The sequence below is a fragment of the Kitasatospora sp. NPDC001603 genome (assembly GCF_040298365.1).
In the GTDB taxonomy this organism is placed as follows: Bacteria; Actinomycetota; Actinomycetes; order Streptomycetales; family Streptomycetaceae; genus Kitasatospora.
This window is the reverse complement of record NZ_JBEPAA010000003.1, coordinates 1-113,085: the sequence shown is the minus strand read 5'-3', so window position 1 is coordinate 113,085 and position 113,085 is coordinate 1. Positions and strand designations below refer to the sequence as shown.

The 113,085-nt window shown below is 74.0% G+C and carries 96 protein-coding genes, 1 other RNA gene and 1 pseudogene (1 of these 98 only partly in view); 50 read left to right on the top strand and 48 right to left on the bottom strand.

Annotated features, from left to right (window positions below):
* The 3 genes in view from ABT263_RS03400 to ctaC are tightly spaced (each overlapping or abutting the next) and all read right to left on the bottom strand, a layout consistent with a single transcriptional unit that may run on beyond the window.
* Positions 1-58 carry the 5' end (the start) of a cytochrome c oxidase subunit 4 gene (locus tag ABT263_RS03400; RefSeq protein WP_329487316.1) on the bottom strand. It extends 359 nt beyond the left edge of the window, so the window shows 58 of its 417 coding nt (coding positions 1-58); the start codon lies at positions 56-58; its stop codon lies beyond the left edge, outside the window.
* Positions 58-1,833, bottom strand: coding sequence for an aa3-type cytochrome oxidase subunit I (gene ctaD / locus ABT263_RS03395; RefSeq protein ID WP_380389849.1), 1,776 nt, complete (start codon positions 1,831-1,833; stop codon positions 58-60). Before ctaD ends, ABT263_RS03400 begins: the two co-directional genes overlap by 1 nt.
* On the bottom strand, positions 1,830-2,684 hold the full coding sequence (gene ctaC, locus ABT263_RS03390) for an aa3-type cytochrome oxidase subunit II (RefSeq protein ID WP_329487317.1): 855 nt from the start codon (positions 2,682-2,684) through the stop codon (positions 1,830-1,832). The genes ctaD and ctaC overlap by 4 nt, the downstream gene beginning before the upstream one ends.
* Positions 2,685-3,051: 367 nt before the next feature.
* Here ctaC and ABT263_RS03385 point away from each other — a divergent pair, with 367 nt between their 5' ends.
* On the top strand, positions 3,052-4,491 hold the full coding sequence (locus ABT263_RS03385) for a cysteine desulfurase/sulfurtransferase TusA family protein (RefSeq protein ID WP_352287041.1): 1,440 nt from the start codon (positions 3,052-3,054) through the stop codon (positions 4,489-4,491).
* A gap of 22 nt (positions 4,492-4,513) precedes the next feature.
* Here the strand turns inward: ABT263_RS03385 and ABT263_RS03380 are convergent, their stop codons facing one another.
* Complete coding sequence (locus ABT263_RS03380) at positions 4,514-5,491, bottom strand: carbohydrate kinase family protein (RefSeq protein WP_352287038.1); 978 nt, start codon at positions 5,489-5,491, stop codon at positions 4,514-4,516.
* Positions 5,492-5,741: 250 nt separating this feature from the next.
* Between ABT263_RS03380 and ABT263_RS03375 the strand changes: the two genes are divergently transcribed.
* Both ABT263_RS03375 and ABT263_RS03370 read left to right on the top strand, forming a co-directional pair.
* Positions 5,742-5,960, top strand: coding sequence for a hypothetical protein (locus ABT263_RS03375; protein ID WP_329487320.1), 219 nt, complete (start codon positions 5,742-5,744; stop codon positions 5,958-5,960).
* 103 nt (positions 5,961-6,063) lie between these two features.
* A complete protein-coding gene (locus ABT263_RS03370) occupies positions 6,064-6,795 on the top strand; it encodes a hypothetical protein (protein WP_352287035.1) in 732 nt (243 codons plus the stop codon).
* A gap of 73 nt (positions 6,796-6,868) precedes the next feature.
* On the opposite strand, the gene erpA is transcribed toward ABT263_RS03370, so the two are convergent.
* The gene (gene erpA, locus ABT263_RS03365; RefSeq protein ID WP_329487322.1) at positions 6,869-7,222 is read right to left on the bottom strand and encodes an iron-sulfur cluster insertion protein ErpA; all 354 of its coding nucleotides are present in this window, start codon (positions 7,220-7,222) and stop codon (positions 6,869-6,871) included.
* Positions 7,223-7,465: 243 nt separating this feature from the next.
* Between erpA and ABT263_RS03360 the strand changes: the two genes are divergently transcribed.
* Positions 7,466-8,335 (top strand): GNAT family N-acetyltransferase, encoded by an 870-nt coding sequence (locus ABT263_RS03360; RefSeq protein WP_352287032.1) that lies wholly within the window; start codon positions 7,466-7,468, stop codon positions 8,333-8,335.
* A gap of 65 nt (positions 8,336-8,400) precedes the next feature.
* On the opposite strand, the gene ABT263_RS03355 is transcribed toward ABT263_RS03360, so the two are convergent.
* The 3 genes from ABT263_RS03355 to ABT263_RS03345 form a co-directional block, all read right to left on the bottom strand.
* Positions 8,401-9,768, bottom strand: coding sequence for a pyridoxal phosphate-dependent decarboxylase family protein (locus ABT263_RS03355; RefSeq protein WP_329487324.1), 1,368 nt, complete (start codon positions 9,766-9,768; stop codon positions 8,401-8,403).
* A gap of 242 nt (positions 9,769-10,010) precedes the next feature.
* Positions 10,011-10,475 (bottom strand): Lrp/AsnC family transcriptional regulator, encoded by a 465-nt coding sequence (locus tag ABT263_RS03350; RefSeq protein WP_329487325.1) that lies wholly within the window; start codon positions 10,473-10,475, stop codon positions 10,011-10,013.
* Positions 10,476-10,600: 125 nt separating this feature from the next.
* Complete coding sequence (locus ABT263_RS03345) at positions 10,601-11,524, bottom strand: NADP-dependent oxidoreductase (protein WP_352287030.1); 924 nt, start codon at positions 11,522-11,524, stop codon at positions 10,601-10,603.
* Between the two features lie 222 nt (positions 11,525-11,746).
* Between ABT263_RS03345 and nadA the strand changes: the two genes are divergently transcribed.
* Positions 11,747-12,931 carry a quinolinate synthase NadA gene (gene nadA / locus ABT263_RS03340; RefSeq protein WP_352287028.1) on the top strand — a complete coding sequence of 395 codons (1,185 nt, stop codon included), beginning with the start codon at positions 11,747-11,749 and terminating at the stop codon, positions 12,929-12,931.
* A 71-nt stretch (positions 12,932-13,002) separates the two neighbouring features.
* Here the strand turns inward: nadA and pspAA are convergent, their stop codons facing one another.
* Both pspAA and ABT263_RS03330 read right to left on the bottom strand, forming a co-directional pair.
* Positions 13,003-13,296, bottom strand: a complete 294-nt coding sequence (gene pspAA, locus ABT263_RS03335) for a PspA-associated protein PspAA (protein WP_352287026.1) — start codon at positions 13,294-13,296, stop codon at positions 13,003-13,005.
* Between the two features lie 37 nt (positions 13,297-13,333).
* Positions 13,334-14,122: a PspA/IM30 family protein gene (locus tag ABT263_RS03330; protein ID WP_380392108.1), complete on the bottom strand. Its 789-nt coding sequence runs from the start codon at positions 14,120-14,122 to the stop codon at positions 13,334-13,336.
* A gap of 316 nt (positions 14,123-14,438) precedes the next feature.
* Between ABT263_RS03330 and ABT263_RS03325 the strand changes: the two genes are divergently transcribed.
* Both ABT263_RS03325 and ABT263_RS03320 read left to right on the top strand, forming a co-directional pair.
* Complete coding sequence (locus ABT263_RS03325) at positions 14,439-15,038, top strand: DUF3043 domain-containing protein (RefSeq protein WP_329487329.1); 600 nt, start codon at positions 14,439-14,441, stop codon at positions 15,036-15,038.
* A gap of 158 nt (positions 15,039-15,196) precedes the next feature.
* On the top strand, positions 15,197-15,937 hold the full coding sequence (locus ABT263_RS03320) for a methyltransferase domain-containing protein (RefSeq protein WP_352287237.1): 741 nt from the start codon (positions 15,197-15,199) through the stop codon (positions 15,935-15,937).
* Positions 15,938-15,966: 29 nt separating this feature from the next.
* Here ABT263_RS03320 and ABT263_RS03315 read toward each other — a convergent pair whose 3' ends face one another.
* On the bottom strand, positions 15,967-16,170 hold the full coding sequence (locus tag ABT263_RS03315; RefSeq protein WP_352287022.1) for a hypothetical protein: 204 nt from the start codon (positions 16,168-16,170) through the stop codon (positions 15,967-15,969).
* Between the two features lie 101 nt (positions 16,171-16,271).
* Here ABT263_RS03315 and cobU point away from each other — a divergent pair.
* The 7 genes and pseudogenes from cobU to ABT263_RS03280 form a co-directional block, all read left to right on the top strand.
* A pseudogene (gene cobU / locus ABT263_RS03310) lies at positions 16,272-16,919 on the top strand (bifunctional adenosylcobinamide kinase/adenosylcobinamide-phosphate guanylyltransferase); the annotation flags it as partial.
* A gap of 28 nt (positions 16,920-16,947) precedes the next feature.
* Positions 16,948-18,063, top strand: coding sequence for a nicotinate-nucleotide--dimethylbenzimidazole phosphoribosyltransferase (locus tag ABT263_RS03305; protein WP_352287020.1), 1,116 nt, complete (start codon positions 16,948-16,950; stop codon positions 18,061-18,063).
* A 76-nt stretch (positions 18,064-18,139) separates the two neighbouring features.
* On the top strand, positions 18,140-18,937 hold the full coding sequence (locus ABT263_RS03300) for an adenosylcobinamide-GDP ribazoletransferase (RefSeq protein WP_352287018.1): 798 nt from the start codon (positions 18,140-18,142) through the stop codon (positions 18,935-18,937).
* Between the two features lie 302 nt (positions 18,938-19,239).
* Positions 19,240-20,745, top strand: coding sequence for a leucyl aminopeptidase (locus tag ABT263_RS03295; protein WP_352287016.1), 1,506 nt, complete (start codon positions 19,240-19,242; stop codon positions 20,743-20,745).
* A gap of 438 nt (positions 20,746-21,183) precedes the next feature.
* The gene (gene lpdA, locus ABT263_RS03290) at positions 21,184-22,572 is read left to right on the top strand and encodes a dihydrolipoyl dehydrogenase (protein WP_329487334.1); all 1,389 of its coding nucleotides are present in this window, start codon (positions 21,184-21,186) and stop codon (positions 22,570-22,572) included.
* A gap of 56 nt (positions 22,573-22,628) precedes the next feature.
* Positions 22,629-24,407, top strand: a complete 1,779-nt coding sequence (gene sucB, locus ABT263_RS03285; RefSeq protein WP_352287014.1) for a 2-oxoglutarate dehydrogenase, E2 component, dihydrolipoamide succinyltransferase — start codon at positions 22,629-22,631, stop codon at positions 24,405-24,407.
* 183 nt (positions 24,408-24,590) lie between these two features.
* Positions 24,591-25,106 (top strand): DUF4240 domain-containing protein, encoded by a 516-nt coding sequence (locus ABT263_RS03280; RefSeq protein ID WP_329487336.1) that lies wholly within the window; start codon positions 24,591-24,593, stop codon positions 25,104-25,106.
* Positions 25,107-25,251: 145 nt separating this feature from the next.
* Here the strand turns inward: ABT263_RS03280 and ABT263_RS03275 are convergent, their stop codons facing one another.
* Together ABT263_RS03275 and ABT263_RS03270 are read right to left on the bottom strand one after the other, a co-directional pair.
* Positions 25,252-26,295, bottom strand: coding sequence for a DUF2510 domain-containing protein (locus tag ABT263_RS03275; protein WP_352287011.1), 1,044 nt, complete (start codon positions 26,293-26,295; stop codon positions 25,252-25,254).
* 187 nt (positions 26,296-26,482) lie between these two features.
* Entirely contained in the window at positions 26,483-26,980 is a 498-nt protein-coding gene (locus ABT263_RS03270; RefSeq protein ID WP_502885747.1) for a GNAT family N-acetyltransferase, read from the bottom strand.
* A gap of 73 nt (positions 26,981-27,053) precedes the next feature.
* Here ABT263_RS03270 and ABT263_RS03265 point away from each other — a divergent pair, with 73 nt between their 5' ends.
* From ABT263_RS03265 to ABT263_RS03255, 3 genes are all read left to right on the top strand, one after another.
* Positions 27,054-27,959: a TIGR01777 family oxidoreductase gene (locus tag ABT263_RS03265; RefSeq protein WP_352287007.1), complete on the top strand. Its 906-nt coding sequence runs from the start codon at positions 27,054-27,056 to the stop codon at positions 27,957-27,959.
* 535 nt (positions 27,960-28,494) lie between these two features.
* Positions 28,495-29,826 (top strand): FAD-dependent oxidoreductase, encoded by a 1,332-nt coding sequence (locus ABT263_RS03260; RefSeq protein WP_352287005.1) that lies wholly within the window; start codon positions 28,495-28,497, stop codon positions 29,824-29,826.
* Positions 29,827-29,930: 104 nt separating this feature from the next.
* Positions 29,931-31,160: a cation:proton antiporter gene (locus tag ABT263_RS03255; protein ID WP_352287003.1), complete on the top strand. Its 1,230-nt coding sequence runs from the start codon at positions 29,931-29,933 to the stop codon at positions 31,158-31,160.
* A gap of 51 nt (positions 31,161-31,211) precedes the next feature.
* On the opposite strand, the gene ABT263_RS03250 is transcribed toward ABT263_RS03255, so the two are convergent.
* Complete coding sequence (locus tag ABT263_RS03250) at positions 31,212-33,032, bottom strand: NsdA family TPR-like regulatory protein (RefSeq protein ID WP_352287001.1); 1,821 nt, start codon at positions 33,030-33,032, stop codon at positions 31,212-31,214.
* 309 nt (positions 33,033-33,341) lie between these two features.
* Between ABT263_RS03250 and ABT263_RS03245 the strand changes: the two genes are divergently transcribed.
* The 7 genes from ABT263_RS03245 to ABT263_RS03215 all read left to right on the top strand — a co-directional run bounded on the left by ABT263_RS03245 (position 33,342) and on the right by ABT263_RS03215 (position 41,059).
* Positions 33,342-34,103, top strand: coding sequence for a 3-hydroxybutyrate dehydrogenase (locus ABT263_RS03245; protein WP_352286999.1), 762 nt, complete (start codon positions 33,342-33,344; stop codon positions 34,101-34,103).
* A gap of 41 nt (positions 34,104-34,144) precedes the next feature.
* Positions 34,145-35,557 carry an MFS transporter gene (locus ABT263_RS03240; RefSeq protein ID WP_352286996.1) on the top strand — a complete coding sequence of 471 codons (1,413 nt, stop codon included), beginning with the start codon at positions 34,145-34,147 and terminating at the stop codon, positions 35,555-35,557.
* 135 nt (positions 35,558-35,692) lie between these two features.
* Complete coding sequence (locus tag ABT263_RS03235) at positions 35,693-37,639, top strand: helix-turn-helix domain-containing protein (RefSeq protein WP_352286994.1); 1,947 nt, start codon at positions 35,693-35,695, stop codon at positions 37,637-37,639.
* Positions 37,640-37,832: 193 nt separating this feature from the next.
* Positions 37,833-38,630, top strand: coding sequence for a lipoyl(octanoyl) transferase LipB (lipB, locus tag ABT263_RS03230; RefSeq protein ID WP_352286991.1), 798 nt, complete (start codon positions 37,833-37,835; stop codon positions 38,628-38,630).
* Between the two features lie 150 nt (positions 38,631-38,780).
* Positions 38,781-39,737 (top strand): lipoyl synthase, encoded by a 957-nt coding sequence (locus tag ABT263_RS03225; RefSeq protein WP_329487348.1) that lies wholly within the window; start codon positions 38,781-38,783, stop codon positions 39,735-39,737.
* 319 nt (positions 39,738-40,056) lie between these two features.
* Positions 40,057-40,242 carry a hypothetical protein gene (locus ABT263_RS03220; RefSeq protein ID WP_352286988.1) on the top strand — a complete coding sequence of 62 codons (186 nt, stop codon included), beginning with the start codon at positions 40,057-40,059 and terminating at the stop codon, positions 40,240-40,242.
* Between the two features lie 127 nt (positions 40,243-40,369).
* A complete protein-coding gene (locus ABT263_RS03215) occupies positions 40,370-41,059 on the top strand; it encodes a DUF4191 domain-containing protein (protein WP_329487350.1) in 690 nt (229 codons plus the stop codon).
* A 91-nt stretch (positions 41,060-41,150) separates the two neighbouring features.
* Here ABT263_RS03215 and ABT263_RS03210 read toward each other — a convergent pair whose 3' ends face one another.
* Positions 41,151-41,618, bottom strand: coding sequence for an RDD family protein (locus ABT263_RS03210; RefSeq protein ID WP_329487351.1), 468 nt, complete (start codon positions 41,616-41,618; stop codon positions 41,151-41,153).
* Positions 41,619-41,872: 254 nt separating this feature from the next.
* Here ABT263_RS03210 and glnA point away from each other — a divergent pair, with 254 nt between their 5' ends.
* Positions 41,873-43,285, top strand: coding sequence for a type I glutamate--ammonia ligase (gene glnA, locus ABT263_RS03205; protein ID WP_329487352.1), 1,413 nt, complete (start codon positions 41,873-41,875; stop codon positions 43,283-43,285).
* Positions 43,286-43,382: 97 nt separating this feature from the next.
* Here the strand turns inward: glnA and ABT263_RS03200 are convergent, their stop codons facing one another.
* Entirely contained in the window at positions 43,383-44,600 is a 1,218-nt protein-coding gene (locus ABT263_RS03200; protein ID WP_352286987.1) for a cytochrome P450, read from the bottom strand.
* 143 nt (positions 44,601-44,743) lie between these two features.
* Here ABT263_RS03200 and ABT263_RS03195 point away from each other — a divergent pair, with 143 nt between their 5' ends.
* Entirely contained in the window at positions 44,744-45,100 is a 357-nt protein-coding gene (locus tag ABT263_RS03195) for an ArsC/Spx/MgsR family protein (RefSeq protein ID WP_329487354.1), read from the top strand.
* Between the two features lie 46 nt (positions 45,101-45,146).
* Here the strand turns inward: ABT263_RS03195 and ABT263_RS03190 are convergent, their stop codons facing one another.
* Entirely contained in the window at positions 45,147-45,617 is a 471-nt protein-coding gene (locus ABT263_RS03190; RefSeq protein WP_352286984.1) for a pyridoxamine 5'-phosphate oxidase family protein, read from the bottom strand.
* Between the two features lie 84 nt (positions 45,618-45,701).
* Here ABT263_RS03190 and ABT263_RS03185 point away from each other — a divergent pair, with 84 nt between their 5' ends.
* Together ABT263_RS03185 and ABT263_RS03180 are read left to right on the top strand one after the other, a co-directional pair.
* Positions 45,702-46,253 (top strand): DUF1697 domain-containing protein, encoded by a 552-nt coding sequence (locus ABT263_RS03185; RefSeq protein WP_352286983.1) that lies wholly within the window; start codon positions 45,702-45,704, stop codon positions 46,251-46,253.
* Between the two features lie 115 nt (positions 46,254-46,368).
* On the top strand, positions 46,369-46,914 hold the full coding sequence (locus ABT263_RS03180) for an FHA domain-containing protein (RefSeq protein ID WP_352286982.1): 546 nt from the start codon (positions 46,369-46,371) through the stop codon (positions 46,912-46,914).
* Between the two features lie 32 nt (positions 46,915-46,946).
* Here the strand turns inward: ABT263_RS03180 and ABT263_RS03175 are convergent, their stop codons facing one another.
* Positions 46,947-47,909 carry a DUF1152 domain-containing protein gene (locus tag ABT263_RS03175; RefSeq protein ID WP_352286979.1) on the bottom strand — a complete coding sequence of 321 codons (963 nt, stop codon included), beginning with the start codon at positions 47,907-47,909 and terminating at the stop codon, positions 46,947-46,949.
* Positions 47,910-47,972: 63 nt separating this feature from the next.
* On the opposite strand from ABT263_RS03175, the gene ABT263_RS03170 reads away from it, so the two are divergent.
* The gene (locus ABT263_RS03170) at positions 47,973-48,566 is read left to right on the top strand and encodes a DUF6891 domain-containing protein (protein WP_352286977.1); all 594 of its coding nucleotides are present in this window, start codon (positions 47,973-47,975) and stop codon (positions 48,564-48,566) included.
* A 109-nt stretch (positions 48,567-48,675) separates the two neighbouring features.
* On the opposite strand, the gene ABT263_RS03165 is transcribed toward ABT263_RS03170, so the two are convergent.
* The 3 genes from ABT263_RS03165 to ABT263_RS03155 form a co-directional block, all read right to left on the bottom strand.
* A complete protein-coding gene (locus ABT263_RS03165; RefSeq protein ID WP_352286975.1) occupies positions 48,676-49,062 on the bottom strand; it encodes a hypothetical protein in 387 nt (128 codons plus the stop codon).
* 250 nt (positions 49,063-49,312) lie between these two features.
* A complete protein-coding gene (locus ABT263_RS03160) occupies positions 49,313-50,032 on the bottom strand; it encodes a hemerythrin domain-containing protein (protein ID WP_352286973.1) in 720 nt (239 codons plus the stop codon).
* Positions 50,033-50,382: 350 nt separating this feature from the next.
* Positions 50,383-51,450, bottom strand: a complete 1,068-nt coding sequence (locus tag ABT263_RS03155) for an alpha/beta hydrolase (protein ID WP_352286971.1) — start codon at positions 51,448-51,450, stop codon at positions 50,383-50,385.
* A 435-nt stretch (positions 51,451-51,885) separates the two neighbouring features.
* On the opposite strand from ABT263_RS03155, the gene ABT263_RS03150 reads away from it, so the two are divergent.
* Positions 51,886-52,644: an SDR family oxidoreductase gene (locus tag ABT263_RS03150; RefSeq protein WP_352286969.1), complete on the top strand. Its 759-nt coding sequence runs from the start codon at positions 51,886-51,888 to the stop codon at positions 52,642-52,644.
* A 26-nt stretch (positions 52,645-52,670) separates the two neighbouring features.
* Here ABT263_RS03150 and ABT263_RS03145 read toward each other — a convergent pair whose 3' ends face one another.
* The 6 genes from ABT263_RS03145 to pulA form a co-directional block, all read right to left on the bottom strand.
* Positions 52,671-52,892, bottom strand: a complete 222-nt coding sequence (locus ABT263_RS03145; protein WP_352286968.1) for a hypothetical protein — start codon at positions 52,890-52,892, stop codon at positions 52,671-52,673.
* Positions 52,893-53,059: 167 nt separating this feature from the next.
* Positions 53,060-54,835 (bottom strand): carbohydrate-binding module family 20 domain-containing protein, encoded by a 1,776-nt coding sequence (locus tag ABT263_RS03140; protein ID WP_502885746.1) that lies wholly within the window; start codon positions 54,833-54,835, stop codon positions 53,060-53,062.
* A 291-nt stretch (positions 54,836-55,126) separates the two neighbouring features.
* Positions 55,127-55,465 (bottom strand): P-II family nitrogen regulator, encoded by a 339-nt coding sequence (locus tag ABT263_RS03135; protein WP_329487365.1) that lies wholly within the window; start codon positions 55,463-55,465, stop codon positions 55,127-55,129.
* Positions 55,462-56,784 (bottom strand): ammonium transporter, encoded by a 1,323-nt coding sequence (locus ABT263_RS03130; protein ID WP_352286965.1) that lies wholly within the window; start codon positions 56,782-56,784, stop codon positions 55,462-55,464. Before ABT263_RS03130 ends, ABT263_RS03135 begins: the two co-directional genes overlap by 4 nt.
* A 296-nt stretch (positions 56,785-57,080) precedes the next feature.
* A complete protein-coding gene (locus tag ABT263_RS03125) occupies positions 57,081-59,411 on the bottom strand; it encodes a M4 family metallopeptidase (protein ID WP_352286962.1) in 2,331 nt (776 codons plus the stop codon).
* Positions 59,412-59,970: 559 nt separating this feature from the next.
* Positions 59,971-65,496 (bottom strand): pullulanase-type alpha-1,6-glucosidase, encoded by a 5,526-nt coding sequence (gene pulA / locus ABT263_RS03120; protein ID WP_502885745.1) that lies wholly within the window; start codon positions 65,494-65,496, stop codon positions 59,971-59,973.
* Between the two features lie 321 nt (positions 65,497-65,817).
* On the opposite strand from pulA, the gene ABT263_RS03115 reads away from it, so the two are divergent.
* Positions 65,818-66,783: a phosphatase PAP2 family protein gene (locus tag ABT263_RS03115; RefSeq protein ID WP_352286960.1), complete on the top strand. Its 966-nt coding sequence runs from the start codon at positions 65,818-65,820 to the stop codon at positions 66,781-66,783.
* A gap of 153 nt (positions 66,784-66,936) precedes the next feature.
* Here the strand turns inward: ABT263_RS03115 and ABT263_RS03110 are convergent, their stop codons facing one another.
* The 3 genes from ABT263_RS03110 to glnA2 form a co-directional block, all read right to left on the bottom strand.
* A complete protein-coding gene (locus ABT263_RS03110; protein WP_352286957.1) occupies positions 66,937-69,954 on the bottom strand; it encodes a bifunctional [glutamine synthetase] adenylyltransferase/[glutamine synthetase]-adenylyl-L-tyrosine phosphorylase in 3,018 nt (1,005 codons plus the stop codon).
* 389 nt (positions 69,955-70,343) lie between these two features.
* Positions 70,344-71,615, bottom strand: coding sequence for a hypothetical protein (locus ABT263_RS03105; RefSeq protein WP_352286956.1), 1,272 nt, complete (start codon positions 71,613-71,615; stop codon positions 70,344-70,346).
* Positions 71,616-71,853: 238 nt separating this feature from the next.
* Positions 71,854-73,215: a gamma-glutamylpolyamine synthetase GlnA2 gene (glnA2, locus tag ABT263_RS03100; RefSeq protein WP_329487371.1), complete on the bottom strand. Its 1,362-nt coding sequence runs from the start codon at positions 73,213-73,215 to the stop codon at positions 71,854-71,856.
* A gap of 150 nt (positions 73,216-73,365) precedes the next feature.
* On the opposite strand from glnA2, the gene ABT263_RS03095 reads away from it, so the two are divergent.
* Entirely contained in the window at positions 73,366-75,120 is a 1,755-nt protein-coding gene (locus tag ABT263_RS03095) for an NAD+ synthase (RefSeq protein ID WP_352286953.1), read from the top strand.
* Positions 75,121-75,151: 31 nt separating this feature from the next.
* On the opposite strand, the gene ABT263_RS03090 is transcribed toward ABT263_RS03095, so the two are convergent.
* The 3 genes from ABT263_RS03090 to ABT263_RS03080 form a co-directional block, all read right to left on the bottom strand.
* On the bottom strand, positions 75,152-76,114 hold the full coding sequence (locus ABT263_RS03090) for an endonuclease/exonuclease/phosphatase family protein (RefSeq protein WP_502885748.1): 963 nt from the start codon (positions 76,112-76,114) through the stop codon (positions 75,152-75,154).
* 526 nt (positions 76,115-76,640) lie between these two features.
* Positions 76,641-77,273: a TetR/AcrR family transcriptional regulator gene (locus ABT263_RS03085; RefSeq protein WP_352286948.1), complete on the bottom strand. Its 633-nt coding sequence runs from the start codon at positions 77,271-77,273 to the stop codon at positions 76,641-76,643.
* Between the two features lie 190 nt (positions 77,274-77,463).
* Positions 77,464-79,092, bottom strand: a complete 1,629-nt coding sequence (locus ABT263_RS03080; RefSeq protein ID WP_352286945.1) for an MFS transporter — start codon at positions 79,090-79,092, stop codon at positions 77,464-77,466.
* Between the two features lie 344 nt (positions 79,093-79,436).
* Here ABT263_RS03080 and panB point away from each other — a divergent pair, with 344 nt between their 5' ends.
* The 3 genes from panB (at position 79,437) to ABT263_RS03065 (ending at position 82,293) form a co-directional block, all read left to right on the top strand.
* A complete protein-coding gene (panB, locus tag ABT263_RS03075; protein WP_329487377.1) occupies positions 79,437-80,306 on the top strand; it encodes a 3-methyl-2-oxobutanoate hydroxymethyltransferase in 870 nt (289 codons plus the stop codon).
* Positions 80,307-80,461: 155 nt separating this feature from the next.
* A complete protein-coding gene (locus tag ABT263_RS03070) occupies positions 80,462-81,484 on the top strand; it encodes an ATP-binding cassette domain-containing protein (RefSeq protein WP_329487378.1) in 1,023 nt (340 codons plus the stop codon).
* The gene (locus tag ABT263_RS03065) at positions 81,481-82,293 is read left to right on the top strand and encodes an ABC transporter permease (RefSeq protein WP_329487379.1); all 813 of its coding nucleotides are present in this window, start codon (positions 81,481-81,483) and stop codon (positions 82,291-82,293) included. The genes ABT263_RS03070 and ABT263_RS03065 overlap by 4 nt, the downstream gene beginning before the upstream one ends.
* A gap of 49 nt (positions 82,294-82,342) precedes the next feature.
* Here ABT263_RS03065 and ABT263_RS03060 read toward each other — a convergent pair whose 3' ends face one another.
* Positions 82,343-85,738 carry an AfsR/SARP family transcriptional regulator gene (locus tag ABT263_RS03060; RefSeq protein WP_352286942.1) on the bottom strand — a complete coding sequence of 1,132 codons (3,396 nt, stop codon included), beginning with the start codon at positions 85,736-85,738 and terminating at the stop codon, positions 82,343-82,345.
* A 142-nt stretch (positions 85,739-85,880) separates the two neighbouring features.
* Here ABT263_RS03060 and ABT263_RS03055 point away from each other — a divergent pair, with 142 nt between their 5' ends.
* Entirely contained in the window at positions 85,881-86,696 is an 816-nt protein-coding gene (locus tag ABT263_RS03055; protein WP_329487382.1) for a site-2 protease family protein, read from the top strand.
* A 10-nt stretch (positions 86,697-86,706) separates the two neighbouring features.
* On the opposite strand, the gene ABT263_RS03050 is transcribed toward ABT263_RS03055, so the two are convergent.
* Both ABT263_RS03050 and npdG read right to left on the bottom strand, forming a co-directional pair.
* Complete coding sequence (locus ABT263_RS03050) at positions 86,707-86,901, bottom strand: hypothetical protein (protein WP_329487383.1); 195 nt, start codon at positions 86,899-86,901, stop codon at positions 86,707-86,709.
* A gap of 100 nt (positions 86,902-87,001) precedes the next feature.
* Positions 87,002-87,694, bottom strand: coding sequence for an NADPH-dependent F420 reductase (npdG, locus tag ABT263_RS03045; protein WP_352286940.1), 693 nt, complete (start codon positions 87,692-87,694; stop codon positions 87,002-87,004).
* A gap of 47 nt (positions 87,695-87,741) precedes the next feature.
* Between npdG and ABT263_RS03040 the strand changes: the two genes are divergently transcribed.
* The 3 genes from ABT263_RS03040 to ABT263_RS03030 all read left to right on the top strand — a co-directional run bounded on the left by ABT263_RS03040 (position 87,742) and on the right by ABT263_RS03030 (position 90,532).
* Complete coding sequence (locus ABT263_RS03040) at positions 87,742-88,341, top strand: hypothetical protein (protein ID WP_329487386.1); 600 nt, start codon at positions 87,742-87,744, stop codon at positions 88,339-88,341.
* Positions 88,342-88,431: 90 nt separating this feature from the next.
* Positions 88,432-89,763, top strand: coding sequence for an MFS transporter (locus ABT263_RS03035; protein ID WP_352286937.1), 1,332 nt, complete (start codon positions 88,432-88,434; stop codon positions 89,761-89,763).
* A gap of 100 nt (positions 89,764-89,863) precedes the next feature.
* Entirely contained in the window at positions 89,864-90,532 is a 669-nt protein-coding gene (locus tag ABT263_RS03030; RefSeq protein ID WP_352286935.1) for a GNAT family N-acetyltransferase, read from the top strand.
* A 63-nt stretch (positions 90,533-90,595) separates the two neighbouring features.
* On the opposite strand, the gene ABT263_RS03025 is transcribed toward ABT263_RS03030, so the two are convergent.
* Positions 90,596-90,820: a hypothetical protein gene (locus ABT263_RS03025; protein WP_329487389.1), complete on the bottom strand. Its 225-nt coding sequence runs from the start codon at positions 90,818-90,820 to the stop codon at positions 90,596-90,598.
* Between the two features lie 105 nt (positions 90,821-90,925).
* Here ABT263_RS03025 and map point away from each other — a divergent pair, with 105 nt between their 5' ends.
* Complete coding sequence (map, locus tag ABT263_RS03020) at positions 90,926-91,771, top strand: type I methionyl aminopeptidase (RefSeq protein WP_329487390.1); 846 nt, start codon at positions 90,926-90,928, stop codon at positions 91,769-91,771.
* A 22-nt stretch (positions 91,772-91,793) separates the two neighbouring features.
* On the opposite strand, the gene ABT263_RS03015 is transcribed toward map, so the two are convergent.
* Positions 91,794-92,495 (bottom strand): bifunctional DNA primase/polymerase, encoded by a 702-nt coding sequence (locus tag ABT263_RS03015; protein ID WP_352286933.1) that lies wholly within the window; start codon positions 92,493-92,495, stop codon positions 91,794-91,796.
* 453 nt (positions 92,496-92,948) lie between these two features.
* Here ABT263_RS03015 and ABT263_RS03010 point away from each other — a divergent pair, with 453 nt between their 5' ends.
* Positions 92,949-93,179, top strand: a complete 231-nt coding sequence (locus ABT263_RS03010; protein ID WP_329487392.1) for a DUF8847 domain-containing protein — start codon at positions 92,949-92,951, stop codon at positions 93,177-93,179.
* A 28-nt stretch (positions 93,180-93,207) separates the two neighbouring features.
* A complete protein-coding gene (locus ABT263_RS03005) occupies positions 93,208-93,408 on the top strand; it encodes a hypothetical protein (protein WP_329487393.1) in 201 nt (66 codons plus the stop codon).
* A 39-nt stretch (positions 93,409-93,447) separates the two neighbouring features.
* Here ABT263_RS03005 and ABT263_RS03000 read toward each other — a convergent pair whose 3' ends face one another.
* Positions 93,448-94,119 (bottom strand): PadR family transcriptional regulator, encoded by a 672-nt coding sequence (locus tag ABT263_RS03000; protein ID WP_352286930.1) that lies wholly within the window; start codon positions 94,117-94,119, stop codon positions 93,448-93,450.
* Positions 94,120-94,538: 419 nt separating this feature from the next.
* Between ABT263_RS03000 and ABT263_RS02995 the strand changes: the two genes are divergently transcribed.
* From ABT263_RS02995 to ABT263_RS02985, 3 genes are all read left to right on the top strand, one after another.
* Positions 94,539-95,834, top strand: a complete 1,296-nt coding sequence (locus tag ABT263_RS02995) for a hypothetical protein (protein WP_352286927.1) — start codon at positions 94,539-94,541, stop codon at positions 95,832-95,834.
* 76 nt (positions 95,835-95,910) lie between these two features.
* Complete coding sequence (locus ABT263_RS02990; protein ID WP_329487396.1) at positions 95,911-96,309, top strand: ACT domain-containing protein; 399 nt, start codon at positions 95,911-95,913, stop codon at positions 96,307-96,309.
* A gap of 101 nt (positions 96,310-96,410) precedes the next feature.
* Positions 96,411-96,668, top strand: coding sequence for a metallothionein (locus ABT263_RS02985; protein ID WP_329487397.1), 258 nt, complete (start codon positions 96,411-96,413; stop codon positions 96,666-96,668).
* Between the two features lie 79 nt (positions 96,669-96,747).
* Here ABT263_RS02985 and rnpB read toward each other — a convergent pair.
* The 5 genes from rnpB to ABT263_RS02960 form a co-directional block, all read right to left on the bottom strand.
* Positions 96,748-97,146: RNase P RNA component class A (rnpB, locus tag ABT263_RS02980), an RNA gene on the bottom strand.
* Between the two features lie 13 nt (positions 97,147-97,159).
* Positions 97,160-98,659 carry an MFS transporter gene (locus tag ABT263_RS02975; protein ID WP_352286924.1) on the bottom strand — a complete coding sequence of 500 codons (1,500 nt, stop codon included), beginning with the start codon at positions 98,657-98,659 and terminating at the stop codon, positions 97,160-97,162.
* A gap of 148 nt (positions 98,660-98,807) precedes the next feature.
* On the bottom strand, positions 98,808-100,262 hold the full coding sequence (locus ABT263_RS02970) for an RNB domain-containing ribonuclease (RefSeq protein ID WP_352286921.1): 1,455 nt from the start codon (positions 100,260-100,262) through the stop codon (positions 98,808-98,810).
* 101 nt (positions 100,263-100,363) lie between these two features.
* Entirely contained in the window at positions 100,364-100,759 is a 396-nt protein-coding gene (locus ABT263_RS02965) for a type II toxin-antitoxin system death-on-curing family toxin (protein ID WP_352286918.1), read from the bottom strand.
* Positions 100,756-101,091, bottom strand: coding sequence for a hypothetical protein (locus ABT263_RS02960; RefSeq protein WP_352286915.1), 336 nt, complete (start codon positions 101,089-101,091; stop codon positions 100,756-100,758). The genes ABT263_RS02965 and ABT263_RS02960 overlap by 4 nt, the downstream gene beginning before the upstream one ends.
* Before the next feature lie 115 nt (positions 101,092-101,206).
* Between ABT263_RS02960 and ABT263_RS02955 the strand changes: the two genes are divergently transcribed.
* Both ABT263_RS02955 and yaaA read left to right on the top strand, forming a co-directional pair.
* On the top strand, positions 101,207-101,653 hold the full coding sequence (locus ABT263_RS02955; RefSeq protein WP_352286914.1) for a DUF3995 domain-containing protein: 447 nt from the start codon (positions 101,207-101,209) through the stop codon (positions 101,651-101,653).
* Between the two features lie 75 nt (positions 101,654-101,728).
* On the top strand, positions 101,729-102,514 hold the full coding sequence (yaaA, locus tag ABT263_RS02950) for a peroxide stress protein YaaA (protein ID WP_352286912.1): 786 nt from the start codon (positions 101,729-101,731) through the stop codon (positions 102,512-102,514).
* Between the two features lie 52 nt (positions 102,515-102,566).
* On the opposite strand, the gene ABT263_RS02945 is transcribed toward yaaA, so the two are convergent.
* The 3 genes from ABT263_RS02945 to ABT263_RS02935 are packed head-to-tail and all read right to left on the bottom strand — an operon-like array spanning position 102,567 to position 105,323.
* Positions 102,567-103,715 carry a bifunctional RNase H/acid phosphatase gene (locus ABT263_RS02945; RefSeq protein WP_352286910.1) on the bottom strand — a complete coding sequence of 383 codons (1,149 nt, stop codon included), beginning with the start codon at positions 103,713-103,715 and terminating at the stop codon, positions 102,567-102,569.
* Positions 103,716-103,719: 4 nt separating this feature from the next.
* Positions 103,720-104,463: a zinc ribbon domain-containing protein gene (locus tag ABT263_RS02940; RefSeq protein ID WP_329487403.1), complete on the bottom strand. Its 744-nt coding sequence runs from the start codon at positions 104,461-104,463 to the stop codon at positions 103,720-103,722.
* 23 nt (positions 104,464-104,486) lie between these two features.
* Positions 104,487-105,323, bottom strand: coding sequence for a Nif3-like dinuclear metal center hexameric protein (locus ABT263_RS02935; RefSeq protein ID WP_329487404.1), 837 nt, complete (start codon positions 105,321-105,323; stop codon positions 104,487-104,489).
* Between the two features lie 529 nt (positions 105,324-105,852).
* Between ABT263_RS02935 and ABT263_RS02930 the strand changes: the two genes are divergently transcribed.
* The 3 genes from ABT263_RS02930 (at position 105,853) to ABT263_RS02920 (ending at position 111,421) form a co-directional block, all read left to right on the top strand.
* Entirely contained in the window at positions 105,853-109,056 is a 3,204-nt protein-coding gene (locus ABT263_RS02930; protein WP_352286908.1) for a class III lanthionine synthetase LanKC N-terminal domain-containing protein, read from the top strand.
* Entirely contained in the window at positions 109,053-111,056 is a 2,004-nt protein-coding gene (locus tag ABT263_RS02925; protein WP_352286906.1) for a S9 family peptidase, read from the top strand. The genes ABT263_RS02930 and ABT263_RS02925 overlap by 4 nt, the downstream gene beginning before the upstream one ends.
* Positions 111,057-111,241: 185 nt before the next feature.
* The gene (locus ABT263_RS02920; protein ID WP_329487407.1) at positions 111,242-111,421 is read left to right on the top strand and encodes a hypothetical protein; all 180 of its coding nucleotides are present in this window, start codon (positions 111,242-111,244) and stop codon (positions 111,419-111,421) included.
* Between the two features lie 111 nt (positions 111,422-111,532).
* Here ABT263_RS02920 and ABT263_RS02915 read toward each other — a convergent pair whose 3' ends face one another.
* The gene (locus ABT263_RS02915) at positions 111,533-112,630 is read right to left on the bottom strand and encodes an alcohol dehydrogenase catalytic domain-containing protein (RefSeq protein ID WP_352286904.1); all 1,098 of its coding nucleotides are present in this window, start codon (positions 112,628-112,630) and stop codon (positions 111,533-111,535) included.
* Between the last annotated feature and the right edge of the window lie 455 nt (positions 112,631-113,085).

Below are 113,085 nucleotides of genomic sequence, written 5' to 3'. Positions count from 1 at the left end.
TCGCCATCGCGAGCGTGAAGACCGCGAGGCCCAGGAAGATCTTGCCCTGTTCCTTCATCAGGCGTCGCCTTCCTTCTTGCCCTTGCCCAGCTGCGGGACGTCGTACTTGGCCGGGGTCACACCGGCGAGGTGCTTGGCCGGCTCACCGTGGTTCTCCAGGTAGTCCAGCGCGGCGATCTCCGGGTAGTGGAGGTCGAAGGCCGGCGATTCGGAGCGGATCCGGGGCAGCGTGAGGAAGTTGTGCCGCGGCGGCGGGCAGGAGGTCGCCCACTCCAGCGAGCGGCCGTAGCCCCACGGGTCGTCCACCTCGACCTTCTCGCCGTACTTGGCCGTCTTCCAGACGTTGTACAGGAACGGCAGGATCGACAGGCCGAGCAGGAACGAGCCGATGGTCGAGACGGTGTTCAGCGTGGTGAAGCCGTCCGCGGCCAGGTAGTCGGCGTAGCGGCGGGGCATGCCCTCCGCGCCGAGCCAGTGCTGCACCAGGAAGGTGGTGTGGAAGCCGATGAAGAGCGTCCAGAAGGTCATCTTGCCGAGGCGCTCGTCCAGCATCTTGCCGGTCATCTTCGGCCACCAGAAGTGGAAGCCGGCGAACATCGCGAAGACGACGGTGCCGAAGACCACGTAGTGGAAGTGGGCGACGACGAAGTACGAGTCCGAGACGTGGAAGTCGATCGGCGGGGAGGCGAGCAGGACACCCGTCAGACCACCGAAGAGGAAGGTGACCAGGAAGCCGACCGTCCAGAGCATCGGGGTCTCGAAGCTCAGCGAGCCCTTCCACATGGTGCCGACCCAGTTGAAGAACTTCACACCGGTCGGGACCGCGATCAGGAAGGTCATGAAGGAGAAGAACGGCAGCAGCACCTGGCCGGTGACGTACATGTGGTGGGCCCACACCGTCACGGACAGACCGGCGATCGCGATGGTGGCCGCGATCAGGCCGGAGTAGCCGAACATCGGCTTGCGGCTGAAGACCGGGATGATCTCCGACACGATGCCGAAGAACGGCAGCGCGATGATGTACACCTCGGGGTGGCCGAAGAACCAGAAGAGGTGCTGCCAGAGCAGCGCCCCGCCGTTGGCCGGGTCGAAGACGTGTGCCCCGAATTTGCGGTCCGCCTCCAGGGCGAACAGCGCGGCGGCCAGGACCGGGAAGGCCAGCAGGACCAGCACGGCGGTCAGCAGGACGTTCCAGACGAAGATCGACATCCGGAACATCGTCATGCCGGGCGCGCGCATGCAGATGATCGTGGTGATGAAGTTGACCGCACCGAGGATGGTGCCGAAGCCGGAGAAGGCGAGGCCCATGATCCACATGTCGGCGCCGATGCCCGGCGAGCGGACGGCGTCCGACAGCGGGGAGTAGGCGAACCAGCCGAAGTCGGCCGCACCCTGCGGGGTGACGAAGCCGGCCACCGCGATGGTCGAGCCGAACAGGTACAGCCAGTACGCGAACATGTTCAGACGCGGGAACGCCACGTCCGGGGCGCCGATCTGGAGCGGCATGATCCAGTTCGCGAAGCCGGCGAAGAGCGGCGTCGCGAACATCAGCAGCATGATCGTGCCGTGCATCGTGAACGCCTGGTTGAACTGCTCGTTCGACAGGATCTGGGTCCCGGGACGAGCCAGCTCGGCGCGCATGACCAGGGCGAGGATGCCACCGATCAGGAAGAAGGCGAACGACGTGCCCAGGTAGAGCGTGCCGATCGTCTTGTGGTCGGTGGTGGTCAGCCACTTGATGATGGTCGAACCCGGCTTCCGGGTCCGCTGCGCCCCGACCGTGACGGCCCCGGCGCCCCCGCCGGCCGCGGCGGGCTCGTTGAGGATGGTCACTTCTCTTCACTTCCCATGGTCGTGATGCCGGAGGGCACCGCGCCGGTCTGGCCCTTGGCCCGGAGGTCCGCCAGGTGCTTGTCGTACTCCGCGCGGTCGACGACCTTCACGTTGAAGAGCATGCGCGAGTGGTCGACGCCGCAGAGCTCGGCGCACTTGCCCATGTACGTGCCCTTGACGGTCGGGGTGACCTCGAACTTGTTCACCACGCCCGGGACGACGTCCATCTTCATCATGAAGTTGACGGGCCAGAAGTCGTGGATGACGTCACGAGAGGTCAGCCGGAACTGGACCGACTCGTTGACCGGCAGGTACAGGGTCGGCACCTCCTTGGGGGTGCCCACGTCGTACGCGGCGTCCTTGTTGGCCGGGTCGGGGTTCTCGGTGTTCTCGTAGTTGAACGCCCAGCTCCACTGGAAGCCGACCACGTTGACCGTGTGCTGCGGCTTCTCGGAGACGGAGATCAGCCTCGACTCGTCGCGGGCGACGAAGTAGAAGAGAACCGACACGATGATGATGGGGACCGCGGTGTAGAGCGCCTCGATGGGCACGTTGTACCGGGTCTGCGGAGGGACCTGCACACCGGTGCGGCTGCGCCGGTGGAAGATCACGCTCCAGATGATCAGACCCCACATCAGTACGCCGACCACCAGCGCCGCGATCCAGGACCCCTGCCACATGTGGAGGACCAGCGGCCCTTCCTCGGTGACGGGGCTCGGGAGGCCAAGCCTGGGGAGGTCGTTGGCCGAGCAGCCGGTGGCGGTCGCGATGACGAGGCCCAGTGCCAGCGCCTGAGGCAGCTTCCGCCGCATCGTGCGCCGCGGCGAGCGGTCGGAGCCGTTGGGACTCACGTAGCGCCTTCCCGAAGTCTCGCCCGCCTTCGCGTCGCCCCGCGGAGGTTTGTGAGCCTCCCCGGCGACCCGTCCACGGGCACGGTTTGAATGCTTATGCGGGCCAAACCCTACTCCAGCCTTATGCGCTGCTGACGGGCAGGTCCCGGTAACGCGCCGCCCGGTCGCCCGATCAGGCCCCGCAAGGGCTGCGCCGCAGGTCATCGTAGGCATTAGAGGTCCGTACGCCCGATCGGGGGATGACCTCGAACAACGTGGGTGACGGCCCGTCGGACGAGGACGAATCGGACATTCGGGTTGATCGTCTGACGGTCGGTGAGCGTGGCCGACGGCCGGAACGCGACCGGGAGTGTCGTTAAATGTGACCGTGTACTTCGATGTGGCGTCCACGGCCCCGCTCCACCCCGTCGCGCGGCAGGCGCTGACCGCCGCGCTGGACGAGGGGTGGGCCGATCCGGCCCGGCTCTACCGCTCCGGGCGGCAGGCCCGGATGCTGCTGGACGCCGCCCGCGAGACGGTCGCCGAGGTGCTCGGCGCCCGGGCCGACGAGATCTCCTTCACCACCAGTGGGACCCAGGCCGTCCAGACGGGCATGCTCGGCGCGCTGGCGGGCCACCGGCGCCGGGGCGCGCACCTGGTGCACTCCGCGGTGGAGCACTCCAGCGTGCTGCACACCGCCGAGCGCTGGGAGCACTCCCGGCCGGGGGCCGGCGGCGAGGTGGGCGTGGTACCGGTCGACCGGTACGGGCGGGTGTCGCCGGAGGGGTTCGCGGCGGCGCTGCGGCCGGACACCGCGCTGGCCGTGCTCCAGTCGGCCAACCACGAGGTGGGCACGGTGCAGCCGGTGGCCGAGGTGGCCGAGGTCTGCGGTGACGTCCCGCTGCTGGTGGACGCCGCGCAGAGCGTCGGGCGGGTGGACGTCCCGGGGGGCTGGTCGCTGCTGACGGCCAGTGCGCACAAGTGGGGCGGCCCGGCCGGGGTCGGCGTCCTGGCGGTGCGCAAGGGGGTCCGGTACGCCTCGCCGCTGCCGGCCGACGAGCGCGAGGGCGGCCGGGTGCCGGGCTTCGTGAACGTCCCGGCGATCGTGGCCGCGGCCGCCTCGCTCCGGGCGGTGCGGGCCGAGGCCGAGCGGGAGAACGCCCGGCTGCACGCGCTCGTCGAGCGGATCCGGGCCCGGGTGCCTCGCTCGGTGCCCGAGGTCGAGGTGGTCGGCGATCCGGTGCGACGGCTGCCGCACCTCGTCACCTTCTCCTGCCTGTACGTCGACGGCGAGGTGCTGCTGACCGAGCTGGACCGGGCCGGCTTCGCGGTCTCCTCCGGTTCGTCCTGCACCTCCTCCACCCTGACGCCGAGCCATGTGCTGGCGGCGATGGGCGTGCTCACCGAGGGGAACGTCCGGGTCTCGCTGCCGTTCGGCGCGGCCGGGGCCGACGTCGAGCGGTTCCTCGCGGTGCTGCCGGAGCTGGTCGCCCGGGTCCGCGCCCCGCTCGGGCTGGACCTGGCGCTGCCCGGGCCGGCCGGGCAGCCGGCGGGCGCCCCCGGGCCGGAGGGCGGCGCGCCGGTGGCCGACGCGCTGGTGATCGACGCGCTGGGCAAGCGCTGCCCGCTGCCGGTGATCGAGCTCGCCAAGCGGATCGGCGAGGTGCCGGCGGGCGGGACGGTCGCGGTGCTGGCCGACGACGAGGCGGCCCGGCTGGACGTCCCGGCCTGGTGCGGCATGCGCGGCCAGGAGTACCTGGGCGAGGCCCCGGCCGCCGACTTCGGCGGCGACCGGGGCTCGGCCTACCTGGTGCGGCGCACCACCTGAGCGGGTACGCCGGACCGCTCGGCTACTTGACCAGGTGCGCCCGGACCTCGGCGGCGGCCTCGGCCCCGTACGCGGCCTCGAAGCGCTGCAGGAAGGCGAGCGGACGCAGCTCGTACTCCTGGGTGCCGACGGTCTCGATCACCAGGGTCGCGAGCATGCAACCGAGCTGGGCGGAGCGCTCCAGGTCCAGCTCCCAGGAGAGACCGGCCAGGAAGCCGGCCCGGAAGGCGTCGCCGACGCCGGTCGGGTCGACCTTGGCCTCCTCGGGCGCGCAGCCGACGACCACCGGGGCCTCGCCCTTGCGGTCGATCCGCACGCCCTTGCTGCCGAGGGTGGTGATCCGGGTGCCCACCCGGGTCAGGATCTCCTCGGCGTCCCAGCCGGTCTTGGTCTCGATCAGCGCGGCCTCGTACTCGTTGGTGAACAGGTACGCGGCGCCGTCGACGATCTCGCGGATGTCCTCGCCGTCCAGGCGGGCCAGCTGCTGCGACGGGTCGGCGGCGAAGGCGTAGCCGCGGGTCCGGCACTCCTGGGTGTGGCGGACCATGGCCTGCGGGTCGTCGGCACCGATCAGCACGAGGTCCAGCCCGCCGACCCGGTCGGCGATCGGCTTGAACTCGATGTTGCGGGCCTCGGCCATGGCACCGGTGTAGAACGAGGCGATCTGGTTGTGGTCCTCGTCCGTGGTGCACATGAAGCGGGCCGTGTGGCGGGTCTCGGAGATGTGGACCGAGCGGCAGTCCACGTTGTTGCGCTCCAGCCAGCTGCGGTACTCCCCGAAGTCCGCGCCGGCGGCGCCGACCAGGATCGGGCTCAGCCCGAGGACACCCATGCCGAACGCGATGTTCGGCGCGACACCGCCGCGACGGATGTCGAGGGTGTCGACCAGGAAGGACAGCGACACGGTGTGCAGCTGCTCGGCCACGAGCTGGTCGGAGAACCGACCGGGGAACGTCATCAGGTGGTCGGTCGCGATCGAACCGGCGACGGCGATACGCACGGGAGGTCTCCTCAGGAGGGCGGCATGGGCCACGGGAAAGCAGGGGGCGGAACCCACCCACGGTACCGGGCGGGGGGCGGGCGGCAGCAAGAGCGCCCCTCCTGGCACCGGCCGCCGTCGAACGTGTACTACCCCCGGGTAGCTCTGGTGGGGGCCGGACGGGCGGCCTAGGGTCGCTGGCAGGGGCCGGTCCGGCCCTGACCGAGCCGTGGCAGTGCGGCCGCGGCACCGTGGATCGGAGCGATGCCCGATGATGCCAAATCACCACCCGCTGCGTGTTCCGCCCGCCCTCAAGGGCGACGCCGACGGCGAGACGCTGGACGCGCTGGTGGACTCCTCCCGGCAGCTGCGCCGCTTCTGGCCGCTGCTGGCGACCGGCCCGGAGCCCAGCGCTCCCGCCCCAGTCGGATTCAGCGTCTCCTCCGGGGCCCAGCGCCTGGTCGCGGGGATGGCCGAGTACGGCATGTGATCCTCCCCGGGGGCGGGCGGGAACCGGATTCGTCCGAGGCACGTCACATCCGCGCGGTGCGGCCGTGGAGGCGGCGCCGCCGAAACCCTCGGGAGGATGTCAGATGGACCTGGAGACGATGCCCCGGCGTACCGGTGGAGCACGGCCCGCCCGGCCGGGCCGACGGCGGGCGGCGGCCCTGGCGGGTCTGCTGATGGCGGCGGCCGCGCTGGCCGGCTGCGGGGACGGTGACGGCAAGGCGGCCGCGGATTCGGCCACCGGTTCGGCCTCGCCGTCGGCGAGCGCGACGCCCTCGCCCGGCTCCCCCGCCCCGACGACCGCCACCACCGCGCCGTCGGCCCCGGACTCGCCGCCGGCGGCGACCCCGCCGACCGATCCGACGGCGAGCACCCCCGACCCCCGGCCGACCGGCCCCGCGCCGGGCACCGGCCCGGGCCAGACGCCCACCCCGGTGCCCACTCCCCCGCGGGAGGGCATCGCGGTCGGCGAGCCCGACCCGAACGGCCGGCCGGCCCACCCCGCGATCACCTACCGGGTGGACGGGAGCAAGCTGACGGTCTGGTTCTACGGCGGGATCTGCGAGAAGTACGCGCTGAAGGCGGACGAGTCCAAGCCCGGACGGGTGGACGTCCGCGTCACGGTGGCGGCGCCGATGCCGGCCGGGCAGGCCTGCGCCGAGCTGGCCAAGCGGCAGACGGTGACCGCCGACCTGAAGCAGCCGCTGATGGGCCGGGCGGTGACGGACCTCGCGACCGGTCAGCCGGTGCCGCTGGAGAGCGACCCGCACGTCGGCCCGGACCCGGCCGGCCCCGGCCCGGAGATCGGCGGGAAGTAAGGCCCGTGGCCCGGTACGGGAAAACGGCGAGGGCGGCCCCGGAGGATCCGGGGCCGCCCTCGCCGTCTGCCGACTAGCTGAACGAGTCGCCGCAGGCGCAGGAGCCCGTGGCGTTCGGGTTGTCGATCGTGAAGCCCTGCTTCTCGATGGTGTCCACGAAGTCGACGGTGGCGCCGCCGAGGTACGGGGCACTCATCCGGTCGGTGACGACCTTGACACCGTTGAAGTCCTTGAGCACGTCGCCGTCGAGCGAGCGCTCGTCGAAGAACAGCTGGTAACGCAGGCCGGAGCAGCCACCGGGCTGGACGGCGACGCGAAGCGCAAGGTCGTCGCGGCCCTCCTGCTCCAGCAGGCCCTTGACCTTGGCCGCGGCGGCATCGGTAAGGAGGATGCCACTCTCGACGGTGGTCTCGTCCTGGACGGTCATCTGCTTTCTCCCGGTCTTGACGACGGTCTGCCGCCAGTGCCAACCAACGGCCGTCCGGATTCATTTCCCGGACGGCGGTGTAATTTCGGCGACTTTCGGCGGCGGAATTTCGTGGGCCGGGTGTACCACCCGCTCCCCTACGCTCCCCATGCTCGCACAACCGGCGCGGCTCGGACACCGCCCCGACCGCGGATCCGGCGGAACCGGCCCCGGGCGACCGGTGCGACGGCCAGGATGGTGGGCATGATCCTGCGCCTGGTCCAGGACACCGCCGCCGACGCGGAGGCCGTCCAGCACATCGCCCGCGCCTCGTTCGCGCCGCTCGCCGACACCGCCGGCCCGGCCCCGCAGGACGGGCCCCCGGTGGGCCGGCTGGCCAGGACCAGACACCTCGTCCGGACCGACCCGCAGGGCTGCTGGCTGGCGGAGAGCGACGGCGAACCGGTCGGCGCGGTGCTGTCGCTGCGCCGCGAGGGCCTCTGGATCCTGGCGCTGCTCGTGGTGCGGCCCGAGGCGCAGGGGCACGGCCTCGGCCGGCTGCTGCTGGAGCGGGCCGCCGCGTACGGGCGCGGCTGCCTGCGCGGGATGCTCTGCGTCCCGCCGTCCCCGGCGGCGGCCCGCCGGTACCGGCTGGCCGGTTTCACCCTGCACCCGGCGATGGCGCTGACCGGCCGGGTGGACCGGGCCGGGCTGCTCGACCCCGGTGACATCCCGGTGCACCCCGGCAACGCCAGCCACCGGCACCTGCTGGACTCGGTGGACCGCCGGCTGCGCGGCGCCGCGCACGGGCCGGACCACGAGCTGATGCTGGGCCACTGCGAGGAGCTGCTGATCGCCGACGCGCTGGCCGGCAGCGGCTACTGCTACCGCGACGGCGGCGAGGTGCGGCTGCTGGCCGCGACCTCGAAGCGGATCGCCGCCCGGCTGCTGCGCGAGGCGCTGGCGCGGGTGCCGGACGGCGTGGACGCCCACGTGGGGCACCTGACCGCCGAGCAGGAGTGGGCGCTGGACGTCGGCCTGGAGGTCGGGCTGAGCCCGCGGACCGTGGGCTTCCTGGGCCTGCGCGGGATGCGCCCGCCGGCGCCGTACCTGCCCGACGGCGCGCTGCTGTGACGCGACGGCCCCCCGCCGGTCGGCCGGCGGGGGGTCGGGGCGTTCGCGCGGTCGGCCGCGGGGGATCAGACCATGGTGTCCAGGATCTCCCGGACCATCGCCATCGTGGTGCCCGGGTGCAGGAAGGCGAAGCGGGCGACCGTCTCGCCGTCCCAGCCGGTCGGGGTGACGAAGCCGATCTGGTCCGCGAGCAGCTGTTGCGACCAGCGGTAGTAGTCGTCGTTGGTCCAGCCCTTGCGGCGGAAGCAGACCGCCGAGAGCTGCGGGTCGAACAGCAGCTCCAGGTGCTCGGTGTCGCGGATCAGCTGCGCGGTGTCCCGGGCCAGGGTGAGGCCGGTCTCGATGGCGTCGGTGTAGGCCTGGGTGCCGTGCACGGCCAGCGAGAACCAGAGCGGCAGGCCGCGGGCGCGCCGGGTCAGGTGGTAGGCGTAGTCGGTGGGGTTCCACTCGTCGCCCTCGGTGTGCAGCACGTCCAGGTAGGAGGCGTCCTGGGTGTGCACGGCGCGGGCGAGCTGCGGGTTGCGGTAGATCAGCGCGGCGCAGTCGAACGGGGCGAACAGCCACTTGTGCGGGTCCACCACGAAGGAGTCGGCGTGCTCGATGCCGTCGTAGCGGGCCCGGACGGAGGGGGCGAAGAGGCCCGCGCCGCCGTAGGCGCCGTCCACGTGGAACCAGAGGCCGCGCTCGCGGGCCACCTCGGAGAGGCCCTGGAGGTCGTCGATGATGCCCTCGTTGGTGGTGCCGGCCGTCCCGACGACGGCGATCACCGTCTCCGGGTTCGGGTCGGCGGCCAGGGCGGCGCGCAGCGCCTCGCCGGTGAAGCGGCGGTCGACGGTGGGGACCTTGAAGGCCTCCACGCCGATGATGTTGAAGGTGTTCTTGACCGAGGAGTGCACCTGGTCGGCGACGGCGATCCGCAGCCGGGCCTCCGGGCCGACGCCGAGCCGGCGGCGGGCGGTGTCGCGGGCGACGACCAGCGCGGAGAGGTTGCCGGCCGAACCGCCGGAGACGAAGGTGCCGCCGGCCGACTCGGGCATCCCGGCCCGGTCCGCGATCAGGCGCAGCACCTGGTTCTCTGCGGCGATGGCGCCGGCCGCCTCCAGCCAGGAGATGCCCTGCAGCGAGGCGCAGGAGACGACCATGTCGAAGAGCAGCGCGGCCTTGGTCGGCGCGCACGGGATGAACGAGAGGTAGCGCGGGCTGTCGGCGGAGATCACCGCGCGGGAGAGCTCGTGGTCGTAGAGCTTCAGCACGTCGGCCGGGTTGTTGCCGTCCGCGTTGAGCAGACCGGCCAGCTGGGTGCGCAGGTGCTCGCCGTCACCGGGGTGGTCGAGCGGAACGGGGTCGTACTGCAGCCGCTCCCGCATGTAGTCGAAAACCAGGTCGACCAGCTCGTTGTCGGGCCGGTGCATGCGGTCGGGTGCTGCGGACACGGGGGTCCCTCTCGGCTGTGGGGGTGTCGGGGGAGGTCCGGCGGCGCGGGACGTCTCACCGCTCCGCCGGATGTGATCAGCCTAGGCAGCACCGTGCCCCCGCCGCGCGTCCGAACGCGGCTGGTCAGGCAGGATTCGAGCGTCTTGGCCGGGGCCCGCGCAGGATTCCTGCGCAGGCCGCCGGGCGGCCCCGGGGGGCGGCCGCGCCGGCCCCCGGAGGGAGCGGACTGGGCCGTTCGGATTCAGCCGATGAGCTGGGAGAGCACGACCGAGGAGCGGCTGCGCTGGACGCCGGGCTCCCGCCGGATCCGCTCGATCACGGCCTCCAGGTGCCGGGTGTCGGAGGCCCGCAGGTGGACCAGGGCGTCCGGGTCGCCGGTGACCGTCCAGGCCGCGACCACCTCCGGGAACTGGCGCAGGCTCGCCAGGATCTCCTCCGGGGCGGTCCGCTCCCGGCAGTACACCTCGACGAAGGCCTCGGTCTGCCAGCCGAGCACCGAGGGGTCGAGGACGACGGTGAAGCCGCGGACCACCCCGCGCGCCCGCAGCCGGTCGATCCGGCGGCGGACGGCGGTGGCGGAGAGGTTCACCTGCACGCCGATCTCGGCGTAGGAGGCCCGGCCGTCGCTGCCCAGCCGGGCGAGCAGGAGACGGTCGGTCTCGTCGAGGGTCGCCCCGACCGTCTCGTGTGCTCGACTGCTGGTCATCGGTGCGGGGCTCCACGGGTCGTACGGGGGTCGGCGGGACGGCGGCCGCCGAAACGGTTCTGCACCATTCTGGCGGATGACAGGACCGAGTCCACCGCTGGCAGATGACGGCTCGCGGACCGTTCTCAGTCCACCAGGAGCACGATCTTCCCCCGGGTGCGGCCCTCCGCGCTGAGCGCCTGGGCGGAGCCGGCCTGCGCGAGCGGGAAGGTGGAGGCGACGGTGACGGTGAGCCGCCCGTCGTCGGCGAGCGCAGCCAGCTCCGCCAGCCCGGCGGCGTCGGGGCGGACCCAGACGTAGTGGCCGCCGAGCGCCTTCACCCGGTAGTCCGTCACCGAGGCGATCCGGGACGGGTCCGCGACCAGGGCGGCCGAGACCTCGACGGCCCCGCCGCCGACCAGGTCGAGGGCGGCGTCCACCCCGCCGGGCGCCAGGGCCCGGACCCGCTCGGCCAGGCCCTCGCCGTGGGCCACCGGCTCGGCGCCGAGGCCGCGCAGGTAGTCGTGGTTGCGCTCGCCCGCGGTGCCGATCACCCGGGCCCCGAACGCCTTGGCGATCTGCACGGCCAGGTGGCCGACGCCGCCGGCCGCGGCGTGCACCAGCACGGTCTCGCCCGCGGTCACCCGCAGCGCCCGCAGGCCCTGGAGGGCGGTCAGGCCGGCCAGCGGCAGGCCGCCGCTCTGCGCCCAGTCCAGGGCCGCGGGCCGGCGGGCCAGCGTGCGGACGGGGGCGGCGACCAGCTCGGCGTAGGTCCCGTGCTCGACGGAGTCCTTGCGCACGTAGCCGTAGACCTCGTCGCCGGGGGCGAACTCGGTCACCCCGCCGCCGACCGCCCGGACCACCCCGGCCGCGTCCCAGCCCATCACCAGGGGGAAGTGGACGTCCAGCAGGCCGTCCAGGGCGCCGTCCCGGACCCTCCAGTCCACCGGGTTCACCCCGGCCGCCCTGACCTCCACCAGTACCGAGTCCGGCCCGACCTTGGGGTCCGGGAGGTCGGTGTACTCCACCACCTCGGGGCCGCCGTAGCGGCGGATCGCGATTGCCTTCATGGACCCACCCAAACCCGGCCGGGCCCGGATACCGGTTCGGCCACGCCGAACCGCCCCATATCCCGCTTCCGGCGCCACCGAACGGGCCCGAAGCGGGAAGCGGTTCTCGTCACATCGACAGAATGGCCATCGTCAGTCTGACGCTAAGCGGTTATCATAGATAGCGTCAGATAGACGAGAAGGCTGCACCGACTGATCGGCCGCACAGAAGGGCACCCGCCCGTGACCACCACCATCACCGAGACCTACGGCGTCGACCCCACTCCGACGCCGCTCGCTCTGCTGCTGCTCGGCCGTGAGGCCGACCCGAACAGCGAGCGCGGCGTCGAGTGCCCCGGCGACCTTCCCGCCGCCTCCGACCCGGACCTCGTCGCCCGTGCGCGGGCCGCGAAGGAGGCGCTCGGGGATCGCGTCTTCATCCTGGGCCACCACTACCAGCGCGACGAGGTGATCGAGTTCGCCGATGTCACCGGCGACTCCTTCAAGCTCGCGCGCGACGCGGCCGCCCGCCCGGAGGCCGAGTACATCGTCTTCTGCGGCGTGCACTTCATGGCCGAGTCCGCGGACATCCTCACCGGCGACGCCCAGCAGGTCGTCCTGCCGGACCTCGCGGCCGGCTGTTCGATGGCCGACATGGCCACCGCCGAGCAGGTCGCCGAGTGCTGGGACGTCCTGACCGACGCCGGCATAGCCGACGTCACCGTCCCGGTCTCGTACATGAACTCCTCCGCCGACATCAAGGCCTTCACCGGCAGGCACGGCGGCACCATCTGCACCTCGTCCAACGCGAAGCGGGCCCTGGAGTGGGCCTTCGAGCAGGGGCAGAAGGTGCTCTTCCTGCCCGACCAGCACCTGGGCCGCAACACCGCGGTGCGCGAGATGGGCTTCTCGCTGGACGACTGCGTGCTCTACAACCCGCACAAGCCCAACGGCGGCCTGACCGCCGAGCAGCTGCGGAACGCCAAGATGATCCTCTGGCGCGGCCACTGCTCGGTGCACGGCCGGTTCTCGCTGGACTCGGTCAACGACGTCCGCGAGCGCATCCCCGGCGTGACCGTGCTGGTGCACCCCGAGTGCAAGCACGAGGTCGTCGCGGCCGCCGACATGGTGGGCTCGACCGAGTACATCATCAAGGCGCTGGACGCCGCCGAGCCCGGCTCCAAGTGGGCCATCGGCACCGAGCTGAACCTGGTCCGCCGGCTCGCCAAGGCGCACCCGGACAAGGAGATCGTCTTCCTGGACCGGGCGGTCTGCTTCTGCTCCACGATGAACCGGATCGACCTGCCGCACCTGGTCTGGGCGCTGGAGTCGCTGGTCGAGGGCCGGGTGCCGAACGTGATCCGGGTCGACCCGGAGACCGAGAAGCACGCCAAGGCGGCGCTGGACCGGATGCTCGCCCTGCCGTAGTCACCGCACGCCGAAGGGCGGGCTCCTCCGCACTGGAGGAGCCCGCCCTTTCGTCTGGCGCGAGACGTCCGCTACTCGGGCAATCCGGGGATCAGGCCGTCACCCTCGGCCCGCAGCAGCTCCCTGACCTGGTCGATCGTCGAGTCGGCAGCCGGGAGGATCAGGTCGGAGGGCTCCAGCGAGGCGTCCGGCAGCGGGGTGCCGAACTCCTTGACGGCGCCCAGCAGCTCCCCGAGCGCTCGGCGGAAACGCTCTTCGTCCCCCGAGTCCAGTGCGGTGACGAGCTCGTCGTCCAGCTCGTTCAGCCGGTTCAGATGGGCGTCGCCCACCGCGAACTGGCCCTCCCCCATGACCCTCATGATCATGCCGTGCGTCTCCCTGGTTCGTGGGGTGAAGCTCAGGTCACTTGTTGTAGTTGATCCGCGGGGAGTCCGGCTGGGCGTCCTGCGGCTGTCCCTTGCCCGGCTCGATGGCCTGCGGACCGGAGGCCGGCGAGCCGCCCGTCAGCTCGGCCTTCATCCGGGCCAGCTCCAGCTCGACGTCCGAACCGCCGGCGACCCGTTCCAGCTCGGCCTCGATGTCGTCCTTGCGGCCGAGACCGCTGGCGTCGTCGAGCGCGCCGGAGGCCAGCAGCTCGTCGATCGCACCGGCCCGGGCCTGCATCTGGGCGGTCTTGTCCTCGGCCCGCTGGATCGCCAGACCGACGTCGCCCATCTCCTCCGAGATGCCGGAGAAGGACTCGGCGATCCGGGTCTGCGCCTGGGCCGCGGTGTAGGTGGCCTTGATCGTCTCCTTCTTGGTGCGGAAGGCGTCGACCTTGGCCTGCAGCCGCTGGGAGGCGAGCGTGAGCTTCTCCTCCTCGGCCTGGAGCTGCTGGTACTGCGTCTCCAGGTCGGTGATCTGGGACTGCATGTTCGACTTGCGGGTCAGGGCCTCGCGCGCGAGGTCCTCCCGGCCGAGCGAGAGGGCCTTGCGGCCCTGGTCCTCGTACTTGGCGGACTGCTGCTGCAGCTGGGTCAGCTGGAGCTCCAGGCGCTTGCGCGAGGTGGCCACGTCCGCGACACCGCGACGCACCTTCTGCAGCAGCTCAAGCTGCTTCTGGTACGAATAGTCGAGCGTCTCACGGGGATCCTCCGCCCGGTCCAAGGCCTTGTTCGCCTTGGAGCGGAAGATCAACCCCATACGCTTCATGATTCCGTCGCTCATGGGCCTCGGGTGCCCCCTTCTCCGGCCTGCGGTCTTAATCTCGTTACCAGACACGACGAGTGTATGTGCAGCGAGCCCTTCGCCGCAGTGCACCTGCCTGCAACAAGACTGCTACAGCGTCCCCCTCCCGGGCCTCATCCCCGGGGTGGATCCGCCCCTCATCCCACCCATCGTCCGAAGCGGTGATCCCCTACGGGAAGACCCCCGGAAACCCGGCCGGGGGCTCGGACCGGCGCGATCGATATGCGTTTGGGTCCGAGGACACCCGTGGAAGCGGTCGCGCACCCCGTACGCTGGGGGTGTGTTCCGACGCCGTTCAGATGATGCCGCTGCCTCCGCCGCCGTGCTGGAGAAGCAGGACGAGACGACCCAGACCCGCGATCCGCAGGCGAAGAAGGGCCGGCCGACGCCCAAGCGCAGTGAGGCCGAGGCCCACCGGCGGACCAGGGTGACCGTACCCAAGGACCGCAAGGAGGCCTCCCGCCAGGCGCGCGAGCGCATGCGCAGCGAGCGCGAGAAGCAGCGCACCGCGCTGCTGGAGGGCGACGAGCGGCACCTGCCGGCCCGTGACAAGGGCCCGGTGCGCAAGTTCACCCGCGACTACGTGGACGCCCGCTGGTCGCTGGCCGAGTTCTTCCTGCCCGCCGCCGTGGTCATCCTGGTGCTCAGCATCGTCAAGGTGCCGGCCCTCCAGCTGCTCTCCACCCTGCTCTTCCTGGCCTTCTTCGTGCTGGTGGTGCTGGACTTCGTCCGCCTCGGGTTCGGCCTGCGCAAGTCGCTCACCGAGCGGTTCGCGGGCCAGAACACCCGCGGCGCGGTCGCCTACGGCCTGATGCGCATCCTGCAGATGCGCCGGCTGCGCCTGCCCAAGCCGCAGGTGCGGCGCGGAGAGAAGCCCTGACCGCCGAACCGGTGGACTCCGGCTGGGCCCCTCCCTCCTGGGAGGGGCCCGGCCTGTACGCGCTTCCGGGCCAGGGTGACGGCGGCCACGACCGGCTCGCCCAGGAGCGCCGGCTGCCCTCGCGCAGCGGTTCCTTCGCCGGCGGCACCGGCCCGTGGCTGGACCGCCTCGGCAGCCTGCGCAACCTCGTCCGGCAGGAGCTGGTCGCCCGCCAGCTCGCCGAGCAGCTGACCGGCCGCGCCGAACAGCGCGTCCTCGACATCGGCTGCGGCCAGGGCACCCAGGCCCTGCGGCTGGCGCGGGACGGCCACTACGTCACCGGGATCGACTCCGACCCGGTCGCGCTCGGCGTCGCCCAGGGGGCGCTCGCCGAGGAGCCGCCCGAGGTCCGCGGCCGGATGCAGCTGCTCAGCGGCGACGGCCACCAGTGCGGGCGCTGGTTCGGGCCGCGCAGCTTCGACGTGGTGCTCTGCCACGGCGTCCTGATGTACCTGCCGGACCCGGATCCGATGATCGCCTCGCTGGCCCGGCTGCTGGCCCCGGGCGGACTGCTCTCGCTGCTGGTCCGCAACCGTGACGCGCTGGCCCTGCGGCCCGCCGCCGCCGGGGACTGGCGGGCCGCCCTGCACGCCTTCGAGAGCGACCGCTACTACAACCGGCTCGGGCTGGCCGCCCGGGCCGACCGGCTCGCCGACCTCGCCGTCACCCTCTCCGAGGTGTCCGTGCCGCTGCGGCACTGGTACGGCGTGCGGGTCTTCACCGACAGCGCGCCCGACGACGCGGCGCCGCCGGTGGACGGCCGGCAGCTGGCCCAGCTGCTGGAGGCCGAGGAGCGGGCCGGCCGCACCGACCCGTACCGGCAGGTCGCCGCGCTGCTGCACGTCTTCGGGGCCAAGTAGCGGCCGCTCCCGAAGGCGTGCGGGCGGGCTCAGGCCTCGTGCAGGCTCATCGAGTAGACCTCCCGGCCGTCATCGAGCAGGACCGCGGTGTCCACGCCGTCCTCGGCCAGCTGCTTCCAGCTCTCCCCGATCCAGGTCTCGGCGTCCCCCTGGCCGGCGAACTCCTCCTCCTGGCCGCCGCTCGGGGCCACCACGGTGCCGTCCGCCTTCTCGTACCGCCACGTCCAGACCATGCCCGGTTCCTCCCACTGACGACCTGTGCGCTGCCTGCTGCGCGCACCTTAGCCTGCCCGGCCCGATCTTCCGTATGCCTGACCGGGGCCGCGTTGTCGGCCGGGTCGCGGCTCCCCGGCCGGCCGGGCCGGGCCCGCGCGGGGCGGGGCGCCACCGCCTTGGCAGGATGGACGGCATGGCAGCCCACCCCGCACTCCCCCGCACCCTGCTCCTCGGCGGCGCCCGCTCCGGAAAGTCCACCAGGGCCGAGCAGTTGCTCGCCCGGTACCCGGACGTGCTGTACGTGGCCACCGGCGGCGCCCGGGACGGTGACACCGAGTGGGCCCAGCGGGTGGCGCTGCACCGCGACCGGCGGCCGGCGAGCTGGCGCACCGCCGAGACCTGCGACCTGGCGGCGGTCCTGGCCGACACCGCCGACCCGGCGCCGGTGCTGATCGACTGTCTGGCGCTCTGGCTGACCGCGGTGATGGACGAGTGCGGCGCCTGGGACGACGCGGTCTGGGCGGACGGCGGCGAGGCGGCCGTCCAGCGGCGCTGCGAGGAACTCGCCCGGGCCTGGGCGGCGACCCGGCGCCCGGCGGTCGCGGTCAGCAACGAGGTGGGCATGGGCGTCGTCCCGGCCACCGCCTCGGGCCGCCGGTTCCGCGACACCCTGGGCCGGCTGAACATGGCGGTGGCCGACGCCTCGGAGCGTGTGCTGCTCGTCGTGGCGGGGCAGGTTCTGACGGTCAAGCCCGCCGCGGGCTGAACACCCGCGGCGTGTAGCCTTCCGATCGATGGACACGACCGTGGATCTCGATACGTTCTCCTCGCTCGTCGAGCGCCCCGACGAGAGCGCCCGGCGGGCCGCCGAAGAGCGCTGGCAGGCGCTGGACCGCCCGCGCGGCGGCCTCGGCCGGCTGGAGGAGCTGGGCAGTTGGCTGTCGTCCGTACAGGGCCGCTCCCCGGTGCGGCCGCTGTCGGCGCCCAAGGTGCTGCTGTTCGCCGCCGACCACGGGGTGGCGGCCCTCGGGGTGTCCCGGCTGCCCGCGCGGGGCGGCACGGCCGCCCGGGTGCGGGCGGTGCTGGACGGCACCGCGCCGGTCGCCCTGCTCGCCCGGCGCTTCGGCGCCGAGGTGCGGGTGGTGGACGTCGCGGTGGACGCGGACCCCTCCGACTTCCCGGACGAGGTCGTCGCGCACCGGGTGCGGCGCGGCTCCGGCCGGGTCGACGTCGAGGACGCGCTGAGCCCCGAGGAGACGGTCAAGGCCTTCCGGGCCGGGATGGCCGTCGCCGACGAGGAGGCCGACGCCGGGACGGACCTGATCGTCCTGGGCGACCTCGGGGTCGGCGCGACCACCGTGGCGGCCGTCCTGGTCGGCGCGCTCTGCGGCACCGACGCGGCCGCGGTGACCGGGCGCGGCTCGGGCGTCGACGACCGGGTGTGGATGGTCAAGTGCGCGACCGTCCGGGACTCGCTGCGGCGGGCCCGGCCGGTGCTGGGCGACCAGTTGGCGCTGCTCGGCGCCACCGGCGGTGCAGACTTCGCCGCGATCACCGGCTTCCTGCTGCAGGCCGCGGTCCGCAAGCTCCCGGTGGTGCTGGACGGTGTGGTCTCGGCGGCCTGCGCGCTGGTCGCGCAGCGGATCGCGTTCCGGGCGCCGGAGTGGTGGCGGGCCGGGCAGTCCACCGGCGAGCCGGCCCAGGCCAAGGCCTACGACCGGCTGACCCTGACGCCCCTGCAGGAGCAGGAGATCACCATGGGCGAGGGCGTCGGCGCGCTGATGGCGCTGCCGCTGCTGCAGGCCGCGGCGGACGCCCTGGCCGAGCACGCGCCCGCCCCGGGCACCCCGGCGGCCCCCAAGGAGCAGCCGAAGCTGCCCTCGGCCGCGGAGCTGCTCGGCCGGGTCTGACCACCCGGGGCCCGGACGGGGGCGGGTCGTCGCGGTGCGCGGCGCACCACGGTACGGATGCGAGGAACGGCGGGCCATGCAGGACGCTTCGGGACGGGAGCCGGCCCGGTGGGGCGAGGGGCTGCGGTTCGCGTTCGGCACGCTCTCCGTGCTGCGGGTGCGGGTCGAGCGGTGGGACCGCCCCGCGGCGGGCCGGGCGATGACGGCGGCCCCGGTGGTCGGCCTGACGCTCGGGGCACTGGCCGCGGGCGCGGGAGCGCTGGTGGCCTGGCGCGCGGGCGGGCCGCTCGGCGCGGTGACCGCCGTCGGCGTACTGGCCGCGCTGACCCGGGGCCTGCATCTGGACGGCCTAGCCGACGTCGCCGACGGCCTGGGCAGCGGCAAACCGGCCGAGGACGCCCTGCGCATCATGAAGCAGTCCGACATCGGGCCGTTCGGCGTACTGACCCTGGTGCTGGTGCTGCTGGCCCAGATCGCCGCACTGGCCGGCCGGTTCGACGCGTCGCCGGCCGGCGGCGCGCTCGCGGTGCTCGCCTCGGCGACGGCCGCGCGGTGCGCACTCGGCTGGGGCTGCCTGCGCCCGGTGCCGGCCGCCCGGCCGGGCGGGCTCGGCGCGATGGTGGCCGGCACCGTGCCGCCGGCCGCGGCGGTGGCGGCGACGGCCGGCTCGGCGCTGCTGCTGGCCGCCCTCGGCCTGCTCGACGGCTCGTCAGTCCTGCGGCTGCCGCTGGCCGTTGCGGTCGGCCTCGGCTGCTCATGGCTGCTGCTGCGGCGCTGCGTACGCCGGTTCGACGGCATCACCGGGGACGTCCTCGGCGCGATGGCGGAGACCGCCGCGACCGGCACCCTGGTCACCCTCGCGCTGATGGGCTGAGACCCGCCGCCGGCCCCCGCTCCCGGCGTTGGGACACCGGGCGGCGCGTGATCCCAGCATGCGGACTACCATGCGTGGAGCACCGCAGCCCTGCACCGTCGCAGGTCCGGCCCGGCCGACGCGCGTCGAGGAGCCGGGGCTTCTGGTGTGTGCGGCCGCCGTGACCGGTGGACGCACGCGCCAGGGGCCCCGGACCCGGCCCGCTCCGGCGGGACGGCCCGCAGTGGCGGCCCCGGGCTGCGCCGGTGCGGCAGCCGTGCCGTGACCGGTGCCGTGGACCGCGATAGAACAGGACGCATTACGTGACTGCATTGTCTGTGAGCACCTCCTCCGCCGCCTCGCTGCGCGCGGACGCCGTGGTGATCGGTGTGGCGAAGGGCCCGAAGGGCATCGTGCTGGCGCCGGGCGCCGAGGCCGTGAGCGAGGCGTTCGAGGGCAAGCTGGCCGAGGTCCTCAGCACCCTGGGCGCGACCGGCGCCGAGGGCGAGGCCGTCAAGGTCCCCTCCCCCGCCGGCCTGAAGGCCGCGCTCGTGCTCGCGGTCGGCCTCGGCGAGGCCGCCGACGCCGGCTACGGCCTGGAGACGCTGCGCCGCGCCGCCGGTGTCGCCGCCCGCACCCTGGGCGGCAGCAAGAAGGCCGCGCTGGCCCTGCCGGCCGAGTCCGCCGACGAGGTCGAGGCGGTCGCGCTGGGCGGCCTGCTCGGCGCCTACTCCTTCGGCACCTACAAGGGCAACGGCAGCGCCAAGGAGCCGGTCGGCGAGCTCGTGCTGCTGACCGTCCGCAAGGGCAGCAAGGACGCCAAGGCCGCCGTCGAGCGCGCCGTCGTCCTCGGCGAGGAGATGAACCGCGCCCGCGACCTGGTCAACACCGCGCCGAACGACCTGAACCCCAAGGGCTTCGCCGCGATCGCCCAGGCGGCCGGCAAGGAGCACGGCCTCAAGGTCGAGGTGCTGGACGAGAAGGCGCTGCTCAAGGGCGGCTTCGGCGGCCTGCTCGGCGTCGGCAACGGCTCGGCCAACCCGCCGCGGCTGGTGAAGGTGGCCTACACCCACCCGAAGGCCAAGGCGAGCCTGGCGTTCGTCGGCAAGGGCATCACCTACGACTCGGGCGGCATCTCGCTGAAGCCGGCCGGCCACAACGAGACCATGAAGTGCGACATGGCCGGCGCGGCCGCGGTGTTCGCCGCCGTCGTCTCCGCCAAGCGCCTGGGCCTCGCCGTCAACGTCACCGCCTGGCTGGCGCTGGCCGAGAACATGCCGTCGGGCACCGCCACCCGCCCGGGTGACGTGCTGCGCATGTACGGCGGCAAGACCGTCGAGGTGCTGAACACCGACGCCGAGGGCCGCCTGGTGCTGGCCGACGCCATCGTGCGCGCCGGCGAGGAGAACCCGGACGTGATCGTCGACGTGGCGACGCTGACCGGCGCGATGATGCTGGCGCTGGGCAGCCGCACCTTCGGCGTGATGGCCAACAACGACGAGCTGCGCGAGACCCTGCACACCGTCGCGGGCGAGGCCGGCGAGCAGTCCTGGCCGATGCCGCTGCCGGCCGAGCTGCGCAAGGGCATGACCGAGTCGACCATCGCCGACCTGGCCAACATGGGCGAGCGGATGGGCGGCGGCCTGGTGGCCGGCCTGTTCCTCAAGGAGTTCGTGGCCGAGGGCATCGACTGGGCCCACCTGGACATCGCCGGCCCCGCCTTCCACGAGGGCGCGCCGTTCGGCTACACCCCCAAGGGCGGCACCGCGAGCGCGGTGCGCACCCTGGTCCGCTTCGCCGAGCGGACCGCGGCGGGCGACAAGGCCTGATCCGGGGTTCGAACGGACGGGGTCCCGCGCACTCGCGCCGGACCCCGTCCGCGTTCCCGGGGCCGGCCCGCCCCCGGCGGGTGTCCGCCCACCCGCGGCGCTGTTACCTGCGAGTAGAAGGCGGGGACCAGTCCGCACCTCTGTTCGCTGCGGGCGAAACTTTGTTCCACAGTGCGGAACCGGGGGCGGGCCGGACCGCGCCAAAGGCCGCTCCCGCCGCTGTCAAGCCCGCATTGAGCTGCGATGATGCCCTTCGGTCGGGGCTGTTCCCGCCCCTGTGACCGCCCTTCGGGACACCCCTGGGGTGGACCCGGACATCAGCTGCCGTGAACAAGTGCGAAGATGTATTTCCGGCACGACTGGGCGCCCCACAAAGGCTTCCGACCCACCGGACCGCGACCGGCCCGGCGACCCACCCCATTGCATGGAGGACGTGACGTGGCGAACGACGCCAGCACCGTTTTCGACGTAGTCATTCTCGGAGGCGGAAGCGGCGGTTACGCCGCGGCGCTCCGCGCCGCTCAGCTGGGTCTGAGCGTCGCCCTGGTCGAGAAGGGTGAGCTGGGCGGCACCTGCCTGCACCGCGGCTGCATCCCGACCAAGGCACTGCTGCACGCCGCCGAGATCGCGGACGAGACGAAGGAGGCCGCCGAGTTCGGCGTTCTGGCCACCTTCCAGGGCATCGACATCAACGGCGTCCACAAGTACAAGGACGACGTCATCGCCGGCCTGTACAAGGGCCTGCAGGGCCTGGTCGCCTCCCGCAAGGTGACCTTCATCCAGGGCGAGGGCAAGCTCTCCTCGCAGACCTCGGTGGACGTCAACGGCCAGCGCGTCGAGGGCCGCCACATCGTCCTCGCCACCGGCTCCGTGCCGAAGTCGCTGCCGGGCCTGACCATCGACGGCGACCGCGTGATCTCCTCGGACCACGCGCTCAAGCTCGACCGCATCCCGAAGTCCGCCGTGATCCTCGGCGGCGGCGTGATCGGCGTCGAGTTCGCCTCGGTCTGGAAGTCCTTCGGCGTCGACGTCACCATCGTCGAGGCGCTGCCGCACCTGGTCCCGCTGGAGGACGAGAACTCCTCCAAGCTGCTGGAGCGCGCGTTCCGCAAGCGCGGCATCAAGTTCGAACTGAAGGCCCGCTTCTCCGGTGTCGAGTACACCGAGACCGGCGTGCGCGTCTCCACCGAGAACGGCAAGCAGATCGACGCCGACCTGCTGCTCGTGGCCATCGGCCGCGGCCCGGTCTCGGCCGGCCTCGGCTACGAGGAGAACGGCGTCGCGATGGACCGCGGCTACGTGCTCGTCGACGAGTACATGCGCACCAACGTGCCCACCATCTCCGCCGTCGGCGACCTCGTCCCGACCCTGCAGCTGGCCCACGTCGGCTTCGCCGAGGGCATCCTGGTCGCCGAGCGCGTGGCCGGCCTCAAGGCCGTGCCGATCGACTACGACGGCGTCCCGCGCGTGACCTACTCCAACCCCGAGGTGGCCTCCGTCGGCATCTCCGAGGCCAAGGCCGTCGAGCTGTACGGCAAGGAGAAGGTCGTCACCCTCAAGTACAACCTGGCCGGCAACGGCAAGAGCAAGATCCTGAAGACCGCCGGCGAGATCAAGCTCGTCCAGGTCAAGGACGGCGCCGTGGTCGGCGTCCACATGGTCGGCGCCCGGATGGGCGAGCAGGTCGGCGAGGCGCAGCTGATCTACAACTGGGAGGCTCTGCCGGCCGAGGTCGCGCAGCTCATCCACGCCCACCCGACCCAGTCCGAGGCCCTGGGCGAGGCGCACCTGGCGCTGGCCGGCAAGCCGCTGCACGCGCACGACTGATCACGCCCCACTCCCCCCATTCCAGTACGCAAGACTTGATAGGAGTCGCTGAAACCATGGCGGTCTCAGTAACACTGCCCGCGCTGGGCGAGAGCGTTTCCGAGGGCACCGTCACCCGTTGGCTGAAGGCCGAGGGTGAGCGTGTGGAGGTCGACGAGCCGCTGCTCGAGGTCTCCACCGACAAGGTCGACACCGAGATCCCGGCCCCGGCCTCGGGCATCCTGGCCTCGATCAAGGTCGGCGAGGACGAGACCGTCGAGGTCGGCGCCGAGCTGGCGGTCATCGACGACGGCTCCGGCGCGCCGGTCCCCGCCGCGGCCCCGGCCGCCGAGGCCGCTCCGGCCGCCGCCCCGGCCCCGGTCGCGGAGGCGCCCGCCGCCCCCGCCCCGGCCGCCGAGGCTCCGGCTCCGGCCGCTCCGGCCGCTCCGGCCGCCGCGCCGGCCGCCGACGCCACCCCGGTGCTGCTCCCCGCGCTGGGCGAGTCTGTCACCGAGGGCACCGTCACCCGCTGGCTGAAGGCCGAGGGTGAGACGGTCGAGGTCGACGAGCCGCTGCTCGAGGTCTCCACCGACAAGGTCGACACCGAGATCCCGTCGCCGGTCGCCGGTGTCGTGGTGAAGATCCTGGTCGGCGAGGACGAGACCGCCGAGGTCGGCGCCCAGCTCGCGCTGATCGGCGCCCCGGGCGCGACCCCGGCCGCCGAGGCTCCGGCTCCGGCCGCCGCCCCGGCTGCCGCTCCCGCACCGGCCCCGGCACCGGCCGCGGCTCCGGCCCCGGCCCCGGCTCCGGCCGCCCCGGTGGCCCCGCCGGCCCCCGTCGCCGCCCCGGCCCCCGTCGCCGCTCCGGCTCCGGCTGCCCCGGTCGCGCCGGCTCCGGCCGCTCCGGTCGCCGCCCCGGCTCCGGCCGCCGACAGCGGTGACGCCTACGTCACCCCGCTGGTGCGCAAGCTCGCCGCCGAGCAGGGCGTCGCCCTGGCCTCCGTCACCGGCACCGGTGTCGGCGGGCGCATCCGCAAGCAGGACGTCATCGCCGCCGCCGAGGCCGCGAAGGCCGTTCCGGCCCCCGCCGCTGCCGCCCCGGCCGCCGCGCCGAAGGCCGCCGCCGCGCCGTCCCCGCTGCGTGGCCAGACGGTCAAGATGACCCGCATCCGCAAGGCCATCGGCGACAACATGCTGAAGGCCCTGCACGAGCAGGCCCAGCTGACCAGCGTCGTCGAGGTGGACGTCACCAAGGTCATCTCGCTGCGCGGCAAGGCCAAGGACGCCTTCCTCGCCCGCGAGGGCGTGAAGCTGTCCCCGATGCCGTTCTTCGTCAAGGCCGCCGCCCAGGCGCTGAAGAGCCACCCGGTGATCAACGCCCGCATCAACGAGGCCGAGGGCACCGTCACCTACTTCGACTCCGAGAACATCGGGATCGCGGTGGACTCCGAGAAGGGTCTGATGACCCCGGTCATCAAGGGTGCGGGCGACCTCAACATCGCCGGCATCTCGAAGAAGACCGCGGAGCTGGCCGGCAAGGTCCGCGGCAACAAGATCACTCCGGACGAGCTGTCCGGCGCGACCTTCACCATCAGCAACACCGGTTCGCGCGGTGCGCTGTTCGACACCGTCATCGTGCCGCCGAACCAGGTCGCCATCCTGGGCATCGGCGCGACGGTCAAGCGCCCGGTCGTCATCGAGGCCGACGGCGGCACCGCCATCGGCATCCGTGACATGACCTACCTGTCGCTCTCCTACGACCACCGCCTGGTGGACGGCGCCGACGCCGCCCGCTTCCTGGTGGCCGTCAAGGAGATCCTGGAGGCCGGCGAGTTCGAGGTCGAGCTCGGCCTCTGAGCCGGCCGCCACGGCAGCCCACGGCAGTACGGAACCCCGCGTCGTCCCCGGACGGCGCGGGGTTCCGCGTTGGCGCCCGGCCGCCCGGCAGCGGCCTCGGTACCCGTACTCCCCCGGCGCGGCCCGCGTTTCGCCGGGCCATCGCATGCGATCGCGCGGGCGAACAGGGATGCTGGAGCGGTGATGGACGAGACCGACTTCTGGCAGATCATCGACGACACCCGGGAGGACGCCGACGGCGACCCCGACGAGCAGGCGGAACGGCTGGTGGAACGGCTCGTCCAACTGACCCCGGACGACGTCATCGACTTCGCCCGGCTCTTCGAGGCCCGGTTCCAGCGCGCCTACCGGACCGACCTGTGGGGCGCGGCCCACCTGCTGCTGGACGGCGCCTCCGAGGACACCTTCGACTACTTCCGCTGCTGGCTGATCGGCCAGGGGCGGGAGGTGTTCGAGGGCGGCCTGCACGAGCCGGACGATCTGGCCGACCTGCTCCCGGAGTTCGACGAGGAGGAGGACGGCGAGGCCGAGGACCTGGGCTACGCGGCCGACGAGGCGTACGAGCAGTTGACCGGGCTGCCGCTGCCCGAGGTGGGCGACCGGCAGCCCGCGCGGCCGGCCGGCGCCGCGCTGGACTTCGAGGACCCGGACACGATGGCGAAACGGTTCCCCAAGCTCTGGGAGCGGTACGGGGACTGACCCGGGAGCGGTACCGGGAGCGGCCCGGCGGGAGGTCCGGCCCGGCGGGAGGTCCGGCCCGGTGGCGGCCGGAACGCCGGAGCGGGTGCCCGAGCGGGTGGCTCGGACACCCGCTCGGGGTGCCGGTGGCGTCGGACGCCCGGGCTCAGGTGCCGGAGCCGGAGCCGCTGCCGTCCTGCTTGATGCCCTTGAGGATCTGGTCGAGCACGGTGGGATCGGGTGCGCCCGCGGCGTCGTCGACCCCGCCCTCGAAGGCCACGAAGCCACCGCCCTTGGCCGGGACGGCCGCCAGCAGGATGTAGCCCTTGGTGCCGTCCGAGGTGGTGATGTGCCACCGCACCGCGTAGCCGGAGACGCCCGCCACGGTGGTGTTGGCGGAGCCCGCGTCGGTGTGCGAGGTGATCCCGGTGAAGATCGCCGCCGCGTAGGTGGGCATCGCCGCCTCCGCCGCCGCCCGGGCCGAGGCTCCCGGGATGGTGTCCTTCTCCACCGAGAACTGGCCCCTGATGCAGGAGCCGCCGCCCGGGCAGGTGTAGCGGCCGCTGCCCAGGAAGACCGTCGAGTGCGTGGTGTCGGTCTGCGAGTCCCAGCCCTGGAAGATCGGCACCGTGATGGAGTGCTGGGCGTCCGCGGCGGTGTCCTTGACCACCGGCACCGGCGGCAGGCTGGGGGCCGGCGTGGGCGTGGGCGCGGGTGTGCGCGTGGTCGGGCCGGGGCTCGGCGTCCGGCTCGGGGTGTCGGTGACGGTGACCGTCGGCACCGGCTCCGGGTCGGCCTTGGGATCGCCGCCGCTGTTGAGGGCGATCGCGGCGACCACGCCGACCACGGCCAGCACGCCGACCACGATCCCCACGACCGCGCCCGGCTTCATCCGGCCGGGGGGCGGCGGCGACGGCGGATAGCCGCCCTGCGGGTAGCCGTAGGCCTGCTGGTCCGGCGTCGGGTAGCCGTAGCCGGGCGTGCCCTGCTGGGGCGCGCCGTAGCCGTACGCGGGCGGCGGGGAGACCGGGGCGGGCTGCTGCGGGGTCTGCCAGGAGACCTGGGTCGGGGCGTCGGCGAGCCCGCCGCCGCCCGCCTGGAGGGGGCGGACGTCGCTGGTCCAGGCGTTGCCGTCCCACCAGCGCTCATGACCGGGCGTGCCGTCCGCACCCGGTACCGGGTACCACCCGGGAGGCGTCGAGTTGCTCACGGCCGTACGGTACCCGGCGCGGCACTGCTCCAGACAGGTTGGGTTTGTCACGAGTCTGCACCACCCGGGGGACCCTGATCTGACGTCCCGTCAGCGACTCGGGCCCCGGGAGGCGGCACGCGGCCCACCCGCCGCGCCGGAGGGGGCGACGGGCGACCCGCCAGGCGCGGGAGGGCGGAGCGCGGGGTCAGCCGAGCAGTGAACGGGCCATCCAGATGTCGTCCACGTACCGGCCGTCGATCAGGAACTCCTCGGCGAGCGAACCCTCGACCACGAAGCCGCAGGCCTCGTAGAGGCGGCGGGCCGGGGCGTTGTGCCCGAGCACCCGCAGGGTGATCCGGCGCGCCCCCTGCTCCGCGGCGGCCGCACAGCCCGCCTCCACCAGCGCCCGGCCGACGCCCCGGCCGCGGGCCCCGGAGGAGACCGCCAGTCCCTGGATCTGCCGCACGTGCCCGTTACTGGCCAGCGGGGTGGGCGGAACCACCCGGATGTAGCCGACGATCCGGCCGTCCAGCAGGGCGAGCAGGAACTGGTCCGGGGTGTGGCGCTCGTCGAACACGGTGTCCCCCTCGGCCGGCTGCGGGGCGACGTCGCTCTGCCAGGACCAGGCGGCCCGGTTGAGCGCGGAGAGTTCCTTCTCGTCCTCGGTCTGCGCGGGACGGATGATCAGATCTTCGGCGTGCATGCGCGCCATGCTAGTCAGCCGCGCCCGGGGTGGATACGGAGTTCCGGCCGCCGGAAACTGCGAGGATGGGCCCATGCGCATCGCGGTCACAGGATCCACGGGATTGATCGGCTCGACACTCGTCCGCTCGCTGCTGGCCGACGGCCACGAGGTGGTCCGGCTGGTCCGGCACCGCTCCAGAACCGGTCCGCGGCCGGACGGGACGACGGCGATCGGCTGGAACCCGCTGCTGGGCCAGGTGGACCGGGCCGGGCTGGCCGGCGTCGAGGCGGTGGTGCACCTGGCGGGCGCCGGGGTCGGCGACCGCCGCTGGACCGACGCGTACAAGCGGGAGATCCGGGAGAGCCGGGTGCTCGGCACCGAGACGCTGGCCGTCGCGATGGCCGAACTCGACAAGCCGCCCCGGGTCTTCGTCAGCGCCTCGGCCGTCGGCTACTACGGCCAGACCGGCGACCGGGTGATCGACGAGGACTCGCCCGCCGGGGACGACTTCCTCGCCGAGGTCTGCGTCGAGTGGGAGGCCTCCGCGCGGCCCGCCGAACGGGCCGGGATCCGGGTGGTCCACCCGCGCACCGGGCTGGTGCTCTCGGCCGCGGGCGGGGCCGGCGGTCGGCTCTTCCCGCTGTTCCGCCTGGGGCTCGGCGGACGGCTCGGCGACGGCCGGCAGTACTGGAGCTTCATCTCACTGGCGGACGAGGTCGCCGCACTGCGGTTCCTGATCGACCGCGACGACCTGAGCGGCGCGTTCAACCTCAGCGCGCCGGAGCCGGTCACCAACGCCGAGCTGACGGCGGCGCTCGGCCGGGTGCTGAAGCGGCCGACGCCGTTCCCGGTGCCGGAGGCGGCGCTCAAGACGGTGCTGGGCGAGCTGGCCGTCGAGGTGACCGGCAGCCACCGGGTGGTACCGCGGCGGCTGCTGGAGGCCGGCTTCCGCTTCGAGCACCCGGACGTGGACTCGGCGGTGCGGGCGGCACTGTAGCGGCGGGGCGGCGTCGCGGCGGTTCCACGGGGTGGCGGCACTGTGGCGACGGGGACGTGCGGGCGCGGCGGTGCCGTCGCCGCGGGGCGGCAGGGAGGCGGCCGCTCCGGGCGGCCGCGGGGTGCGCGCGGAGCGGGCGCGTCCGGTAGGGCGCCTGCGGTAGGCCGAGTGGTCCGGGCGCGGATGCCCCGCCCGGGCCGCCCGCGTACGCCCGCTACGGCATCAGCCCTGGCCGGGGGCATATGCCGAGCGGGGTCGGGAGGGGCTCCGGGAGGGGGCGCACGGGAGCACGAACCAGGCGCGCCGCACGCCCCTGGTGACGGTGCGCGCCCATGGAGCCCGAACAGGACCACTTGCGGGCACCGTGTGTGACCGCGCCCCCACCGCATGCTGTCGAACCCTCCCCGGGACCCGGATAGGGCCCGGTGTGCTTGTCTGACGCTCGTACTGACTGGGCATCACACCGTCGGACCGTGTCCCGGCACCCCGCTGCCTGCGTCGGCCGAAGCTCCGGGACCAGGGAGGGAGCACGCCAGTGCCCACATACGACTTCACCCGCCGCACCCGCCGACAGTCCGATCCGGACGTCGTCGTGGTGGGGGCCGGACTCGCGGGCCTGGCCGCCGCCCGCGCGCTCACCGGCTACGGCCTGACCGTCCAGGTCCTGGAGGCCTCGGGCCGGATCGGCGGCCGGATGGCCACCCGCGAGCTGGACGGCTTCCGGCTCGACCACGGCAGCCAGTTGCTGAACACCGCGTACCCCGAGCTGAGCCGGGCCCTCGACCTGGACCGGCTCGGTCTGCACCCGCTCGCGCCCGGCGTGCTCGTGCACAGCGGGGGCCGCCGCTACCGCGCCGGGGACCCGCAGTTGACCGCCGCCCGCCAGGCGGCCTCCCGGGCCCCGCTGGGCAGTCCGCTGGACAAGGCCCGGCTGGGCAGCTGGCTCAGCCGGCTGGCCGCCACCCCGGCCGGCCGACTGCAGGCCCGGCCGGAGACCACCACCGCCCGCGCCCTCGGCGAACGCGGGCTCGCCCCGCGCACCGTCGACGGCTTCCTGCGGCCGCTGCTCGGCGCCCTGCTCAGCGATCCGGCCCTGGGCACCAGCAGCCGGATCGCCGACCTGGTGCTGCGCTGCTACGCGCGCGGCCGCCTCTGTCTGCCCGCCGACGGGATCGCGGCCGTCCCGGCCCAGGTGGCCGCCGCCCTGCCGGCCGACACCCTGCGGTCCGGCGTGCGGGTCACCTCGATCGCGGCCGACGGCGTGGAGACCGCCGGCCACGGCCGGATCGGCGCCCAGGCCGTCGTGGTGGCGACCGACGCACGCTCGGCCGCCGCGCTCCTGCCCGGGCTGCGGCTGCCGGACTTCCACCCCGTCACGACCTTCTACCACGCCGCCGACCGGGCGCCGATCGGCGAGGCCGTCCTGCTGCTGGACGGCGACCGCCCGAACGGCCACCCGCCGCTGGTCTCGCACTCCCTGGTGCTCAGCGAGCTGCACCACTCGTACGCCCCGCCCGGGCAGGCCCTGATCGCCACCACCGTGCTGGGGCGGCGCTCCTTCGACTCCGGCGGGCCCGCCGCGCTCGAACCCGCGGTGCGGGCCCGGCTGGCGGAGCTGTACGGCGTCCCGACGAAGGGCTGGCAGTTCCTGAGCGTGCGCCACGTCCCGGACGCGGTGCCGGCCATGCCGCCGCCGCACAACAACCGCCGCCCGGTGCGCCTGCTGGCCGGGCTGTACGTCTGCGGCGACCACCGGGACACCAGCAGCGTCCAGGGCGCCCTGGTGTCGGGGCGGCGGGCGGCCCTGGCCGTGGCGCGCGACCTCGGGCTGCCGGTCTCCGCCCGGGAGGCGGAGGCGGCGGCGTAACACGCGGCCGCCGGGCTGCCGGGACGGCATGCCACAGCGTGCCAGTATGCCGATATGACCGCTAATCGGACGTTTTCCGTCCAGGACCCCGGGCCCCTCGCCCGGTGAGCGCCGACTGCCGGATCGACCCGCTCGCACTGATCCTGATCCCGGCCGCCGCCGTGGCCGCCCCGCTGCTGGCCGATCGGCTGCTGCGGTGGGTCGCCGTGCCCACGGTGGTGTTCGAGATCGTGCTCGGCGTCCTGATCGGCCCCGACGTCCTGGACTGGGCGCAGGTCGACGGGCTGGTCGACGCGCTCTCCGAGTTCGGCCTGGCGATGCTGATGTTCCTGGCCGGTTACGAGATCGACTTCGCCAAGCTGCGCGGCGGCCCGCTGAAGCGGGCGGGCGCCGCGTGGCTGGTGTCCCTGGTGGTGGCCCTCGGCGTGGGCGCCATGGTCAACCGGGACCCGCTGAACGGCGCCTTCGCCGGGCTCGCGCTCACCACCACCGCGCTCGGCACCATCCTGCCGATCCTGCGCGACTCCGGGGAGCTGCCGACGCCGTTCGGCTCGCTGGTGATGGCCACCGGCGCGGTCGGCGAGTTCGGGCCGATCATCGCGGTCGCGATCCTGCTCAGCGGCAACAGCCCGGCCAGGACCGCCGTCATCCTGGCCGTCTTCGCGGTGATCACGACGGCCGCCGTCGGCTTCGCCCGGCGGCCCCGGCCGGACTGGGTGACCCGGCTGATCCGCCGAACCCTGCGCACCTCCGGCCAGTTCGCGATCCGCACGGTGATCCTGGTGCTGACCGCGATGGTGTCCGCCGCGGTCTGGCTCGACCTGGACATGCTGCTCGGCGCCTTCACCGCCGGGATCGTCTCCCATCTGCTGCTGACCGACGTGCCCGAGGCCACGGAGGAGGTCATCGAGGCCAAGCTGGAGGGCATCGGCTTCGGCTTCCTCGTGCCGGTGTTCTTCGTGGTCAGCGGGATGAAGTTCGACCTGGAGGCGCTGCTCCGGGAACCGGGCAGCCTGCTGCTCGTCCCGGTGTTCCTGCTGCTGCTCCTGGCCGTGCGCGGACTGCCGGCGGCCCTCCTCGCCCCGATCGGGCTGGGCCGCCACGACCGGGCGGCGCTCGGCCTGTACGGCGCGACCGCGCTGCCGCTGGTCGTGGTGATCACCACGATCGAGGTGGACGCCGGGCACCTGCCGTCCTCCACCGCGGCCGCGCTGGTCGGCGCGGGCATGCTCTCCGTCCTGGCCTTCCCGCTGCTCGCCCAGCGGCTGCGCGGGAGCGCCCGCCCACCGGCCGCCGGGGGCGACCGGCAGCGGGTCAACGCCGAGAGCTGGTAGCCGCCGCGGCGGGCCGGCCGGGCCGGCCGGGCGGCCCGCCGCGGGCCCTCGTCAGATCACCCCCGCCTGGCGCGCCGTCTCCTCGAAGGCGCGGGCCACCGGACTGCCCCGGTAGGGGGTGAGCCGGCGGTGGAAGTCCCGGACGTACTCCAGCGAACGGGCCGAGCGCATCTCCCCGGCCGCCCGCAGCGCGTCGGTGGCCATGGTGCACGCCTCGTCCAAGTCCCCCATGCCGAGCCGGGCGGTGGCCAGCACCATCCGGCAGAAGATCCGGCTGCGGGCGTAGGCGGGCGAGCGCAGCCGCAGGGACTTCTCGGCGTGCTGCGCCGCCGTCCGCCACTGCTGGAGGTCCCGGTAGCAGTGGGCGAACTCGTCGGAGAGCTGCGCCTCGTCGAAGTAGCGCGCCCAGGAAGGCAGTTCGTCGCCGGCCCGGGCGCCGGCCAGGGCCCGCTCGGAGCGGACCAGGGCGGTGGTGCAGGAGCGGACGTCGCCCAGCAGGCCGTGGCCGCGCGCCTCGGCGGCGTGCAGCAGCGACTGCACGGTGGGCGGCACGGCGGTGCCCACGCCCTGCTGGGCGACCCGGGCCAGCTGGACCGCCTCCCGGCCGTGGCCCAGGTGGACGGCCTGCTGGCTCATCGTCACCAGGATGTAGCCGCCGAGCGCGCGGTCCCCGGCGGCCTGGGAGAGCCGCAGGGCCTGGACGAAGTAGCGCTGGGCCAGACCGTGCGCGGCGATGTCGAAGGACGTCCAGCCGGCGAGCCTGGTCAGGTCGGCGACGGCCCCGAAGAGCGCCCGCCCGATCTGCTCGCCGTAGCGGCCGCGCAGCATCGGCTCGGCCTCGCTCTCCAGGTAGCGGACCAGCGCCTGGCGGGCGTGCCCGCCGCCGTAGGCGTGGTCCAGCGCGCGGAAGAGGTCCCCGACGGCGCGGATGGCGGCGATGTCGCCCCGGCCGACGCGCAGGGCGGGCCTCGGCTCGCGGGCCGGGTCGGTGTACGGCGGTTCGACGGCGGTCGGCGGCCGACGGCTCTGGGTCGGCACTCGGCCGAGCGCGGCGGCCGAGGCGGCCGGGGCCGGCGGTGCGCCGGCGCCGCCGCGGGCCGGGCGGGCGGGGGACGCTCCGGGCGCCGCGGCGCGCGCCTGGGGTGCGGACGGCCCGCCGGGCGCCGGGCCGGCGGCGGTGTCCGGCCGGGGCAGCGTGGAGCCGTCCCTGGCGACCCGCTCGTCGGTGCGGCCGATCAGCCAGTCCCGGCTGGGGACGACCAGGCCGGCCGGGGTGAAGGCGATCCGGCGCAGCTCGGACTGCGGGCCGTTGTCCTTGCGCCACATGCTCGCCACGATGTCCACCGCCTCCTGCGGCGTCTCGGCGAACTCCAGGCCGGCGTAGACCGGGGCGCAGGCGTCCAGTCCGAGGTCCTGGGCGGTGAGCCGGCGGCCGAGCCGGCGGGTGAACACCTCGGCGATCAGCGCCGGGGTGGCCCCGCGCGGCTGCTGGCCGCGGAGCCAGCGGGTGACCGAGGTCTTGTCGTACCGCAGGTCCAGGCCGTGCTCCAGGCCGAGCTGGTCGACCCGGCGGGCCAGGCCGGCGTGCGAGAAGCCGGCCTCCTCGATCAGGGCGGCCAGCTGGCCGTTCTGCGGAGCCGGACCGGTGCTCACCGCGGCCGGTGGCGGGGCGGGCGCGGGTGCGACGGGCGCGTCCGCGGGCGCCGGGGCGCTCCGGTGCCGTGCGGTCGTGACCTGCGCGGGCAGCCGCATATCGTCGGCGGCCGGGGCCTCGGGGGCGTCCGGAAGGGCCCGGCCGACCGGACCTCGGTGCTGGTCGAGCGGGTCGAGCGGTCCGTACGCCGGGCTGTCGGTTGCAGGCCGTTGGGGCATAGTCAGTCAACACCTCTCGGACGCCGTACCGGCTCCACCAGCACTTCGGCTGCCTGTGGCGGCGCCCCCTGTCGGGAATCGGCGTGAATGTAGCGAGCATTCGGGCGCTATGGGCGGTTCTGACCGAGCAATCCTCCGAACGGGTGAAGCATCGGCGCCCATTGTGGGGAAGCCCGAGCGGCACGGGTTTGGCCCGGGGCGGCCGAACCGCCGATCGGCCCTCGTAGCGGTGACCACCACAGGGCGCCCGGCCGCTGTGGTACGCCATCACATGGGAGCCGGGCCGCCGACTTCCTACCGTTCTCGGCCATGGACACCACTTCAGCCCGCCCGCTCGACGGCCGTACGGCCCTGGTCACCGGGGCCGCCTCGGGCATCGGCCGGGCCTGCGCCGAAGCCTTCGCGGAGGCCGGCGCCCGGGTCTACGTCGTCGACCTCGCGGCCGCCCCGGCCCGGGAGCTCGCCGAGCGGATCGGCGGCGTGGCGCACGTCGCCGACCTCGCCGACCCGGAGGCGGTGGAGGCGCTGCCGGACGACGCCGACATCGTGGTCAACAACGCCGGCCTCCAGCACGTCGCGCCCGTCCACGAGTTCCCGATCGAGCGCTTCACCCTGATCCAGCGGGTGATGGTCGAGGCCCCGTTCCGCATCCTGCGCCGCACCCTGCCCCACATGTACGCGCGGGGCTGGGGGCGGGTGGTCAACATCTCCTCCGTGCACGGCCTGCGGGCCAGCGCCTTCAAGTCGGGCTACGTGACGGCGAAGCACGCCCTGGAGGGTCTGAGCAAGACGGTCGCGCTGGAGGGCGCGCCCCACGGCGTCACCAGCAACTGCGTCAACCCGGGGTACGTGCGCACCCCGCTGGTGGAGCGGCAGATCGCCGACCAGGCGCTCGCGCACGGCATCCGCGAGGACGAGGTGGTGGAGCAGATCATGCTCGACCGGCCCGCCGTCAAGCGGCTGATCGAACCCGACGAGGTGGCGCAGCTGGCCCTCTGGCTCTGCTCCGCGCACGCCTCCTACATCACCGGCGCCAGCCTCCCCGTCGACGGCGGCTGGACGGCCCGCTGATGCCCCCGCACCCCACTCCCCCCTTCGAGGTGACCCCGCCCATGGCCAGTTCCCCCGCCGTCGCGAGACCAGGCTCCCCCCTCTGGAAGGTGGTCGGTGCCAGCCTCATCGGCACCACCATCGAGTGGTACGACTACTTCCTCTACGGCACGGCCGCGGCGCTCGTGTTCGGCAAGGTGTTCTTCCCGGCGAGCGATCCGCTGACCGGGACCCTGCTCGCCTTCCTCACCTACGCGATCGGCTTCGCCGCCCGGCCGCTGGGCGCGCTGGTCTTCGGGCACTTCGGCGACCGGGTCGGCCGCAAGCGGCTGCTGGTGGTGAGCCTGCTGCTGATGGGCGGCTCGACCACGCTGATCGGCCTGCTGCCGACGTACCACCAGATCGGCGCCGCCGCGCCGGTGCTGCTGACCGTGCTGCGGCTGGTGCAGGGCTTCGCGCTCGGCGGCGAGTGGGGCGGCGCGGTCCTGCTGGTCTCCGAGCACGGGGACGCGCGCAGGCGTGGCTTCTGGGCGTCCTGGCCGCAGGGCGGCGCCCCCGCGGGCAACCTGCTGGCGGCGGGCGTGCTGTCGCTGCTCACCACCGTGCAGTCGGACGCCACCTTCCTGTCCTGGGGCTGGCGGGTGCCGTTCCTGCTGTCGGCGCTGCTGGTGGCGGTGGGCATGTGGATCCGGCTGGCGGTGGACGAGTCGCCGCTGTTCCAGCAGGCGCTGGCGGCCGCCGAGGCCCGGAAGGCGGCCGGCCGGGCGGTGGAGCAGCCCCCGCTGGTGGCGGTGCTGCGCCACCACTGGCGGGAGGTGCTGGTGGCGATGGGTGCCCGGATGGCGGAGAACATCTCGTACTACGTGATGACCACCTTCGTGCTGGCCTACGCGGTGACCCGGGTGCACCTGCCGAAGCAGACCGCGCTGAACGCGGTGCTGATCGCCTCGGCGATCCAGTTCGCGCTGATCCCGGTGTTCGGGGCGCTCTCCGACCGGGTCGGGCGCAAGCCGGTGTACCTGGTGGGCGCGGTGGGCGTCGGGGTCTGGGCGTTCGTCTTCTTCGGGCTGGTGGACACCCGCTCGTTCGGCTCGCTGCTGCTGGCGGTGACCGTCGGGCTGGTCTTCCACAGCGCCATGTACGCGCCGCAGGCGGCCTTCTTCTCCGAGATGTTCGCGACCCGGATGCGCTACTCGGGCGCCTCCATCGGCGCCCAGTTCGCCTCGGTGGCGGCCGGCGCCCCGGCCCCGCTGATCGCGACGGCGCTGCTGAAGGACTACGGCAGCTCGACGCCGATCGCGGTGTACGTCGCCGTCGCGGCGGTGATCACCGTCCTCGCGGTGCTCTGCGCCCGGGAGACCCGCGGCCGGGACCTGACCGAGGCCGACCCGGAGGCCGGTGCGCAGGCCGGTGCGCAGGACCGGGTGGCGGGTGCGCCGGAGAGCGCCGCCGTCACCAGGACCGCGCGGGCCTGACGGACCGGTGGCCGGCGCCCACGCCCCCGTGCGCGCCGACCACCCGCACCGGCCACCCGCGCCCCCCGGGCCGAGCGGCTACGATCGCGCTTCCGTCCCTGGGGTAGCGACCCACTGCCGATTGGCGGCCGTACCGTGAACGACCCCCGTCCCGAGACCGGCGCGGCACCCGCGCTACGGCGGTTGCTCGACCTCCTGGCCTCCGGGGCCGCCACCGAGGACTTCGCCGAGGTCCTGGCCGACGCCCGCCGCCGGGGGGCGCCGGCCGCCGTGCTGAGCGCGATCGACGACGCCACCTGGCAGGCGCTGCGGGTGCACCGGACGCTGCGTCAGCACCGCCGCCGCGAGGCCGAGCTGACGGCGCTCTTCGACACCGCCGGGGACCTCGCCGCCTCCCGGGACCTGGACACCGTGCTCCAGGCGATCGTCCGCCGGGCCCGGCTGCTGCTCGGCACCGACACCGCCTATCTGACCCTCCCGGACGAGGCCGCCGGCGACACCTACATGCGGGTCACCGACGGCTCCGTCTCGGTGCTCTTCCAGACCCTGCGGCTGAGCCTGGGCGACGGCCTCGGCGGCCTGGTCGCCCAGACCGCCCGCCCGTACGCCACCCCCGACTACCGGACCGACGAGCGGTTCCACCACACCGGCACGATCGACGCGGGCGTGCTGGACGAGGGCCTGGTGGCGATCATCGGAGTGCCGCTGCTGCTCGGCGGGCGGGTGATCGGGGTGCTGTTCGCCGCCGACCGCGCCCCGCGCGCCTTCTCCCCCGACGAGGTCGCGCTGCTCTGCTCGCTGGCCGCGCACGCCGCGATCGCGCTGGACACCGCCAAGTCGCTGGCCGACACCCGGGCCGCGCTGGCCGGGCTGAACAGCGCCAACGAACTGATCCGGGCCCACGCCGCCGCCGTCCAGCGGGCCGAGCAGGGCCACGACCGGCTCACCGACCTGGTGCTGCGCGGCGCCGAGGTGCCGGACGTCGCCGCCGAGGTCGCCGCCCTGCTGGGCGGCGAGGTGGCGGTCCTGGACACCGAGGGCGACCCGCTGGCCGGCCGGGCCGGACCCGCCGAGGGGCTGGCCGGGGCCGTCGCCGCCTCCCGGGCCGAGGGCCGGTCGGTGCGGCACGGCGAGGACTGGGTCTGCGCCGTGCTGGCCGGCCAGGAGCCGCTGGGCACCCTCGTGCTGCGCGGGCGGCCGGGCCTGGAGGACGCCGACCGGCGGCTGTTCGAACGGGCCGCCGTGGTCACCGCGCTGCTCCTGCTGCTGCGCCGCTCGGTGGCCGAGACCGAGAACCGGGTGCGCGGCGAGCTGCTGGCCGACCTGCTGACCGCCCCCGACCGCGACCCGGCCGGCCTGACCGCGCGCGGGCGCCGGCTCGGCGTGGACCTCGGCCGCCCGCACCTGGTGCTGGTGGCGGAGCCGGCCGGCGCCCCCGGCACCGCGGCGACCGACCGCGGCCGGCTGGCGGGCGCGGCGGGGCGCTACCTGTTCGGCTCGCGCGGCATCAGCGCGGAGCACGGCGAGGCCGTGGTCCTGCTGCTCCCGGAGGACGCGCCGGCGGGCCCCGCGGGTGCGGCGGGCCCGGCGTCCGCCCAGCAGGCGGCCGAGCTGGCCGCCGAGCGGCTGGCCCGGCTGGCCGGGTTCCCGGTCACCGTGGGCGTCGGCCGTCCCGCCGCCGGGCCGGTCGCGCTGGCCTCCTCGTACGCCGAGGGCCTGCGCTGCGTCCGGGCCCTGCGGGTGCTCGGCCGGGCCGGGGACGGCGCCTCGGCCCGCGACCTGGGCTTCCTCGGCGTGCTGCTCGGCGACGGCCACGACGTCGACGGCTTCGTCGGCGCGACGCTCGGCCCGTTGCTGGACTACGACGCCCGGCGCGGCACCGAACTGGTCCGCACCCTGCGCGCCTACTTCGACTGCGGCGGCAGCCTGACCCGGGCCAAGGACGAGCTGCACGTGCACGTGAACACCGTGGTGCAGCGGCTGGACCGGGTCGAGGCGCTGCTGGGCCCGGACTGGAACCGGCCCGAGCGCGCGCTGGAGGTCCAGCTGGCGCTGCGCCTCCAACTGCTCGCCGGCGCCTGAGCCGGGGTGCTCCCGGGGCCTTCCCGGGGCGTTCCCGGGGCGTTCCCGGGGTCGCTGCGGGCGGTTCGGGCCGGTCGTCCACCGCATTCGGGCACCTGAACGACCGGCCGGGGCGCGGGCGTACAGTGGCGAGGTTGGTCTCGAACGCCGGGCAAGGAGCAGCAGTGGCCACAGAGCGCGACGAGGTGGGCGCATGAGCGGGAACGTACGGTTCGTGCGCCTGGGCACCGGCGACGGTGCCGTCCCCTACCAGGAGGCCTGGGAGGAGCAGCAGCGGCTGCACGCCCTGCGGGTCGCGGACGAGATCCCCGACACCGTGCTGCTGCTGGAGCACCCCCCGGTGTACACGATGGGCCGCCGCACCAACCCGGCCGACCTGCCGCTGGACGGCACGCCGGTGGTCGAGGTCAACCGGGGCGGCGAGATCACCTGGCACGGCCCCGGCCAGCTGGTCGGCTACCCGATCGTGAAGCTCCCCGAGCCGATGGACGTCGTCGCCTACGTGCGCCGGCTGGAGGAGGCCCTGATCCGGGCCTGCGGCGAGTTCGGCGTGGAGACCACCCGGATCGAGGGCCGCAGCGGGGTCTGGGTGCTCGGCGCGAGCATCCCGGACGCGGTGGTCGACCCGGCGCAGGTGGTGGACATCGGCAAGCTCACCCTGCGGATGGGCCTGCCACTGGGCATCGACCCGCGGCTGGCCGGCCCCGAGTACGCGCCGTCCAACGCCGGGCAGCGCGGCGACGACCGCAAGCTCGCCGCGATCGGCGTCCGCGTCTCGCGCGGGGTGACGATGCACGGCTTCGCGCTGAACTGCAATCCGGACATGACCTGGTTCGACCGGATCGTGCCCTGCGGCATCCGGGACGCGGGCGTGGCCTCGCTCTCCGGTGAGCTGGGCCGCGACTTCGAAGTCGGCGAGGCGCTGTCCGTGGTCGAGAAGCGCCTGGCGGAGGTGTTCGCCGAACTGCCGGAACCGGCACTCGGCCGCTGAGCCCGCTCCCGGGGGCCGACCGACCTCGCCACCCGGGAATCTACCGGCCGGTAGCACTGTTGCCCTGCGTTTGCGGGCCACGGGCCCGGCGAAGGCCGTACAAGCACAGGCGTACCCTGGGGGTACCCCGTCTAGTTCTAGGAGTCGCACGTGTCCGCTGTCGCACCCGACGGCAGGAAGCTGCTCCGCCTGGAGGTCCGCAACAGCGAGACCCCCATCGAGCGGAAGCCCGAGTGGATCAAGACCCGCGCGAAGATGGGGCCGGAGTACAACGCCCTCCAGTCGCTGGTGAAGAAGGAGGGGCTGCACACGGTCTGCCAGGAGGCCGGCTGCCCCAACATCTTCGAGTGCTGGGAGGACCGCGAGGCGACCTTCCTCATCGGCGGTGACCAGTGCACCCGCCGCTGCGACTTCTGCCAGATCGACACCGGCAAGCCCGCCGACTTCGACCGTGACGAGCCGCGCCGCGTCGCCGAGTCCATCGTGACCATGGACCTCAACTACGCCACCATCACCGGCGTCGCCCGCGACGACCTGGCGGACGGCGGCTCCTGGCTGTACGCCGAGACGGTGCGCCAGGTGCACGCGCTGACCGCCGGCCGCGAGAGCGGCCGCACCGGCGTCGAGCTGCTGATCCCCGACTTCAACGCCGTCCCGGAGCAGCTGGCCGAGGTCTTCTCGTCCCGCCCCGAGGTGCTGGCGCACAACGTCGAGACGGTGCCGCGGATCTTCAAGCGGATCCGCCCGGCGTTCCGCTACGAGCGCTCGCTGGACGTCATCACCCAGGCCCGCGCGGCCGGGCTGGTGACCAAGTCCAACCTGATCCTGGGCATGGGCGAGACCCGCGAGGAGGTCAGCCAGGCGCTGGCCGACCTGGTCGGCGCCGGCTGCGAGCTGATCACCATCACCCAGTACCTGCGCCCGTCGCTGCGCCACCACCCGGTCGAGCGCTGGGTGAAGCCGCACGAGTTCGTCGAGCTGCAGCAGGAGGCCGAGGAGCTCGGCTTCGCCGGGGTCATGTCCGGCCCGCTGGTGCGGTCCTCGTACCGCGCCGGGCGGCTGTACCGGCAGGCGCTGGAGCACCGCGAGCGGACCGCGGCGGTCTGACCGCGTCCGGTCGTGTTCCGGCCGCGGGGCCGGTTGTGGCCGGAGGCCGCTGCGGGAACGTTCCGGCCGCGGGGCCGCGGTCCGGTCCGGTCCGGCCACCGTCCGGTGTGAGCCATCTGAGGGGCGGAGCTACGGCTCCGCCCCTTCGGGTTCACCGGGCTTTGACTGACGGGTCACGGGCTGGTAACACGGAGTGGTGAGGATGGAAGCGTTCGAATCATTTCCGCCACACGATCCACCCTGTGATCCACCCTGTGATCCACCACGAGATCCACGACGGGATCCACGACAGGATCCGCCACAAGAGGAGCTGTTCGACATGCAGGTCGGCATCCGGTCGGTGGGCACCGCGCTGCGGCTGGCCGAGAGCGTGCTGCTCGCGGGCGGGCAGCGACAGGCCCGGCGCAACGCCTGGGCCGCGGTCTGCGAGAACCGCCGCTACGCGGCGGACCGCGAGCGCGCCACGGTGCCGGGAGGCCCCGTGGCGGAGTCCGCGCGCCGTTAGGGCCCCTCCGGCGCCGCCCCCGCGCGACCACTGTGCGCGACCGTCCCGGGGCACCCGGGTCACGGTTCGGTGCGAACGGGTACCCGGGCTTGGTTATCCCGTACCGACGGCACGTACCATGAGCGTTATGGCGAGGGAAACATCCGAGAACCCCGGGCGACTGAAGCAGATCCGCCTGGCATACACCATGACCAAGAAGGTCGACACCAAGATCGGCCTGATCATCGCCGGCGTCGGCCTGCTGACCTTCGGCGTGTTCCTCGCCATCGGCTTCGCGATCGACCACCCGATCTATCTGGGCATCCTGGGCTTCATCGTGGCTTTCCTGGCCATGGCGATCGTCTTCGGGCGCCGGGCCGAGCGCGCGGCGTTCGGGCAGATGGAAGGGCAGCCGGGGGCCGTGGCGGCGGTGCTGAACAACATCAAGCGAGGCTGGAGCGCGAGCTCCACCCCGGTGGCGGTCACCCGTAACCAGGACGCGGTCTACCGCGCCGTGGGCCGGGCCGGCATCGCGCTGATCGGCGAGGGCAACCCGAACCGGGTCCGCCAGCTGCTGGCGTCCGAGAAGAAGAAGATGGCCCGGGTCGTCGGCGACGTGCCGGTGCACGACATCGTGGTGGGCACCGGCGAGGGCGAGATCCCGCTCAAGAAGCTGCAGGTCCACCTGATGCGACTGCCCCGCGCGATCACGCCCGCCCAGGTCACCGAGACCAACGACCGCCTCCGCGCGCTCGGCGACCTGCTCTCCAAGGCGCCGATCCCCAAGGGCCCGATGCCCAAGGGCGCCCGGATGCCCAAGGGCGGCCAGGTCCGCTGACCCCCTCCCCCATCGACGCGAACGGCCCCGCCGCGGAATCTCCGCTGCGGGGCCGTTCGTCGTTCCGGGGGGTGCCGTGGGGCGGCGTCCGCTAGATGCGGACCTCGACCGTGCCGACCGCCTTGTCGTGCAGGCCGCGGGTGTCGCGGTCCCACACCAGGGCCGGCACCACCAGGCAGAGCAGCAGGGTGCGCAGCAGCACCTGCGGGATGGTCGCGCGGCGGCCGTCCAGGCGGACCACCCGCAGGCCGAACAGCCGCTTGCCGACGGTCGTGCCCGTGGTGGCGAGCAGCAGCACGGTGACGGCGAAGAACAGCGGGGTGGTCCACAGGTTCGCCGAGGCCGGCGAGCCCTTGCCCAGCAGCCCGTAGGCGACCAGGGCGATCAGCCAGCCGTCGACGAACAGCGCGCCCAGGCGCCGGCCCGGGCCGCCGATCGAGCCGGTGCCCTCCTTGGGCAGTCCGAGGCGCTCACCGCGGTGGCCGAAGTCGGCACCCATCTTCTCGGCGGCCGCCTTCGGGCCGTCGATCCACGATCCCAACGCTTCTCTGGTGTCCACGAATCCACACTAACCGGGCGGACGGCGCGGCTCGGCACCGGCTCCCCCGGAGGGTGAATCGCGTCTCCCGGAGCTTCCCAAGTGGTCCAGACCACTCGTGGAGCGCGAGCCGGGCCGCCGAAGCGTTTTGCCCCGGAGCGTACGACTTTGCCGCCCGCCCGGGGGCGGCGGTTAACATTCAGGAAACGAGCGGGTCACCGGTCGGAAACGGCCTGTTCCTAGGGTGAGCCCCATTCGCACGCCGAGGAGGATGGATGTTCAACAACGCCGCCGAAGTGAAGCAGTTCATTCAGGACAACGATGTGAAGTTCATCGACGTCCGGTTCTGCGATCTCCCGGGCGTCATGCAGCACTTCTCCGTGCCCGCGGCGACCTTCGACCCGTCCGAGACCCTGATGTTCGACGGCTCGTCGATCCGCGGCTTCCAGGCCATCCACGAGTCCGACATGGCACTCGTCCCGGACCTGGCCACGGCCCGCCTCGACCCCTTCCGCAGGGACAAGCACCTCAACATCAACTTCTTCATCCAGGACCCGGTCACCGGCGAGGCGTACAGCCGTGACCCGCGCAACGTCGCGAAGAAGGCCGAGGCGTACCTCGCCTCCTCCGGCATCGCCGACACCGCGTTCTTCGGCCCCGAGGCCGAGTTCTACGTCTTCGACTCGGTGCGCTTCGACACCAGCGCCAACGCGTCGTACTACCACATCGACTCCGAGGCCGGCGCCTGGAACAGCGGCTCCGCCGAGGGCGACGTGCGCGGCTACAAGGTCAAGTACAAGGGCGGCTACTTCCCGATCCCGCCCGTCGACCACTTCGCCGACCTGCGCGCCGAGATGTCGCTGGAACTGGCCGCGGCCGGGCTGGAGGTCGAGCGCCAGCACCACGAGGTCGGCACGGCCGGCCAGGCGGAGATCAACTACAAGTTCAACACGCTGCTGCACGCCGCCGACGACCTGATGCTGTTCAAGTACATCATCAAGAACGTCGCGTGGCGCAACGGCAAGACCGCCACCTTCATGCCGAAGCCGATCTTCGGCGACAACGGCTCGGGCATGCACGTCCACCAGTCGCTGTGGACGGAGGGCTCGCCGCTCTTCTACGACGAGCAGGGCTACGCCGGCCTGTCCGACACCGCCCGCTACTACATCGGCGGCCTGCTGAAGCACGCCCCCTCGCTGCTCGCCTTCACCAACCCGTCGGTGAACTCCTACCACCGGCTGGTGCCCGGCTTCGAGGCCCCGGTCAACCTGGTCTACTCGCAGCGCAACCGCTCGGCGGCGATCCGGATCCCGATCACCGGCTCCAACGCCAAGGCCAAGCGCATCGAGTTCCGCGCGCCGGACCCGTCGTCCAACCCCTACCTCGCGTTCGCCGCGATGCTGATGGCCGGCCTCGACGGCATCAAGAACAAGATCGAGCCGCTGCAGCCGGTCGACAAGGACCTGTACGAGCTGGCCCCCGAGGAGCACGCCAACGTGCCGCAGGTGCCGTCCTCGCTCCCGGCCGTCCTGGAGGCCCTGGAGGCCGACCACGAGTACCTGCTCGCGGGCAACGTCTTCACGCCCGACCTGATCGAGACCTGGATCGACTTCAAGCGCACCAACGAGATCGCCCCCATCGCCCTCCGCCCCCACCCCCACGAGTTCGAGCTGTACTACGACCTCTAGAAGGCCCTCGCCGCACGGCGGTTCGGCCTCGCACCGTGCCCTGGGAGTCAGCGTTTCGCTGACTCCCAGGGCACGGTGCGTTCCGGGCTCGGCGGGGTCAGCGGATGGTGACGGGGAGGGTGTCGAAGCCGCGGAGGACGAGGCGGTCGCGGCGGGTGGGGACGCCTCCGGGGGCGAGTCGCTGGAAGCGGTCCAGGAGCGCCGGCACGGCGAGGTCGGCCTCCAGCCGGGCCAGCTGGGAGCCGAGGCAGAAGTGCGCGCCGCCGCCGAAGCTGAGCGGCTGGCTGTCCGTCCGGGTGGGGTCGAAGAGTTCCGGGCGGTGGTAGCGGGCCGGGTCGTGGTTGGCGGCGGCCAGCAGGACCAGCACCACCGTGCCGGGCGGCGTCGGCACGCCGGCCACGTCGAGCCCGGCGGCCAGCGCGATCCGGGTGGTGAGCTGGACCGGCGAGTCGTGACGCAGCACCTCGTCGGTGAACCGCGCCGGGGCGAGCGCGCCGGTGCGCAGCCCCGCCATCGCGCGCGGGTGCCGGAAGAGCAGCGAGAGCCCGTTGCCGAGCAGGTTGGTGGTGGTCTCGAAGCCGGCCACCAGCAGCAGCACCAGGTTGGCCAGCAGCTCGCGGCCGGAGATCCGCTCCGGGGCCTCGACGGCGATCCGGGCGAGGTCGCTGACCAGGTCGTCCCGCGGACGGGCCAGGCGCTCGGCGGCGAGCGCGGTGAAGTAGCCGGACAGCTCGTCGGCGGCCGCGTCGGCGACGGCCAGCTCGGCGAGGTCCTGGACCAGCTCCAGGGCGACGGTCAGGTCTCCCGCGAGGGCGCGGAACCGGTAGCGGTCCGGCTCCGGGACGCCGAGGAGTTCGCAGATGACCTCGACCGGCAGCCGGAACGCGAAGGCGTCCATGAAGTCGACCGGCGAGCCGTCCGCGCCCTGCTCCGCCATCGCGTCCAGCAGCCGGCCGACCGCGGCCTCGACGGCCGGCCGCAGCGCCGCCACCCGGCGGGCGTTGAAGGCCGAGGCGATCAGCGAGCGGACCCGGGCGTGGTCGGGCGCGTTGCGCTGCAGGATCGAGCGGCCGAGCAGGGTCACCGACGAGTGCCGGGCCACCTCGGCGTTCGCCTCCGCCAGCAGCTCGATGTCCTCCAGCCCGAAGCCGGGGTCGCGCAGCACCCGCTTGGCCGCGGCGTGGCCGGCCACCAGGACCGTGCCGGGCCCGGCGGGCACGGCGGGGCCCAGCTCGTGCAGCCGCGCGTACAGCGGGTACGGGTCCGCCATGCCCCTGTCGGCCGTCAGCCGCTCGATGATCGACGCGCCGTCCACCCGGTGCTCCCCTCCCGCGGTCCGCTGCCGAGACCGCGTTCCCGGGGCCTCGCTGCCGGTTCGTAAACCGCCGGTGGACGCACGGTAGTTCCCGGGAGCCCGGGTTCACCCGGCCGGGGACCGGCAGTCGGTACCCTGGCGGCATGGAGATCTGGATCAACCCCCGCTGCGGGAAGTGCCGCACGGCACTCGGCGCACTGGAAGCCGCCGGCGCCAAGTACACCGTGCGGCGCTACCTGGAGGACCCGCCGACCGCCGCGGAGCTGGAGCAGGTCCTGGAGCGGCTGTCGCTGGAGCCGTGGGACATCACCCGGCTCGACGAGCAGGCCGCCCAGGACCTGGGCATGAAGCGCTGGACCAGGGAGCCGGAGGACCGGGCGCGCTGGATCGCGGCGATGGCCGAGCACCCGATCCTGATCCAGCGCCCGATCATCACCGCGGAGGACGGCCACGCCGTCGTGGCCCGCACGCCGGAGGTCCTCAAGTCGGTCCTGCCGTAGGGCCCGCGAGCGGACGGTGCCGCCGCGACCGGGCGGCCGGCACCGGTCAGTGCCGCTGGATCCGCCGCACCGGCTCTCCCGGCCGCCAGGACGTGATCCACAGGTGGTCGTCGCCCACGGTGGTGTGCACCGCCTGCTCCAGCTCCAGCCGGAAGGCCTGGAACGGGCCGGGCGGCGGCTCCGGCAGGTCAGCCGCGTAGGCGGCCAGCTCGGTCTCGTCGGTGATCTCGACGGCCCGGCCGGAGAGCTTGGAGTCACCGCCCGCCAGGGTCTCGTCACTCGGGGTGCTGTGCAGCGCGAAGCGGGGATCGCGCTGGAGGTCGCGCGCCTTCCGCGCGTCCCGCATCGACCCGAGCGTCAGGTCCGCGCCGAGGAAGTCCACCTCGATGCCGCTCACCCGGGGCGAGCCGTCCGCGCGCAGCGTCGCCAGGACGTGGTGCTTGTTCGCCTCGAAACGGGCCCGCACGGCGAGGGCCAGCTCCGGTGCCTCGTGCTCGAAATCCTGCCAGGTAGCCATGGCCTCCAGTCTGGCACCGGGCACCGACCGTGCCCGGGAGGCGCTGTCGGAGGCGCTGTCGGTGCCCGGTGCCAGACTGGACGGGTGACCACCACGACCACGTACATCGCGTTCCTGCGGGCCCTCAACGTCGGTGGCCGGACGGTGAAGATGGAGCGGCTGCGCGCCCTCTTCGCCGAGCTGGGCCTCGACGACGTGCGGTCGTACATCCAGAGCGGCAACGTCTTCTTCCGCACCGCGGAGCCGGACCGGGCCGCGCTCACCCGGCGCATCGAGGAGCACCTGGCCGAGGCGCTCGGCTACCCCGTCCCGACGATGCTGCGCACCGTCGACGAGGTGGCGGCGCTGCTCGACGCCGAGCCGTTCGCGGGCATCGAGGCCACCCCGGAGATCCGTCTGGTGGTCAACTTCCTCTCCGAGCCGCTGCCGGCGGACTTCCCGGTGCCCTACACCTCGCCCAAGGGCGACTACGAGGTGATCGGCGCCGACGCCGGCGCCGCGTACGTGGTGATCCACCTGCGGGACGGCAAGTGGCGGGCCGGCAGCAAGCTCTTCGGCGCGTCCTACCGGGGCTCGGCCACGGCCCGCTTCCTGCACACCACCGTCAAGATCCTGGCCGCCGCCAGGAAGGCCTGACCCCGGGCCGGCGGCCGCCGGGTGGACGGACCGGCGGACGGGCCGGCCACCGCCGGGCCGTCCGGCGCGCCCGGCAATCTGGACAGGCACGGGCGGGTGACCCGACAATCGGGCCATGACGTCTCCTGAGATCCGGACGCACGTGGTCCGGCCGTCCGAGGCCGAGCGCGACCAGGCGCTCGGGGTGCTGCGGGAGGGCGCGGGCAGCGGCCGGCTGTCCCACGACACCTTCCTCGGCCGGATGGAACTCGTCCTGCACGCCGGCAGTCGGGCCGAACTCGACCGGGCGATGGCCGACCTGCCGACCGGCAATCCGTTCGGCCGCTTCGTCCTGCGGACGGTGGGTCAGCTCTCGGCCTTCGGCGTGCGGTTGCGCGGGGCCTGGCGGATCGAGCGGCTGCCCGGACTGAGCCTGCCGCACCCCGCCGCACGGCAGTTGACGATCGGCCGGGTGCCGGGCTCGGGGCTGCGGCTGCACGACGCCTCGGTGTCGCGCCACCACGCCGAACTGCGGCGGGAGGGCGAGGACTGGGTGCTGTACGACCTCGGCTCGACCAACGGCACGCACGTGAACGGGCTGCGGGTCGCGGGCGGCGTCCGCGTCCGCGCGGGCGACCAGGTCCGGTTCGGGAACCTGGAGTTCCGGCTCGCCTCGGGCTGAACGGGCGCCGGGGCCCGGCGCACCCGCCGCCGTCAGTGCGGGAACTGCCGGGGCGGGCGCCGAACCGGCAGGGTGTCGCGGAACTCCTCGATCACGCTGCTGATCTGGCGGGTCAGCACCGTCCGCTCGATCAGGTGCAGGTAGCGGTGCTCGGCGGCCAGGGCCTCGACGGTGACGCCGAAGTACAGCGTCATCAGGGGATTGACGAAGAGCGGGCTGCCCTTGGTGCGGTCGGTGAACCGGACGTCGCCGAACTCGCCGCGCAGGGCGGCCGCCACCGAACCGTTGACGATGCTCGGGTACTCGGGGAACGCGGCCCTCGCGTACTCGACGGCGTCCAGGTAGAGCGCGCCCTCCCGGCTGTCGCGCGGGATCGAGAACGCCCCGAGGTAGCCGCCGGCCCGCTCCAGCGCGGCGAGGTTCTCCAGCACCAGCGCGTGGTTGACGCCGTGGAAGGCGTCGATGCCGAAGCCCAGGCAGGCGACCAGGCGTTCGGGGACCTCCGTCAGCCCGGCGACCGCGCCGAGGCTGGCCATGTCCTCCTCCGGCGTGCCCAGGCCTGCCTCGTCGCCGCGCATCAGGATGTCGGTGCCGCCGTCGACCAACAGCACGGCGTCGACGGCGAGATGGGCGGTGAGCGCCCGGTAGGCGTCGCGCAGCGGCCGCACCCCGACCTTCGGGAACGCCCACACCGTGTCGGGCATGCCCTGCCGGTGCAGCCAGCGGGCCAGCGTCCGTTCGGGGAAGTAGCCGTCGGGGGCCGCGGTGTCGGGGCGGATCCGGGCGACGTCGGGCTCCAGCCAGACCTCGGCGGGGAGGCCGTGGAGGTGGCTGAAGGAGAGGTTGGCCAGGTGCACCTCCTTGCCGGCCGCGCGCAGCGCGAGTGCCAGCGGCAGGCCCGCGTACACGTCGAATCCACCGCCGGCGCCGGCGATCAGGATGCGGTCGGCCGCCAGCAGACGGGTGATCAGAGGCGGTTCGAGAAGGGAGGGCACCGGGGGACGGTAGCACCGGGGGCGGCCGGCGGGACTGTCGGTGGTCGGTGCGAGGATGCGGGCATGAACCAGGAGACCGAGCTCAGCTTCGAGGTACGGCGCGAGGCGGAGGAGCGTGCCCGCGAGTTGATCCGCTGCGGGTTCCAGGAGCCGGACGAGATAGCCGAGTCCCTGGTCGACGAGTTCGAGGACCAGGGACTGGAGCCGGAGGACGCCGAGGAGATCGTCGCCCCGCTCTGGCAGGAGCGGCTGGCCGAGCAGGCTTCGTGGCCGGAGACCACGGACGTGGACCGGCTGGAGGAGGCCTTCGACGCGCTGGAGGAGCAGGGCATCGTCGCGGCGATGGACTTCACCTGCTGTGCCAACTGCGGCTATGCGGAGATCGGCGGCGAGGCGGACGAGGATTCGCGCGGCTTCGTCTTCTTCCATCAGCAGGACACCGAGGGGGCGGCCGCCGGGCGTGGACTGATGCTGCGCTACGGCGGGTTCCGGGCCGACGGCGGGAGCGCCGAGTCCGCGGAGCTCAGGACGGTGGAGATCGGCCGCGCGGTGGTCGCGGCGCTGGAGGCGGCCGGCCTGCCGGTGGAGTGGGACGGCTCGCCGGAGAAGGCGATCTGGGTGACTCCGCTGACCTGGCTCAACCGCCTGCCCGAGTAGCGGGCCACGGTCGTGGCCCGGTACCGGCCGGCGGCGGTACCCGGCCGATGGCGGCGACGGGCGACTGCGGCCCCCGGCGCGTGGCGGCGACGTTCGACCGCGGCAACGGTCAGCGGCTGACGTGGAGTTCGGCGTGGTGGTCGTGGGCGTTGGCGTTGCGCAGGGTGATCTTGGCCGTGCCGATGGCGGTCTCGGCTCCCTCGGCGACGGTCCTGGTGTCGTCGCCGGGCTTCACCTCGGCCGCGGTGTCCGTGATGTGACTGATGGTCAGTTCGACGGTCCGGTCGCCGCCGAAGACCTCGACGGTGCGGGTGGAGTCGCCGCCCTCGGTGCGGACGACGACGTCGCAGCTGTTGTCGCTGGTGCAGAGCGCGGCGCCGCCCTCGCAGGCGGTCAGCCCGGCACCGAGCAGCAGCACGGCGGCCGCCGCGAACAGGGTCGGGCGGACCGGTACGGGCCGGCGCGCGGGGCGCGCGGTGGTGGTCGCCGTGGTCATGGCTCCGACGGTAGGCGGCGGCCCGGGCCCCGCCATCGGCCCCCGGCGGTACCCTCCCCCTGGCCGCCCCCGGACTGGCCGGACCATCCCGTCCCCGACGGCACCGGGGTGAATCCTCTAGGGGGCAAGGGGAGTTGAGACTCCCCGCGCGCCCGACGCGGACCCGGCGCCGATCATCGCACACCGTCGCGGCATAGGTGCCCGGCATATGCCACGCGCGTAGATCGAGGGCCCGCGAAAGCCCCGCCGCTCACTCGGCGGAGCCGTCCAGGGCCTCCGCCGGACCCCAGAGCAGGCCGGTGCAGCGCTGGTAGGTCGCGTGCCAGTGCGGCCAGTTGCGCGCCACATCGTCGTCGCACTGGGCCAGCAGGGACTCGACCACCGCCGGCTCGACGCCGTCCAGCAGCCAGGCGAGCGCGTCGGCGGTACCGGGGCCGTCGGCGGAGCGCAGCAGGTCCAGCAGCTCCGGCAGGCTTCCCACCCGCGAGGACCGCGCGAAGACCCGCTCCATCCGCGGCAGCAGCTGGCGCTCCTCGATCCGCAGGTGGGTCTCCAGCCGGGCCGCCAGGTCGTCCATGGCGTAGGCGACCGGCCAGGTGCTGCCCGCGTCCCGGCTGGCGATCCGGACCAGGGTGGTGACCCGGGTGAAGGAGTGGTCCAGGTTGTGGTGGTCGCTCTCCAGCCAGTTGAGCAGCAGACGCAGCTCGGGCGCGAAGCGGCGGACCAACGGCCAGACCCGGATGTCCTGCTGCTCGTGGTGGCAGGTCAGCATCGCGGTGACGAAGGTCCAGTGCCGCAGGAGCGCCTCGCCCTTCTCGTCCTCGCCGGGCTGAAGCAGCCGCAGGGCGTTGGGCAGTCGGGCGAGGTCGCGACGGAGGGCGTCGTACACCAGCCGCAGCCCGGCGAACCGGATGGCTTGCGGCTCCTCGTCGGCGGCCCGCTGACGCTGGGAGCCCGCCTGGGCGGGCACGGAGGGGGACGCTAGGGACAGCAGACGGCTCGGCATGGCACTCTCTTCACGACTTGGCACGGCGGGCTTGCACGGCATGGCACGACCGGTCCTCCCGGACCGGTTCCGTGGCTGGCAGCACTGGCGGAACGCGGTCCCACCACAGTGGCCGTAGTCGATCAGAGGCGAATCAATGTCCGATTGACGCGCAGGTCAGCGGCCTGCCGCGGACTTGGCGGCAGCCGTCCGCGCCGTCGGCGACGGGCGCGCCGACGAGGACGAAGACGGAGGCGGGCCCCGACCCGGCGTCCGGCGGCCCGCGCCGGGGCGGGGCCACCGGACGCGTCCACGGCGGCGCCTCCCCGGCCGGGTCAGTCGCTCTGCGGCCCCGCGAGGTTCCTGGTCAGCCACTGCAGCGTGTCCGGGATCATCTTCTTGAAGTCGCTGGTGAGGTGCTTGCCGCCGGCCTGCTCGTAGTACTCGACGGAGAGCGGCGGTGCGGCCTTGGCGACCCACGCCTTGACCAGCTTCATCTCGAACGGGTTGGCGCCGCCCGCGGTGGCGAGCAGCTTCACCTCGGCCTTGCCCTGGGTGACCAGCAGATCGGGGCTGTTGGCCTGCCGCTCCGCCTCGTGGCCCTTCCAGAGCGGCGAGTCCGGGTTGAAGTAGCCGTCGATCGGGACGGCGGCCTTGAACTTGTCCGGGTGCTGCAGCGCCAGCTTGGCACTGCAGAACGCACCCGTGGAGGCACCCATCAGGCCCCAGCCGTCGCGGCCCTTCACCGTCCGGAAGTTGGCGCGGACGAAGTCCGGGATGTCCTCGGCCATCCAGGTGCCCATCTTGGGCTGGCCCGGGATGTCGGCGCACTCCAGGGCCTTGGCCTCGTTGGAGTCGAGGTTCTGCACCGGCATGATCATGATGAACGGGTGCGCCTTGCCGGCCTTCGCCAGATCGGCGTCGATCTCCTGGATCGGCAGCTGGTTGTCGGTCCAGGTGTTGTACCCCGCGCTCTGGCCGCCCGCGTAGAGGGTGAGCACGGGGAAGCCGGTCCGGGCGTACTTCGGGTCGTTGTACTGGGGCGGCAGCCAGACCCAGACCTTGCCGGAGACGCCCGACTTGGGCCCGTTCAGCGTGGTCACCAGGATCTGTCCGGCCGCGGTGTCCCGGGCCTTGCCGAAGCTCGCCTCCGGGCCGGTGGGCATGAGGACCTTGCCGGCCGGGTTCGGGGCCGTCGTCGTCGGGGTGCCGGGGGCGGCCGTCGGGCTGCCGGGTGCGGGGGTGCCGCTCGCCGTACCGGCGCCGCCCTTGGCGCTGCTCGCCTTGGCGGCGTCCCCCTTGCCGCCGGCATCCGTACTGCCGCACGCCGCCAGCGAGGCGGCCAGGGCGAAGGCGGCGGCGCCGGTCAGGGCGGCACGGACACGGGTGGACTGCGGCTGCACGGTGAGGACTCTCCGACCGATGTCACGCCCGGCCCCTCAGGAGCCGGCCGGCGGCCCCCGGGTGGGGCCGGACAGACCCGGGGTGCGACGTCACGCCGGCCCCCGGGGCGGCGGCGCGCCGCCCCTCGCGGGAGCGCGCCGTCCTGCGATCTTATGACGTGGACCCGGGCGGCCCGGTTGCGCTGCGGCCTGCGCCGATTCAAGGTTTGTCCCCGATCGGGTCAAGCCCCGCAGGCGCCCCCGCCACCCGGCGGGGCGGGCCACCCGCCGGGTGGCGGGGGGCTCCCCCGGGGTCCCCCCACAACCGACGGCGCGCCGGACGGGAGGGGGCCGGACTTTGGGACCTTCCACCAGTGACTCGGGGCGGCGGATCGGGAACGATCGCACCTGCCGTCGACCGACGGGCCGCCCGAAGACCCTCCGAGGAGTACCGCCATGCCACAGCAGATCGCCGTCGTCACCGGAGCCGGCAGCGGGGTGGGGCGCGCCGTGGCCGTGGAGCTGGCCGCCGCCGGGTGGCTGCCGGTGCTCGCCGGACGGCGGGAGGAGCCGCTGCGCGGAACGGCCGAACTCTGCGCGGCGGCCGGACCGGGCGGCGGGGCCGTCGTGGTGCCGACCGACGTCACCGACCCGGCGGCGGTGGACGCGCTCTTCGCGGCGGCCGCCGAGCCGTGCGGCCGGGTCGACCTGCTGTTCAACAACGCCGGGACCTTCGGCGCGCCCGCCGCGGTGGACGAGCTGGACATCGCCGAATGGCGGGCGGTGGTCGACCTCAACCTCACCGGCGCCTTCCTCTGCGCCCGGGCCGCGTTCCGGCGGATGAAGGCCCAGGACCCGCGGGGCGGCCGGATCATCAACAACGGCTCGATCTCCGCGCACGTGCCGAGGCCGCACTCGATCGCGTACACCGCGACGAAGCACGCCGTCACCGGGCTGACCAAGTCGCTGTCGCTGGACGGGCGTCCGTACCGGATCGCCTGCGGGCAGATCGACATCGGCAACGCGGCGACCGAGATGACGGCGGCGATGAGCACCGGCGTGCGGCAGGCGGACGGGCGGATCGCGGTGGAGCCGACCATGGACGTCGCGGACGTGGCCCGCACCGTGCGGCACATGGCGGAGCTGCCGCTGGAGGCCAATGTGCAGTTCGCCACGGTGATGGCGACCGCGATGCCGTACATCGGACGCGGCTGACCCGACCCGGGCGGGGGCACCCGGCGCTACTCGTCGTGGGAGTGGCGGTAGCGCCGTCGGCCGCCGGTCTCGTCCAGCCGGTAGACGCTGGTGGTCGGCCAGTACTCGCCGGCCTCCGCGGCGGGCAGTTCGGCCCGCAGCACCATCCGCAGCGAGGGCGGCGGAGCCGCGGCGTGGACCCGCTTGCGGTGACCGTCCCAGCGGCCGCCGCACAGTTCGACGTCCAGGACGGCGGAGGTGGTTCTCATCCCGTGATGCTGACAGCGTTCACCCGTACCGGGGCGGCGAACCGGCGGGATCCACTCGCCCGGGGTAGTTGCCGGGCGGCGCGCTGACGGCCGCCCGGGGAGGGTGGCACGCCGACGGCCGCCACCCTCCCCGACGCAGGGCGGAGGGTGGCGGCCGTCGGCGCGGGTCAGCCGCGCCAGGTGTCGTTCAGGACCAGGCCGCCGGAGGCCGGCACCGTCGCCGTGCGGTTGGCGCCGGACTCCCAGGTCACGGCCCCGGAGGCGTCCTTGCGGACGTACTTGTACTCGAAGGACGTGCCCGCCGGCATCGTCACGTCCAGCTTCCAGACCGGGTACGCGGCCGAGGAGAGCGGCAGCGCCCGGGCCGGGTCCCAGCCACCGAGCGAGGCCGTGCCGCCGACCACGAAGATGTTCTGCCCGGGCACGGTGGTCGCGTTGACCGCGAAGGAGGCGCCGCCGCTCACCGGCGTCCCGCCGCCGGAACCGCTGGAACCGCCCGAGCTGCCCGAGCCGCCGGGAGCGCCCACGTACAGGGCCACCGCGTCGCCCGCGCCGACGGTCGCGGTGAAGCGGCCGTCCGAGCCGACGGTGTACGACGGGCCGCCGCAGCCGCCCGCCGCCGGGTCGCCGTGCTGGACGTCGCAGTAGGAGCCGGCCGGCAGCGAGGTCTGGAAGGTCTGGGTGACCGGCCCGCTCTCGCGGTTGATCGCCACGAAGCCCTTGCCGCCGCGCCCGAAGGCGATCGCGTTGTTGCCGTTGGACCACCAGTTGGTGATCCCGGTGCCCGCCACCGCGTTGCGGAAGCCCACCATGTTGGCGACCTGCCGCCAGGCGTGGGTGCAGTTCCAGCCGTCGCTGTAGCAGGCGTTGACGGTGCCGCCGTTGGGCGGGCCGTCGTCGTGGCCGGAGAAGGCGTAGCCGGAGTAGACGTTGGGCGAGCCGTAGGGGTCGGCCAGCATGAAGACGTTGGCCAGGGTGTAGGCGGAGCCGTCCTTGTAGGTCAGCGTGGAGCCGTTGCGCTCGGTGTCCCAGTTGTCGACGAAGGTCCGGGCCTTGTCGCCCGGCAGCAGACCGGAACCCCAGGAGGCGAGGTCGGCGATCCGGCCGCCCTGGAAGGCGCTCTTCAGCCAGGTGCCGGAGCGGAACTCGTCGACGTCGCCGGTGCCGGTGTACTCGGTGGGCTGGATCGGCTCGCCCGCGCCGTAGATGACCTCCTGCACCCAGTACGCGTTGGGGTTGGCGGTCTTCGCCTTGATCGCGGCGAGGTCGGCGGCGGCGATGTGCTTGGCCGCGTCGATCCGGTAGCCGTCGACGCCGAGCGAGGCCAGGTCGTTCAGGTAGCCGGCGATGGTCTGCTGGACGTAGGAGCTGCCGGTGTTCAGGTCGGAGAGGTTGACCAGTTCGCAGTTCTGCACGTTCGAGCGGTCGGCGTAGTTGCTGATCGCGGTGCGGCAGGAGTGGAAGTCCTGGTCCTGGTAGTACCCGGGGTAGGTGTACTTGGTGTAGTTGGTTCCACCGGTGCCGGTCCCGGAGCCGGCCGACATGTGGTTGATCACCGAGTCGGCGATCACCTTGACGCCCGCCGCGTGGCAGGTGTCGATCATGCTCTTGAAGGACGCCCGGTCGCCGAGGCGCCCGGCTATCCGGTAGCTCACCGGCTGGTAGGACGTCCACCACTGGCCGCCCTGGATGTGTTCCTGGGGCGGCGAGACCTCGACGAAGCCGTAGCCCTTCGGGCCGAGGGTGTCGGTGCAGGCCTTGGCGACGGAGTCGAAGCGCCACTCGAAGAGGGTGGCCGTGACGTCCTTGCCGTTGCCGGGTGGCGCGGCCTGGGCGGTGGGGGCCGCGCCGAAGGCCGCGGTGAGCGAGAGCGCGAGCGCCGCCGAGGCGGCGAGCGCGCCGGCCGTCCGGGCAGGCCGGCGGGTGGGGGCGGTGGTGACCACGATGTCTCCTGGGGGCTGGGGTGGGGCAGCCTGGGGTACCGCGTGTGAAAGGTTGCTGAAACTTGCTGGAAACTTGCAGCGCTGAACCTAAGGTCACACTGAGAGCCCGTCAAGGCCTTGGGAACAACGTTTCCGCAGCCCCGGAAACCTCGTATACGACCTTCCACCCGTCGCGCGGCACGGCGATGCCCCCGCGCGGTCTCGCACGGGGGCATCGCCGCGTAGCGTCTCCAGGGCCGCTCAGGGCCGCTTCAGGGGCGCTCAGCGCCGCTCAGGACGGCGGGGCGGGCCTCAGACGGCGTCCGGCCCGCGCTCGCCGGTGCGGACCCGGACGACGGTCTCCACCGGCACCGCCCAGACCTTGCCGTCGCCGATCTTCCCGGTCCGGGCGGCCCGGACGATCTCCTCGATCACCTGGTCCGCGTCGGCGTCCTCGACCACCACCTCGATCCGGGCCTTGGGGACCAGGTCGATCCGGTACTCGGCACCCCGGTAGACCTCGGTGTGCCCGTGCTGGCGCCCGTACCCGCTGGCCTCGGTGACGGTCAGTCCGTGCACCCCGATGGCCTGCAGGGCGTTCTTGACCTCGTCCAGCTTGAACGGCTTGACGATCGCGGTGATCAGCTTCATGCGGAGGGGGTCCTGTCGGAGGAGTGCGTGAGCACGGTGGTGGCGTGGGCGGTCGTACCGTGGCCCAGGACGCCGTGATCGTACGCGGTCTCGGCGTGCACGGCGAGGTCCAGGCCGGTGAGTTCGTGCTCCTCGTCGGCACGGAAGCCCATCACCCGGTCGACCGCCCGTCCGATCCCGTACGTCATGGCGAACGCGTAGACGGCGACGGCGGCCACCGCGGCCAGCTGCTTGCCGAGTTGGCCGAGGCCGCCGCCGTGCAGCAGCCCGACCGGGCCGCCGGTCATCGCGGCGCTGGCGAAGAGGCCGATCAGCGCGGTGCCGATGACCCCGGCGACGAAGTGCACACCCACCACGTCCAGCGAGTCGTCGAAGCCGAAGCGGAACTTCCAGCTGACCGCGTACGAGCAGACCACGCCCGCCGCCAGCCCGATCACCAGCGCACCGAGCAGGTCGACGCTCCCGCAGGAGGGGGTGATGGCGACCAGGCCGGCCACCGCGCCGGAGGCGGCGCCCAGGGTGGTGGCGTGGCCGTCCCGGCGCTTCTCGACCAGCAGCCAGCCGAGCAGCCCGGTGCAGCCGGCCGCCTGGGTGTTGAGCAGCGCGGACGCGGCCAGGCCGTTGGCGCCCAGCGCCGAGCCCGCGTTGAAGCCGAACCAGCCGAACCAGAGCAGGCCCGCGCCGAGCAGCACCAGGGGCAGGTTGTGCGGGCGCATCGCCTCCTTGCGGAAGCCGATCCGGGGGCCGAGCAGCAGGGCCAGGGCCAGTCCGCTGGCCCCGCAGTTGACCTCGACCACCGTGCCGCCGGCGAAGTCGAGCGCGCCGAGCTTCGACAGGATCCACCCGCCGGGCGCGAACACCCAGTGCGCCACCGGGACGTAGACCAGCAGCGTCCAGACTGCGGTGAAGGCGACCCAGGAACCGAACCGCGCGCGGTCCGCGATGGCGCCGCTGATCAGCGCGGCGGTGATGATCGCGAAGGTCAGCTGGAAGGTGGCGAACAGCACGGTGGGGACGTGGCCGGTGAGCGAGGAGGGGGTGATTCCGGCCATCCCGAGGTGGTCCAGGCCGCCGATCAGCCCCCAGCCGCCGACGTCCGGGCCGAACGCGAGCGAGTAGCCGGCCAGCAGCCAGACCACGGTGACCACGGCGATGGAGACGAAGCTCATCATGATCATGTTGAGCACGCTCTTGGTGCGGACCATGCCGCCGTAGAACAGCGCCAGGCCGGGGGTCATCAGCAGGACGAGTGCGGTACTGGCCAGCAGCCAGGCGGTGTCTCCGGTGTCGAGGCCGGGCGACGGGTCAGCCAGGAACATAGGGGCGTGCCTTCCCACGGGCCCGCGCCAGGGAGGAGCGCGGGTCGGTTGGGAGAGTGTCGCGAGGGCGGATTTCTGGTTGCGGACGGACACGTTTCGCCCGTGTTTCGTGTTGCCCGGCGGTTGCCCCGCGGTTGCCGGTCCGTTTCCGGAAGCTCACGCCCCGTGCCCGCCGGGCGGTCCCCCGGACGGGCCACCCGCCCGCCGCCCGCCGCACCCACGACGCAGGGCCCGGCAGCCGTGGCTGCCGGGCCCTGCTCCCTGTCCTACTTGGTTCTACTGACCGCCGGAGCGGGTCAGCTGGTGGCGATCGAGGTGTCGTCGATCACGAAGCTGGTCTGCAGCGAGGCGTCCTCGGTGCCGGCGAACTTCAGGGTGACCGTCTGGCCCGCGTAGGACGAGAGGTCGAAGGTGCGGAGCTGGTAGCCCGCGGCGGCGTCCACGTTCGAGTAGGTCTTCAGCGCGGTGCCGTTGACCGTGACCGCCAGCTTGTCGTACACCGTCGAGCCGGTCTCGGCCGTGTCGATGTGCAGGTAGAAGCTGAGCGAGGCCTTGCAGCCGGCCGGGATGGTCACCGTCTGCGAGAGGTTGTCCGAGTGGGCGGAGCCGTAGCCGTTCAGCCAGGCCTTCCAGGTACCGCCGTGCGCGGCCTGCGAGGCGCTGTTGTCCACGACACCGCTGGAGGCGGTCCACGGGGCGGCGCTGCCGGTCTCGAAGCCGGCGTTGCCGAGCAGCTGCGCCGGGGTGCAGCTGCCGCCGCCGCCGGAGACGGTCCAGGTGAAGCTGGTGGAACCGGTCTTGTTGGCGGCGTCCTTCGCGGTCACGGTCACGTTGTACGTGCCCGCGGTCGTGGCGGTGCCGGTGATCTTGCCGCTGGAGCTGATCGACAGGCCGGTCGGCAGGCCGGTGGCGGTGAAGGTCAGCGGGGCGGTGCCGCCGGTGGCGGCGATCTGCAGGTTGACCGAGCCGTTCAACGCGGTGCTCTGGTTGCCCGGGCTGGTGACGGTGACGCCACCCGGGTTCGGAGCGGTGCCCACGTTGACGCCCGCCCAGGCGGTGCTGACCGCGTTGAGCTCGGCGCTGCCGGCGCCGTACAGGTCGGTGGCCGCCTTCTCCGTCGCGGTGCGCGCCGCGGCGTAGTTGGTGGTGGAGGTCATGTAGGTGGTCAGCGCGCGGTACCAGACCGCCGCCGCCTTGTCCCGGCCGATGCCGCTGACGGCGATGTTGCCCTGGGTCGGCGAGTTGTAGCTGACGCCGTTGATCACCTTCGCGCCGCTGCCCTCGGACAGCAGGTAGAAGAAGTGGTTGGCGACACCGGACGAGTAGTGGACGTCCTTGTTGCCGACCGTGGAGGACCAGTAGTCGGCCGAGCCGCCGTCCTTGGAGGGCTTGTCCATGTAGCGCAGCGGGGTGCCGTCCCCGTTGATGTTGATCAACTCACCGATCAGGTAGTCGGGGTTGTCGGTCGGGATGTTGGCGTAGAACTCCACCATGGTGCCGAAGATGTCCGAGGTGGCCTCGTTCAGGCCGCCGGACTCACCCGAGTAGTTCAGGTTGGCGGTGGCCGCGGTGACGCCGTGGCTCATCTCGTGGCCCGCGACGTCGAGCTCGGTGAGCGGGTGGGTGTTGCTGTCACCGTCGCCGTAGGTCATGCAGAAGCAGGAGTCGTCCCAGAAGGCGTTCACGTAGTTGTTGCCGTAGTGGACGCGGCTGTAGGCGCCGACACCGTCGTTGCGGATGCCGCTGCGGCCGAAGGTGTTCTTGTAGTAGTCCCAGGTGGCCGCGACGCCGAAGTGGGCGTCGACCGCGGCCGACTCGCTGTTGGCGACGGTGCCGTCGCCCCAGCTGTCGGTCGACTTGGTGTACAGGGTGCCGGTGCCCGAGGTCCCGTGGTTCAGGTTCGTGGTGTACATCCCACCGCGAGCCCCGTCCTTCAGCTGGTACGAGGACCCCGACTGGGTCGTACCGACAGTGACGTTGCCGACGAAGACGCCCTTGCCGGTGCCGGTCTGGATGCCCTCGAACTTCTGGATGACCTGGCCGGAGGTCGCGTCGGTGACCACGTGCAGCTTGCTCGGGGTGCCGTCGGCCTCGGTGGAGGAGACGACCGTCTCCCACGCGAGGCGCGGGCTGTTGTCGGCGGCCCAGACCACCAGGCGGGGCGCGGACTCCAGCGCGGCGCCCGACTCGGCGGCCAGCGCGGCGGACTGCGCGGCCGGCGCGGCCAGCTTCGGCGTGGTGCTCACGCCGGTCAGCGGGGCGGTGCTGGCGCGGTCCACGCCCTTGGTCGCACCCGTGGCGCTCTGGTGCACGACCAGGTCGCCGCCGAGAACCGGAAGGCCGTTCAGCGTGCGCTCGTACCGCAGGTGGCGGGTACCGTCGGCGTCCTGGGAGACGTCCTTGGTGACCAGCTTCTCCTCGCTGCCCAGGCCCAGGGTCTGGGCGAGGGCGGCGGTCTGCCCGGTCGCCGAGGCGATCAGCTGGGCACGGCTCGCCTGCTGGGCGGCGACCGCGGCCGGCGCGTCCGGGGTGGCGGCCTGCGCGATGACGGGGATGCCGGTCACCAGAAGCGCGGTGGAGGCGGCCATGACAACCGCTGCCTTCCGAGCCTGGGTGTAACGGGACATGCGGACTCCTTTTCCGACCGACGCGGGGTGCGCGTGCGGTGGAGAGAACCTGGCCGCAGGGTTGCGGCGCAGTGGGGGCCCCCGCCGCCGGGTGCGCGGCGCGGGTGCGGTTGCGGAGCAAAGACCGAGCAGTTGCTGGCAGGAAGAGGCGCTGAACCTGACCTGGGACAGCCGCACCGGGGGGTGGGGCCCCCTCGTCTGCAGCCGGGGGAATCGTGGCAGTAAACGAGCCGTGAATGACAGATGCATGCCACTGATTGGCCGATTAGCTACCGGGACCGTTCATCCGTCGGACCCCCGTCCGTGTTACAGGCGCGCGAACTACCGACGACGGTTTTCATCGCCACCCGAAAGGTTCGATCACTTCCGGCGGGCACTGACCAGCGCTCAGGGCCCGCTCGGCGTCCGCATGGTGGACCGTGCTGCCGGGCGGATCCGTCACCTCACCTTTCCGGCCGTGCCAACGACGGTTTTCGGCCACTCGCGCGCCGGGCACCGGCGGGAAGTACCACGGCCCCGCGCCGCCCGAGGGCGGTGCGGGGCCGGGTACGGCGGAGCGTCAGTTCTGGACGAAGACCGCCACGGTGCGGCCCGGCACGGTGAAGGTGCCGGTGGCGGCGGCGAAACCGGACTGCCGGACCACCGGATCGGCCCCGCCCGCCTGGACCGGGTGCAGCGCCTGCGCCGTCCCCTTCAGGGCGGCCACGGTCTGGCTCTGCGCGGTGGGCGTGGCGTTGAACACCACGGTGATGCCCTTCTGCGCCCCGGCCAGCCCGGTGCCGTCCAGGTGCAGCGTGATCACCCCGGGCGTCTCGCCGGGCGTGCCGGAGAGCGGGTAGGAGAGCCGCTGCTGGACGGCGGCCAGGGTGGGCAGCGAGAACAGCGGCGAGCCCTGCTTGATCCGCAGGAACTGCTGGTACTGCGCAGTGGTCGCCCGGATGTCGGCGGCGCCCATCGCCAGCTTCGGATCGGCCAGCAGCGACTTGGCGGCCGGCCACATCTCCTTGTTGTCGGCCGCCGTCGGCACGCCGCGGCCCCAGCCGTTGCCCTGCGCCGGGTCCCACTGGATCGCGTTGAACCAGTCGCCCGAGTCGTAGGAGTTGGCGTCCAGCGACTTGGAACGCAGCAGGTCGGTGCCGGCCTGGACGAAGCCCGGCCCCTGGGTGAGCGCGGTCAGCGAGAGCGCGAGCGCCTGCATCCGGGCCCGGTCGGCGGGCGCGGTGGCCGCGGGCAGCTTGTAGGCCAGCGCGTCGAACAGGTCGGTGTTGTCGTGCGCGTCCACGTACTCCACCGCCTCGCCCGGCACGGCCGCGTACCCGGTCGGGGCGCCGTTGTAGTCGACGCCCGCGCCGGTGACGGCCCGGCCCGCGCTGTCGGTGAACGCGTAGCCGGCCAGGTTGCCGGTGAGCGCCACCTTGAGCTGGTCCATCTGCTTGAGCAGCCGGTCCTTCTGCTCCTGCGGCGTGCCGTTGGCCGGCGAGCCGTTGGGGTCGGAGTACAGGCCCGAGGCGAAGCCCTGCTGCGGGGCCGAGGAGAGCTGGAAGTTGCCGCCCCGCGCCGCGTCCCGGATCCGGTCGTCGAAGGTGGCGATGCCGGTGCCGGCCATGTTCAGCTGGGTGGCCTGCGCGAAGCGGGCGTCATTGGCCACGACCCCGAAGTTCCAGCCCTCGCCGTAGAGGAAGACGTTCTTCCCGTCGACGCCGTCCGAATCCGGTGTCATCCTGCGCAGTGCGGCCTGCACGTCCAGCATGGTGGACCTGGGATCCAGGCCCATCAGGTCGAAGCGGAAGCCGTCGACCTTGTACTCACGCGCCCAGGTGGTCACCGAGTCCACCACCAGGCGGTTCATCATGGCGTGCTCGGGCGCGGTGTCGGCGCAGCAACTGTCGGTCGTCACCTTGCCGTTGGCGTCGAGCCGCTGGTAGTAGCCGGGGACGACCCGGTCCAGCACCGAGTGCTCGGCCTGGCCGGCGGCGGCGGTGTGGTTGTAGACCACGTCCAGCACCACGCGCAGCCCGGCCTGGTGGATCGCCTGCACCATCTGCCGGAACTGCACCGTCCGGGCGGTGCCCTCCGGGTCGGTGGCGTACGAGCCCTCCGGCACGTTGTAGTGCAGCGGGTCGTAGCCCCAGTTGTAGGCGTCCTCGGCGGCGACGGCCGCCACGCACTCCTGCTGCCGCTCGCTGTCCGCCGCCAGGGCCTTGAGGTCGCAGGCCGGCAGCTTCTGCTGGGCCCGGTTCTCCCGGATGGTGGCGATGTCGAAGGTCGGCAGCAGGTGCACGGTGGTGACGCCGGCCTGGGCCAGCTCCCGCAGGTGCCGCATGCCGGCCGACTGGGACTCGGTGAAGGCCAGGTAGGTGCCGCGCTCGGCGGCCGGCACCGTGCCGTCCTCGACCGAGAAGTCCCGGACGTGCAGCTCCTGGATCTGCTGCCGCGCCGGCGGGACGGCCTTCGGGACGGTGTGGTCGTCCCAGCCCTCGGGCTTCAGCGCCTTGGCGGCGAGGTCGGCGACCAGGCTCCGCCCGGAGTCGGCGGACAGCGCCACCGAGTACGGGTCGGTGACGGTGTTGACCACCAGCTGCTGGACGGACGGCGCCCAGACCTTCACCTGGTACAGGTAGTACTTGCCGTCCAACTCGGCCTTGTCACGGACGAGTTCCCAGACACCGGTCTCGTCGTCCAGCTCCAGGGGGACGGTCTTCGGGGTGCCGCCGGCCGGTCCGTCGAAGAGCTGGACGGAGACCTCCCGCGCGGTCGGCGCCCAGACCGACAGCGCCACCTTGCCGTTGTAGTAGGCCGGTCCGAAGTCCACCCGGCCGGTGCGGCGGGCGTACAGGTCGTCCAGCACGCCGGGGGTCTGCACCCCGGTCGCGGCCAGCGCGGCGCCGCTGGGCAGGTGCTCGGTGAAGAGCAGCTGGCTGCGGAGCGCGGCGGGCACCCGGGCCGCGTCGCGGGCGTCCACGGTGAAGGCCCGGTAGCCGGCCAGGTGCGGGAAGGCGGCCTTCTGGGCGTCGGTCAGCCCGGCGGCGGGGGTCAGCCGGATCCACTGCCCGGCCTTGCTCAGCACGCCCTTCTCGGCGCGGATGCCGCCCTCGGGGTCGTACACCAGCTGGGCGCTGGTGCCGCCGGCCAGTGCGGCGTCGTTGGCGCCGTACCCGGCGGGCACCACGACCGTGCGGGCGTCGATCCACTGGGCCTTGGCGGAGCCGGGGTCCAGCTGCGAGGCGGCGGCGGCGTTCTGCGGGAGCAGGTAGCCCTCCCGGCCGCCCAGGATCCAGACCTCGTGGCCGTTGGCGGCGAGGTCCAGCGACTGGTCGGTCGGCAGGTCCTTGTCGTTGCCCCGGTGCAGGACGTAGCTGAGGCTGGTGGCGCCGGGGGCCAGCGGCACCTCGAAGACGGCGCCGAAGGCGTCGCGGCGGACCGGCAGCAGCGGGTTGCCCCAGTCGGTCGGGGTGGCGGCGCCGGTCCAGTCGTGCAGGCCCCAGCCGGTGTAGTCGCCGTCGGCCCGGTTGTAGTGGATGACGGCGGTGCCGGCGGGCTGGGTGTCGGCGGGCCCGGGGTTCGCCGTCCGGACGGTCGGGTCACCCTCCTTGAGCCAGACCTCGCCGGTCGCGCCGACGTCGAGGTGGCGGTCGGTGTCGACGTCCTTGACGCCGTCCTTCTCGACGACGAAGCCGATGTCCGAGGCCCCCTCCTTCAGCTTCACGTAGGCGAAGGCGCCGTAGGCGTCCCGGCCGGTGAAGCCGTGCCCGGCGGGCCAGGGGGTGGCCTCGCCGTCCGCGAGGTCGCCCCAGGCGTAGAGGTTCCAGCCGTCGTAGTCGCCGTCCTCGCGCTGGTAGTGCACGACGGCGTACGGGCGGGCGGTGGCGCTGGGCGCCGGGGCGGGGGCGGGGGTGCCGGTGGTGAAGCTGCCGGTGGCCGAGCGCAGGTGGCCGCTGGAGTCCTGGACCACGGCCTTGTAGCGGACCACCGTGCCGGGCTGCACGGCGCCGAGGTCCTGGGTGACCCGGTACGTCCCGTTGTCGGCGGTGCCGAGGGTCCGCCAGGGCGCGTCGCCGATCTGCGCGGCGAAGGTGACCCGGTCGAAGCCGCCGCCGTCGACGGCCGCGCCGACGGTGACGGTGCCGGTGGAGCCGTCGGCCGGGGTCCGCAGCGCGAGCTTCGGCGCGGCCGCGACGGGCGCCAGCTTCCCGGCGGCCTTGAACACCACCGAGGAGAGCGCGGGCACGGTGACGGTGACCGCGCGGTCCGCGCCACTGGTCAGCCGCTCCCCCGCGGCCGGGTAGATCCGGTCGAAGCCCTGGCCGGCCGAGAAGGTGTCCAGGGTGACGGTCTTCGCCTCGGCCGCGTTGTTGACCGCGACCAGGTACTCGACCTGCTGCCCGGCGTCGATCCGGGAGAAGGCGTACACGCCCGCGCCGTCGGCGGCGTACCGCTCGATCTGGGCGCCGTCGGCGAGGGCCGGGTGGTCCCGGCGCAGCGCGGCCAGCCCGGCGATGCCCCGGTAGAGCTCGCCGTCGCGCCCGTAGCGGTCGGCGGAGCCGGAGGGGCCGCCGAGCACCCGGTCCGTGTTGTAGGAGGGGGTCCTCGAGGCGAAGAGGTCCTGCCGGGCGTCCTTGTCGCCGCCGGCGCCGGTGAAGCCCTGCTCGTCGCCGTAGTAGACGACCGGCTGGCCCCGGGTGAGGAACTGCAGCTCGGAGGCGAGCCGGTCCTTCTTCAGCAGGGTGGCGTCGTCGGCGCCCGGGTTGTCGCCGAGCAGGAAGGACCCGAAGCGGCCCATGTCGTGGTTGCCGAGGAAGGTCGGCAGCTCGTAGGCGTCGGTGTCGGCGGTGGTGTAGCGGTAGTCCTGCCCGTACACGTCGGCGAGGCCGCGGGCCGAGCCGCCCTGCGAGACGTAGGAGCGGGCGGCGCTCTGGAACGGGAAGTCCAGGGTGGCCTGGAGCCGGCCCTTGGTGACGTACGGCGAGGTGACCGCCGGGTCGCTGGAGAGGATCTCGCCGAACATGAAGAACTTCTTGTTGCCCTGCTTGGCGGCGAAGTCCTTGAGCGCGGGCGCCCACTGCTGCCAGAAGGCCATGTTGACGTGCTTGACGGTGTCGATCCGGAAGCCGTCCACGCCGGCGTCCTTGACCCACTGCTGGTAGACCTTCTCGAAGCCCTGGACCACCTTGGGGTTCTGGGTGTCGAGGTCGTCCAGGCCGGAGAAGTCGCCCTCGGTGGCGGACTCGCCGACGAAGGTCGAGTCGCCCCGGTTGTGGTAGAGCGCGGGGTCGTTCAGCCAGGCCGGGGCCTTGACGGCGGTGTCGGCGGGCTTGCGGAAGACCGGGCTGTAGGGGAACGAGTCCTTGGTCAGCTTCGGCCAGGCGGCCGGGGAGCCGGCGCCCGCGTCGACGACGGCGGTCTCGTCGACCGGCCGGCCGTCGGCGTCCAGCACCGGGTAGGCCCCGGTGGAGCGGTAGCCGTACTGCTGCTGCGCGTAGTCGATGACGTCGGCGGTGTGGTTGGTGATGACGTCGAAGAAGACCTTGATGCCCTTGGCGTGCGCCTTGGCTATCAGCTCCTTGAGCTGCTCGTTGGTGCCGAAGTGCGGGTCGACCTGGGTGAAGTCGGTGATCCAGTAGCCGTGGTAACCGGCCGAGGCCTGGTCGCCGGCGCCCTGGACGGGCTTGTTCTTGAAGATCGGGGCCATCCAGATCGCGGTGGTGCCGAGGTCCTGGATGTAGTCGAGCCGCTGAAGCAGGCCCGCGAGGTCGCCCCCGTGGTAGAAGCCCTTGTCGGCCGGGTCGAGGCCGTGGTCCAGCCGGCTGCCGGTGATGCCCCCGGTGTCGTTGCCCGGGTCGCCGTTGGCGAAGCGGTCCGGCAGGACGAAGTAGAACTGCTCGCGGGAGAGGTCGTGCCGCCCGGCGGTGGCGGCCAGCGCGGCGTCCGAGGGCGGGCCGGGCGGGGCCGCGGCGAAGGCCGCGGGGGCCGCGCCGCCCAGGGTGGCGGCGGTCAGCGCGGCGGCCAGCAGCACGGCCGTGCGGCCGGGCCTGCGGATCGGGGTGGTGCTCCGTCGGCGTGTGCGGCGGGGCGGGACATCGGCCACTGAGGGCTCCCTTGCGGGGGTAAGGGGTGTCGAGTTGCCAGGACGCTAGCGTTCTGCAATCTGTTTCAGCAAGATGCAGAAAGGGTTTCGGTCCCGGAAATTTCGGCCCCCTGCGTGCCGCTGCCCGCCCCCGATTGCGCCACCCGAGGCACTCGGCGTGAGAATAGGACGTATGCCCGTCCCGCCGGTTCGTACCAGATCCCACAGCACCCCCTACCCCGGTGGGAGCAGTCCCCTAGCCCTCAAGGGGGACAGTCGGTGAAGAATCCACTTCCAGAGGATGAGCGGACGGCTACGGGACGTCTGGCAGACTTCTCGTCCATGGGGGAACCGACCGAGATCCAGCAGACCGGCGCCGAGCGCGCCGCGGCGGCGCACGGTGGCGGTTCCGCAGCGGGCCCGGCCGGCTCCGGCCGGGTGCCCGACGGAGCCACCCGCGTCGCCCAGTCCCGCGCGGCCGCGCTGCGCGGCCGCATCCGTGACCAGCGCCGTTCACCGGCGCGACCGCGGATCTGGTTCGAGCTGGCGCTGATCGGGATCAGCTACTGGGTCTACTCCCTCGTCCGCAACGCCGTCCCGGAACAGGAAGCGATAGCCCAGAAGCACGCGGGCTGGATCTGGGACTTCGAGCAGAGCCTCGGCGTGGCCGTCGAGCGCTCGGTCAACCACGCGGTCGACAAGTTCTCGTGGTTGATCGTCGGGATGAACTACTACTACGCGACGCTGCACTTCATCATCACCATCGGCGTCCTGGTCTGGCTCTACCGGCGCCACCCGGGCCGCTACGCCGCGGCCCGCACGGTGCTGTTCGTCACCACCGGCATCGCCCTGGTCGGCTTCTACTTCTTCCCCCTCGCCCCGCCCCGGCTGATGACGGACGGCGGCTTCATCGACACCCTGAAGGTCCACAACACCTGGGGTTCGATGGCCTCCGGGCCCGCCACGCACGTCTCCAACCAGTACGCGGCGATGCCCTCGATGCACATCGGCTGGTCGCTCTGGTGCGGCCTGGCCATCTTCTTCCTGGCCCGCGCGGCCTGGGTCCGCGCGCTCGGCCTGCTCTACCCGGTGGCCACCCTGGTGGTGATCGTCTCGACCGCCAACCACTTCTGGATGGACGCCGTCGGCGGCGTCGTCTGCCTCACGGTCGGCTTCGTGGTGGCCCGGCTGATCTACCACGTCTGGGTCTACCGCCTGCCGCAGGTCCCGGCCCGGGGGGCGGCGGACGAGCCGATCACGGTGCCCGAGCAGTGGAGCGAGCCCGCGGTGAGCGCCGGACGGCGCTGAGACCGGGGTATGGCGAAGGGCCCGCGGAGCTTTCCGCGGGCCCTTCGCCGTACCCCGGCGCCGTACGCCGGGGTCCTTGCACAGGGCCCCTTCGCGACCTCCGGGGCCGGGGCGCAGCGATCCTCCGGTGGCCGGGGCGCAGCCGGTCGGGGATCAGCCGTAGAACAGCCGCTCCACCACCGCCCGGGCCCGCCGGGTGGTGCGCCGGTAGTCGTCCACCAGCTCGCCGCTGTGCCCGGCGCCGTACCCGAGGTAGCGGGCCACCGCGGCCAGCTCCCGGGCCTCCCCGGGGAAGCTGTCCCCGGGCCGGCCGCGGACCAGCATCACCGCGGAGCGCACCCGGGAGGCCAGCACCCAGGCGGCGTCCAGCACCGCCGCGTCCTCCGCCCCGACCAGCCCGGCCTCGGCGGCGGCCGCCAGCGCGGGCCTGGTCCGGGTGGTCCGCAGCGCCGGCAGCTCGTGCCCGTGCTGGAGCTGGAGGAGCTGGACGGTCCACTCCACGTCGGCCAGTCCGCCCCGGCCGATCTTGGTGTGGGTGGTCGGGTCGGCGCCGCGCGGCAGCCGCTCGGCCTCGATCCGGGCCTTGATCCGGCGGATCTCCACCACGTCCCGCTCCGGCACCCCGGAGCCCGGGTAGCGCAGCGGGTCGATCAGCTGCCGGAACCGCTCCCCCAGCTCCGCGTCCCCCGCCACCGGGTCGGCGCGCAGCAGCGCCTGGCTCTCCCAGGCGTGCGACCAGCGCCGGTAGTACGCCGCGTAGGAGGCGAGGGTGCGCACCAGCGGGCCGTTGCGGCCCTCCGGGCGCAGATCGGCGTCGACCACCAGCGGCGGCTCGGTGGACGGCCCGGAGAGCAGCGTGCGCAGCTCGTGGCAGACCGCCTGGGCGGCCCGGGCGGCGTCCTGGTCGAGCGAACCGAGCAGCGGCTCGTGGACGAAGAGGACGTCCGCGTCGGAGCCGTAGCCGAGTTCGCGCCCGCCGAACCGGCCCATCGCGATCACCGCGATCCGGGTCGGCAGCTCCCCGTGCCGGGCCTCCCAGCCGGCCGTGCAGGCGCGCAGCGCGCCCTGGAGGGTGGCCGCGTTGAGCGCGGTGAGCGCCTCGCCCGCGACGTCCAGGGCCTCGGCCGGGTCGTCACCGAGCCGCCCGAGGACATCGGCGGCGGCGGTCCGGAACAGCTCCCGGCGCCGCACCGAACGGGCGGCGGCGACGGCCGCGGGGGCGGAGTCGGCGCGGCCGACGGCGGCCAGTATCTCCTGCTCCAGGGCGGGCCGGCCGCGCGGCGCCAGGCCCTGCGGGTCGCCCAGCATGGCGACCGCCTCGGGGGCCCGCAGCAGCAGGTCGGGGGCGAGCCGGCCGGCCGAGAGGACCCGGGCCAGCTGCTCGGCGGCGGCGCTCTCGTCGCGCAGCAGCCGCAGGTACCAGGGGGTGCGGCCGAGCGCGTCGGAGACCTGGCGGAAGTTGAGCAGCCCGGCGTCCGGGTCGGCCGAGTCGGCGAACCAGCCCAGCAGCACCGGCAGCAGGGTCCGCTGGATGGCGGCCTTGCGGCTGACGCCGGAGGCCAGCGCGGTCAGGTGGCGCAGCGCGGCGGCCGGGTCGGCGTAGCCGAGCGCCTCCAGCCGGGCCCGGGCGGCGTCCGGGCTCAGCCCGGTCGCACCGGTCGGCAGCTCGGCGACGGCGTCCAGCAGCGGCCGGTAGAACAGCTTCTCGTGCAGCCGGCGGACCTCGACGGCGTGCCGCTTCCACTCCCGCTGGAGGGCGGCGACCGGGTCGGCCCGGGTGTCGTCGTTGATCAGCGGGGCGAGCGAGCGGGCCAGCCGGCGCTGGTCCTCCTCGCCGGTGGGCATCAGATGGGTGCGGCGCAGCCGGTGCAGCTGGATCCGGTGCTCCAGCGAGCGCAGGAAGCGGTAGGCGGTGTCCAGCGAGGCGGCGTCGGCCCGGCCCACGTACCCGCCCCGGGAGAGCGCGCCGAGTGCCTCCAGGGTGTTGCCGCTGCGCAGCGCCGGGTCGGTGCGGCCGTGCACCAGCTGGAGCAGCTGGACGGAGAACTCGACGTCGCGCAGGCCGCCCGGGCCCAGCTTGAGCTGGCGGTCGAGCTCGGTGACGGGGATCGAGTCGATCACCCGGCGGCGCATCTGCTGCACGTCGGTGACGAAGTTCTCCCGGGCGGCGGCCTGCCAGACCATCGGCTCCAGCGCCGCCAGGTAGGCGGCCCCGAGCTCGGCGTCCCCGGCGACCGGACGGGCCTTGAGCAGTGCCTGAAACTCCCAGGTCTTGGCCCAGCGCTGGTAGTAGGCCTGGTGGCTGGCCAGGGTGCGGACCAGTGGGCCGTTGCGGCCCTCGGGGCGCAGGTTGGCGTCCACCGGCCAGATGGTGCCCTCGCCGGTGGTGTCCGCGCAGAGCCGGGTGAGCGCGGCGGCCAGCCGGGTGGCGGCCTTGATCGCCTCCTGCTCCTCGACGCCCTCCCGCGGTTCGGCGACGAAGATGACGTCCACGTCGGAGACGTAGTTGAGCTCGCGCCCGCCGCACTTGCCCATGCCGATGACGGCGAGGCGGCAGGCGCCGGCGGCCTCCGGATCCTCCTCGGCGGCGATCTCCAGGGCGGTCTGCAGGGTGGCGCCGGCCAGGTCGGCCAGTTCGGCGGCGGTCTGCGCGAGGTCGGTGGTGCCGGTGAGGTCGCGGGCGGCGATGGCCAGCAGGCAGCGGCGGTAGGCGATCCGCAGCGCGTCCGCCGGGCTGACGGCGGCGTCCGCCCGCAGGCCCTCGCGCAGCGCGCGACGGAAGTCCTCCGGGCCGGGGTGCATGTCGCGCAGTTCGAAGGTGACCAGGGCGTGCCAGTCGTGCGGGTGCCGGGCCAGGTGGTCGGCGAGCGCGGTGGACGCGCCGAGCACGCCGAGCAGCCGGTCGCGCAGCGGCTTGGAGGTGGTGAGGGTGTCGCGCAGGGTGTGCCGCTCGGTCTCGTCGGCGCCCTCCAGCAGCCGGGCCAGGCCGAGCAGGGCGAGGTCCGGATCGGCCGTGGCGCCGAGCGCGTCCAGCAGCACCGGGTCGTCGGCCAGTCCCTCCAGACCGGGCCCGGCGAGCAGCCGGACGGCCTGCGCCGGGTCGGTGAACCCGCGCCGGACCAGCCTGATCTCCGGCCGGCTCACCCGGCTCCCGGCCCGCTGCTCCTCCATGACCCCTCCATCCGCCCGTTCAGCAGGTTACGCGCCCGCACGGCGACGCGCCGGGCGCGACCGCGGACCGGCCCCGCCCGGCCACGACCGGGAGCCTCACGGTCGCCCGGCGGACGGGCCCCGCCGCCGAGCGCCTTCACCGGCGCCGGTCGCCCCCGGCCCCGGCAGCCCCTCCGGCCGGCAGCACGGACACCGCCGTCCACTCCTCCTTCGAGGCGGACGGCGGCATCGGCTTCCTGTACGTCGAACGGGTGAAGGCCGGACGCGGAGCGCCGGGCGGCGGCCGACGGCGCACCGCCCTGTCGCCCGCTCACCGCCCGGGGCGCCCGACCGGGGCGGTGCCCCGTCGGACGGTCACGCTGTCCGGCGGCCCGGGGGGACGGACCCGATCATGCGCGCCGCCGGCCGAGCCGCATCGCCGCCACACCCGCCGCGAGGAAGGCGGCCGAGAGGCCGATCAGGATCGGCGTCCCCTGGGAGCCCGTCTCGGCCAGCTCCCCGTGGGGGTGTTCGGCCGAGTGGTGCTCGCCCGCACCGTGCTGGCCGGACGCGTACCCCCCGCCCGAACCGTAGTGCCCGCCCCCGCCGTGCCCGGTCTCCTTGCCGTGCTCGCCGTGCTCGCCGTGCTCGCCGCCACCGTGGTGAGCCGACTTGCCCGGCGCCTGGCCCTTGGCCACGAGGGTCGCCTTGTTCAGGTTCTGCGAGGCCTGGTGGTTGGACTGGCTCTGCTGGTTGGAGAGGTTGTTGGCCTGCGAGGCCGACTGGTTGTTCTGCGCCGAGTTCTGCGCGCTGTTCTGCGCGCTGTTCTGCGCGGAGTTGTTCGAGTTGCTGGCGGCGCTGTTGTTCGCACTGTTGTTGAGGTTGTTCGTGACGACGTTCTGCACGTTGACGGTCACCTGGACGTGCTGGTCCTGACCCTGGTTCTGCGAGCCGCTCTGGCTCTGCCCCTGGTCCTGCTCGTTGCTCTGACCCTGGGCCTGGCCCTGACCCTGGCCCTGCTCGTTGCTCTGCCCCTGCCCCTGGCCCTGGCCCTGACCCTGGCCCTGGCCCTGCCCCTGACCTTGGCCCTGCCCCTGGCCCTCGTGGCCGCCGTGGCCCTCGTGACCCTCATGGCCCTCGTGGCCCTCGTGACCGCCGTGGTGCTCGTGGTGCTCGGGGGAGCAGTCGCAGTCCGCGGGGCCGTGCTCCCCGGGCTGGCCGTGCCAGTCCTCCTCACAGTGCTCGCCACCGCGGGGCGACGAGCCCTCGGGGAACACGGACTCCGGCTGAGCCATCGGCCGACCGCGTCCGGGACCGCTCTCCTCCGACAGCGCGGGCTGCTCGGCGGCTTCGGCGTCGCCCGGCTCCACGAACTCCGACACCGAGCCGTCGGCGAAGGCCTCTCCGGCCTCGGTGCCCTCGTCGCCCCGGTGGGCCGGGCGAAGCCCCGGTGCGGAGTAGACGGTGCTTCGCCCGTCGAAGGTCCAGGTGCTGGTGGTGGAGCCGCTGTCCTCCTCGGCCAGACGCAGGAGGCTGTCGACCCATGCGCCCTGGGCCTCGACCGATTCGGCGGCTGCGCCGTGGTCGACGACGGGCGAGGCGTAGGCCGTGCCGCCGGCGCCCAGGGCGAGGGCGGCCGAGGCCAGTCCGGACAGGACCAGGGTAGTGATTCGAGTACGCATGACACTCCAGGATGATCCGCAAAACGGATCTTCTGAATACGCTCCCGCGTCACCTGGTCACGGCTCGCACCGCTGCAGGGTAACCGCATTGGCCCAACGAATTAGCGTGCGCGGGGGACCCCTGCCCGGACGCCCGCACCACCCTCGCCCGCCGGAGACCGGCGGGAGCGGGCGGACCCGCACAACGGAACGGGCCTGCTCCGACCGGAGCAGGCCCACTCGCGCGGTTGACGGAGCGTCAGAGCACCTGGAGGTTCTTCCGCAGCTCGAAGGGGGTGACCTCGGAGCGGTACTCCTCCCACTCCTGGCGCTTGTTGCGGAGGAAGAAGTCGAACACGTGCTCGCCGAGGGTCTCGGCGACCAGCTCGCTGCGCTGCATCAGGTCGATGGCCTCGCCGAGGTTCTGCGGCATCGGCTGGATGCCGAGGGCGCGGCGCTCCGCGTCGGTGAGCGCCCAGACGTCGTCGTCCGCGCCGGGCGGGAGTTCGAGGCCCTCCTCGATGCCCTTGAGGCCGGCCGCGAGGGTGACGGCGTAGGCGAGGTAGGGGTTGCAGCCGGTGTCCAGCGAGCGGACCTCGATCCGGGTGGAACCCTGCTTGCCGGGCTTGTACATCGGGACGCGGATCAGGGCCGAGCGGTTGTTGTGGCCCCAGCAGATGTACGACGGCGCCTCGCCGCCGGCGCCCGCGGTGCGCTGCGAGCCGCCCCAGATCCGCTTGTAGGAGTTGACCCACTGGTTGGTGACGGCGGCCGTCTCGGCGGCGTACTTGAGCAGTCCGGCGATGAAGGACCGGCCGACCTTGGAGAGCTGGTACTCCGCGCCGGACTCGTGGAACGCGTTGCGGTCCCCCTCGAAGAGCGAGAGGTGGGTGTGCATCCCCGAGCCGGGGTGGTCGGAGAACGGCTTCGGCATGAAGCTGGCGTGCACGCCCTGCTCCAGCGCGACCTCCTTCATGACCAGACGGAAGGTCATGATGTTGTCGGCGGTGGAGAGCGCGTCGGCGTAGCGCAGGTCGATCTCCTGCTGCCCGGGCGCGCCCTCGTGGTGGGAGAACTCCACCGAGATGCCCATCGACTCCAGCATCGTGATCGCCTGGCGGCGGAAGTCGTGCCCCACCCCGCGCGGGGTGTGGTCGAAGTAGCCGGACTGGTCGGCGGGGATCGGCGCGGTGCCGTCGCCGGGCAGGTTCTTCAGCAGGAAGAACTCGATCTCGGGGTGGGTGTAGAAGGTGAACCCGAGCTCGGAGGCCTTCTCCAGGGTGCGCTTGAGCACGAACCGCGGGTCGGCGAAGGACGGGGAGCCGTCCGGCATCAGGATGTCGCAGAACATCCGGGCCGTCCCGGGCGTCTCCGAGCGCCAGGGCAGGATCTGGAAGGTGGTCGGGTCCGGCTTGGCGATCATGTCGGACTCGTAGACGCGGGCGAAGCCCTCGATCGCCGACCCGTCGAAGCCGATGCCCTCCTCGAAGGCCTGCTCCAGCTCCGCCGGCGCCACCGCGACCGACTTCAGGAACCCGAGCACGTCGGTGAACCACAGTCGGACGAAACGGATGTCACGCTCTTCGAGCGTCCGGAGCACGAACTCCTGCTGCTTGCCCATGGGGACAGTCTCACCTCTGCTCTTTACGTTCGTGTTACGCCCGGAAACCACCCGAAAGCGACTGTCCCCATCATGGCGGATAGCGGCCGCCGAGGGCAGTGGCAACCCTCGGACGCGACATCGCGTCAGATTGACGATTAGACTGGCGGCATGCCCACTCTCCGTCTCGCCCTGTGCCAGACCGACCCCTGGGTCGGTGATCTCGACCGCAACGCGGACGAGGTGGTACGCCGGACGGCCCAGGCCGTCGAGGCCGGTGCCCGGCTGATCGCCTTCCCCGAGATGGCCCTGACCGGGTACCCGGTGGAGGACCTCGCCCTACGCCGCTCCTTCGTCGAGGCCTCCCGGTCCGCGCTGGTCGCCCTGGCCGCGCGACTGGCCGGCGAGGGGCTGGGCGAGGTGCCGGTCGTGGTCGGCTACCTGGGCCGGTCCGACCAGGCCTCACCGCGGTTCGGCCGCCCGGCCGGGTCGCCGCAGAACTGCGCCGCGGTGCTGCACCGCGGCGGGGTGGTCACCCGGTTCGCCAAGCACCACCTGCCCAACTACGGGGTGTTCGACGAGTACCGCTGGTTCGTCCCCGGCGACCAGCTGCCGGTGCTGCGGCTGCACGGGGTGGACGTGGCGCTCGCGATCTGCGAGGACATCTGGCAGGACGGCGGCCGGGTCAGCGCCGCCCGCGAGGCCGGGGCCGGCCTGCTGCTGGTGCTCAACGGCTCGCCCTACGAGCGGAACAAGGACGACGCCCGGCTGGAACTGGTCCGGCGGCGCGCCGGCGAGGCGGGCTGCGCGCTGGCCTACGTCAACATGGTCGGCGGCCAGGACGAGCTGGTCTTCGACGGCGACTCGATCGTGGTCGGCGCGGACGGCGGGGTGCTGGGCCGCTCGCCGCAGTTCGCGGAGCACCTGCTCGTCCTCGACCTCGACCTGCCGGCCGCGAGCAGCGACCACACCGACGGACTGCTGCTCGCCGACGGCCTGCACCTGGTCCGCCGCGAACTGGGCGGCGAGCCGCTGCCCGCGCCCGCCGCGCCGCTCCGGGCCGAGGTGGCGCCCAGGATCTCGGACGAGGCCGAGATCTGGGCCGCGCTGGTCTCCGGCACCGAGGCGTACGTGCGCAAGAACGGCTTCCGCTCGGTGCTGCTCGGCCTCTCCGGTGGCATCGACTCCGCGCTGGTGGCGGCCATCGCGGTGGACGCGCTGGGGGCCGGGAACGTGCACTGCGTCTCGATGCCGAGCCGGTACTCCTCCCAGCACTCCCGGGACGACGCCGCCGAGCTGGCCCGCCGGACCGGCCTGCACTTGCGGACGGTGTCGATCGCCCCGATGGTCGACGCCTACCTGGCGGCCACCGAGCTGACCGGCCTGGCCGAGGAGAACCTGCAGTCCCGGCTGCGCGGCACGCTGCTGATGGCGATCTCCAACCAGGAGGGCCACCTGGTGCTCGCGCCGGGCAACAAGAGCGAGCTGGCGGTCGGCTACTCCACGCTGTACGGCGACTCGGTCGGCGCGTTCGGACCGATCAAGGACGTCTACAAGTCGCTGGTCTTCCGGCTCGCCCGCTGGCGCAACGAGGAGGCCGCGCGGCGCGGCGAGCCGGCGCCGATCCCGGAGCACACCATCGACAAGCCGCCGTCCGCCGAGCTGCGGCCGGACCAGGTGGACACCGACTCGCTCCCCGACTACGACCTGCTGGACACCGTGCTCAGCCGCTACATCGAGGGCGACGAGGGCCGGGACTCGATCGTGGCGGCGGGCTTCGACCCGGCGGTGGTCGACCGGGTGGTCCGGCTGGTCGACACCGCCGAGTACAAGCGCCGGCAGTACCCGCCGGGCCCGAAGATCTCCGCCAAGGGCTTCGGCCGGGACCGCCGGCTGCCGATCACCAACCGCTGGCGCCGCGGCTGATCGCCGGCCGGCCGGTCCCGGCCGCCGGTGGTCACCCCTGGTAGCGGTAGGTGGCCGCGATCGCGAGGTGGTCGCTGCCGTCGTGGCCCAGGGTGCGGGAGTCGGTGGGCTTCAGACCGCCCTTGCTCATGATCTGGTCGATCCGGGCCATCGGGAAGGACGCCGGCCAGCTGAAGCCGAAGCCGTCACCGGCCGCGCCCTGGGCCGAGCGCATCTGCGAGGTGACCGGCGCCAGGCTGCGGTCGTTCATGGTGCCGTTGAGGTCACCGAGCAGCAGCACCTTCTTCAGCGGCTCGGCCTCGATCGCGTCACCCAGGGCCTGGGCACTGGCGTCCCGCTGGTTGACGGTGAAGCCGCCCTCGGCCTTCAGCCGGACGGACGGCAGGTGCGCGACGTACACCGCGACCGGGCCCTGCGGGGTGCCGACCTGGGCGCGGAAGGCCCTGGTCCAGCCCATCTTGATGTCCACCACCGAGACGCCGCTGATCGGGTACTTCGACCAGAGCCCGACCGTGCCCTCCACCGCGTGGTACGGGTAGCTGTCGGCCAGCCCGGTCTCGTAGGCGCGCAGCGGCCGGCCGGCCAGCTCCTGGAGCGCGACGATCTGGGCGCCCGAGTCCTTGAGCAGCTGCACCGTGCGCTGCGGGTCGGTGTTGGCGGCGGCCACGTTGTGGCTGACCACCGTCCAGTCCCCGGCGCCGCCGCTCTTGTCGCTGAGCAGCCCGCCGAACATGTTGAACCAGATCACCACCGGCAGCAGCAGCGCGATCAGCGCGGTGGCGGAGCGGCGCAGCAGGGCCGGCACCAGCAGGACGGGTACGGCCAGGCCGACCCAGGGCAGGAAGGTCTCCAGCAGGCTGCCGAGGTTGCCGACGGTGTTGGGCACCTCGGCGTGGAAGGCCAGCAGGGCGGCGGCGAGCAGGGCGAGGGCGGCGAGGAGCAGGCCGCGCCGCCAGGGGTTGCTGCCCCGGGCGTCCCGGCCCCAGCCGCGCAGGCCGAGGAACCCGGCACCGGACCCGGACCCGGACCGGCCGGCACCCCCCGGACCACCGGGCCCGGGACCGCCGAGGCCACCGGGACCGCCGAGGCCGGGGCCGGGTCCGCCGAGGTCACCGGCGCCACCGGGGCTACCGGTGCCGTCCGGGCCGGTGCCGGTGCCGGTGCTCCCGGCGGCGGCCGGGGCCCCGCCTCCCGCCGCCGGTGCCGTCCGGTCCGTCCAGTCCGCCTGCGCCATCCCGTGGCTCCCGTTCGTTCGTGCCGTCTGCCGGTCCGACGCGTGGCCCCGCCGGAGGGCGGGCACGGTGCCGGACTGGTGCCGGTTTGATCGGATTCCCGGCTCAGCCTATGCCGGGACAGACGCGGGCTCCGGGGAGCGGGTTCCGGCGTGGCCCGGTTTGGTGAGCCAGGCCACGCCGGGGAGCCGCGCGGAGGCCCCCGCGGCAGGTCGGTCGCAGCAGGTCGGTCGCAGCAGGTCGGTCGCGGCAGGCCGGTCGCGACGGAGCGGGGCGGGGCGGGGCGAGTCAGTCGCGGGCGGCCGGACCGGCCAGGCCCTGGAGCAGCGCGTCGATCATCGTGGTGGCGAGCCCGGGATCGTCGAGGTCGGACTCCTCCCACAGGATGCTGCGGGTGAGGATCGGACCGATCAGCAGGTCGGCGAGGAGTTCCTCGCCGAGGTCGCCCCGGAGCACGCCCTCGGCGACGCCCCGGCGGATCAGGTCGCGCGCCATCACCCGGCGCGGCCCGATCACCCGTTCCCGGTAGGCCGCGTGCAGCTCGGGCCAGCTGTGCATCTGGCTGAGCGCGGCCTTGAGCACCCAGCGGGAGCGCTTGGCGAGGCCGCGGATGCGCATGTACTCGACCATCGCGATCAGGTCGTCCCGGACGGCGCCGCCGGTGCTCTCCGGGACGGGCGCCTCCAGCCGGCTGACCATGTCGACCAGCAGGGCCTCCTTGTTGGGCCAGCGCCGGTAGATGGTGGCCTTGCCGACGCCGGCGGCGGTGGCGATGCCCTCGATGGTCAGCTCGGCCAGACTGCTGCCGGCCGCCATGAGCTCCTCGACCGCGGTGAAAATGGCCTGCTCGGCCGCCTCGCTGCGCGGGCGGCCCCGCCGCGGGCCCGTGCAGTCCGGCGCGACCGTGGTGTCCGTCTTCATCCCCGCTGGTCTCCCTCGATGGTCGCGGGCGCGCGGCGCCGTTCCAGTACCGATTGTCGTCCGCACTCCGGCCCGGTGGAAGCCGCCGTACGCACATGGCCCCGGCCGCCCGGACGGGTCCGGGCGGCCAGGGGCCCATTCTCGCTCAGCTCGGCCGCAGCTCAGCCGGGGTCCGGCCGGCCGCGACCGGTCAGGCGTCGGCCGCTTCGGTCTCCCGCACGGGGCCGGCCGCCTTCGCCGGGGCGGGTGCGCCCCCCGGCGCGCCGCCGGGGCCACCCGCCGTGATCCGGCCGGGGAGCAGGAACCAGGCGAGCAGTGCGCCGACCGCGGTGACTCCGGCCGAGAGGCCGGCCACCACGTGCATGGCGTCGATGAAGGAGGCGTTCGCCGGGCCGATCAGCTCGGCGCCCTGCGGCCCGAGCCGGCCGGCCACGGCCATGGTGGCCTCCAGGGACTCACCGGCCTTCTCCCGCAGCGCGCCGGCCGGCAGCTTGTCCAGCTGGTCGGACATCCCGTTGCGGTAGACGGTGGAGAGCACCGCGCCGAGCACGGCCACCCCGAGCGAGCCGCCGACCTGGCGGAAGGTGTTGTTGATCGCCGAACCGGCACCGGCCTTCTCGCGCGGCAGCGAGCCCATGATCGCGACGGTGACCGGCGGCATCACGTGCGCCATGCCGCTGCCCATCAGCAGGCCGAGGACCACCAGCACCCAGATCGGCGTGTCGACGTCGAGCAGCAGGTAGCCGAGGAAGCCGATCGCGATCAGTGCCATGCCGCCGGCGCAGGTGGCGCGGACGCCGAAGCGGTCCACCACCAGCCGGGCCCGAGGGGCGAACAGCAGCTGGGCGGCGGCCAGCGGCAGCATCAGCAGGCCGGCCTGCAGGGCGCTGTAGCCGCGCACGCTCTGGGTGTAGAAGACGCCGAAGAAGGAGACGCCCATCAGCGCGAAGAAGACCACGCCGACGACGACCACGGAGGCGCTGAACACCTTGTTGCGGAACCAGCTGATGTCCAGCGCCGGGTACGCGGTGCGGCGCTCGAACCAGACGAAGGCGACCAGCGCGACCACACCGACCAGCACCGGCCCCCAGGCCTCCGGGGAGGTGAAGTCGGCCAGCTCGCCGCCCTTGATGATGCCGAAGATCAGCGCGACCAGGCCGATGATCGAGAGCAGCACGCCGACCGGGTCGAGCCGGCCCGGGTTCGGGTCCTTGGACTCGGGCACCAGCAGCACCATCGCGATCACGGCGACCACCACGATCGGGACGTTGATCAGGAAGACCGAGCCCCACCAGAAGTGCTCGATCAGCAGGCCGCCGGTGATCGGGCCGATCGCGATGGCCAGGCCGACCGCGCCGGCCCAGATGCCGATCGCCTTGGGCTGCTCGGCGCGCTCGAAGACGTTCATGATGATGGCGAGCGTGGCGGGCATCGCCAGCGCGCCGCCGACCCCCATCAGCGCGCGGTAGCCGATGAGTTCACCCGGCGAGGCGGCCATCGCGGAGAGCAGCGAGGCGATCCCGAAGACCACCATGCCGGCCAGCAGGGCGCGCTTGCGGCCGAACCGGTCACCGAGCAGGCCCGCCGTGAACAGCAGCCCGGCGAAGACCAGGGTGTACGAGTTGATCGACCATTCCAGGTCGCTCTGGCTGGCGCCGAGCCCGGTGGGCGCGGGGGACGCGATGGTCTTCATCGCGACGTTCAGGATCGAGTTGTCGAGGACGACGACGAGGAGGGCGAGCACCAGGGTGCACAGGATCGCCCAGCGTCGGCGGTGGATGGCTTCCGGCACCCGAGGTGGCGCGGCTGCGGTGGTCATTGCGGTCTTCCCGTCCGTGGTGGCGTGTCACTGGCGGGCATTTGCGAGTCGTGTGCGTCTCGTAACCCCCGCGATCACCCTAGCGCGACTTTCGATACGAGACGAATCCGTTTCGTAAAGCTCGGGCAAAGGCTCGGCGCCGGGCCGGCGCCGCGAGCCGCGCCGGGTCGGGCCGCGTCGGTCGGCCGGGCCGGGTGCCGCACCGGGCGCCCGGCCGGTGTGCCCTAGATCGCAGCGCGGTCCGGGCACGCCTCTTTGCGCCCGCGCCGGGGCGTGCAAGCATGGAGGGGATCCGGGGACGCCGCACGGCGCCACGAGACGACAACCCTTCAGGAGCCTGTTCGATGAACGCTTCTTCGCCTTCGCCTGCCCAGAACCAGGCGTCGACCGCGACCCTCTACGGCGGGGTCACCAACCGCCGCGTCACCGTCCGCGACCTCGCCGCCGCCAAGCAGCGCGGCGAGAAGTGGTCGATGCTCACCGCCTACGACGCCCTCACCGCAGGCGTCTTCGACGAGGCCGGCACCCCCGTCCTGCTGGTCGGCGACTCGGCGGCCAACTGCCACCTCGGCTACGAGACCACCGTGCCGGTGACCATGGATCAGATGGTGATGCTCTCCGCCGCCGTCGTCCGCGGCACCAAGCGCGCCATGATCGTCGCCGACCTGCCCTTCGGCTCCTACCAGGAGTCCCCCGCGCAGGCCATGCACAACGCCGTCCGGCTGATGAAGGACGCCGGGGTCGGCGCGGTCAAGCTGGAGGGCGGCGAGCGCAGCGCCCGGTCGATCGAGCTGCTGGTCGAGGCCGGCATCCCGGTGATGGCCCACATCGGCCTCACCCCGCAGTCCGTGCACGCCTTCGGCGGCTACCCCGTCCAGGGCCGCGGCGACGAGGCGGCGCACCGGATGCTGCGCGACGCCAAGGCCGTCCAGCAGGCCGGCGCCTTCGCCGTCGTCCTGGAGGCCGTCCCCGCCGAGCTGGCCGCCCAGGTCACCGAGCAGCTGGCCATCCCGACCGTCGGCATCGGCGCCGGGGTGGACACCGACGCGCAGGTGCTGGTCTGGACGGACATGGCCGGCATGACGGCGGGCCGGGTCCCGAAGTTCGTCAAGCAGTACGCCGACCTGCGGGCCGTCCTCGGCGAGGCCGCCCGCGAGTTCGCCGCCGACGTGCAGTCCGGCGCCTTCCCGGCCCCGGAGCACACCTTCCACTGACCGGCCGGTACGGGCCCCGCTCCGCTCGGAGCGGGGCCCCACCCGTGCCCGGGACGCCGCACCGGGTGCGCCGCGACAGCGGGATGACAGCGGGCCGCCCGGGCCCGGGCACACCGTGACAGCAGACTGTCAGTGGGGTCGGACAGTCTGGGGGCATGACACGAATCGCCACTGCCCCGAACGACCGGGGGCCCGCCGCGGGCAATGCCGTAGAGGTGCGCGGCATCGTCAAGCACTACGGCGCGACCAAGGCACTCGACGGTGTCGACCTCACCGTCCGCGAGGGCACCGTGCTCGGCGTGCTCGGCCCGAACGGCGCCGGCAAGACCACGCTCGTCCGGGTCCTCTCCACGCTGATCAAGCCGGACGCCGGCACGGCCTTCGTCGGCGGCTACGACGTGCTGCGCCAGCCCAAGCAACTGCGCCGCACGATAGGCCTGACCGGCCAGTACGCCTCCGTCGACGAGATGCTCTCCGGCTACGAGAACCTCTACCTGATCGGCCGGCTGCTGGACCTCTCCCGCAAGGACGCCAAGGCCCGCGCCACCGAGCTGCTGGAGCGCTTCTCGCTCACCGAGGCCGCCAAGCGCGTCGCCAAGACCTACTCCGGCGGCATGCGCCGCCGCCTCGACCTGGCCGCCAGCATGATCGGCCGGCCGCGGGTCCTCTACTTGGACGAGCCCACCACCGGCCTGGACCCGCGCACCCGCAACGAGGTCTGGGACGAGGTGCAGCGGATGGTCGGCGAGGGCACCACCGTGCTGCTCACCACCCAGTACATGGAGGAGGCCGAGCAGCTCGCGAACGAGCTGACCGTGATCGACCGCGGCCGGGTGATCGCCTCCGGCGGGGTGGCCGAGCTCAAGGCCCAGGTCGGCGGCCAGACCCTGCAGGTCCGCCCGGCGCACCCGGGCGAACTCTCCGAGATGGCCCGCTGCCTGCGCGAGAGCGGCATCGCCGGGGCCACCGTCTCGGCCGACACCGGCCTGCTGTCGGTCCCGATCACCGACGAGGCGCAGCTGACCGCCGTGGTCGGGGTGCTCGGGACCCGCGGTTTCGCCATCGCCGGCATCGACACCCTGGTCCCCAGCCTGGACGAGGTCTTCCTCACCATCACCGGCAAGCCCGCGACCGTCGCGGCCGCCGCCCCGAGCCTCGCCAAGGAGCCCGTCGCATGACCACCGCAACGCTCGCCCCCGCCCGGGTGGAGGACACCCGGATCGGCCTGGCCGGCACCTTCCGGCACATCGGGGCGCTGACCCGCCGCAACCTGATGCGGATCAAGGCGGACCCGGAGTCGATGTTCGACGCGGTGCTGATGCCGATCATCTTCACCGTGCTCTTCGTCTACGTCTTCGGCGGGGCGATCTCCGGCGGCCAGGACGCGTACAAGCAGTACATGATCCCCGGTCTGCTCGGGCAGACCGGCCTCACCCTGGCGATGGCCGTCGGCACCGGTCTGAACAGCGACTTCCAGACCGGGGTGATGGACCGCTTCCGCACCCTGCCGATCGGACGCTCCGCCGTCCTGCTCTCCAAGATCGCCGCGGAGACCTGCCGGGCGCTGGTCTCCTTCGCCATCCTGATCGGCTTCGCGCTGATCCTCGGCTTCGAGGTGAAGACCGGACCGCTGGAGGCGCTGGCCGCGGTCGGCCTCTCGCTGGTCTTCGGCATGTCGATCGTCTGGATCTCGATGCTGCTCGGCATGGCGATGAAGAGCGCCCAGGCCGTCCAGGGAGTGTCCATGCTCGTCCTGATGCCGATGCAGTTCGGCAGCTCGATCTTCGCGCCGACCGACACCATGCCGGGCTGGCTGCAGTCCTTCACCAAGGTGAACCCGCTCTCGGCGCTCGCCGACGCCTGCCGCGCGCTGCTCAACGGCGAGGGCGCGGTGGCCCACCCGGTGCTCATCGTGCTCGGCTGGTCGATCGGCATCACCGCGGTCTTCGCGCCGCTCGCGGTGGCCCGGTTCCGCAAGCGGACCTGAGGGCCCGCACCACCTGGTCCGCCGGCCGGCCGACCCCTGGGACGGGGGGTCAGCCGGCCGGCCAGTCGATCATCCGCTCCAGCAGCGCGTTCGCCTCGGCGATCGAGCGGCAGGCGCCCAGCGCGCGGGCCTCGGCGAAGGCGTCCTCACCCAGCCGGGCCCGCAGGCCCGCCTCGGTCCGCTCGCTCTCCACCCGTTCCAGGTAGCCGCCCTTGGGCCCGGTCAGACCGACGTGCGCGCCGAGCAGGACCGCCGCCCGGCGGGCCGCCTCGTCGTCGTCGTCCCGCTCGGCGTAGGCCCACAGGACACCGACCGCCGGGAGCACCATCATCACGGACATCTGCTCCGCGAAACCGCTCGTGGTGTCCGTCAGCTCGCGCAGCAACCGCCGCCCCTCCCGCAGGAGTTCCATCCCGCGGTCCGGATCCCCGGAACGGGCCACCATCCAGCCCCGGGTGACCGTCAGCAGCCCGCCGACCAGGCCGGGGGCGAAGCCGCCCACCTTGGTCCCGCTCAGCTGGTCCAGCTCGCGCAGCGCGGCGTCGAACTCACCGCGCTGGGCGTGCACCGCGCAGAGCATCAGGTGCCCGAAGAGCAGCGCGCCGTTGGCCGCGTGGCTCTCGCCCGGCTCGACCGAGGCCAGGGCCTCCCGGATGTGCCGCTCGCCGGTGTCGAGGTCGATGCCGAGCATCGCCCCGCCGAGCTGTACCTGCAGCATCGGCACCTCCTGCGGGGCGCCCAGCAGTTCGGCCAGCTCGATGGCGCGCTCGTACGCGACGACGGCCTCCTCGGACCGGCCCTCGTTGGACATCGACTCGCCGCGGGCCGCGTAGGCCTGGGACATCCCCCACCGGTCGCCGCAGCGCCGGAACAGCTCCAGCGACTCCTCGCCGTCGCGCAGGGACTGCTCCATCCCGCCGGGCCAGTCGTTCATCATCTTGGCCCGGATCTGCAGGATGAACGCCAGGTCGTTGTCGCTGCCGTGCACGCGGCAGCCGTCCACCGCGTCGTTCAGCAGGTCGCGCAGCAGCTCCAGCTTGCCGGCCAGGAAGGCCCCGAACACCCGCATCAGGCCCGGGAACCGGTAGGCCTGCGGGAGGTCCGGGGTGTACGCGTCGAGCAGGTTCCGGGAGAGCCGCAGCGCCTCCGGGTCGCCGAGCACCTCCAGGTTGCCCTCGAAGAGCCCGACCAGCCGGTACATCACCACCTCGCGGCGGGCCTCCTCGGCCACCCTCGGCGGCAGCGGCATGCCGTACTCCAGCACCGGCCGCTCCAGCGGCCGCAGCGGCAGGGTGGCCGGGTCGAACGGGTCCGGGCCGAGCGCGGCCACCGCCTCGTACCACTCCCGGGCCTCCAGCCCGAAGCCGCGCAGCGACCAGTACCAGCTCATGCCGAGCACGAGGACCAGTGCCTCGTGCTCGTCGCCGCGGTCGACCGCCCGCCGCAGCGCCGCCCGGATGTTCTCCTGCTCCCGCTCCAGCACCGCCAGCCAGGTCAGCTGCTCCGGTCCGTGCAGGCGCAGTTCGGCGGTCCGGACCAGCTCGCGGAAGTGCTCGACGTGCCGGCGGCCGGTCTCGCTCCGCTCGGCCGCCTCGGCCAGCCGCTCGGTGGCGTACTCGTGGATGGTCTCCAGCATCCGGTAGCGGGGCAGGCCCTCGCCGCCCAGGTCGGCCACCAGCAGCGACTTGTCGACCAGCGAGAGCAGGGCGTCCGCGACCTCCTCGCGGGGCACCTCGGCCTCGTCGGCGCAGATCGCCTCGGCGTCCTCCAGCCGCCAGCCGCCGGCGAAGACCGAGAGCCGGCGCAGCACCGCCCGCTCCTGCTTGCCCAGCAGGTCCCAGCTCCAGTCGACCACCGCGCGCAGGGTCTGCTGACGGGGCAGCAGGGTGCGGCTGCCGCCGGTGAGCAGCGCGAAGCGGCCGTCCAGCCGGTCGGCGATCTGGCGGGCCGTCATCACCCGCAGCCGGGCGGCGGCCAGTTCGATGGCGAGCGGCAGGCCGTCCAGCCGGCGGCAGATCTCGGCACAGGCGGCCGGATCGCTCTGCGGGTCGAAGCCCGGGCGGGCGGCGGCGGCGCGCTCGACGAGCAGCCGCAGCGCGACCGGGTCGGGCAGCGGCTCGACCGGCAGGACGCTCTCCCCGGGGACACCGAGCGGTTCGCGGCTGGTGGCGAGGACGGTGAGGCCGGGGCACTCGGCGAGCAGCTGGTCGGTGAGGTCGGCGGCGGCCTGGATCAGGTGCTCGCAGTTGTCCAGCACGAGCAGCATCCGGCGGTGGCCGCAGTACTCGACCAGCCGGCGGAGCGGATCCTCCGCGCGGCTCTCCAGCGCCTCGGCGACCAGGCTGCCGGTGTGCAGCAGCGTCTCGCGCAGCCCGAGCGCGGAGACCACCGCGGCCGGGACGGCGAGCGGGCTCTCCAGCGGGGCGAGTTCGGCCAGCCAGACGCCGTCCGGCCAGTGGCCGGCGGCCTGCTCGACGCGGCCGGCCTCGATCGAGAGCCTGGTCTTGCCGGAGCCGCCGGGGCCGGTCAGGGTGACCAGCCGGCTGCCGGCGAGGGCGGTGCGCAGTGCGCCGAGGTCGTCCTCCCGGCCGACGAAGCTGGTGAGCCGGCCGCGCAGATTGCCCGCGCCGCGGGTCGGCGCCGCGGCCGCCGGCGGTGCCTGCTCGGGAGCCGGCGGCCCGGACGGCCTTGGCGCCCCGACCGGGGCCAGCAGTTCGGCGTGCAGGTCCTGGAGACGGCGGCCCGGATCGGCGCCGAGCTCGTCCGCCAGGGCGTGCCTGGTCCGCTCGTAGTGACGCAGCGCCTCGGCGGTGCGCCCGCTCTCGTGCAGGGACCGGATCATCAGGTACTGCAGGGGCTCGTCCAGCGGCTGCCGCTCGCAGAGCTCGGCGAGTTCGGCGGTGAGTTCGGCGGCCCGGCCGAGGCCGAGGTCGGCGGTGATCCGGTGCCGGCGGGCCTCGTCCCGCTGGGCCTCCAGCCGGGTGGCGGGGCCGCCGCGGTCGGGCAGGTCGGCGAGGGCCGGTCCGCGCCAGAGCGCCAGGGCGGCGCGCAGCCGCTCGGCGGCCAGCGCGTGGTCGGCCTCCTCCAGCGCCCGGCGGCCCTCGCCGGCCAGCCGCTGGAAGTCGCCCAGGTCCGTCCGCGGCTCGGTCAGCCAGTAGCCGGCCGGGCCGGAGCCGACCTGGTCGCGGCCGACGGTGCGGCGCAGCCGGCCGACCAGGGTCTGCAGCGCGGCGGAGGAGTCCTGCGGTGGCTCGGTGTCCCACACCTCGTCCACCAGGAGGTCGGCCGGCACCGGCCGTCCCTGCCGCAGGACCAGCGCGGCGAGCAGCGCCCGCAGCCGGGCACCGCCGAGCGGGACCGGCGTGCCGTCGTCGTGGTGGGCGGTGGTGGTACCGAGGATGCCGTAGTGCACCCGCCCATTCTGGTCGATGAAGGGTCGTGCCACGCACGCATTTCCGGGCCGGCCCCGGAGACCGGAACCGGGACCGCTGCTCCGGACGTTCACCGGGGACGGCTTGTCCGGCAACGGGCCCGCCGGGCATGATCGGTCCCCTGCCCGCACCCCAGACCTCCGGAGCGACCACGTCATGACCTTCGCCGCAACGCAGCGCTCGCGCCGCGAGGACCGACGGATCAGCCCGGTGTTCTGGGCCATGCTGGCCACCCTCGCGACCTCCGGCTGGGCGGTCTACGCGGGCTACGGCAACGCCCGGTTCGGGATCTTCCTGTTCGTGGTGGCGGGCTGGATGGTCTCGCTCTGCCTGCACGAGTACGCGCACGCCCGCACCGCCCTGCACGGCGGCGACATCACCGTCGGCGCCAAGGGCTACCTCACGCTCAACCCGCTCAAGTACGCGAACGCGCTGCTCAGCTTCGTGCTGCCGATCGTCTTCGTGCTGCTCGGCGGCATCGGCCTGCCCGGCGGGGCGGTCTGGATCGAGCGGCACCGGATCAACGGGCGGCTCAAGCACAGCCTGATCTCGGCGGCCGGCCCGCTGGTGAACCTCGCGGCCGCGGTGCTGATCCTGGTCCCGGTGGGCGCCGGCTGGCTGGACGGCACCGAGGTGCACGCGGTCTGGAACGGCTACGAGCTGAGCGTGTCGCCGCTGGCGCTGGCCCTGGGCTTCCTCGGCATGCTGCAGCTCAGCGCGACCCTGCTGAACCTGCTGCCGGTGCCGGGTCTGGACGGCTACGGGATCATCGAGCCCTGGCTGTCCCACAAGGCCCGCCGGGCGGTCGAGCCGTTCGCCCCGTACGGGATGCTGGCGATCTTCGCGCTGCTCTGGCAGCCCGAGGTGAACCACTACTTCTTCGAGGCCGTCTACGGCGTGATGGACCTGCTCGGCGTCGACCGGCTGTACGCCCAGGTCGGCCACGACCTGTTCACCTTCTGGAAGAACTAGCCGGCCGGCTTCAGGAGGCCGCGGCGCGCTCGGCCGCGGCCTTCGCCAGCTTCGCCCGGCGCAGGTTCAGCCAGAGGACGTTGCTGGCCACGCCGGCCAGCGGGATCCAGACCAGGCCCACCCAGTCGCCCCGCACCAGGGAGACCACGGCTGCGGCCAGCGCGAGGACGACGACGATCGAGGCGAAGAGGGACGTGCGGGGCATGGCGGGGGGCTCCTAGGGCCGGGTGACGGACGGCCCCCATTCTCGCCGATCTCACCCCCGGGCCGGGCCCGGGGGTGAGATCGGCGCGCCCCGGCGCCGGTCAGACGTCGGTGATCCGCAGGCCCGCGTGGGCCTTGTAGCGGCGGTTGACCGAGATCAGGTTGGCGACCAGGGACTCCACCTGGTGGGCGTTGCGCAGCCGGCCCGCGAAGATGCCGCGCATCCCGGGGATCCGGGCGGCCAGCGCCTGGACCAGGTCGGTGGCGGCCCGCTCGTCGCCCAGCACCATCACGTCGGTGTCGATCCGCTCGACCGACTCGTCCTGGAGCAGCACCGCCGAGAGGTGGTGGAAGGCGGCGGTGACCCGGGAGTCCGGCAGCAGCGCGGCGGCCTGCTGGGCGGCACTGCCCTCCGCCGGCACCAGCGCGTACGCGCCCTGCTTGTCGAAGCCGAGCGGGTTGACGCAGTCCACCACGATCTTCCCGGCCAGCTCCTCGCGGAGGGCGGTGAGGGTGGCGGCGTGCCCGTCCCAGGGCACCGCGACGATCACGATGTCGCTCTCTCGCGCGGTGGTCGCGTTGTCGGCGCCGCGCACGCCGAGGCCGAGTTCGGCCGCCGAGGCCTCGGCGCGGGCCGCGTCGCGGGAACCGATGATCACCTGCTGGCCGGCCTTGGCGAGCCGGTGGGCGAGCCCCCGCCCCTGGTCGCCGGTGCCACCGAGGACACCGACCACCAGCTGCGAGACGTCCGGCAGCTCGTGGGCCGGGTTTGTCGCTGAATCGAGGGAAGTCATGGGCCGATCCTGCCAAACGCCCGGCCCGCCGCGACATTCTGTGGCCCATGGACGAGGTGAGAGTTTCGGCACTCCGCGAGCGGCTGACCGGCACGGGCTGGCTGGAGGCGGTCGGCGGCTTCGCCGGCTCGCTGCGCCACGCCGTCTCCCGGCGCGGGGCGGGCGCGCTGCTGCTGGTCGGCACCGAGGAGTACGAGCCCTGGCACCTGGCCGCCCACCTGGACGACGAGGCGGCCTGGTCCGACGTCCCCCGGCTGGCGCCGACCCTGCTGCGGCACCGGGTGCCCGCTCGGGCGCCGGCCCATCTGGCGCACGGCCTGCGGCGGCTGACCGAGGCCGGGCGCGGGGCGACGGTGCTGGTGGTGGCGCCCACGGCGGCCGGGGCGCCGCTGCTCGAACGGGTCCACGACGCGCGGCGGGGCGGGGCGACCGTGCTCGCCCTGGACGGCCCCGCCGAGCGGGGCGAGCTGGCGGGGCTGGCGCACGAGCGGCTGGCGGTCGGCACCGGCGAGGAGGAGCCGTTCGACCTCGCGCAGCACCTGGTCAGCGCCGCCGCCGGGCAGGCGCCGGCCCGGCGCGGCGCGCTCGGCCGGCTGGCGGCGCTGGCCGGGCGGCTCGGCTCGGGGCCGGGGCTCAGCCGCTGGTAGCGGCGGGGCGGGGGCAGACGGCGCCCGAGGCGGCGGGACGGGCGAAAATCCGTTGCGGCCTCGAGGGGGCGGCGCCGAGGATGGTCGTTCGTGAACGACGCCGAACCACCTCCGTCCGGGCGAGTCCGGACACTGCTGACCTCCCTGCGTCCCGACCTGGCACCCTGGCACTCCTCCCGGGACTTCCGGCTGCTCTGGCTCTCGGGCTGCATCACCAGCCTCGGCAGCTTCCTCACCTACGTCGCCGTGCCGATGCAGATCAAGGACCTCACCGGCTCCTCCTTCGCGGTCGGCCTGGTCGGCGCCTTCGAGCTGGTGCCGCTGATCGTCTTCGGCCTCTGGGGCGGCGCCCTGGCCGACGCGCTGGACCGGCGCAAGCTGGTGCTGTTCTCGGAGGCCGGGCTCGGCCTGCTCACCGGTCTGCTGCTGATCAACGCGCTGCTGCCGACGCCGGTGCTCTGGCCGGTCTACCTGGTGGCCGCCCTGGTCGCCGCGACCGACGGCCTGCAGCGCCCGGCCCTGGACTCGCTGACCCCGCGGATCGTCCCGCACGACCAGCTGACCGCCGCTTTCGCGCTCAACTCCCTCTACCGCAACGCCGGTTCGGTGGTCGGCCCGGCGCTGGCCGGGATCATCGTGGCCTTCGCCGGGGTCCAGACCGCCTACGCGCTGGACGTGCTCACCTTCGGCGCCTCGCTGCTGCTGCTCGCCCGGATCCGCGCGGTGCCGCCGCCCACCGGCGCCGAGAAGCCGTCCGTGCGGGCCGTCCTGACCGGGGTCCGCTACGCCTGGAGCCGCAAGGACCTGCTGGGCACCTACGCGATCGACGTCTGCGCGATGCTGTTCGCCTTCCCGGTGGCGATCTTCCCCTTCCTGGCCTCGGAGCTGGGCGCCGACTGGGCGCTCGGCCCGATGTACGCGGCCTCGGCGGTGGGCGCGCTGGCGGTCTCGGCGACCAGCGGCTGGACGTCCCGGGTCCACCGGCACGGCCGGCTGCTGGTGGTGGCCGCGCTCGGCTGGGGCGGGGCGATGGCCCTGGCCGGTCTCTGCGGCGCCGTCTGGCCGGTGCTGCTCTGCCTCGCCCTGGCCGGCGGGGCCGACCAGATCAGCGGGATCGCCCGCTCGACCATGTGGAACCAGTCCATCCCCGACGAGGTGCGCGGCCGGATGGCCGGTGTCGAGCTGCTCAGCTACTCGGTCGGCCCGCAGCTCGGCCAGGTCCGGGCGGGCGGGATGGCCGGCCTGGTCGGCGTCCGGGCCTCGGTCTGGGCCGGCGGTGTGGCCTGCGTGGTCGGCGTGCTGGCGCTCGCCGCCGCGCTGCCCCGGCTGCTCTCGTACGACGACCGCACCGACCCGCACGCGGCGGCGGTGCGCGCCGAGCACGCGAAGGCCGAGGAGGCACGGGCCCGGGCGGCGGTCTGACCGGCCCGGGCCGGTGCCACGTTCCGAGAAAGTAAGTGACACAGATGGCTTGAGACTATTACTCTGAACTCCGTTGACGTCCGGCGAGCGGAGGGTGGCCATGCTGGAGATCACGGCGGAGAACGTCGTACGGAGCTGGGTGGACGGCTGGGTCGTGTCGCGGTCGGCCGCGCCGCCGATCGTGGAGCCCTGGGGCTACACCGTCGACGTCGGCCTCACCGACCACGTGACCCGGCACGTCCTGGACGCCACCGGGGACGCCGTACGGGAGGCCGACGTCCGCAAGGTCGCCGGCGCGGTGCGCGCCCGGGGGACGTGGCTCAAGGTCTTCGCGGAGCCCGCCGTCGTCGGCCCATGGCTCGGACCCGACTGGTGGGTCGACGACGAGCCGGCCTACCTGATGACCGTCCGGCTGGCCCCCGCCCCCGGGCTCACCGCCCCCGCGGGCTACCGCCTGCGCACCTGGGCCCGCGGCGAGGTCGTCCGCGCCCTGGTCACCGCCGAGGACGGCGCACTGGCGGCCCGCGGCCAGATCGGCGTCTGCGGCGCGACCGCCGTCGCGGACCAGATCGAGACCTCCGCCGAGCACCGCCGCAGGGGCCTCGGCTCGCTGGTCATGCGGGCGCTGGCGAACGCGGCGCACGACCGGGGCGCCCAGACCGGGGTGCTGGCCGGGACGCCGGACGGGCGCGCGCTGTACGGCACGCTGGGCTGGCGGGTGCTCGCCCCGCTGACCAGCGCCAAGTACGTCGGCCCGCAGGGCGCCTGACACGGCGCCGCCCCTGCCCCGCCGCGGTGGCGGGCCAGGGGCGGGGCAGCGCCGGTCGCGGGGTCAGCCCTCGGTCGGCCGTCCGTCGAAGCGCTCGTCGTCGTTCTTCCACTCCCGGTTGCGCTCCTCGGCGGTCTCCAGCGCGTGGGCCGCCTCCTCACGGCTGGCGTACGGGCCGAGACGGTCCTTGGCGGGGCACTCCGGCCCCTCCTCCACCTTGGCGTGCTTGATGCAGTAGAACCACTCGCCCGGCAGTCCGGTCGGCTTGCGGTGGAATCCCAGGGGCATGGCGGTCACTCCCGTTCGATGGGCCTGTCGTCACTGATCATCGCGCGCGGCCGCCCGTCCCGCACACCCCCGGAGGGCCGGGGACCGACGGATAGACTCGCGACCATGGCTCTCGTACCCGGCATCCAGTCCCCCACCCGCAAGGTCCCGGCGCACATCGCTCGCCCCGAGTACGTCGGACGGCCCGCGCCGGCGCCGTACACCGGGCCCGAGGTGCAGACCGCCGAGACCATCGAGAAGATGCGGATCGCGAGCCGGATCGCCGCCCGGGCGATGGCGGAGGCCGCCAAGCTGATCGCGCCGGGCGTCACCACCGACGCGCTGGACGCCGTCGCCCACACCTACATGTGCGACCACGGCGCCTACCCGTCCGACCTCGGCTACCGGGGCTTCCCCAAGTCGATCTGCACCTCGATCAACGAGGTGATCTGCCACGGCATCCCCGACTCGACCGTGCTGCAGGACGGCGACATCGTCAACATCGACGCCACCGCGTACATCCACGGGGTGCACGGCGACCTCAACGCCACCTACCTCTGCGGCGACGTGGACGAGGAGTCCCGGCTGCTGGTGGAGCGCACCCGGGAGTCGCTCGCCCGGGCGATCAAGGCGGTCAAGCCCGGCCGGCAGATCAACGTGATCGGCCGGGTCATCGAGTCCTACGCGAAGCGCTTCGACTACGGCGTGGTGCGGGACTTCACCGGGCACGGCATCAACACGTCGTTCCACTCCGGCCTGATCGTCCCGCACTACGACAGCGAGCGGGCCACCGAGGTGATCAAGCCGGGGATGACCTTCACCATCGAGCCGATGCTGACCCTGGGCACCTACGACTACGAGATCTGGGCCGACGGCTGGACGGTCGTCACCAAGGACCGCAAGCGGACCGCACAGTTCGAGCACACGCTGGTCGTCACCGCCGACGGCGCCGAGGTCCTCACCCTGCCGTAGCCCGCTCCCCCGGGTGGGCGCGCTAGCCGATCAGCCACTGCTCCTCGGCGACCGCGCCCACCTCGGTGCAGGCGTCGGTGAGCACGTCCAGGACGCGCAGCGGATCCGGCAGCGGCTGCTCGGGCCCGCGGAGCCAGCGCACCTGCGAGCCGTCCGGCAGCGCGGCCGGCGGCAGCAGGGTGTACGAGCCGCGGCAGTGCCAGCGCAGACCGGGGTGCTCGGACATGGTGTCCGGCGTGGAGTCCAGCGCGCTCGGCCACCACTCGTCCTCGTCCACCGGGGTGCCCCTGGTGGCGGTGAAGAAGAGGTAGCGGTCCTCGCCGACGGCGGCGACCGGACCCTCGACGCCCTGCGCCGCGAGCCGCTCCAGCGCCAGCCGGCCGGCCTCGGCCGGGACGTCCAGGACGTCGTGGGCGCGGCCGGTGGCGGTGATGAAGTTGGCCAGTGGGTCCCGCGAGAGCCAGCGGGCGACCTGCTCCGGCTCGGTGGTCGCCTGGGTCTGCCAGGCGAAGGAGACCGGGTGCTGCGCGGGGGCCGGACAGGCCACCCGGTCGCAGGAACAGCGGTAGCCGGCCGGATGGGCGGCGGGTGCGAGCGGGAAGCCGGCGCGCACGGCGCCCAGCAGCTGATCCAGTCTGGCGGCGGGGCTGTCCGCGTCGGCCGACCGGGCCCGCTGACGTTCACGCTTCTGCCACCAGGTCGTCCACCTGCTGCCGGCTTCCATCGGGCCCCTTCCGCGCATTGCCGTGCCTGGTGTGACACAGCATTCGACGTACCACTCCGACGCAACGCACAGCGCCCCCCGCTGCTTCCCGGGACGGTGCTCGGCCCTGCTGTCCGCGCCCCGTCGGCCGGAGCCGGGGTTGCCGGACGGCCGACGCCCGGGTCACGGCACGGAGTCGCGGCAGTACAGAGACTGCGGCTCGGCGGCCCGGCGGGCACACCGCTGTGCGCCTCACCCGGCCCGTACGGGGCCCGCTGACCCGGGTGAACCCCGAGGGCGTAACAGGAAGGATAAGGGTGCGCGGGCCCTTCGGATGACCGGGGGCGGTGCCTCTCCGGTCACACTCCCGGCACCCGGCCCTCACAGTGCCTCCCCGCGCCGCCGTACCGCCCCGTCCGCGGTCGGCCACCGGTCGCCCGCCGGTCCGCCGCGGCGGGGTGAGACCCTGGTGGGGTGAAGAGCGCGGACACCGAATTCGTCGGCGGCCCCCTGGACGGCCGGATCCTCCCGATCCCGTTGGGGCCGATGTACGGCGTGCCCAAGACCTACAAGGTGCCGGTCCCCGCGCACGGGGAGACTCCCGCGCGCACACTGGTGTACGTCCGGGTCAAGGAGCAGCGGGGCCTCCGCTGGTTCTGGCGCTACGAGTACGACGAGACGGCCACCGCCCGCACCTCCGGGTGACGGCCGCTCCCCCCCCGGGAGGACGGCGATGGCGAAGACCGTACGGACCCGCACCCGGCGCCGGCCGCAGGCCGTGACGCAGCACAACCGGCAGGTCGCGGTGGTCACCGCCGCCCTGCTGGTGGTGGTCAGCCTCTACAGCGCGGCGCTCGGGCCGAACGCCTGGCTCTGGTTCGGCTGGACGGTGCTGCTGCTCGCCTGCGTGGCACTGTTCGCCGTCCGCGGCTGAGCGGCGGCACCGTCCGCCGTCCCCGGCCCCCTCGGGCGGTCAGGCATCCTCGGCGAGGATCAGGTAGAGCTTCTTGCGGGCCTCGTTGAGCACTGCGAGGCCCTTGGCGCGCTGCGCCTCCGTCCCCGTCGCCATCACCTGCCGGATCGCCTGGTCGACCGCGCCGAGCGCCTGGCCGACCTCGTGGACGGCCTCCCAGTCGACCTCCCGGCCGGCCTCCGCCCACGGCTCGGCGGGCCCGGCCTCGGCCTCGGCCCGGCCGGCCTCGGTCAGCGAGACCAGTCGCTTGCCGCTCACCTCCTCGGCGGTGATCAGGCCCTCCTCCTCCAGCAGTTGGAGGTTGGGGTAGATCGAGCCCGGGCTCGGCCGCCAGGCCCCGCCCGTCCGCTCGGCGATCTCCGCGATCATCTCGTAGCCGTGCATCGGCCGTTCCTTGAGCAGCGCGAGCAGCGAGGCCCGCACGTCCCCGCGCCGGGCCCGCCCGCCGCGCCGGCCGCGCGGACCGTGCCCGCGCCCGCCGTGCCCGCCGAAGCCGTGGCCGAACGGCCCGCCCGGCGGCCGCCCGGGACCGCCGCCGAACGGCGGCCCGAACGCGCCGAACGCCCCACGGCCCTCTCCGCCCTCACCGGGGAACTCCCCGAACTCCGGGCCCCGCCCGCGGCGCCGACCGCCGCGCGGACCCTCTTTCCCGTATCGCGTTCCGGAGCGCATCGCGCTCACCTCCTGGTGGACCGGACAGTGTTCACGTCACTGTCTCAATAGCTCGACGATATATCGCTGACTGTCGCTCGTCAATCGTTGACGACTGGGCCACCCGCGTTTGCGGCCGGCGGGGACGGGCCACCGCCGCCGCGACGTCTCCCGGCGCGCTGCCGCCCGGTCACCGTGGGGCCGGGCCGGACCGGACCGGCGAACGGGCCGGTGAACGGACGGCACTGTCACGGGAGTCGGGGCGGCCGGTGCCGGTCGCGAGCGGCCCGCCGGTGGTGAACCCGGGCCGGTGCGGGGGCCGTCAACCGTGGTGTCGGCCCTCCGGGCCGGCCGGTTCGGCCCCGCTCGCCGTGGGCGCGCGGGGCCGAACGACGGCTCACCCCGGTCAGACGGCTGACCGATGCCCAGGAGGTCCGCGCATGGCACCGAAGAAACCCGTGAAGGTCCTGCTCGGAAGCACGACGCTGGCCTGTCTCAGCGCCGGCGTGATCGCGGTCGCCGGCGTGGCGTCCGGGACGGAGGGGACGGGGGCGACCGCCTCCGTCGCGGCGGTCGGCAAGGCCCGCCCGGCCCTGACGTTCAGCAGCCTGGACGGCCCCGTCACCCCGGACGAGATCAAGTCCTTCACCGCGTACATCAAGACGCTCACCCCGGCCGCCGACAACATCGGCAACCAGTGGGCCCAGGGCCACAGCGGCGAGGACACCAAGGCGATGGGCCTGGTGTACGAGGTCTCCGCCGACCGCGCGGTCCTCGACCGGATGATCGTCTTCTGCGACGCCGTCCTCTCCGAGCGCAACGACCTGGCCAAGCGCCCGGTCGGGCAGCACGTGCTCTGGACCGGCAAGGTCGACCCCGCCTGGCCCAACGACGTCACTACCAAGCCCGTCGGCACCGGCGGCGAGCAGGGCGACCCGGTGGGCCACCTCGCCAACTGCGCCCGGCTGATCCTGCGGACGCCGGCGCTCTGGCAGACACCGGTGACCACCGGCGACCCGCACGAGTACGGCGCCACCTACCTCGACCGGGCCAAGCGGTTCGTCGCCGAGGCGGACACCGCCGTCGACCGGCACATCCTGGCCCGGCTGCTGGACGTCTCCAAGGGCAACCGCCAGTACTTCGCCGCGGACTCGCCCTACAAGGGCGGCCAGCCGGTGCCGTGGAACCAGCAGATGATGTTCGACTACGCCTTCCAGAACCTGGCGATCGCCCACCAGCTCCTCGGCGACGACCCGAAGCGGGTCAAGCGGTACGACGCCCTCGTGCAGAGCAGCGTCGACTGGTTCTTCTCCTCGGTGCGCACCTACACCGACCCCGCCGGCAGGCCCGCCTACGACTGGGGGTACGCCCCGGCGACCAACGGCAAGGAGGACAACAACCACGGCAGCCTGGACTGCGCGGGCCTGTACCGGGCCTACCTGTCCGGCCGCTACAAGATCACCCCGGCCATGCTGGCCCCGCTCGCGAACACCTTCGTGGACGTGATGAGCAAGCCGCCGCACCACTACGCGGGCAAGATCGACGGCACCGACGGCGCCGGGAACAGCGCGCCCACCGACTACGTCCGCAGCGGCTGGCTGCTGATGGCCGAGTTCCGGCCCGACGCCTACCAGAAGCTGATGAACGCCAACTTCCCCAAGCGGACCACCACGGCGGACGACCAGTTCTCGCGCGCCCTGATGCTCAAGAGCCGGCGCCACAAGACGCAGGGCTGACCGGGGGCCGGGCCCGGGCACCGACACGCCGCGACGGCGGGCCGGTGCCCGCCCCCCAGCCGTTACGGTGGCGGGCATGGCCGGAGAACGAGATCTTGCGACCCTGCTGCGCGGCATGCGCCCGCGGCTCAACCCGGGGCGCTACGTGTACTGCACGCTGCCCGCGAAGGTGCCCGCCGGGATGCGGCCGGTGGTGACGGTCGCCGAACCCGAGGGGGTGACGGTGGTGGTCGCGCAGGAGGAGGCCGACGCGCTCGGCCTACGCTACGAGTACGTGGCGGCCTGGATCACCCTGCACATCCACTCGGCGCTGGAGGCCGTCGGCCTGACCGCCGCCGTGGCGGTGCGGCTCGCCGAGGAGGGGATCAGCTGCAACGTGGTGGCCGGCTTCCACCACGACCACCTGTTCGTCGGCGCCGACGACGCCGACCGCGCCGTGCGCGCCCTGGAGGAGCTGTCCGCCCGGTCCGCCTGACCGGGTGCGCCGAGTGGCCGCTCCCCCCGGGGGCTCCGAGACTGGGAGGGCTGAGCGCCCGCCAGGTCGGTCAGCCCCCCGACAGGAAGGGAGACGGCCCCATGGCGGTCTGCGACGTCTGCTCCAACGACTACTGGCTGTCCTTCGAGATCAAGACGATCACCGGCGACGTGTACACCTTCGACAGCTTCGAGTGCGCGATGGAGAAGCTCGCCCCGCGCTGTGAGCACTGCCAGGTCCGGATCGTCGGCCACGGCGTCGAGGTCGCCGGCCGGTTCTTCTGCTGCGCGCACTGCGCCCGGGTCAACGGCGGCCTGGGCGAACAGATCCGCGACGCGGTCGGGGCCCACCCGGCCTGAGCGGCGCACGGGCCGGTCGCTCCCGGCACGGGCGGGCGCTGCCCGCGCCCGTGCCGGGGCGGGCGGGAGCGGAGAGGGGCGGAAGAGTCGGCCTGTACGCCGGGTTCTGTCTCCTGGGCTGCTCGCGCGGCCCGGGGAGGCGGTCATCCATCTAGGACTGCCGTTGCCGACAGCCTCGTGCGGTCTACCCGCGGACTCGGGCGAGCAGCCCTCGAACATCCGCGCACGGTGCCCGGAGGCACCGATCTTGACCTTGCTCCAGGTGGGGTTTACCGAGCCGGCCGAGTCACCCCGGTCGCTGGTGGTCTCTTACACCACCGTTTCACCCTTACCCGCCGCCGAAGCGGTGGGCGGTCTGTTTTCTGTGGCACTGTCCCGCGGGTCACCCCGGGTGGGCGTTACCCACCACCCTGCTCTGTGGAGCCCGGACGTTCCTCGGCGGGCCCTGAGGACCCGTCGCGACCGCCCGGCCGGCTCTTCCGCCGTAGTGGTCATCGTAACCGCTCGGGCGGGGCGTCCCGTACCCCGGCCCGGACGAGGGGCGGGTCGCCGCCGAGGCGGGCGGCCACCCGGGTGGCGGTGCCGGTGGCCCAGGCCGTGGTGGTGACCAGCCCGAGGAGGAGGATCGCGAGGCCCAGCCCGGTCACGATCCACCAGCCGGCGTGGCTGGCCGGGGCGAAGCCGGTGGCGACCGGGCCCACGACGGCCGAGGTGACCACCGTGCCGATCACCGCGACGCCGAGCGACTGGCCGACCTGCCGGCTGGTCGAGGCGACCGCCGCCGCCACCCCCGCCTGGGCGCGCGGCATCCCGGAGACGGCGGCATTGGTGATCGGCGCGTTGACCATGCCGAAGCCGAAGCCGAACAGCGTGTAGGCGGCCAGCAGCAGGCCCGGCGGGGAGTCGGCGGTGAGCCGGGTGAGCAGCAGCCCGCTGGCGGCGAGGCCGAGACCCGCCGCGACCAGCGGGCCGCGCGGCCCCCGGCCGCCGACGATCCGGCCCGAGAGCGGCGCGCAGACCAGCATCATCCCGGCCATCGGCAACGTCCACAGGCCCGCCTCGACCGGGCTGTAGTGCCGGACGTTCTGCAGGTACAGGGTGTTGAGGAAGAGGAAGCCGCCGAGCGCGGCGAAGGCGCAGACCGCGGTGACGGTGGCTCCGGTGAACGGCGCGCTGCGGAAGAACCGCGGATCGACCAGCGGCTCGGTCACCCGCAGCTCCCAGAACGGGAAGGCCACCAGCGCGGCCAGCGCGGCCGCGCCGAGCCCGAGGATCAGCGGGGACGTCCAGCCGTGCTCGGGTCCCTCGATGATCGCGGCGGTGCCGCAGCCGAGCAGCACCACCATCAGCACCTGGCCGACCGGGTCCAGCCGGCGGGGCCGGGGCGAGCGCGACTCAGGGACGTAACGGGCGGTCAGCAGGCAGGCGACCAGCCCGACCGGGACGTTGATCAGGAAGATCGCCGGCCAGCCGGCGATGTCCACCAGGAACCCGCCGAGCAGCGGGCCGAGCGCCATCGAGATGCCGACCACCCCGCCCCAGACGCCGATCGCCCGGGCCCGTTCGCGCGGTTCGGTGAAGGTGTTGGTGATGATCGACATCGCCACCGGGTTCAGCATCGAGCCGCCGACGGCCTGCACCGCCCGGAACACCACCAGCCACTCCAGGCTGGGTGCCAGGCTGCAGAGCAGCGAGCCGAGCACGAAGAGCAGCAGACCGGTCTGGAACACCCGGCGGCGGCCGAAGCGGTCGGCCACCGAGCCGAACAGCATCAGCAGCGAGGCCAGCACCAGGGTGTAGGCATCGATGATCCACTGCAGGCCGGAGGCCGGGGCGTCGAAGTCCTGCTGGATCGCCGGGAGGGCGATGTTCACCACGGTGTTGTCGAGCCCGACGATGAACAGGCTCAGGCAGCAGATCCCGAGGATCAGCAGCCTGCGGCGCCGGCCCGGGTCGGCGGACGGCGCGGGGAGGGAGGTCGGTTCGGCCACGGCTCGATCCTCCCACCCGGGCGCCCCGGAGCGGCGGTGGATCGGCCCGTCCGGGTGGCGCGGCCCCGGACGGGCCGGGCGGTCCGGGCGGGAGGCCCGGGCGCGGAGGGTCCGGGGCGGGGGGCGTCGGAACGCGCGTCAGAACGCCTCAGAGCGCGGCGAAGCGGACGGTGCGGGTGGCCGGGTCGGCCTGCGTCAGGCGGGCGACGATCCGGCCGCCGAGCGGGAGCACCGCCCCGCCCGCCGCCTCGCAGCGCGCCCGGACGGCGGGGTCGCGCAGCTGGACGGTGCCGCGCGCGGGCCGCTGCTCGTCCACGTCGATGACCACCGCGGGGAAGTCCTCGCCCTCCCGGCCGGCCAGCAGCTCCGCCTCGACCAGGTCCACGCAGGCCCGTTCGACCTCGGCCGAGCGGCGGTCCCCGGCCGCCATCAGGGCGGGGACGCCGGGCAGTGCCTCCCGGACCCAGTCCGGCACCTCCTCGCCGGCGGCCACGGCCGCGCAGACCTCCTGGGCGAAGCGGTCGCCGAGCCGGCGCAGCGGCGCGGTGCAGTGCGCGTACGGGGCGGCCAGCGCGGCGTGCACCGGGTCGGCCGGGGCGGGCAGGCCCCGGGCCTCGTCGAAGGCCCGGTAGCCGGCCCCGCGCAGCAGTCCGGTGCACTCGTTGAGGAAGGCCGCGTGCAGCGGGGCCCCGGGGTCGAGCGAGCGGACGAGGTCGGGGTAGGGGAGGTCGTCCGGCCAGGTGATGTCGAGCGCGCGGGCGGTGCGGCGCAGCCGCTCGTACGCGGCGGCGGGCGCGGCGGGCAGGGTGCGCAGCAGGCCGACGCCGGCGTCCAGCATCAGGTCCGCCGCGGCGGTCCCGGTGAGCAGGGAGATCTGGGCGTTCCAGCCGTCGGCGGGACCGAGCGCGCGGTAGCCGAGGACGTACCCGTGCAGGGTCTCCTCGATCTCCTGCTCGGGGACGGGCAGGCTGATCCCGCCGCGGGCCCGCTCCTGCTCCTCGCGGAGCCGCCCGACGGCGGCGAGCAGGGCGAGCTGCTCGTCGGCGCCGCCGGCGTCCACGGCCCGCTGGACGTCGTCGTAGTCGAGCCGGCGGTGCGAGCGGACCAGCGCGCGGCGCAGGTCGGCGAGGACGACGGCGCCGTCGGTGTCCAGGTCGAGCTGCCAGAGCAGGGCCGGGCGGGTCTCGCCGGGCAGCAGGCTGGCGGCGTCCTCGCTGAGCCGGGCCGGGTGCAGCGGGACGCGGTGGTCGGGGAAGTAGAGGGTCTGGACGCGGCGGCGGGCCTCGGCGTCGATCGCGCCGCCGGGGCGGACGAAGGCGGCGACGTCGGCGATCGCGTAGTGCACCCGGTAGCCGCCGCCGGGCCGGTGGGTCAGGTGCATGGCCTGGTCGAGGTCGCGGGAGCCGGGCGGGTCGACGGTGAAGAGCGGGAGGTCGGTCGCGTCGTACTCCGGCAGCCGCGGCGACTCGGCGGCCCGCTCGGCCTCCGCGAGCACGGCCTCCGGCCACTCGGTACGGATCTCCAGGCGGGCGCGCAGCTCGGCCAGTTCGGCGTTGATCCGGGCCGAGTCGGCGGCTTTGACGCGCAGTTTTCGGCGTGGCATGCAGGCAGCGTAGGGCGAATCGGGTGATTCCGGTCGGACGTCGGCCGCAGGGCGCGCCGACGTCCGCGCCCGGGCCGCCGGGCCGGCCGGGCCCGCCCCGCTCAGCGGCCGAGCAGCGCCCTGAGGTCCTTGGCGGCGAGGGCCACCGCGTCGTCGTAGCCGCCGGTGGCCAGGCGGAGCACGAAGGCGACGGCGTCGTCCGGGTGCGGGTCGGTGTAGGGCTCGGCGTTGTAGTCGAGGAAGAGCAGCATCGCCTCGAAGGCGGTGCGCTTGTTCCGGTCGATGAGCGGGTGGTTGCGGGCGAGGCTCTGGCCGAGCGCGGCCGCCTTGGTCCAGAGGTCGGGGTAGGCGTCCGCGCCGAACACGGTCGCCCGCGGGCGGCCGAGGGCCGAGAGCAGCGCGCCCTCGTCGCGGATGTTCTCCGGGCCGCCGGCGAGGTAGCTGACGTCCGCCAGGTCGAGGTACTCGACGTCGTCGCCGGGCCGCTGCCCGGTCACAGGTCCTTCAGCCGCTCGAGCGTCTCCGCGTTGGCCGCGCGGATCCGGGCGACCATGGCGGCCCGGCGCTCCTCCCTGCCGGCGGCCGGCCGCTCGGCCAGCGCCTCGGGCAGCTCGGACTGCCGCACGTCGAAGGCCAGCTCCGCGCGGTCCGGGCCGGACGCCCCGGTCACGCGCACCCGGCCGGCCAGCACCGCCTGGGCCGCCGCCCGGAGCGCGAACTCCAGGGCCTGCCGGGTCCGCGGCGGCAGGTCCGCGGGCAGCCGGACCGGCAGGGACTCCTCCACCGCGTCGTCGTCGCCGGGCACCAGGTCCAGGGGGCGCATGGTCATCTCGTCACTCTCCTTCGGTGCCACCGTATGCCGCAGCCGGGCGGCGGCCCAACGGGTTCTCCGTGAGCGCTCGTAGGGTGGCCCCATCGATCGGACGCGGAAGGGGGCTCGGCGGATGGACGCGGTACGGGTGACGGGGGCGGCGGTGGCCGGGGGGCTGGCGGTGACGGGGGCGCTGCACGCGCTCTGGACGGTGACGCCGTGGCCGGCGCGGTCGCGGCAGGAGTTCGCGGACACCGTGATCGGCACCGGCGAGGGCGTACCGCCGGCGGCGGCCTGCCTGGCGGTGGCGGGGCTGCTGGGCACGGCGGCCTACCTGGTCGGCGCGGAGGCCGGGGCGCTGCCGGCGGTCGGGCCGCGCGGGGTGCGCCGGGCCGGCGTCCGGACGGTCGCGGGGGTCCTGCTGGCGCGCGGGGCGGCCGGGCCGCTGGTCTTCGGCGTGCTGAACGAACGGACGGAGCGCTTCAGGCGGCTGAACGCGCGCTACTACTCCCCGCTCTGCCTGGCGCTCGGCGCCGGGGCGGCGCTGGTCGCGGCGGCGCCCCCGCGGCCCGGGCGGTAGTGGGGTTACCCGCGGCCGGGCCGGCTTGCGTAGGGTGGCGGGGTTCGCCCGCCACAAAATGTTGAGGAGTCCGCTGTGCTGGTGCTGTTGCCGCCCTCGGAGGGCAAGGCCGCGTCCGGGGACGGCGTTCCGGTGGCGCTCGACGCGCTGTCGCTGCCCGGGCTGACGGCGGCGCGGGCGCGGGTGCTGGAGGCCCTGGTCGGCCTCTGCCGGGGGGACGAGGAGGCCGCCGCCGGGGTGCTCGGCCTGAGCCCCGGGCTGCGCGGCGAGGTGGCCCGGAACGCGGGGCTGCCGACGGCCGGTGCGCGGCCCGCCGGCGAGGTGTACACCGGCGTGCTCTTCGACAACCTCGGTCTGGCCACCCTGGACGAGGCCGCGTACGACCGGGCCGCGCGCTCGCTGCTGGTCTTCTCCGGCCTCTGGGGCGCCGTCCGGATCGGGGACCGGATCCCGCCCTACCGCTGCTCGATGGGTGTGAAGCTGCCCGGCCCGGGCGCCCTCGGCCCGTACTGGCGCGCCGCGACGGCGTCCGTGCTGCCGGAGGTGGCCGACGGCCTGGTGCTGGACCTGCGCAGTTCCGCGTACGCGGCGGCGTGGAAGCCGGCCGGTGAGCTGGTGACCCGGACGGCCACCGTGCGGGTGCTCCAGGAGCGCGACGGCAAGCGGTCGGTGGTGAGCCACTTCAACAAGGCCACCAAGGGCCGGCTGGTCCGTGACCTGCTGGTGGCGGGGGCCGAGCCGAAGACGCCCGGCGAACTGGTGGACGCGCTGCTCGGACTGGGGCACCGGGTGGAGGTCGCGGCCGAGGGCACCGCCCGCAAGCCCTGGCAGCTGGACGTGGTGGTCACCGAGGTGCACTGAGCCGCGCCGAACGGCGCCGGCGGCGGGCTCCGGTGGGCCCGCCGCCGGGGCGTCAGCGCAGGTGCCCGGTGTCGTTGAGCAGCCGCACCGAGGCGTTGCCGTCCGCGTAGTACTGGACGGCGCAGAGCGAGGCGGCGGACAGCTCCATCCGGTAGAGCGAGTCCGGCGGGGCGCCGAGCGCCAGCCGCACCAGGGTCTTGATCGGGCTGACGTGCGACACCACCAGGACGGTCCGGCCGTGGTGGCGGGCCAGGATCTTGTCCCGGGCGACGCCGATCCGGTGGGTGAGCGCGGTGAAGCTCTCGCCGCCGCCGGTCGGCTTGGCCTTCGCCGAGCCGAGCCAGGCGTTGAGGTCCTCCGGGTGGCGTTCCTGCACCTCGGCGAAGGTGAGCCCCTCCCAGGCGCCGAAGTCCACCTCGCGCAGGCCGTCCTCGTAGCGGACCTCCAGGCCGAGGCGGGCGGCGACGGTCTCGGCGGTCTGCCGGGTGCGGAGCATCGGCGAGCTGACCACGGCCTGGACCGAACCGCGGGAGGCCAGCGCCTCGGCCGCCCGCTCGGCCTGCCAACGGCCCTTCTCGGAGAGCTCCGGATCGCTGCCGCCGCTGCCGGAGAAGCGCTTCTCCGGGGTGAGGTGGGTCTCGCCGTGGCGCAGCAGGACGAAGGTGGTCGGCGTGCCGAGGTCGGCGGCGGCCGCCCAGCCGGCCTTGGGCGCGGCGGTCTCCAGCGGGGGCTCGTCGGCGACGGCGGGCCGCTCGGCCCCGGCCGCCCTGGGCTCCCACTGCCGGCCGGCCTTGCCCGCGTCCATCGCCTCGTTGGCCAGCCGGTCGGCGTCCTTGTTCCGCTCGCGCGGGATCCAGGTGTACTTGACCTGGCCGCGCGGCAGCACCGCCCGGGCCTCGGCGGCGAGCGGCTGCATGTCGGGGTGCTTGATCTTCCAGCGCCCGGACATCTGCTCGACCACCAGCTTGGAGTCCATCCGGACGTCCACCGAGGCGTCCGGGTCCAGCTCCCGGGCCGCCTTCAGACCGGCGATCAGGCCCTTGTACTCGGCCACGTTGTTGGTCGCGTGGCCGATGAACCCGGCAGCCTCGGCGATGATCAGGCCGGTGTCGCCGTCCCGGACCACCGCGCCGTAGCCGGCCGGCCCCGGGTTGCCCCGGGAGCCTCCGTCGGCCTCGACGACGAACCTGCGCCCCGCCATCGGCTCAGATGCCCGAATCGGCGGTGCGCACCAGGATGCGGCCGCAGTTGTCGCAGCGGACGACCGCGTCCTTGGGCTCGGCCTTGATGGCGTTCAGGTCGGAGACGGCGAACTCGACCCGGCAGCCCTCGCAGCGGCGCTGGTAGAGACGGGCCGCGCCGACGCCGCCCTGCTGCTCGCGCAGCCGGGTGTAGAGCTTCAGCAGGTCGGCCGGGACGACAGCGACGACGGCCTCGCGGTCGCGCTTGACCTTGTCGGCCTCGGCGTCGATCTCGGCGAAGGCGGCGTCCCGGCGGGCCTCGGCCTCGGTCAGCACGACGGTGGAGTGCTCCAGGCGCGCGGTCAGCTCGGTGACCCGGGTCTGGGCGGACTCCAGGCGCTCCATGATCTCCAGGACGACGTCCTCCAGGTCCCCCTGGCGCTTGGCGAGCGAGCCGATCTCGTGCTGGAGGTTCTCCAGGTCCTTCGGCGAGGTGATAGCGCCGGAGTCCAGGCGCTGCTGGTTGCGGGCGGAGCGGCTGCGGACCTGCTCGACGTCCTGCTCGGCCTTGGTCAGCTCGCGGGTGGTGTCGCCCTGCTGGGCCTGGGCGGCCACCACGAGGTCCTTGAGCGCGGTGTGGTCGGCGGTGGCCTTGTCGATCTCGGCGTGCTCGGGCAGGCTGCGACGCCGGTGGGCCAGCTGGTCGAGCTTCGAGTCGATGGCCTGGAGGTCGAGCAGGCGGATCTGGTCGGCGGGCGCGGCGTTCAAGCGGAGAGCTCCTGTGAATCGGGTCAGGCGGTGAAGGACATGGGGGCGTGCGCGGTCCACGGGTCGGTGACCCGGTGGGAGACCTTCGTCTCCACGGCCCAGCCCCGCTGCTCGGCGGCGCCGTGCAGCGCCCGCTCGGCCAGGGTGAGCCAGGGCCACTCGGTGGCCCAGTGCGCGGCGTCGACCAGTGCGACCGGCGCCGCCTCGGCGGCCTCGGACGCCGGGTGGTGGCGCAGGTCGGCGGTGACGTACGCGTCGACACCGGCCTCGCGCGCCTGCGCGAGGAAGCTGTCGCCGGCGCCGCCGCACACCGCGACCCGGCCGATCAGGCGGTCCGGGTCACCGCAGACGCGGACGCCGGCGGCGGTGGCCGGCAGGCCCCCGGCGACCTTGGCGGCGAACGCGGCGAGGGTCAGCGGCGGCTCCAGCAGGCCGATCCGCCCGCTGCCGCGCCGGCCCAGCGGGTCCGTCGGGTCCGGCACCAGCGGGCCGGTGACGCGCAGGCCGACGGCCTCGGCCAGCGCGTCCGAGACGCCCGGGTCGGCGTGGTCGGCGTTGGTGTGCGCCACGTGCAGGGCGATGCCGGCGCGGATCAGCGTGTGCACCACCCGGCCCTTGGGCGTGGTGGCCGCGACGCCGGTGGTGCCGCGCAGGTAGAGGGGATGGTGCGTGACCACCAGGTCGGCGCCCCACTCGACGGCCTCGTCGACCACCGTCTGCACGGGGTCGACGGCGAAGAGCACGCGGCGGACCTCGGCCCGAGGGTCTCCGCAGACCAGGCCGACGGCGTCCCAGGACTCCGCCCACTGCGGCGGATAGATCTCTTCGAGCGCGGTGATGACGTCGGACAGTTTCGGCACCTGTCGAGACTACCGTGCGCGCGGGGGCGCCCGGGCCGCCCGGGGCCCGGCCCGGGGGTCCGCGGCCCGGCGTCAACCTGCGGTTCCCGGCGTTCGAGCGGCCGCCGGGGCGCCGTCGGGGGGCGCGTTCGGAGCGCTCGGGGCGCCCGCGGGCGCGGTCGCGGGCCGGGACACGGGCCGTCCGGGCGCCGTGGCCGCCCGGCCACGCGGGGGCACCGCACACATCGGCCGGCTCGCACATATTCGAAACCACGCCCAGATCACCCTTACGAGTGAAGTGACCCGCTACGCGTTGAGCCCGTCCGGAAACCGAAAGTAACTTCACTTCTGCGAACGGGAGTTGCCTCGGCCAGGGAGCCGGAAGGCACTCGGCCGGGATGCTGGCCAGGTCGGACCGGCCCGCGGCGGACGCGGCAGGGCCGCGCTCCCGTACTTCCGAGAAACCGATCAGGCCGCCGGCGTGCGTCGCGCGGTGCCGGAGCAGTGGGCACCGGCGGGCGCCGGCCGAGACGAAGGGATGTGAATGCGGATGGGGGCGGGCACATCGCTGCGTACGGCCGGGGGGAACGGATCGGCGGGCCACCGGCCGGACGCGGCCGGCGGGTGGCCGGAGGTGGCGCGGGCGGCACTGGCCGGCGCCGGGGGCCGGGGAGGCGACGGGGACTGGGAGGTCACCGTCGAGGGCTTCTGGTGCACGGCCGGGCCGGCCGCGGCGGAACTGGCCGACGAGGGCTGGAAGATCCATGTCAGCGCGGCGTCGGCGGTCGGCCGCGCCGTCCTGACCGCCGTCACCGGGGTACTGGCCGGTGACCCGTGCACCTTCAAGTTCGCCGCCGGACCGGAGCAGCTGCACGAGATCAACTCGCGCAACGGCGACCGGGGTTCGGCGGGCAAGTTCATCACCGTCTATCCGGCGGACGCGGAGCAGTTCCGGCGGCTGGCCGCCGCGCTGCACCGGGCCACCGACGGCCTGCCCGGGCCGGTGGTGCTCTCCGACCGCCCCTACCGGCCGGGCAGCCGGGTGCACTACCGCTACGGCGCCTTCGCGGCCCGCGCCGAGCTGGGGAACGACGGCGGCTACCGGTCGATGCTGCGCGGGCCGGGCGGCGAGCGGGTCGAGGACGTGCGCGGAGCCTCGTACCGCTGCCCGCCGTGGGCGCGCGACCCGCTGGCCGAGGGGCCGGCGGCTCCCCCGCGGGACGGCACGGCGCCGGGGCGCGGACCCGGGGCGACCCGGCCGGCGGCGCCCCGGCGCGGCACCGGCGGGGTGCTGCTGGCCGGACGGTACGCCGTCACCGGGGCGATCCGGCACAGCGCCAAGGGCGGCGTCTTCCTGGGCCGGGACACCGACGGCGGCGCCGAGGTGGTGGTCAAGCAGGCCCGCGCGCACATCGAGGTGGACCGGGCCGGCACCGACGCCCGGGCGGCGCTGCGGCACGAGGCCGCGCTGCTGACGCGGCTGGAGGGGCAGGGCCTGGCGCCGCGACCGGTCGAGCTGATCGAGCAGGACGACTCGCTGTTCCTGGTGCAGGAACGCATCACCGGGCAGCCGCTCGGCAGCTGGGTGGCGGCCCGGCTGCGCCGGGACGGCAGCCCCGACGTGGACTGGGCCGAGGCCGGACCGCTGGCGCACGCCCTGCTCGACCTGGTCGAGCGGGTGCACGGGCTGGGACTGGTCCTGCGCGACCTCTCCCCCGGCAACGTGCTGGTACGGCCGGACGGGTCGCTGCGGCTGGTCGACCTGGAGCTCGCGACCGAGTCGGGCCGGGCGGCGGGCTCGGCCGGCACCCCCGGCTACCGGGCCCCCGAACAGGGGCCGGGGCGCCTCGCCCTGGTCCCGGACTCCTTCGACCCGGCGGGCGCGGGCCGGTCGCGACGGGACTCGCTCGGCAGGGACTCGCTCGGCAGGGACGCCCGGGGCGCCGGCCGCACCCTCCGGGAGGGCACCTGCGTGGCCGAGCCGGCGGTCGACCTGTACGCGCTCGGCGGGCTGTTCTTCCTGCTCGCCACCGGTCACGACCCGCTGCTGCCCGAGGACCTGCCGCGGGCCCGGCCGGTCGCCGACCGTCTCGGCCGCTGGCTGGCCCTCGCCGCCCGCTCGGGCGCCACCGCGCGGCGGCTCGCGCCGGTGGTGCTCGGGCTGCGGGCGCAGGAGCCGGAGCGGCGCTGGAGCCTCTCCCGGGTGCGGTACGCCCTGACGGGCGCCCCGGACGACCCGGGCGCGGGGAGCACGGCCGCTGCGGGACCGGCGGGCGCGGGCGACGTGACGGGTGCGGCCGACGCGCCGGCGGACCGGGGCGCCGCAGCATCCGCGGACGACGCGGTGGACCGCCCGGCGGACGGCCCGGCGGACGGCCGCACCGGCCCCACCGCCCTGGTCGACCGGGTGCTGCACGACGGGCTGCGCCACCTCGCCCTCACCGCCACCCCGCTGCGGCGGGACCGGCTCTGGCCCGCCGTACCCGCCGGGCAGTGGTCCGACCCGTGCAACGTGCAGCACGGCGCCGCCGGCGTCCTCGCCCTGCTCGCCCGGGCCGCCGTGGCGGACGGCCTGCCCGCGGAGGTCCGCGAGGAGTCCCGCCGGACGGCGCGGACGGCCGTCGAGTGGATCGAGCGCCGGTGCGCCGCCGAGCCGGTCGTGCTGCCGGGTCTGCACTTCGGGCGCTCGGGCGCCGCCTGGGCCCTGCTGGACGCCGCCGAGGCGCTGGCCGACGACGCCCTCGCCGGACGCGCCGCCGGGCTCGCCCGCCGGATAGCCGTCGAGTGGCCGAACCCGGACGTCTGCCACGGCGCGGCCGGCGCGGGCTTCCTCCAGCTGCGCTTCGCCGCCGACCCCCGGACGGCCGCACCCGGGGCGGCCGGGGGGTTCCTCGCCCGGGCCGCCCGCTGCGGGCACGGCCTGCTGGCCGCCGCCCGGCCCACGCCGGAGGGGGTGGTCTGGCCGGTGCCGAAGGAGTTCGACTCGGCGCTCGCCGGGATCACCCACCTCGGGTTCGCCCACGGGGTCGCGGGCGTCGGCGCCTTCCTGCTGGCCGCCGCCGGGGCCACCGGCGACCGGGCTCTGCTCGACGGCGCGGCCGAGGCCGGGCGCACGCTCGCCGCCACCGTCCGCCGGGAGCACGGCGGACAGTACGGCGGACAGCACCGCGGGCCGTTCGACGGACCGAACGACGGGTGGTACGGCGAGGCGGCGGCGGCCGGGAGCGGTGACCGGGCCGACACCCGCCCGACGGCCTGGTGGCCACAGGGCGCGGGCGACCCGGAGCACGTCCGGCTGGCGCACTGGTGCAGCGGATCCTCCGGCGCGGGGACGTTCCTGCTCCGGCTCTGGCAGGCCACCGGTGACGAGACCGCGCACGAACTCGCGCTCGCCGCCGGCCGGGCCGTGCTGGCCGGGCGCTGGCACTGCGGCGTCAGCGCCTGCCACGGCCTGGCCGGCAACGGCGAGTACCTGCTGGACCTGGCCGCGGCCACCGGCGAGCCGGAATTCCGCTCAGGGGCGGAGGAGTTGGCCCAGCTGATCGCCGCCAGATCGGCGCTCCGCGACGGGCTGCTGGTGCTGCCCGACGAGACCGGCACCGGCTGCGCGGCCGCGTACGGCACCGGGACGGCGGGCGCGCTGGCCTTCCTGCTGCGCCTGCGGCACGGCGGCCCCCGGCTCTGGGTGGACCCGGTGCCGCCCACCCGGGCCGGCGGACCGCCCCCCGGATCCGACGGGGTGAGCACCTCGTGAACGTGGCCGTCCGCTCCGCGACGCAGGCCCTGCGCCGCCTCAGCTTCACCTTCGCCACCGATGGCAGCCACGCCGCCTGCCTGGCCTCCGCGGCCGACGGCGGCTGGTACGCCGAGAGCTGGTCCCTGCCGGCCTCCGGTCCGGCCGCACCGACCGCCCTGACCCTGCCCGGCAACCGCGCCGAGAGCCTGCGCTGCCAGCTGGTCGCCCTGCCGGACGGTTCGGTGCTGGTCTGCCGGCACGACGGCGAGCGGCACGACCTGGTGACGCTCTCCGCCGCCGCGCCGGGCAGCGAACCGGTCACCGTGGAAAGGCCGTTGGCCACCCTCAGGCGGCCCGGGATGCGGCTGCTGCCGCTCCCCGCGGCGACACCGCCCGACGGCACCCGCATCCCGGTCGCGCTGGCGCTCGGCACCGACACCCGGCCCGGCACCACGGTCTGGCTGGTGTACGCCGACGGCGGCGAGCCCCGGCAGGTCGCCGAGATCCCCGGCCCGCACGGCGGCGGCGTCTGGCTGGACCGCACCGGAGCCCTGCTGGCGCTCGACCGAGTCGACGCGGGCGTCGTGCGCACCGTCGTGCTGGACCTGCGCACCGGCACGGTCACCCCGCTGCTGGAGATCGGCGAGCGCAGCAACGACCGGCTGGTCCTGTACGACCCGGAGACCCGCTTCGCGATGGTGCGCAGCGACGCCCCCGGGACCGACCGGCTGGGCTGGGGCCTGCTCGGCGGCGGCGAGCCGCTGCGGTTCCCCGAATGCCTGGACGTGGCGGGCATGTTCCTGCGGCCGGTGGCGCTGCGCACCACCCCGGACGGGGCCCGGGTGGTCGTCCAGATCGACCACGGCGCCGGCTCCGCGCTGGCCGTGTGGCGGCCCGCCGCCGGGCGGCTGGACCCGCTGCCGGTGCCACCCGGGCGGCTCGGCGCGGTCGGGCACTGGTCGGACGCGGGGCTGCGCATGCCGTACTCCTCGCCCGAACACCCGGCCGCCCTGGCCACCCTGGACGTGGACACGCTGCTGGCGCACGGTCCGACCGCGGCGGCGCCCGGACCGGTGCCGCTGCCCCTGCAGTTGGCGCCGCTCGGCTCCGGTCTGTCCGGCCCCTGGCGGGACGCCGCCCTGCCGTGGCAGCCCGGCGGATCGCGGGCCTCCCGCGGCTCGCCCGCCGGCTGGCAGCTGGACGGCAGCACCCCGCCGGGCGACGGCGGGCGCTGGCACTCCGCGCAGAGCATCGAACTGGCCGGACCGGCCGGTCCGCTGGAGGCCGTGGTGTACGGCGGGGACGCCTGGCTGAGCAGCCCGCACCTGGTCCTCGCCCTGCACGGCGGCCCGGCCGACGCCTGGCGGCTGGAGTTCGACCCCGCCCTGCAGCGGATGGCGGCCGGCGGCCTGGCCGTGATCGCGCCGAACCAGCGCGGCTCCACCGGCTACGGGGTGGCGCACGCGCTGGCCATCCGCGGCGCCTGGGGCGGGCCGGACCTCGACGACGTCCTGTACCTGCTGGACGGCATCGCGGGCCAGCGCGCCGCCCTCGGCCTGGAGCCACCGGCCCTGTTCGGCGTCAGCTACGGCGCGTTCCTCGCCCTGCTGGCGGCCGCGCACGCGCCCGCCGAGCAGGTCGCGCGCTGCGCGGTGGTCGCACCGTTCCTGTCCGGCGCCCGACTGCTGGCCGAAGCGGCCACCCCGGTCAGGGCGTTGACCACCCGGCTGGGCGGCGGCGAGTCGATCGCCGACGCCCGCGGCCCGCGCGACGTCCTCCAGCTCGCGCACCGGCTCCGCGCGCCCCTGCTGATGGTGCACGGCGACCGGGACGAGGTCGTCCCGGTGAGCCAGTCCCGCGCGCTGCGCCACGAGTTGCTGCGGATCGGACGTACCGAGGGCGCCGACTTCCGGTACGTCGAGGCGGCCGGGGCCGGACACGAGGTGCTGGCCGAGGAGGGCGCGGCCGTGCTGCACGAGCTGCTGGCCGGCTTCCTGCGCACCGGTCGGCCGGGCTAGCGGCCAGATCTCACGGGCCCCTCGTGATCTCGATAGGATCCCGCCGTTCCGGCCGTTAGGGTGGCCGGGGCGCGGGCCGTGATCACCGGCCCTGGCGCGGTCCAGGCGCCCGGTCACGCGCCCGACCGCGTCCGCGGTGCCAGCCGGCGCCGAACCACCCGCCCCTCGCACGGAAGACGATTTTGATGTCCGACACCCTCACCGACACCACCGGACCCGCGATCACCGGGACCGACGCCGACGGGACCACGGCCGAGGACAGCGCGTCGCACGGTCGCCACCGGGGCCCCTCCGCCCCCGACGACAGGCCCGAGGCCGATCCGCACGGCCGCCACCGCCTCGGCCTGGGCGCCGCGCGGGGCTGACGCGGCCCCGCCGTCCTTCGTGACAGGGCCCGCCGCGTGCGCCGGCGGGTCCTGTCGCGTCACGGCGGCCTCCCGGGCGGTCCCGGCTCCGCCCGCCGACGCCCGCGCCGCTCAGTCCAGCGTGACGACCGTGCGCAGCGCCTCGCCGCCCCGCATCTGCGCGACGGCCTCGTTGACGTCCGCCAGCGGGACCCGGTGCGTGACCATGCCCGCGAGGTCGATCCGCCCGGCCCGCCACAGCTCCACCACCAACGCCATGGTGCGCGGCACGGAGGCACCGCCGTACAGCGAGGGCAGCAGCCGCTTCTCGTTGAAGAAGAGCTCGCCCATGGTGAACTGCGCGCGGTCGTCCTGCGCGCCGGCGCCGATCACCACGACCGCGCCCCCGCGCCGCGCCGCGTCGTACCCGGCCCGGACGGTGGCCGAGCGGCCGACCGCCTCGAAGACGTAGTCGAACCCGCCGCCCGGCAGGGCCTTCGCGGCGGCCTTCAGCTCCTCGGGTGCCAGCGCCTCCGTGGCGCCGAAGGCCAGCGCCCGCTCCCGGCGCGAGGCGACCGGGTCCACCACGGCGATCCGGCCGGCGCCGCAGACCCGGGCGCCCTGCACGGTGGCGATCCCGACGCCGCCCGCGCCGATCACCGCGACGGAGGCCCCGGGCTCGACCCGGGCGGTGTGCACGGCGGCGCCGATGCCGGTGGTCACCCCGCAGCCGATCAGCGCGGCCAGTTCGTAGGGCAGGTCGGCGGGGACGGTGATGACGGCGTCGCGGTCGACCACCACCTCCTCGGCGAACGCGCCGGTGCCGTAGAAGCCGGAGGCCTCCACCGGCGCCCCCGAGACGTCGTCGCCGCCGAACCGGAAACCCGGCGCGCCGAGCCGGCGCAGGCTCGCGACGCACAGGTGGCCCCGCCCGCGCTCGCAGTGGGCGCAGCGGCCGCAGGGCGCCATCCAGCAGAGCACCACGCGGTCGCCGACCCGGACGTCGGCCACGCCCTCGCCGACCTCCACCACGTCGCCGGCGCCCTCGTGGCCGGGAACGAACGGCGCGGGCTGCGGCAGGACGCCGCTCATCGCCGACAGGTCCGAGTGGCAGAGGCTGGCGGCCCGCAGGCGGACCCTCACCTTGCCGGGGCCGAAGCCGGTCGCGACCACGTCGTCGCGGACGTCGAGCGTGTCCTGGCCGGTCTTGTGCAGGATGGCTGCGCGCATGGAGCTTGCTCCCGGTTCGCCTCGGTCGGTGGTCGGGGCCGATTCTGGCACGACGCGCCCGGGCGGAGTAGAACACGTTCCATTCGGCCCGCGACTACCGGCCGCGACACGGTTGGCCTCCGGCGCCGCGCCCCTGGCATGATCACCCGCCGTGTCCACACCCGTCAGACCCACGCCCACCGGGGCCGCGCCCACCGCCACCGCCCCGGACGCACCCGCCGCCACCGGCGCCGCACCGCAGGACTGCCCGCGCTGCGCCGCCCCCGTCGACGCCGACCCCCGGTTCGCCGTCTGGTGCCCGCAGTGCGAATGGAACCTGTCCCCCGAGCCGGCGGAAGCGCCCGCCGCCACCCGCCGGGCCGTCGCGGCCGGGGCCGTAGTCCGACACAGAGGTGGAAGTCGAGCGACTCGTCGTCGGCGATGTCGACGGGGTACTCGGTGACCCCGGGGCCGAC

Coding starts and splice junctions, on each gene's coding strand:
- ABT263_RS03375 (WP_329487320.1), top strand. CDS start 5,742: ATGATGCCAAATCACCACCCGCTGCGTGTTCCGCCCGCCCTCAAGGGC.
- ABT263_RS03370 (WP_352287035.1), top strand. CDS start 6,064: ATGGACCTGGAGACGATGCCCCGGCGTACCGGTGGAGCACGGCCCGCC.
- erpA (WP_329487322.1), bottom strand. CDS start 7,222: ATGACCGTCCAGGACGAGACCACCGTCGAGAGTGGCATCCTCCTTACC.
- ABT263_RS03360 (WP_352287032.1), top strand. CDS start 7,466: ATGATCCTGCGCCTGGTCCAGGACACCGCCGCCGACGCGGAGGCCGTC.
- ABT263_RS03350 (WP_329487325.1), bottom strand. CDS start 10,475: ATGACCAGCAGTCGAGCACACGAGACGGTCGGGGCGACCCTCGACGAG.
- ABT263_RS03345 (WP_352287030.1), bottom strand. CDS start 11,524: ATGAAGGCAATCGCGATCCGCCGCTACGGCGGCCCCGAGGTGGTGGAG.
- pspAA (WP_352287026.1), bottom strand. CDS start 13,296: ATGATCATGAGGGTCATGGGGGAGGGCCAGTTCGCGGTGGGCGACGCC.
- ABT263_RS03330 (WP_380392108.1), bottom strand. CDS start 14,122: ATGAAGCGTATGGGGTTGATCTTCCGCTCCAAGGCGAACAAGGCCTTG.
- ABT263_RS03315 (WP_352287022.1), bottom strand. CDS start 16,170: ATGGTCTGGACGTGGCGGTACGAGAAGGCGGACGGCACCGTGGTGGCC.
- ABT263_RS03305 (WP_352287020.1), top strand. CDS start 16,948: ATGGACACGACCGTGGATCTCGATACGTTCTCCTCGCTCGTCGAGCGC.
- ABT263_RS03300 (WP_352287018.1), top strand. CDS start 18,140: ATGCAGGACGCTTCGGGACGGGAGCCGGCCCGGTGGGGCGAGGGGCTG.
- sucB (WP_352287014.1), top strand. CDS start 22,629: ATGGCGGTCTCAGTAACACTGCCCGCGCTGGGCGAGAGCGTTTCCGAG.
- ABT263_RS03280 (WP_329487336.1), top strand. CDS start 24,591: ATGGACGAGACCGACTTCTGGCAGATCATCGACGACACCCGGGAGGAC.
- ABT263_RS03270 (WP_502885747.1), bottom strand. CDS start 26,980: ATGCACGCCGAAGATCTGATCATCCGTCCCGCGCAGACCGAGGACGAG.
- ABT263_RS03265 (WP_352287007.1), top strand. CDS start 27,054: ATGCGCATCGCGGTCACAGGATCCACGGGATTGATCGGCTCGACACTC.
- ABT263_RS03250 (WP_352287001.1), bottom strand. CDS start 33,032: ATGCCCCAACGGCCTGCAACCGACAGCCCGGCGTACGGACCGCTCGAC.
- ABT263_RS03245 (WP_352286999.1), top strand. CDS start 33,342: ATGGACACCACTTCAGCCCGCCCGCTCGACGGCCGTACGGCCCTGGTC.
- ABT263_RS03240 (WP_352286996.1), top strand. CDS start 34,145: ATGGCCAGTTCCCCCGCCGTCGCGAGACCAGGCTCCCCCCTCTGGAAG.
- lipB (WP_352286991.1), top strand. CDS start 37,833: ATGAGCGGGAACGTACGGTTCGTGCGCCTGGGCACCGGCGACGGTGCC.
- ABT263_RS03220 (WP_352286988.1), top strand. CDS start 40,057: ATGCAGGTCGGCATCCGGTCGGTGGGCACCGCGCTGCGGCTGGCCGAG.
- ABT263_RS03215 (WP_329487350.1), top strand. CDS start 40,370: ATGGCGAGGGAAACATCCGAGAACCCCGGGCGACTGAAGCAGATCCGC.
- glnA (WP_329487352.1), top strand. CDS start 41,873: ATGTTCAACAACGCCGCCGAAGTGAAGCAGTTCATTCAGGACAACGAT.
- ABT263_RS03195 (WP_329487354.1), top strand. CDS start 44,744: ATGGAGATCTGGATCAACCCCCGCTGCGGGAAGTGCCGCACGGCACTC.
- ABT263_RS03190 (WP_352286984.1), bottom strand. CDS start 45,617: ATGGCTACCTGGCAGGATTTCGAGCACGAGGCACCGGAGCTGGCCCTC.
- ABT263_RS03180 (WP_352286982.1), top strand. CDS start 46,369: ATGACGTCTCCTGAGATCCGGACGCACGTGGTCCGGCCGTCCGAGGCC.
- ABT263_RS03170 (WP_352286977.1), top strand. CDS start 47,973: ATGAACCAGGAGACCGAGCTCAGCTTCGAGGTACGGCGCGAGGCGGAG.
- ABT263_RS03165 (WP_352286975.1), bottom strand. CDS start 49,062: ATGACCACGGCGACCACCACCGCGCGCCCCGCGCGCCGGCCCGTACCG.
- ABT263_RS03150 (WP_352286969.1), top strand. CDS start 51,886: ATGCCACAGCAGATCGCCGTCGTCACCGGAGCCGGCAGCGGGGTGGGG.
- ABT263_RS03145 (WP_352286968.1), bottom strand. CDS start 52,892: ATGAGAACCACCTCCGCCGTCCTGGACGTCGAACTGTGCGGCGGCCGC.
- ABT263_RS03135 (WP_329487365.1), bottom strand. CDS start 55,465: ATGAAGCTGATCACCGCGATCGTCAAGCCGTTCAAGCTGGACGAGGTC.
- ABT263_RS03130 (WP_352286965.1), bottom strand. CDS start 56,784: ATGTTCCTGGCTGACCCGTCGCCCGGCCTCGACACCGGAGACACCGCC.
- ABT263_RS03125 (WP_352286962.1), bottom strand. CDS start 59,411: ATGTCCCGTTACACCCAGGCTCGGAAGGCAGCGGTTGTCATGGCCGCC.
- ABT263_RS03115 (WP_352286960.1), top strand. CDS start 65,818: ATGGGGGAACCGACCGAGATCCAGCAGACCGGCGCCGAGCGCGCCGCG.
- ABT263_RS03110 (WP_352286957.1), bottom strand. CDS start 69,954: ATGGAGGAGCAGCGGGCCGGGAGCCGGGTGAGCCGGCCGGAGATCAGG.
- ABT263_RS03105 (WP_352286956.1), bottom strand. CDS start 71,615: ATGCGTACTCGAATCACTACCCTGGTCCTGTCCGGACTGGCCTCGGCC.
- glnA2 (WP_329487371.1), bottom strand. CDS start 73,215: ATGGGCAAGCAGCAGGAGTTCGTGCTCCGGACGCTCGAAGAGCGTGAC.
- ABT263_RS03095 (WP_352286953.1), top strand. CDS start 73,366: ATGCCCACTCTCCGTCTCGCCCTGTGCCAGACCGACCCCTGGGTCGGT.
- ABT263_RS03085 (WP_352286948.1), bottom strand. CDS start 77,273: ATGAAGACGGACACCACGGTCGCGCCGGACTGCACGGGCCCGCGGCGG.
- ABT263_RS03080 (WP_352286945.1), bottom strand. CDS start 79,092: ATGACCACCGCAGCCGCGCCACCTCGGGTGCCGGAAGCCATCCACCGC.
- panB (WP_329487377.1), top strand. CDS start 79,437: ATGAACGCTTCTTCGCCTTCGCCTGCCCAGAACCAGGCGTCGACCGCG.
- ABT263_RS03070 (WP_329487378.1), top strand. CDS start 80,462: ATGACACGAATCGCCACTGCCCCGAACGACCGGGGGCCCGCCGCGGGC.
- ABT263_RS03065 (WP_329487379.1), top strand. CDS start 81,481: ATGACCACCGCAACGCTCGCCCCCGCCCGGGTGGAGGACACCCGGATC.
- ABT263_RS03055 (WP_329487382.1), top strand. CDS start 85,881: ATGACCTTCGCCGCAACGCAGCGCTCGCGCCGCGAGGACCGACGGATC.
- ABT263_RS03050 (WP_329487383.1), bottom strand. CDS start 86,901: ATGCCCCGCACGTCCCTCTTCGCCTCGATCGTCGTCGTCCTCGCGCTG.
- npdG (WP_352286940.1), bottom strand. CDS start 87,694: ATGACTTCCCTCGATTCAGCGACAAACCCGGCCCACGAGCTGCCGGAC.
- ABT263_RS03040 (WP_329487386.1), top strand. CDS start 87,742: ATGGACGAGGTGAGAGTTTCGGCACTCCGCGAGCGGCTGACCGGCACG.
- ABT263_RS03030 (WP_352286935.1), top strand. CDS start 89,864: ATGCTGGAGATCACGGCGGAGAACGTCGTACGGAGCTGGGTGGACGGC.
- ABT263_RS03025 (WP_329487389.1), bottom strand. CDS start 90,820: ATGCCCCTGGGATTCCACCGCAAGCCGACCGGACTGCCGGGCGAGTGG.
- map (WP_329487390.1), top strand. CDS start 90,926: ATGGCTCTCGTACCCGGCATCCAGTCCCCCACCCGCAAGGTCCCGGCG.
- ABT263_RS03015 (WP_352286933.1), bottom strand. CDS start 92,495: ATGGAAGCCGGCAGCAGGTGGACGACCTGGTGGCAGAAGCGTGAACGT.
- ABT263_RS03005 (WP_329487393.1), top strand. CDS start 93,208: ATGGCGAAGACCGTACGGACCCGCACCCGGCGCCGGCCGCAGGCCGTG.
- ABT263_RS03000 (WP_352286930.1), bottom strand. CDS start 94,119: ATGCGCTCCGGAACGCGATACGGGAAAGAGGGTCCGCGCGGCGGTCGG.
- ABT263_RS02995 (WP_352286927.1), top strand. CDS start 94,539: ATGGCACCGAAGAAACCCGTGAAGGTCCTGCTCGGAAGCACGACGCTG.
- ABT263_RS02990 (WP_329487396.1), top strand. CDS start 95,911: ATGGCCGGAGAACGAGATCTTGCGACCCTGCTGCGCGGCATGCGCCCG.
- ABT263_RS02985 (WP_329487397.1), top strand. CDS start 96,411: ATGGCGGTCTGCGACGTCTGCTCCAACGACTACTGGCTGTCCTTCGAG.
- ABT263_RS02970 (WP_352286921.1), bottom strand. CDS start 100,262: ATGCCACGCCGAAAACTGCGCGTCAAAGCCGCCGACTCGGCCCGGATC.
- ABT263_RS02960 (WP_352286915.1), bottom strand. CDS start 101,091: ATGACCATGCGCCCCCTGGACCTGGTGCCCGGCGACGACGACGCGGTG.
- ABT263_RS02955 (WP_352286914.1), top strand. CDS start 101,207: ATGGACGCGGTACGGGTGACGGGGGCGGCGGTGGCCGGGGGGCTGGCG.
- ABT263_RS02945 (WP_352286910.1), bottom strand. CDS start 103,715: ATGGCGGGGCGCAGGTTCGTCGTCGAGGCCGACGGAGGCTCCCGGGGC.
- ABT263_RS02930 (WP_352286908.1), top strand. CDS start 105,853: ATGGGGGCGGGCACATCGCTGCGTACGGCCGGGGGGAACGGATCGGCG.
- ABT263_RS02920 (WP_329487407.1), top strand. CDS start 111,242: ATGTCCGACACCCTCACCGACACCACCGGACCCGCGATCACCGGGACC.
- ABT263_RS02915 (WP_352286904.1), bottom strand. CDS start 112,630: ATGCGCGCAGCCATCCTGCACAAGACCGGCCAGGACACGCTCGACGTC.